The 106,048-nt window shown below is 70.7% G+C and carries 96 protein-coding genes and 3 pseudogenes (1 of these 99 running past the window's edge); 51 read left to right on the plus strand and 48 right to left on the minus strand.

What is annotated here, in order from left to right:
* The 6 genes in view from AB0D18_RS30435 to AB0D18_RS30460 are tightly spaced (at most 40 nt apart) and all read right to left on the minus strand, a layout consistent with a single transcriptional unit that may run on beyond the window.
* Positions 1 to 93 carry the start of a cytochrome P450 gene (locus AB0D18_RS30435; protein WP_362425593.1) on the minus strand. The gene continues 1,209 nt to the left of window position 1, outside the view, so only the first 93 of its 1,302 coding nucleotides appear in the window; the start codon lies at positions 91 to 93; its stop codon lies beyond the left edge, outside the window.
* Positions 90 to 1,430, minus strand: a complete 1,341-nt coding sequence (locus tag AB0D18_RS30440; RefSeq protein ID WP_362425596.1) for a cytochrome P450 — start codon at positions 1,428 to 1,430, stop codon at positions 90 to 92. The genes AB0D18_RS30435 and AB0D18_RS30440 overlap by 4 nt, the downstream gene beginning before the upstream one ends.
* Positions 1,427 to 2,074 carry an ATP/GTP-binding protein gene (locus AB0D18_RS30445; protein ID WP_362425869.1) on the minus strand — a complete coding sequence of 216 codons (648 nt, stop codon included), beginning with the start codon at positions 2,072 to 2,074 and terminating at the stop codon, positions 1,427 to 1,429. The genes AB0D18_RS30440 and AB0D18_RS30445 overlap by 4 nt, the downstream gene beginning before the upstream one ends.
* A 40-nt stretch (positions 2,075 to 2,114) precedes the next feature.
* Positions 2,115 to 2,489: a DUF742 domain-containing protein gene (locus AB0D18_RS30450; protein ID WP_362425598.1), complete on the minus strand. Its 375-nt coding sequence runs from the start codon at positions 2,487 to 2,489 to the stop codon at positions 2,115 to 2,117.
* Positions 2,486 to 2,917: a roadblock/LC7 domain-containing protein gene (locus tag AB0D18_RS30455; RefSeq protein WP_362425601.1), complete on the minus strand. Its 432-nt coding sequence runs from the start codon at positions 2,915 to 2,917 to the stop codon at positions 2,486 to 2,488. The genes AB0D18_RS30450 and AB0D18_RS30455 overlap by 4 nt, the downstream gene beginning before the upstream one ends.
* Positions 2,914 to 4,512, minus strand: a complete 1,599-nt coding sequence (locus tag AB0D18_RS30460) for an ATP-binding protein (RefSeq protein WP_362425604.1) — start codon at positions 4,510 to 4,512, stop codon at positions 2,914 to 2,916. The genes AB0D18_RS30455 and AB0D18_RS30460 overlap by 4 nt, the downstream gene beginning before the upstream one ends.
* 151 nt (positions 4,513 to 4,663) lie before the next feature.
* Here AB0D18_RS30460 and AB0D18_RS30465 point away from each other — a divergent pair, with 151 nt between their 5' ends.
* The 10 genes from AB0D18_RS30465 (at position 4,664) to AB0D18_RS30510 (ending at position 19,188) form a co-directional block, all read left to right on the plus strand.
* Positions 4,664 to 7,486: an FAD-binding and (Fe-S)-binding domain-containing protein gene (locus AB0D18_RS30465; RefSeq protein WP_362425607.1), complete on the plus strand. Its 2,823-nt coding sequence runs from the start codon at positions 4,664 to 4,666 to the stop codon at positions 7,484 to 7,486.
* Positions 7,487 to 7,675: 189 nt separating this feature from the next.
* Positions 7,676 to 8,647, plus strand: coding sequence for an EamA family transporter (locus tag AB0D18_RS30470; protein WP_362425610.1), 972 nt, complete (start codon positions 7,676 to 7,678; stop codon positions 8,645 to 8,647).
* A gap of 121 nt (positions 8,648 to 8,768) precedes the next feature.
* Complete coding sequence (locus AB0D18_RS30475) at positions 8,769 to 9,563, plus strand: TIGR03084 family metal-binding protein (protein WP_362425613.1); 795 nt, start codon at positions 8,769 to 8,771, stop codon at positions 9,561 to 9,563.
* A 5-nt stretch (positions 9,564 to 9,568) separates the two neighbouring features.
* Positions 9,569 to 11,308 (plus strand): acyclic terpene utilization AtuA family protein, encoded by a 1,740-nt coding sequence (locus AB0D18_RS30480; RefSeq protein WP_362425872.1) that lies wholly within the window; start codon positions 9,569 to 9,571, stop codon positions 11,306 to 11,308.
* Between the two features lie 22 nt (positions 11,309 to 11,330).
* The gene (locus AB0D18_RS30485; protein ID WP_362425616.1) at positions 11,331 to 12,929 is read left to right on the plus strand and encodes a carboxyl transferase domain-containing protein; all 1,599 of its coding nucleotides are present in this window, start codon (positions 11,331 to 11,333) and stop codon (positions 12,927 to 12,929) included.
* A gap of 25 nt (positions 12,930 to 12,954) precedes the next feature.
* On the plus strand, positions 12,955 to 14,892 hold the full coding sequence (locus AB0D18_RS30490; protein ID WP_362425619.1) for a biotin carboxylase N-terminal domain-containing protein: 1,938 nt from the start codon (positions 12,955 to 12,957) through the stop codon (positions 14,890 to 14,892).
* Complete coding sequence (locus AB0D18_RS30495) at positions 14,889 to 16,052, plus strand: acyl-CoA dehydrogenase family protein (RefSeq protein ID WP_362425621.1); 1,164 nt, start codon at positions 14,889 to 14,891, stop codon at positions 16,050 to 16,052. Before AB0D18_RS30490 ends, AB0D18_RS30495 begins: the two co-directional genes overlap by 4 nt.
* 231 nt (positions 16,053 to 16,283) lie before the next feature.
* Positions 16,284 to 17,858: a 4-coumarate--CoA ligase family protein gene (locus AB0D18_RS30500; RefSeq protein WP_362425624.1), complete on the plus strand. Its 1,575-nt coding sequence runs from the start codon at positions 16,284 to 16,286 to the stop codon at positions 17,856 to 17,858.
* On the plus strand, positions 17,855 to 18,598 hold the full coding sequence (locus AB0D18_RS30505) for an enoyl-CoA hydratase family protein (RefSeq protein WP_362425627.1): 744 nt from the start codon (positions 17,855 to 17,857) through the stop codon (positions 18,596 to 18,598). The genes AB0D18_RS30500 and AB0D18_RS30505 overlap by 4 nt, the downstream gene beginning before the upstream one ends.
* A complete protein-coding gene (locus AB0D18_RS30510) occupies positions 18,586 to 19,188 on the plus strand; it encodes a TetR/AcrR family transcriptional regulator (RefSeq protein WP_362425630.1) in 603 nt (200 codons plus the stop codon). The genes AB0D18_RS30505 and AB0D18_RS30510 overlap by 13 nt, the downstream gene beginning before the upstream one ends.
* Positions 19,189 to 19,296: 108 nt before the next feature.
* Here the strand turns inward: AB0D18_RS30510 and AB0D18_RS30515 are convergent, their stop codons facing one another.
* Positions 19,297 to 20,397 (minus strand): citrate synthase 2, encoded by a 1,101-nt coding sequence (locus AB0D18_RS30515; protein WP_362425633.1) that lies wholly within the window; start codon positions 20,395 to 20,397, stop codon positions 19,297 to 19,299.
* A 316-nt stretch (positions 20,398 to 20,713) separates the two neighbouring features.
* On the opposite strand from AB0D18_RS30515, the gene pdxH reads away from it, so the two are divergent.
* Together pdxH and AB0D18_RS30525 are read left to right on the plus strand one after the other, a co-directional pair.
* Positions 20,714 to 21,340 (plus strand): pyridoxamine 5'-phosphate oxidase, encoded by a 627-nt coding sequence (gene pdxH, locus AB0D18_RS30520; protein ID WP_362425875.1) that lies wholly within the window; start codon positions 20,714 to 20,716, stop codon positions 21,338 to 21,340.
* Positions 21,341 to 21,673: 333 nt separating this feature from the next.
* Positions 21,674 to 23,035 (plus strand): PAS domain-containing protein, encoded by a 1,362-nt coding sequence (locus AB0D18_RS30525; RefSeq protein ID WP_362425636.1) that lies wholly within the window; start codon positions 21,674 to 21,676, stop codon positions 23,033 to 23,035.
* Positions 23,036 to 23,112: 77 nt separating this feature from the next.
* Here AB0D18_RS30525 and AB0D18_RS30530 read toward each other — a convergent pair whose 3' ends face one another.
* The 4 genes from AB0D18_RS30530 to AB0D18_RS30545 are packed head-to-tail and all read right to left on the minus strand — an operon-like array spanning position 23,113 to position 26,757.
* The gene (locus AB0D18_RS30530) at positions 23,113 to 24,399 is read right to left on the minus strand and encodes an ABC transporter permease (protein ID WP_362425639.1); all 1,287 of its coding nucleotides are present in this window, start codon (positions 24,397 to 24,399) and stop codon (positions 23,113 to 23,115) included.
* Positions 24,396 to 25,157, minus strand: coding sequence for an ABC transporter ATP-binding protein (locus tag AB0D18_RS30535; protein ID WP_362425642.1), 762 nt, complete (start codon positions 25,155 to 25,157; stop codon positions 24,396 to 24,398). Before AB0D18_RS30535 ends, AB0D18_RS30530 begins: the two co-directional genes overlap by 4 nt.
* Positions 25,154 to 26,242 carry a peptidoglycan-binding protein gene (locus AB0D18_RS30540; protein WP_362425645.1) on the minus strand — a complete coding sequence of 363 codons (1,089 nt, stop codon included), beginning with the start codon at positions 26,240 to 26,242 and terminating at the stop codon, positions 25,154 to 25,156. The genes AB0D18_RS30535 and AB0D18_RS30540 overlap by 4 nt, the downstream gene beginning before the upstream one ends.
* The gene (locus tag AB0D18_RS30545; protein ID WP_362425648.1) at positions 26,221 to 26,757 is read right to left on the minus strand and encodes a hypothetical protein; all 537 of its coding nucleotides are present in this window, start codon (positions 26,755 to 26,757) and stop codon (positions 26,221 to 26,223) included. Before AB0D18_RS30545 ends, AB0D18_RS30540 begins: the two co-directional genes overlap by 22 nt.
* An 88-nt stretch (positions 26,758 to 26,845) precedes the next feature.
* Between AB0D18_RS30545 and AB0D18_RS30550 the strand changes: the two genes are divergently transcribed.
* The gene (locus tag AB0D18_RS30550; protein WP_362425651.1) at positions 26,846 to 27,595 is read left to right on the plus strand and encodes a response regulator transcription factor; all 750 of its coding nucleotides are present in this window, start codon (positions 26,846 to 26,848) and stop codon (positions 27,593 to 27,595) included.
* Positions 27,592 to 28,773, plus strand: a complete 1,182-nt coding sequence (locus AB0D18_RS30555; RefSeq protein ID WP_362425654.1) for an ATP-binding protein — start codon at positions 27,592 to 27,594, stop codon at positions 28,771 to 28,773. Before AB0D18_RS30550 ends, AB0D18_RS30555 begins: the two co-directional genes overlap by 4 nt.
* 83 nt (positions 28,774 to 28,856) lie before the next feature.
* Here the strand turns inward: AB0D18_RS30555 and AB0D18_RS30560 are convergent, their stop codons facing one another.
* Positions 28,857 to 29,612: an SIS domain-containing protein gene (locus tag AB0D18_RS30560; protein WP_362425657.1), complete on the minus strand. Its 756-nt coding sequence runs from the start codon at positions 29,610 to 29,612 to the stop codon at positions 28,857 to 28,859.
* Positions 29,613 to 29,875: 263 nt separating this feature from the next.
* Here AB0D18_RS30560 and AB0D18_RS30565 point away from each other — a divergent pair, with 263 nt between their 5' ends.
* Both AB0D18_RS30565 and AB0D18_RS30570 read left to right on the plus strand, forming a co-directional pair.
* Positions 29,876 to 30,568 carry a metal-dependent transcriptional regulator gene (locus AB0D18_RS30565; RefSeq protein ID WP_362425659.1) on the plus strand — a complete coding sequence of 231 codons (693 nt, stop codon included), beginning with the start codon at positions 29,876 to 29,878 and terminating at the stop codon, positions 30,566 to 30,568.
* A gap of 532 nt (positions 30,569 to 31,100) precedes the next feature.
* Positions 31,101 to 31,970 (plus strand): alpha/beta hydrolase, encoded by an 870-nt coding sequence (locus AB0D18_RS30570; protein WP_362425662.1) that lies wholly within the window; start codon positions 31,101 to 31,103, stop codon positions 31,968 to 31,970.
* Between the two features lie 154 nt (positions 31,971 to 32,124).
* Here the strand turns inward: AB0D18_RS30570 and AB0D18_RS30575 are convergent, their stop codons facing one another.
* Genes AB0D18_RS30575 through AB0D18_RS30585 form a run of 3 tightly spaced genes read right to left on the minus strand, consistent with a single transcriptional unit; the run spans position 32,125 to position 35,384 of the window.
* The gene (locus AB0D18_RS30575) at positions 32,125 to 33,762 is read right to left on the minus strand and encodes a transporter (RefSeq protein ID WP_362425665.1); all 1,638 of its coding nucleotides are present in this window, start codon (positions 33,760 to 33,762) and stop codon (positions 32,125 to 32,127) included.
* Positions 33,759 to 34,622, minus strand: a complete 864-nt coding sequence (locus tag AB0D18_RS30580) for an ABC transporter ATP-binding protein (protein ID WP_362425668.1) — start codon at positions 34,620 to 34,622, stop codon at positions 33,759 to 33,761. Before AB0D18_RS30580 ends, AB0D18_RS30575 begins: the two co-directional genes overlap by 4 nt.
* A gap of 51 nt (positions 34,623 to 34,673) precedes the next feature.
* Complete coding sequence (locus tag AB0D18_RS30585; RefSeq protein ID WP_362425671.1) at positions 34,674 to 35,384, minus strand: bifunctional DNA primase/polymerase; 711 nt, start codon at positions 35,382 to 35,384, stop codon at positions 34,674 to 34,676.
* Positions 35,385 to 35,711: 327 nt separating this feature from the next.
* Between AB0D18_RS30585 and AB0D18_RS30590 the strand changes: the two genes are divergently transcribed.
* From AB0D18_RS30590 to purU, 4 genes are all read left to right on the plus strand, one after another.
* Positions 35,712 to 37,100: a transcriptional regulator gene (locus AB0D18_RS30590; protein WP_362425674.1), complete on the plus strand. Its 1,389-nt coding sequence runs from the start codon at positions 35,712 to 35,714 to the stop codon at positions 37,098 to 37,100.
* A gap of 248 nt (positions 37,101 to 37,348) precedes the next feature.
* Positions 37,349 to 39,010 carry a hypothetical protein gene (locus AB0D18_RS30595; RefSeq protein WP_362425677.1) on the plus strand — a complete coding sequence of 554 codons (1,662 nt, stop codon included), beginning with the start codon at positions 37,349 to 37,351 and terminating at the stop codon, positions 39,008 to 39,010.
* Between the two features lie 135 nt (positions 39,011 to 39,145).
* Positions 39,146 to 39,592 (plus strand): hypothetical protein, encoded by a 447-nt coding sequence (locus AB0D18_RS30600; protein ID WP_362425878.1) that lies wholly within the window; start codon positions 39,146 to 39,148, stop codon positions 39,590 to 39,592.
* Between the two features lie 30 nt (positions 39,593 to 39,622).
* Complete coding sequence (gene purU, locus AB0D18_RS30605; RefSeq protein WP_362425680.1) at positions 39,623 to 40,510, plus strand: formyltetrahydrofolate deformylase; 888 nt, start codon at positions 39,623 to 39,625, stop codon at positions 40,508 to 40,510.
* Between the two features lie 94 nt (positions 40,511 to 40,604).
* Here purU and AB0D18_RS30610 read toward each other — a convergent pair whose 3' ends face one another.
* Both AB0D18_RS30610 and AB0D18_RS30615 read right to left on the minus strand, forming a co-directional pair.
* Positions 40,605 to 41,762, minus strand: a complete 1,158-nt coding sequence (locus AB0D18_RS30610) for a zf-HC2 domain-containing protein (RefSeq protein ID WP_362425683.1) — start codon at positions 41,760 to 41,762, stop codon at positions 40,605 to 40,607.
* Positions 41,759 to 42,331 (minus strand): sigma-70 family RNA polymerase sigma factor, encoded by a 573-nt coding sequence (locus tag AB0D18_RS30615; protein WP_362425686.1) that lies wholly within the window; start codon positions 42,329 to 42,331, stop codon positions 41,759 to 41,761. Before AB0D18_RS30615 ends, AB0D18_RS30610 begins: the two co-directional genes overlap by 4 nt.
* Before the next feature lie 280 nt (positions 42,332 to 42,611).
* On the opposite strand from AB0D18_RS30615, the gene AB0D18_RS30620 reads away from it, so the two are divergent.
* Both AB0D18_RS30620 and AB0D18_RS30625 read left to right on the plus strand, forming a co-directional pair.
* Complete coding sequence (locus tag AB0D18_RS30620) at positions 42,612 to 42,986, plus strand: STAS domain-containing protein (RefSeq protein ID WP_362425689.1); 375 nt, start codon at positions 42,612 to 42,614, stop codon at positions 42,984 to 42,986.
* Positions 42,987 to 43,064: 78 nt separating this feature from the next.
* Positions 43,065 to 43,595: an EF-hand domain-containing protein gene (locus AB0D18_RS30625; RefSeq protein WP_362425691.1), complete on the plus strand. Its 531-nt coding sequence runs from the start codon at positions 43,065 to 43,067 to the stop codon at positions 43,593 to 43,595.
* Positions 43,596 to 43,668: 73 nt separating this feature from the next.
* Here AB0D18_RS30625 and AB0D18_RS30630 read toward each other — a convergent pair whose 3' ends face one another.
* The gene (locus AB0D18_RS30630; RefSeq protein WP_362425694.1) at positions 43,669 to 45,252 is read right to left on the minus strand and encodes an AMP-binding protein; all 1,584 of its coding nucleotides are present in this window, start codon (positions 45,250 to 45,252) and stop codon (positions 43,669 to 43,671) included.
* Positions 45,253 to 45,457: 205 nt separating this feature from the next.
* Here AB0D18_RS30630 and AB0D18_RS30635 point away from each other — a divergent pair, with 205 nt between their 5' ends.
* From AB0D18_RS30635 to AB0D18_RS30645, 3 genes are all read left to right on the plus strand, one after another.
* Positions 45,458 to 46,603 carry an acyl-CoA dehydrogenase family protein gene (locus AB0D18_RS30635; protein ID WP_362425697.1) on the plus strand — a complete coding sequence of 382 codons (1,146 nt, stop codon included), beginning with the start codon at positions 45,458 to 45,460 and terminating at the stop codon, positions 46,601 to 46,603.
* A gap of 9 nt (positions 46,604 to 46,612) precedes the next feature.
* On the plus strand, positions 46,613 to 47,542 hold the full coding sequence (locus AB0D18_RS30640) for an acyl-CoA dehydrogenase family protein (protein WP_362425699.1): 930 nt from the start codon (positions 46,613 to 46,615) through the stop codon (positions 47,540 to 47,542).
* A 471-nt stretch (positions 47,543 to 48,013) separates the two neighbouring features.
* Positions 48,014 to 48,553 (plus strand): ATP-binding protein, encoded by a 540-nt coding sequence (locus AB0D18_RS30645; RefSeq protein WP_362425702.1) that lies wholly within the window; start codon positions 48,014 to 48,016, stop codon positions 48,551 to 48,553.
* A 215-nt stretch (positions 48,554 to 48,768) separates the two neighbouring features.
* Here AB0D18_RS30645 and AB0D18_RS30650 read toward each other — a convergent pair whose 3' ends face one another.
* Positions 48,769 to 49,695 carry a cyclase family protein gene (locus tag AB0D18_RS30650; RefSeq protein WP_362425705.1) on the minus strand — a complete coding sequence of 309 codons (927 nt, stop codon included), beginning with the start codon at positions 49,693 to 49,695 and terminating at the stop codon, positions 48,769 to 48,771.
* An 85-nt stretch (positions 49,696 to 49,780) separates the two neighbouring features.
* Between AB0D18_RS30650 and AB0D18_RS30655 the strand changes: the two genes are divergently transcribed.
* Both AB0D18_RS30655 and AB0D18_RS30660 read left to right on the plus strand, forming a co-directional pair.
* Positions 49,781 to 50,710: an SDR family oxidoreductase gene (locus AB0D18_RS30655; RefSeq protein WP_362425708.1), complete on the plus strand. Its 930-nt coding sequence runs from the start codon at positions 49,781 to 49,783 to the stop codon at positions 50,708 to 50,710.
* Between the two features lie 296 nt (positions 50,711 to 51,006).
* The gene (locus tag AB0D18_RS30660; RefSeq protein ID WP_362425711.1) at positions 51,007 to 52,056 is read left to right on the plus strand and encodes a Zn-dependent alcohol dehydrogenase; all 1,050 of its coding nucleotides are present in this window, start codon (positions 51,007 to 51,009) and stop codon (positions 52,054 to 52,056) included.
* 45 nt (positions 52,057 to 52,101) lie between these two features.
* Here the strand turns inward: AB0D18_RS30660 and AB0D18_RS30665 are convergent, their stop codons facing one another.
* Positions 52,102 to 52,968, minus strand: a complete 867-nt coding sequence (locus AB0D18_RS30665) for a GNAT family N-acetyltransferase (RefSeq protein WP_362425714.1) — start codon at positions 52,966 to 52,968, stop codon at positions 52,102 to 52,104.
* Positions 52,969 to 53,141: 173 nt separating this feature from the next.
* Between AB0D18_RS30665 and AB0D18_RS30670 the strand changes: the two genes are divergently transcribed.
* Complete coding sequence (locus AB0D18_RS30670) at positions 53,142 to 54,404, plus strand: MFS transporter (RefSeq protein WP_362425717.1); 1,263 nt, start codon at positions 53,142 to 53,144, stop codon at positions 54,402 to 54,404.
* On the opposite strand, the gene AB0D18_RS30675 is transcribed toward AB0D18_RS30670, so the two are convergent.
* Positions 54,297 to 55,406: a helix-turn-helix domain-containing protein gene (locus tag AB0D18_RS30675; protein ID WP_362425720.1), complete on the minus strand. Its 1,110-nt coding sequence runs from the start codon at positions 55,404 to 55,406 to the stop codon at positions 54,297 to 54,299. The two genes, AB0D18_RS30670 and AB0D18_RS30675, sit on opposite strands and share 108 nt — an antisense overlap.
* A gap of 59 nt (positions 55,407 to 55,465) precedes the next feature.
* Here AB0D18_RS30675 and AB0D18_RS30680 point away from each other — a divergent pair, with 59 nt between their 5' ends.
* Both AB0D18_RS30680 and AB0D18_RS30685 read left to right on the plus strand, forming a co-directional pair.
* Positions 55,466 to 56,857 (plus strand): MFS transporter, encoded by a 1,392-nt coding sequence (locus tag AB0D18_RS30680; protein ID WP_362425881.1) that lies wholly within the window; start codon positions 55,466 to 55,468, stop codon positions 56,855 to 56,857.
* A gap of 34 nt (positions 56,858 to 56,891) precedes the next feature.
* Positions 56,892 to 57,746 (plus strand): hypothetical protein, encoded by an 855-nt coding sequence (locus tag AB0D18_RS30685; protein WP_362425723.1) that lies wholly within the window; start codon positions 56,892 to 56,894, stop codon positions 57,744 to 57,746.
* A gap of 70 nt (positions 57,747 to 57,816) precedes the next feature.
* On the opposite strand, the gene AB0D18_RS30690 is transcribed toward AB0D18_RS30685, so the two are convergent.
* The 4 genes from AB0D18_RS30690 to AB0D18_RS30705 form a co-directional block, all read right to left on the minus strand.
* Complete coding sequence (locus AB0D18_RS30690) at positions 57,817 to 58,467, minus strand: flavin reductase family protein (protein ID WP_362425884.1); 651 nt, start codon at positions 58,465 to 58,467, stop codon at positions 57,817 to 57,819.
* A 96-nt stretch (positions 58,468 to 58,563) separates the two neighbouring features.
* A complete protein-coding gene (locus AB0D18_RS30695; protein WP_362425726.1) occupies positions 58,564 to 59,433 on the minus strand; it encodes an enoyl-CoA hydratase-related protein in 870 nt (289 codons plus the stop codon).
* Positions 59,434 to 59,515: 82 nt separating this feature from the next.
* Positions 59,516 to 61,825: an acetate--CoA ligase family protein gene (locus AB0D18_RS30700; protein WP_362425728.1), complete on the minus strand. Its 2,310-nt coding sequence runs from the start codon at positions 61,823 to 61,825 to the stop codon at positions 59,516 to 59,518.
* A 232-nt stretch (positions 61,826 to 62,057) separates the two neighbouring features.
* Positions 62,058 to 62,429, minus strand: a complete 372-nt coding sequence (locus AB0D18_RS30705) for a helix-turn-helix domain-containing protein (RefSeq protein WP_362425731.1) — start codon at positions 62,427 to 62,429, stop codon at positions 62,058 to 62,060.
* Positions 62,430 to 62,534: 105 nt separating this feature from the next.
* On the opposite strand from AB0D18_RS30705, the gene AB0D18_RS30710 reads away from it, so the two are divergent.
* A complete protein-coding gene (locus AB0D18_RS30710; RefSeq protein WP_362425734.1) occupies positions 62,535 to 63,374 on the plus strand; it encodes an NAD(P)H-binding protein in 840 nt (279 codons plus the stop codon).
* A 56-nt stretch (positions 63,375 to 63,430) separates the two neighbouring features.
* Here AB0D18_RS30710 and AB0D18_RS30715 read toward each other — a convergent pair whose 3' ends face one another.
* The 3 genes from AB0D18_RS30715 to AB0D18_RS30725 are packed head-to-tail and all read right to left on the minus strand — an operon-like array spanning position 63,431 to position 64,721.
* Entirely contained in the window at positions 63,431 to 63,616 is a 186-nt protein-coding gene (locus AB0D18_RS30715; RefSeq protein ID WP_362425737.1) for a DUF397 domain-containing protein, read from the minus strand.
* Positions 63,582 to 63,827, minus strand: a complete 246-nt coding sequence (locus AB0D18_RS30720) for a DUF397 domain-containing protein (protein WP_362425740.1) — start codon at positions 63,825 to 63,827, stop codon at positions 63,582 to 63,584. The genes AB0D18_RS30715 and AB0D18_RS30720 overlap by 35 nt, the downstream gene beginning before the upstream one ends.
* A 12-nt stretch (positions 63,828 to 63,839) precedes the next feature.
* Positions 63,840 to 64,721 carry a helix-turn-helix transcriptional regulator gene (locus AB0D18_RS30725; RefSeq protein WP_362425743.1) on the minus strand — a complete coding sequence of 294 codons (882 nt, stop codon included), beginning with the start codon at positions 64,719 to 64,721 and terminating at the stop codon, positions 63,840 to 63,842.
* A 214-nt stretch (positions 64,722 to 64,935) separates the two neighbouring features.
* On the opposite strand from AB0D18_RS30725, the gene AB0D18_RS30730 reads away from it, so the two are divergent.
* Positions 64,936 to 65,415, plus strand: a complete 480-nt coding sequence (locus AB0D18_RS30730; protein WP_362425746.1) for an ATP-binding protein — start codon at positions 64,936 to 64,938, stop codon at positions 65,413 to 65,415.
* A 32-nt stretch (positions 65,416 to 65,447) separates the two neighbouring features.
* On the opposite strand, the gene AB0D18_RS30735 is transcribed toward AB0D18_RS30730, so the two are convergent.
* Positions 65,448 to 66,638, minus strand: coding sequence for an NAD(P)/FAD-dependent oxidoreductase (locus AB0D18_RS30735; protein ID WP_362425749.1), 1,191 nt, complete (start codon positions 66,636 to 66,638; stop codon positions 65,448 to 65,450).
* A 240-nt stretch (positions 66,639 to 66,878) separates the two neighbouring features.
* Between AB0D18_RS30735 and AB0D18_RS30740 the strand changes: the two genes are divergently transcribed.
* Positions 66,879 to 67,301 carry a Zn-ribbon domain-containing OB-fold protein gene (locus AB0D18_RS30740; RefSeq protein ID WP_362425752.1) on the plus strand — a complete coding sequence of 141 codons (423 nt, stop codon included), beginning with the start codon at positions 66,879 to 66,881 and terminating at the stop codon, positions 67,299 to 67,301.
* A 44-nt stretch (positions 67,302 to 67,345) separates the two neighbouring features.
* Here the strand turns inward: AB0D18_RS30740 and AB0D18_RS30745 are convergent, their stop codons facing one another.
* Positions 67,346 to 68,035: a nitroreductase family protein gene (locus tag AB0D18_RS30745; RefSeq protein WP_362425755.1), complete on the minus strand. Its 690-nt coding sequence runs from the start codon at positions 68,033 to 68,035 to the stop codon at positions 67,346 to 67,348.
* Between the two features lie 105 nt (positions 68,036 to 68,140).
* On the opposite strand from AB0D18_RS30745, the gene AB0D18_RS30750 reads away from it, so the two are divergent.
* Positions 68,141 to 68,734 carry a TetR family transcriptional regulator gene (locus tag AB0D18_RS30750; protein ID WP_362425758.1) on the plus strand — a complete coding sequence of 198 codons (594 nt, stop codon included), beginning with the start codon at positions 68,141 to 68,143 and terminating at the stop codon, positions 68,732 to 68,734.
* Between the two features lie 65 nt (positions 68,735 to 68,799).
* Here AB0D18_RS30750 and AB0D18_RS30755 read toward each other — a convergent pair whose 3' ends face one another.
* The 3 genes from AB0D18_RS30755 to AB0D18_RS30765 form a co-directional block, all read right to left on the minus strand.
* Positions 68,800 to 69,534, minus strand: a complete 735-nt coding sequence (locus AB0D18_RS30755) for a pyridoxal 5'-phosphate synthase (RefSeq protein ID WP_362425761.1) — start codon at positions 69,532 to 69,534, stop codon at positions 68,800 to 68,802.
* Between the two features lie 16 nt (positions 69,535 to 69,550).
* Positions 69,551 to 70,843: an FAD-dependent monooxygenase gene (locus AB0D18_RS30760; RefSeq protein ID WP_362425763.1), complete on the minus strand. Its 1,293-nt coding sequence runs from the start codon at positions 70,841 to 70,843 to the stop codon at positions 69,551 to 69,553.
* 134 nt (positions 70,844 to 70,977) lie between these two features.
* Positions 70,978 to 72,150 (minus strand): acetyl-CoA acetyltransferase, encoded by a 1,173-nt coding sequence (locus AB0D18_RS30765; protein ID WP_362425766.1) that lies wholly within the window; start codon positions 72,148 to 72,150, stop codon positions 70,978 to 70,980.
* A 105-nt stretch (positions 72,151 to 72,255) separates the two neighbouring features.
* Here AB0D18_RS30765 and AB0D18_RS30770 point away from each other — a divergent pair, with 105 nt between their 5' ends.
* Positions 72,256 to 73,482, plus strand: coding sequence for an acyl-CoA dehydrogenase family protein (locus AB0D18_RS30770; protein WP_362425769.1), 1,227 nt, complete (start codon positions 72,256 to 72,258; stop codon positions 73,480 to 73,482).
* A complete protein-coding gene (locus AB0D18_RS30775; protein WP_362425772.1) occupies positions 73,482 to 73,985 on the plus strand; it encodes a nitroreductase family deazaflavin-dependent oxidoreductase in 504 nt (167 codons plus the stop codon). Before AB0D18_RS30770 ends, AB0D18_RS30775 begins: the two co-directional genes overlap by 1 nt.
* Before the next feature lie 177 nt (positions 73,986 to 74,162).
* Here AB0D18_RS30775 and AB0D18_RS30780 read toward each other — a convergent pair whose 3' ends face one another.
* A complete protein-coding gene (locus tag AB0D18_RS30780) occupies positions 74,163 to 74,810 on the minus strand; it encodes a TetR family transcriptional regulator (RefSeq protein WP_362425775.1) in 648 nt (215 codons plus the stop codon).
* Positions 74,811 to 75,061: 251 nt separating this feature from the next.
* Here AB0D18_RS30780 and AB0D18_RS30785 point away from each other — a divergent pair, with 251 nt between their 5' ends.
* Both AB0D18_RS30785 and AB0D18_RS30790 read left to right on the plus strand, forming a co-directional pair.
* Positions 75,062 to 75,865 (plus strand): VOC family protein, encoded by an 804-nt coding sequence (locus AB0D18_RS30785; RefSeq protein WP_362425778.1) that lies wholly within the window; start codon positions 75,062 to 75,064, stop codon positions 75,863 to 75,865.
* 198 nt (positions 75,866 to 76,063) lie between these two features.
* Positions 76,064 to 78,475, plus strand: coding sequence for a PQQ-binding-like beta-propeller repeat protein (locus tag AB0D18_RS30790; RefSeq protein ID WP_362425781.1), 2,412 nt, complete (start codon positions 76,064 to 76,066; stop codon positions 78,473 to 78,475).
* 191 nt (positions 78,476 to 78,666) lie between these two features.
* On the opposite strand, the pseudogene AB0D18_RS30795 reads toward AB0D18_RS30790, so the two are convergent.
* Positions 78,667 to 79,074 (minus strand): annotated as a pseudogene (locus tag AB0D18_RS30795) (hypothetical protein); the annotation flags it as partial.
* 175 nt (positions 79,075 to 79,249) lie between these two features.
* Here AB0D18_RS30795 and AB0D18_RS30800 point away from each other — a divergent pair.
* Entirely contained in the window at positions 79,250 to 79,849 is a 600-nt protein-coding gene (locus AB0D18_RS30800; RefSeq protein ID WP_362425784.1) for a hypothetical protein, read from the plus strand.
* A 146-nt stretch (positions 79,850 to 79,995) separates the two neighbouring features.
* Here the strand turns inward: AB0D18_RS30800 and AB0D18_RS30805 are convergent, their stop codons facing one another.
* From AB0D18_RS30805 to AB0D18_RS30815, 3 genes are read right to left on the minus strand one after another with little or no spacing between them, the layout of a single operon-like run.
* Entirely contained in the window at positions 79,996 to 80,868 is an 873-nt protein-coding gene (locus AB0D18_RS30805) for an enoyl-CoA hydratase/isomerase family protein (protein ID WP_362425787.1), read from the minus strand.
* A complete protein-coding gene (locus AB0D18_RS30810; protein WP_362425790.1) occupies positions 80,865 to 81,311 on the minus strand; it encodes an OB-fold domain-containing protein in 447 nt (148 codons plus the stop codon). Before AB0D18_RS30810 ends, AB0D18_RS30805 begins: the two co-directional genes overlap by 4 nt.
* Positions 81,312 to 81,319: 8 nt before the next feature.
* Complete coding sequence (locus tag AB0D18_RS30815; RefSeq protein WP_362425792.1) at positions 81,320 to 82,471, minus strand: lipid-transfer protein; 1,152 nt, start codon at positions 82,469 to 82,471, stop codon at positions 81,320 to 81,322.
* 98 nt (positions 82,472 to 82,569) lie between these two features.
* On the opposite strand from AB0D18_RS30815, the gene AB0D18_RS30820 reads away from it, so the two are divergent.
* On the plus strand, positions 82,570 to 84,237 hold the full coding sequence (locus AB0D18_RS30820) for a FadD3 family acyl-CoA ligase (RefSeq protein WP_362425796.1): 1,668 nt from the start codon (positions 82,570 to 82,572) through the stop codon (positions 84,235 to 84,237).
* A 75-nt stretch (positions 84,238 to 84,312) separates the two neighbouring features.
* Here AB0D18_RS30820 and AB0D18_RS30825 read toward each other — a convergent pair whose 3' ends face one another.
* From AB0D18_RS30825 to AB0D18_RS30835, 3 genes are all read right to left on the minus strand, one after another.
* Positions 84,313 to 84,717: a hypothetical protein gene (locus AB0D18_RS30825; protein ID WP_362425799.1), complete on the minus strand. Its 405-nt coding sequence runs from the start codon at positions 84,715 to 84,717 to the stop codon at positions 84,313 to 84,315.
* Positions 84,718 to 84,962: 245 nt separating this feature from the next.
* Positions 84,963 to 85,127, minus strand: a complete 165-nt coding sequence (locus tag AB0D18_RS30830; protein WP_362425802.1) for a hypothetical protein — start codon at positions 85,125 to 85,127, stop codon at positions 84,963 to 84,965.
* 186 nt (positions 85,128 to 85,313) lie between these two features.
* The gene (locus AB0D18_RS30835) at positions 85,314 to 88,250 is read right to left on the minus strand and encodes a BTAD domain-containing putative transcriptional regulator (protein ID WP_362425805.1); all 2,937 of its coding nucleotides are present in this window, start codon (positions 88,248 to 88,250) and stop codon (positions 85,314 to 85,316) included.
* 171 nt (positions 88,251 to 88,421) lie between these two features.
* On the opposite strand from AB0D18_RS30835, the gene AB0D18_RS30840 reads away from it, so the two are divergent.
* Both AB0D18_RS30840 and AB0D18_RS30845 read left to right on the plus strand, forming a co-directional pair.
* The gene (locus AB0D18_RS30840) at positions 88,422 to 89,642 is read left to right on the plus strand and encodes an amidohydrolase family protein (protein ID WP_362425809.1); all 1,221 of its coding nucleotides are present in this window, start codon (positions 88,422 to 88,424) and stop codon (positions 89,640 to 89,642) included.
* Positions 89,643 to 90,119: 477 nt separating this feature from the next.
* The gene (locus tag AB0D18_RS30845) at positions 90,120 to 90,707 is read left to right on the plus strand and encodes a hypothetical protein (protein ID WP_362425812.1); all 588 of its coding nucleotides are present in this window, start codon (positions 90,120 to 90,122) and stop codon (positions 90,705 to 90,707) included.
* 209 nt (positions 90,708 to 90,916) lie between these two features.
* On the opposite strand, the pseudogene AB0D18_RS30850 reads toward AB0D18_RS30845, so the two are convergent.
* The 4 genes and pseudogenes from AB0D18_RS30850 to AB0D18_RS30865 all read right to left on the minus strand — a co-directional run bounded on the left by AB0D18_RS30850 (position 90,917) and on the right by AB0D18_RS30865 (position 93,499).
* Positions 90,917 to 91,182, minus strand: a pseudogene (locus tag AB0D18_RS30850) (Txe/YoeB family addiction module toxin).
* Positions 91,179 to 91,445, minus strand: coding sequence for a type II toxin-antitoxin system prevent-host-death family antitoxin (locus AB0D18_RS30855; RefSeq protein WP_362425815.1), 267 nt, complete (start codon positions 91,443 to 91,445; stop codon positions 91,179 to 91,181). Before AB0D18_RS30855 ends, AB0D18_RS30850 begins: the two are co-directional and overlap by 4 nt.
* A 112-nt stretch (positions 91,446 to 91,557) precedes the next feature.
* A complete protein-coding gene (locus AB0D18_RS30860; protein WP_362425818.1) occupies positions 91,558 to 92,709 on the minus strand; it encodes a hypothetical protein in 1,152 nt (383 codons plus the stop codon).
* Between the two features lie 214 nt (positions 92,710 to 92,923).
* Complete coding sequence (locus AB0D18_RS30865) at positions 92,924 to 93,499, minus strand: GNAT family N-acetyltransferase (protein WP_362425821.1); 576 nt, start codon at positions 93,497 to 93,499, stop codon at positions 92,924 to 92,926.
* A gap of 163 nt (positions 93,500 to 93,662) precedes the next feature.
* Here AB0D18_RS30865 and AB0D18_RS30870 point away from each other — a divergent pair, with 163 nt between their 5' ends.
* Entirely contained in the window at positions 93,663 to 94,043 is a 381-nt protein-coding gene (locus AB0D18_RS30870) for a type II toxin-antitoxin system RelE/ParE family toxin (protein WP_362425824.1), read from the plus strand.
* Positions 94,040 to 94,387, plus strand: coding sequence for a helix-turn-helix transcriptional regulator (locus AB0D18_RS30875; protein WP_362425827.1), 348 nt, complete (start codon positions 94,040 to 94,042; stop codon positions 94,385 to 94,387). The genes AB0D18_RS30870 and AB0D18_RS30875 overlap by 4 nt, the downstream gene beginning before the upstream one ends.
* A gap of 895 nt (positions 94,388 to 95,282) precedes the next feature.
* On the opposite strand, the gene AB0D18_RS30880 is transcribed toward AB0D18_RS30875, so the two are convergent.
* Positions 95,283 to 95,801, minus strand: a complete 519-nt coding sequence (locus AB0D18_RS30880) for a hypothetical protein (RefSeq protein ID WP_362425830.1) — start codon at positions 95,799 to 95,801, stop codon at positions 95,283 to 95,285.
* 975 nt (positions 95,802 to 96,776) lie between these two features.
* Between AB0D18_RS30880 and AB0D18_RS30885 the strand changes: the two genes are divergently transcribed.
* Positions 96,777 to 97,298, plus strand: coding sequence for a ricin-type beta-trefoil lectin domain protein (locus AB0D18_RS30885; RefSeq protein ID WP_362425833.1), 522 nt, complete (start codon positions 96,777 to 96,779; stop codon positions 97,296 to 97,298).
* A gap of 1,410 nt (positions 97,299 to 98,708) precedes the next feature.
* Here AB0D18_RS30885 and AB0D18_RS30890 read toward each other — a convergent pair.
* Positions 98,709 to 99,506, minus strand: a pseudogene (locus tag AB0D18_RS30890) (serine/threonine-protein kinase); the annotation flags it as partial.
* A 243-nt stretch (positions 99,507 to 99,749) separates the two neighbouring features.
* On the opposite strand from AB0D18_RS30890, the gene AB0D18_RS30895 reads away from it, so the two are divergent.
* The 3 genes from AB0D18_RS30895 (at position 99,750) to AB0D18_RS30905 (ending at position 101,835) form a co-directional block, all read left to right on the plus strand.
* Positions 99,750 to 100,307, plus strand: coding sequence for a GNAT family N-acetyltransferase (locus tag AB0D18_RS30895; RefSeq protein WP_362425836.1), 558 nt, complete (start codon positions 99,750 to 99,752; stop codon positions 100,305 to 100,307).
* 142 nt (positions 100,308 to 100,449) lie between these two features.
* Positions 100,450 to 101,286 carry a hypothetical protein gene (locus tag AB0D18_RS30900; protein WP_362425839.1) on the plus strand — a complete coding sequence of 279 codons (837 nt, stop codon included), beginning with the start codon at positions 100,450 to 100,452 and terminating at the stop codon, positions 101,284 to 101,286.
* Positions 101,287 to 101,508: 222 nt separating this feature from the next.
* Complete coding sequence (locus tag AB0D18_RS30905; RefSeq protein ID WP_362425842.1) at positions 101,509 to 101,835, plus strand: YkvA family protein; 327 nt, start codon at positions 101,509 to 101,511, stop codon at positions 101,833 to 101,835.
* A 125-nt stretch (positions 101,836 to 101,960) separates the two neighbouring features.
* Here AB0D18_RS30905 and AB0D18_RS30910 read toward each other — a convergent pair whose 3' ends face one another.
* A complete protein-coding gene (locus AB0D18_RS30910) occupies positions 101,961 to 102,512 on the minus strand; it encodes a hypothetical protein (protein WP_362425844.1) in 552 nt (183 codons plus the stop codon).
* 264 nt (positions 102,513 to 102,776) lie between these two features.
* On the opposite strand from AB0D18_RS30910, the gene AB0D18_RS30915 reads away from it, so the two are divergent.
* The 3 genes from AB0D18_RS30915 to AB0D18_RS30925 all read left to right on the plus strand — a co-directional run bounded on the left by AB0D18_RS30915 (position 102,777) and on the right by AB0D18_RS30925 (position 105,806).
* Positions 102,777 to 103,724: an LLM class F420-dependent oxidoreductase gene (locus tag AB0D18_RS30915; RefSeq protein WP_362425846.1), complete on the plus strand. Its 948-nt coding sequence runs from the start codon at positions 102,777 to 102,779 to the stop codon at positions 103,722 to 103,724.
* Positions 103,725 to 103,758: 34 nt separating this feature from the next.
* A complete protein-coding gene (locus tag AB0D18_RS30920; RefSeq protein WP_362425849.1) occupies positions 103,759 to 104,544 on the plus strand; it encodes an SDR family NAD(P)-dependent oxidoreductase in 786 nt (261 codons plus the stop codon).
* 137 nt (positions 104,545 to 104,681) lie between these two features.
* Complete coding sequence (locus AB0D18_RS30925) at positions 104,682 to 105,806, plus strand: LLM class flavin-dependent oxidoreductase (protein WP_362425851.1); 1,125 nt, start codon at positions 104,682 to 104,684, stop codon at positions 105,804 to 105,806.
* Positions 105,807 to 106,048: the final 242 nt, after the last annotated feature.

Here is a 106,048-nt window from a genome sequence, read left to right on the forward strand (position 1 = left end):
GGGGGCGGGCGGGGCGCTGGTGGCTCCGGTAGGTCCGGTGGCTCCGGTGTAGGGGCAGGTGGGAGCGGTGCCTGCGTCGGGTGCGGTGGTCATCTGTGGCCTCCGGGGGCGGGAGCCGGCCTGAGGGCCGGGGTGGGAGTGAACGTCACGGGCAGTGCGGTCATCCCGCGCAGCCAGGCGGACGGACGGCGGGTGAGCTCCTCGGCGGGTACGGCGAGGTCGATGTCCGGCAGCCTGTCGAGGAGTACTTCGACCGCGGTACGGGCGATGACCTCGGCGATCTCCTGCGCGGGGAAGGGGCAGCGGTGCTCGCCGTGGCCGAAGGAGAAGAACGCGTTGTTGCCGCCGGTCAGGACGGACGCGTCCGTACGTACCTGCGGATCGGCGTTGGCGGCGGCCAGGCCGAGGATCAGCAGATCGCCCGCGGCGATCGCGCGGCCGCCGAGACGGGTGTCGCGGGCGGCCCAGCGGCCCGCGACGTTCTGGGTGGGAGTGTCCTCCCAGAGCACCTCGTTCATGGCTTCGGCGACGCTGTGCCGGCCGCCGGAGAGGGAGGCGGTGAAACGGTCGTCGGTGAGCATCAGACGCAGCGTGTTGCCGATCCAGTCGGCGGTGGGCTGGTGGCCGGCCGCCGCCATCACCATCAGGTCCTGCGCGGCGTCGACGGCGCTGAAGCCCTGGGTGTTGGCGAGCATGCGGGACGCCACGTCCGGGCCGGGGAACTGCGACTTCTCCGCGATCAGCGCCATGATCGTCTGCTGTACGTGCTGCTGGCCCGCGAGTGCGCGCTCCCGGCCGTCGATCATGTCGATCAGGGCGGCGACCAGGTCCGGGCCCTGGTCGTCGGGGACCCCGTACATCTTCGCGATCACGCGGACCGGGAGCAGCATCGCGTACCGGCTGATGATGTCGGTCTCGCCCGTCGTGCAGAACAGGTCGATCAGGCTGTCAGCGAACTCCTCGGCGTAGCGCCGCAGTTCGTGCGGGTCGACGCCTTCGAGGGCGTCGCTGATCATCCCGGCGCGGGCCTGGTGGCGCTCGCCGACGGTGTAGAGGATCGACGGCTGCTCGCGGCTGATCATCGGGGCGAGGGGCCAGTTCGGGGGGAGGCTGTCCCACTGGTTCCAGAGGGTGGAGTCCCGGGTGAACAGGCTTGCGTCGGTGGTGACTTGGTGCATCTCGCGATAGCCGATCACGAGCCAGGCGGGGATGCCGCCGGCCAGGGTCACGGGGACCACGGGGCCGTGCTCGCGGCGCAACTCGCGGTATAGGGCGGAGGGTTCGGACTGGAAGCGGGGGCCGGAGAGGGGGACGGACTCTTCGGCTTCGGGGCCGGGTGCGGGGCCGGGTGCGGGTGCGGGTGCGGATGTGGTTCCGGGGCCGGCTTCGGCTTCGGTGTGTGCGGGGCAGCCCGGGGGCGGTGTAGTCACTGGGGGGTGCTCCCTCGGGCTGTGGTGGCTGTGACGGTTGTGCCGGGTGCTGCTGCGGCTGCTGTGGGCTCTGCTGCTGCGGCGCCCCGGCCCGCCGTCGACAGGTGGTGCAGGTGCTCGACCAGCGTGATCAGTACGTTCTTGCTGGAGGCCCGGCTGCGGGCGTCGCAGGTGACCATCGGGATGTGGTCGGGCAGGTCCAGCGCTTCCCGTACCTGTTCGTCCGTGTGGAACGGGCCGCCGAAGTCGTTGCGCGCCACGACGAACGGCGTGCCGTGGTGTTCCAGGCGGTCGATGGCGTACCAGGAGTCGGCGAGGCGGCGGGTGTCGACGAGGACGACCGCGCCGAGGGTGCCGGAGAAGAGGCGGTCCCAGAGGAACCAGAAGCGTTCCTGGCCGGGGGCGCCGAAGAGGTAGAGGACGGTACGGCCGTCGATCGATATGCGGCCGAAGTCGAAGGCGACGGTGGTCGAGTACTTCGTCCGTACGCCGTCGAGGTCGTCGACCTCCTCGCCCGCACGGGTCATCGTCTCCTCGGTGTTGAGGGGACGGATCTCGCTGACCGAACGGACCATGGTGGTCTTGCCGACACCGAAGCCGCCGACGACGACGATCTTCAGACCGTTGTCGGCGGTGCGCGACAGAGGGGGCCTGACCGCAGGTGCCTCGGGGACGAGGCTCGCGTCAGAGATTGCGGAGGCCAACGAGCACCTGCTCCAGGAGTTCGGGTTCGGGAAGTTCGGCGGATTCGGGTGCGCGGCGCGGGTGGCGGGCGCTGATCCGGCCGGTGTCCAGCAGATCGGCCAGCAGGATGCGGGTGATGCCGACGGGCAGAGCGAGCTCGGCGGCGATCTCCACGACGGCGATCGGGTAGTCGCACATCCGCAGGATCGCCGCGTGCTCGGACTGCATGCCGGGCGTCGGGTCGCACTCCGCGACGACCAGGGTGACCAGGTCGAACGCGTCGGAGTGGGTGCGGCTGCGGCCCCCGGTGACGGTGTAGAGCCGGTCGGGGGAGTCGTCGCGCCCCGGGCGGCGCGGGCGGGCAGGTGTGCTCATGTGGAGGAGGCGGCGGCGGGGGTGGTGCCGTTCAGGCGGGGTTCCGCGGCGAGGTGCTCGCCGAGCTGCTCGATGAGTTCGCTCATGTTGTGGCCGATGAGGCCGACGTCGGAGTCCTCGCCCGCGACGACCGCGAGGTGGGCGCCCGCACCCGCCTCGACGATGAACAGGATGCCGCCGTAGAACTCGGCCATCGCTTGCCGGACACCGCCGCTGCCGTCGCCGAACTCGATCGACGCCCCGTGCGTCAGGCTCTGGATGCCTGCGGCGATGGCGGCCAGCTGGTCGGCCTGGTCGACGGAGAGCTCGGGCGTACGGCAGAGCTTGAGGCCGTCCCGGGACAGGACGAGGGCGTGACGGGCGCCGGGAGTGCGCTCCAGCAGGTTCTCCAGCAGCCAGTTGAGCTTCTCGTCGGTGGTGGCGGTCATCGGTTCTCGTTGCCTTCCGGGTGGTGGGGGTGGGGTGCCGTGTCCTGCTCGGGGCTCTGGCTCTGGCCCTGGACTGCCCGGCGGAACGTGCTGAAACGATCCGGCGCGGCCGTCCGGGCGGCGGGCTTGGCCTGCGCGGGCTTGGGCGGTGCGTCCGGCCCGGCCGGGTGCGCGGCGGCGAGGGTCCGGCCCCGGCGGCGCTTGGGCAGCCCGCTCTCGCCGAACTGGGGGTTGTTTCCGGTGGTCTCGGAGGAGGGAGATCCGCCGGGGGCCGGGGGGACGGGATCTGCCGTACGTACGACAGTGGCATCGGCCTCCGCCACCGCCGCAGCCGCAGCCGCAGCGGGCGCCGTCACCTCAAGAGGTGCAGGCGGTGCGGATGGCACCGCCACCTCAAGAGGTGCAGGCGGTGCGGATGGCGTCGTCACCTCAAGAGGTGCAGGCGGTGCGGATGGCACCGCCACCTCAAGAGGCGCCGGCAGCCGCGTCGACCCGGTGTCGTGGCGCCGGGCCGCAGCGGTCGGCTGCGGCTGGGTCAGCAGTTCCTGCGGCAGCAGCATCAGCGCACCCGTACCGCCGCGCGCAGACGGCCGGAAGGACACCTTCAGCTGGTGCTTGCGGGCGAGGCAGCCGACGACCGCGAGGCCGAGCCGGGTGCCGGAGAGGCTCGTCAGGTCCAGCGGCGTGTCCGCGCACACCGCGCGCTCCGCCCGGCGCAGCTGCACGTCGCTCATGACGAGCCCGCTGTCCTCGACGGTGATGATGAGGCCCGCCGGAACCTCCTCCACGTACACGTGCACCTCTGCCGTCGGCGGCGAGAAGTTCGCCGCGTTGTCGAGGAGTTCGGCGAGGGCGTGCATGACGCCCTCCGCCGCGTGACCGGCGACGGCGATCTCGCTGGTGGAGTGCAGCCGGACGCGCTGGTAGCCGTTGATGCGGCCCATCGCGCCGCGCAGTACGGACTCCATCACGATCGGTTTTGCCCATCTGCGACCGGAACGCGCGCCCGTGAGGATGGCGATGCTGTCCGCGAGGCGGCCGGCCTGGGCGGTGCGGTGGTCCAGGTGCAGCAGGTCGCCCAGGACGTCCTCGTCGGTGTGCTGGTGTTCCATCTCGCGGAGGTCGGCCAGCATGCTGGTGGCGAGTGCCTGCATGCGGCCCGCCGCGTTCGCGCATGCGGACATCGCTGCCGCGCGGGAGGCCTCGCCGCGGCCGACCTCGGTGGCGAGCGTGGTGAGCAGGGACCGCGCGTGCTCGTTGTCCAGCGTTCCCAGCGAATGCTTGGTGGCGGCAAGAGCGGTGGAGGCCGAGTCGCCGGAGCGCAACCTGCCGACCAGGCTCGGAACGGTTTCCTGGGCGAACCGTTCGGCGTCGAGGCGGCGGGTGTCCAGGGTCTCGCGCAGTCCGCGCGCCTTCGCCGTGGCGTGCGCGGCGACGGTGACCGCGGCGGTCAGCAGCACTGCGGCGGCGCCGCCGCACCAGGCCAGCGGGGTCTGCACCTGCGCGGGGGCGGCGAGCACCGCCCAGAGGAGCAGCAGGCCGGAGACGGCCGCCGAGATCGACAGTGCCAGTGCGGACGCTCGGCGCAAGGACATGGAAGTGAAGCCTCCTGAAAGAGTGCTCACTATAAAAGAACTGATGATCAGTTGGGAAAGGTCCTGTTCGCTTTTCTTGTGCATACGCGAGACATGTGTGAGCGAAGTCGACTTGATGTGCCCGATTCGTGACACCGTGCATTCTTGATTCATGGCTGAACAACGGCGCGAGACGACCGAGTTGGCAGCAGACCTGAGGGCGGCCGTGCGCGGTGAGGTGTCCTTCGACGCCGCCGCACGGGCCCTCATGACGATGGACGCGTCGAACTACCGACGGGTCCCGCTGGGCGTCGTCGCCCCGCGCGACACCGACGACATCGCCGCCGCCCTGGCCGTCTGCCGGGCGCACGGGGTGCCGGTGGTGCCGCGCGGCGGCGGCACGTCCATCGCGGGTCAGGCGACCGGCACCGGCGTCGTCCTGGACACCACGCGGCACCTGCGTGCGATCGCCGACCTGGACCCGGCCGCCCGTACGGCGGTGGTCGGGCCCGGGACCGTACTCGACGATCTGCGGGCGGCGGCCGCACCGTACGGACTGACCTTCGGGCCCGACCCGTCCACGCACAGCCGCTGCACCCTCGGCGGAATGATCGGCAACAACTCCTGCGGTGCGCATTCGGTCGCCTGGGGCACCACGGCGGACCAGGTGCGCGAACTCGACGTCCTGACGTACGGAGGCGAGCGGCTGCGCCTTTCGCGCGGCGGCCGGGACACCGTCCCCGAACCCCTCCGCAAGGGACTGCACACCCTGCTGACGAACAACCTCGCCCTCTTGAGGACGGGATTCCCCGAACTCCCGCGCCGCATCTCGGGATACGCCCTCGACGCGCTCCTCCCGGAGAACGGCGTCGATCTCGCCCGCGCCTTCTGCGGCAGCGAGGGCACGCTCGGGGTGGTGACCGAGGCCGTCGTCGCTCTGGTGGAGGCACCTCGCGCGCGTGCCCTCGCCGTCCTCGGCTACCCGGACGAGAGCGCGGCGGCGGAGGCGGCCCCTGGCATCCTGCCGTACGGGCCCCTGACCGTGGAGGGCATGGCCGCCGACCTCGTACCGGAGCGGGAGCGGGCGCTGCTGCCGCGCGGGGCGGCCTGGCTGTTCGTCGAGACGGGCGGCGGGAGCGAGGCACAGGCCCGTGCGCGGGCGGAGGAGATCGTCCGGGGCGCGCAGGCGCTCGAAGGCGACGTCGTGGCGGACGCGGCCGGACAGCGCGCCCTGTGGCGCATCCGCGAGGACGCGAGCGGGACCGCGACCCGGATGCCCGACGGCAGCGAGGCGTGGCCGGGCTGGGAGGACTGCGCGGTGCCGCCCGCCAGGCTCGGCGCGTATCTGCGCGACTTCCGCGCCCTGATGCGGGACCACGGGTTCCGTGGGACGCCGTACGGGCACTTCGGGGATGGCTGCATCCACGTCCGTATCGACTTCGACCTCTTGAGGAGCGAGGGAGTGGCCCGCTTCCGCCGTTTCTCCGAGGAACTCGCGGACCTCGTCGTCGCCCACGGCGGCTCGCTCTCCGGCGAACACGGCGACGGCCAGGCCCGCGCCGAACTCCTCCCCCGGATGTACGGGAGCGAACTGGTTGGCCTCTTCCACGAGTTCAAGGACATCTGGGACCCGGCGGGCGGCATGAACCCCGGGGTGCTCGCCCGCCCCGCCCGGCTCGACGAGAACCTCCGCTTCGCCGTCCTCCCGGCCGAACCGGTCCGCGACGTCGCCTTCGCCTACCCCCACGACGGCGGCGACTTCTCGGCCGCCGTACGCCGCTGCGTGGGCGTGGCCAAGTGCCGTACGTCAGCGGCGCCGGACGGCGGCACGGACGTCATGTGCCCCTCCTTCCGGGCAACCGGCGACGAACAGCACTCCACCCGCGGGCGCGCACGGCTGCTGCACGAGATGCTCGCCGGCGAGGTCGTCGAGGACGGCTGGCGGTCGACGGAGGTCAAGGACGCCCTCGACCTGTGCCTGTCCTGCAAGGGGTGCCGCAGCGACTGCCCGGTGGGCGTCGACATGGCCACGTACAAGGCGGAGTTCCTGCACCACCACTATGCGGGCCGCCTGCGCCCCGCCTCGCACTACGCACTGGGCCGCCTGCCGGAGTGGCTGCGCCTGGCGTCGCCGATGGCCCCCCTCGTCAACGCCGCCTCCGCTCTCACCCCCCTGGCCTCCCTCGCCAAGCGTGCAGCCGGCATCACCCCGGAGCGCCCGATCCCCCGCCTCGCCCCCCGGACCTTCCGCCACTGGGCCCGCGGGCGTGCGGCTACGCCCGCCCCGCCCTCCTCCCCCCTCGTCACCCTCTGGCCGGACACCTTCACGAACCACCTTTCGCCGTCGGTGGGCATCGCGGCGGTACGAGTCCTGGAAGCGGCCGGCCTACGGGTACGCCTCCCGCGCGCGGGCCTGTGCTGCGGCCTCACGTACGTGTCGACAGGCCAGCTTGACCGGGCCCGCAAGGTCATGCGCCGCACGCTGGCGGCGGTGCCGACGGACACCCCTCTGGTCGTCCTGGAACCCAGCTGCGCCGCAGCCCTCAGGAGCGACCTCCCGGAACTGCTCGCCGACGACCCCCGCGCCCCCCAACTGGCCTCCCGCATTCGGACATTCGCCCAGACTCTGGAGGAGTACGCCCCCGACTGGACCCCGCCCCGCCTGAACCGCCAGGTCACCGGCCAGACCCACTGCCACCAGCACGCGGTCCTGGGGGACGAGGCGGAACGCCGCCTGCGCGCGAAGGCGGGCCTCACGGGCTCCCTCGCGGGCGGCTGCTGCGGCCTGGCAGGCAACTTCGGCTTCGAGGCGGGCCACTACGAGGTGTCGAAGGCCTGCGCGGAGGAGCAGCTGCTGCCGGGGCTGAGGAGCCTGGCCGCGGGTGGCGAGGTACTGGCGGACGGCTACTCGTGCCGGACACAGGTGGAACACCTGGGGGAGGGGGCTCGGGCGAGGCACTTGGCGGAGGTGCTGGCGGAGGGGTTGGGGGACTGAGGGGACGTGCTCCGCGCGGGGGCCGGGCGAGGGGCTAAGGGGCGGCAGTTAGGGGCGCGGGGAACTGCGCGACCAGCCACGACGCACCCGCACGCACAAACCCACCCGCACGCGCACGCCGACCCCCACCCCCCCATCCCCCATGCCATCATGGGCAAGTACATCCCATTGAACACGAGGTGCACCACAGTGAACGAGGTCGAGCCCCAGGCCAAGCCCGCCCCCGCCCCCCTCGTCGACGTCGAGGCGACCGTCGCCGCCGGCGCGGCCGCCGCGACTGCCAAGCCCCAAGGCTCCCGCGCCTCCACCCTCGCCCCCGTGGCCCTGGTCGTCGCCGGCGGCCTTTCCGTCCAGTTCGGCTCCGCCCTCGCCGTGCTGATCATGCCGAGGACCGGCGCCCTCGGCGTCGTCACTCTCCGGCTCGCCGTCGCCGCCGTCGTGATGCTCCTCGTGTGCCGCCCCAGCGTCCGCGGCTACGCCCGCCGCGACTGGGGCACGATCCTCGTTTTCGGCATCGCCATGGGCGGCATGAACACGCTCTTCTACCAGGCCAGCGACCGCATCCCGCTCGGCGCCGCCGTCACCCTCGAAGTGCTCGGCCCGCTCGCGCTCTCGGTCTTCGCCTCCCGGCAGTGGGCCAGCGTGCTGTGGGCGGGCCTCGCCCTCGCCGGGGTGGGGCTGCTGGGTGCCGCCGGGTTCGGCGGCCTGGACCTCGTCGGCGCCGCCTTCGCGCTCTCCGCGGGCGCGTGCTGGGCCGCGTACATCGTCTTCAGCGCGAAGACCGGCCGCCGCTTCCCGCAGGCCGACGGCCTCGCCCTCGCGATGGCCGTCGCGGCTCTGCTGAGCCTGCCGCTCGGGGTGCTCGAAGCGGGCACGAAGCTGATCGACCCGGTGACCCTCGGCCTGGGCGCCGCCGTCGCGCTGATGTCCTCCGTCCTGCCGTACACCCTCGAACTCGTCGCCCTGCGCAAGATGCCCGCACCGACCTTCGCCGTACTGATGAGCCTGGAGCCGGCGATCGCGGCCGGTGCCGGATTCCTCATCCTTCACCAGGCGTTGTCGCTGGTCGACGCGCTGGCGATTGCGCTGGTCATCGGCGCGAGCGTGGGCGCGGTACGCAGCCAGGCCCGGCAGAAGACTCCGCGCGTCCCGGCCAAGTAGCCACTTGGGACACCCACCGGACAACCGGAACACAGCCCCCGAGTAATTCAAGCACGCTTGCTTGTTTCCTCGGGGGCTGCCATGCTCCGGGCACGCAGCCACGCCCCGATGGGAGCGCAACGTGTCCGAACTCGACGCCGTACTGCAGGACTTGCGCGACGAGAGCGCCGAACTCGACAGCCTCGTGGCGGACTTGACGGGCGCCCAGTGGCGTCTGCCCACCCCCGCCGCCCGCTGGACCCTCGCCCACCAGATCGCCCACCTCACCTGGACCGACGCCGCGGCCCTGCTGGCGGCCACCGACCCGGACGCGTTCGGTGCCGAGGTGGCGAAGGCGGAGGCCAACCCCGACGGCTTCGTCGACGACGGCGCCGACGCGGGCGCCGTGCTCCCGCCCGCCGAACTGCTGGCCCGCTGGCGGACCGGCCGCGACCGGTTGTGGCAGGTCCTCAAGTCCGCCCCGGCCGGCACCCGCTTCCCCTGGTACGGGCCGCCGATGAGCGTCGCCTCGATGGCCACCGCCCGCCTCATGGAGACCTGGGCGCACGGCCAGGACGTCGCCGACACCCTGGGGGTGCGGCGCGAACCGACCGCCCGGCTGCGGCAGGTGGCCCGGATCGGGGCGCGGGCCCGCGACTACGCCTTCTTCGTACGGGGGCTGCCCGCGCCCGCCGAGGAGTTCCGGGTGGAGCTGACCGGGCCCGGCGGGGAGCTCTGGGCGTACGGGCCCCAGGACGCCGCCCAGCGCGTGACCGGGCCCGCGCTGGACTTCTGCCTCCTGACCACCCAGCGCGCCCACCGCTCCGACCTCGCCCTGCGTGCGGAGGGCGCCGACGCGGACCGCTGGCTGGACATCGCCCAGGCCTTCGCGGGCCCCGCGGGCGAAGGCCGCAAGCCCACGGGCGGACCGGCGTGACCGGCGTGACCGGCGGCCGCGGTCCGGCTGCCCGAACCGAAGCCCCCGTCCGCCCCGAGGTCCTCCGTATCGGCAACGCCTCCGGCTTCTACGGCGACCGCTTCGACGCCGTGCGCAAGATGCTCACCGGCGGCGAACTCGACGTCCTCACCGGGGACTACCTCGCCGAACTGACCATGCTGATCCTCGGCCGCGACCGACTGAAAGACCCCTCCCGGGGCTACGCCAAAACCTTCCTGCGGCAGCTGGAGGACGGCCTGGGGCTCGCCCACGATCGGGGCGTGAAGATCGTCGCCAACGCGGGCGGCCTCCACCCCGCCGGACTCGCCACCGCAGTGCGGGAACTGGCGCGACGGTTAGGGATACCGGTCAAGGTCGGTCACGTACAGGGGGACGACCTGATCGGAAACGGTCACTGGGGTGAGGGCGTGCTGACCGCCAACGCCTACCTCGGCGGCGCCGGCATCACCGCCTGTCTCGACGCCGGCGCGGACATCGTCGTCACCGGTCGGGTCACGGACGCCGCCCTGGTCACCGGACCCGCCGCGCACTGGTTCGGCTGGGGCCCCGAGGCGTACGACGAGCTGGCGGGCGCGGTCGTCGCCGGGCACGTCCTGGAGTGCGGCACCCAGGCCACCGGCGGCAACTACTCCTTCTTCGGCGCCCACGACGTGCGCCGCCCCGGCTTCCCCCTCGCGGAGATCCGCGCCGACGGCTCGTCCGTCATCACCAAGCACCCCGGCACGGGCGGCGTCGTCGACACCGGCACCGTCACCGCCCAGCTCCTCTATGAGACGGGCGGCGCGCGCTACGCGGGCCCCGACGTCACCGCCCGCCTCGACACCGTACGGCTGGAGCAGGAGGCCCCCGACCGGGTGCGCATCACCGGTGTACGGGGCGAGGAACCGCCGCCCACCCTCAAGGCGGGGCTCACCCGGCTGGGCGGCTGGCGCAACGAGGTCGTCTTCGTGCTCACCGGGCTCGACGTCGACGAGAAGGCCGAGCTGGTGCGGGAGCAGGTCGAGGACGCGCTCGACGGCGCCAAGAGGCGCCCCTCGGAGGTGCGGTGGACCCTGGCCCGCACCGACCGCGAGGACGCCGGCACCGAGGAGTGCGCGAGCGCCCTGCTGCGGCTCGTCGTCCGCGACCCGGACGCCGAGACCGTCGGCCGCGCGGTCAGCGGCGCGGCCGTGGAGCTGGCCCTCGGCAGCTACCCCGGCTTCCACGTCACGGCCCCGCCGGGGAAGGGCGCACCGTACGGCGTCTTCGAAGCCCGCCATGTGGATGCGGCGGGCGTGCCCCACACGGCGGTGCTCCCGGACGGCGCCACACAGCGGATCCCCGCGCCCGTACGGACCCGGCCCCTCGCCCCCGTACCGGATCCGGCCCTTCCGAAACCGCTGCCCGCGCAGAGTGCCCGCCGCGCCCCTCTCGGCCTGGTCGCGGGCGCCCGCAGCGGCGACAAGGGCGGCGACGCCAACGTGGGCGTGTGGGTGCGCACCGACGACGCGTGGCGGTGGCTCGCCCATGCGCTCACCGTCGACCGCTTCAAGCAACTCCTGCCGGAGTCCGCCGACCTGACCGTCACCCGCACCGTCCTTCCCCACCTGCGCGCCCTCAACTTCACCGTCGAAGGACTTCTCGGCGAGGGCGTCGCCGCCCAGGCCCGCTTCGACCCGCAGGCCAAGGCGGTCGGCGAGTGGCTGCGCTCGCGCCACCTCGACATACCGGAGGCACTCCTGTGACCGCGATACCGGAGGTACCCCAGTGACCGTGCTCGCCTCGTCGCTCGACACCACGAGCCCCGAGTACGCCGCCCACCGCACCGCCATGCTCGACAAGCTCGACGACCTCAAAGAGGCGCATGCTAAGGCCCTCGCGGGGGGCGGCGAGAAGTACGTCGCCCGCCACCGGGGGCGCGGCAAGCTGCTCGCCCGGGAGCGCATCGAGCTGCTGCTCGACCCCGACACCCCGTTTCTGGAGCTGTCGCCGCTCGCCGCCTGGGGCAGCGACTACCCGGTGGGCGCGTCCATGGTCACCGGCATCGGCGTCGTCGAGGGCGTCGAGTGCCTGATCACCGCCAACGACCCCACCGTGCGCGGCGGCGCCTCCAATCCGTGGACCCTCAAGAAGGCACTGCGGGCCAACCAGATCGCGTACGAGAACCGGCTGCCGTGCATCAGCCTCGTCGAGTCCGGCGGCGCCGACCTGCCCTCCCAGAAGGAGATCTTCATCCCGGGCGGGGCCCTCTTCCGCGACATCACCCGGCTGTCCGCCGCCGGAATCCCCACCGTCGCCGTCGTCTTCGGCAACTCCACGGCCGGCGGGGCGTACGTGCCCGGTATGTCCGACCACACCGTGATGATCAAGGAGCGGTCGAAGGTCTTCCTCGGCGGCCCGCCCCTGGTGAAGATGGCCACCGGCGAGGAGAGCGACGACGAGTCCCTGGGCGGTGCAGAGATGCACGCCCGCGTCTCGGGTCTCGCCGACTACTACGCCGTCGACGAGCCGGACGCCCTGAGGCAGGCCCGCCGCATCGTCGCCCGCCTCAACTGGCACAAGGCGCAGGCGGATCCTCTTGAGGCGGCGCCGCCCAAGTACGACGCGGAGGAGCTCGCGGGAATCGTCCCCGGCGACCTCAAGACGCCCTTCGACCCGCGCGAAGTGATCGCCCGCCTCGTCGACGGCTCCGACTTCGACGAGTTCAAACCGCTGTACGGGCCGAGCCTGACCACCGGTTGGGCCACCCTGCACGGCTACCCCGTCGGCATCCTCGCCAACGCCCAAGGGGTGCTGTTCAGCGCGGAGTCGCAGAAGGCCGCCCAGTTCATCCAGCTCGCCAACCAGCGCGACATCCCGCTGGTCTTCCTGCACAACACCACCGGCTACATGGTCGGCAAGGAGTACGAACAGGGCGGCATCATCAAGCACGGCGCGATGATGATCAACGCTGTCTCGAACTCCAAGGTGCCGCACCTGTCCGTCCTGATGGGCGCCTCGTACGGGGCCGGGCACTACGGCATGTGCGGGCGCGCCTACGACCCGCGCTTCCTGTTCGCCTGGCCCAGCGCCAAGTCCGCCGTGATGGGCCCCCAGCAGCTCGCGGGCGTCCTGTCGATCGTCGCCCGCGCCTCCGCCGCAGCAAAGGGGCAGTCGTACGACGACGAGGCCGACGCGGGGCTGCGCGCCATGGTGGAGCAGCAGATCGAGTCGGAGTCCCTGCCGATGTTCCTTTCCGGGCGGCTGTACGACGACGGGGTCATCGACCCGCGCGACACCCGCACCGTCCTCGGCCTGTGCCTGTCCGCGATCCACACGGCCCCCGTCGAGGGCGTGCGCGGCGGCTTCGGCGTCTTCCGGATGTGAGACACCAGTGATGCCGGAGAACCCAGTGATCAGTTCAGTTCTCGTCGCCAACCGCGGCGAAATCGCCTGCCGAGTCTTCCGTACGTGCGCGGAGCTCGGCATCTCCACCGTCGCCGTGCACTCCGACCCGGACGCCGACGCCCTCCACACGCGTACGGCCGACGCCTCGGTGCGGCTCCCGGGCGCGGCGCCCGCCGACACCTATCTGCGCGGCGACCTCGTCGTGAAGGCCGCCCTCGCGGCCGGCGCGGACGCCGTGCACCCCGGGTACGGCTTCCTCTCCGAGAACGCCGACTTCGCCCGTGCGGTCCAGGACGCGGGACTCACCTGGATCGGGCCGCCGCCCGAGGCCATCGACGCCATGGCTTCCAAGACCCGCGCCAAGGACCTGATGGCGAAGGCCGGGGTGCCGCTCCTCGCCCCCGTCGACCCGGCGACCGCCACCGCGGCCGATCTGCCCCTGCTCCTCAAAGCGGCGGCGGGCGGCGGCGGGCGCGGCATGCGGGTCGTACGCGAACTGGCGCATATTGAGGACGAGTTGACGGCAGCGGCGGCCGAAGCCAGGTCCGCCTTCGGTGACGGCGAGGTCTTCGCCGAGCCGTACGTCGAGCGCGGCCGCCACATAGAGGTGCAGGTCCTCGCCGACACACACGGCACCGTATGGGCGCTCGGCACCCGCGACTGCTCGCTCCAGCGCCGCCACCAGAAGGTGATCGAGGAGGCCCCGGCGCCGCGCCTGCCCGACGGCCTCCGTACGTCCCTCCACGACGCCGCCACGGCCGCCGCACGGGCCGTCGGGTACGTCGGCGCGGGCACGGTCGAGTTCCTCGTCGACGCGGAGGGTCGTGCGTACTTCCTGGAGATGAACACCCGTCTCCAGGTCGAACACCCCGTCACCGAAGCCGTGTTCGGGATCGACCTCGTCGCCCTCCAGCTCCGCGTCGCCGAGGGCGAAGCCCTCCCCGCCGAGCCGCCGCAGCCGCAGGGGCACGCCGTCGAGGCCCGCCTGTACGCCGAGGACCCCGCGCACGGCTGGCAGCCCCAGACCGGCCCGCTGCACACCCTGGAAGTCCCCGAGGGGCCAGGCCTGCGCCTCGACACGGGCTACATCGGCGGCGACCGAGTCTCCATCCACTACGACCCCATGCTCGCCAAGGTCGTCGCCTGGGCGCCCACCCGCGCCGAAGCCGTCCGCAGGCTCGCCCAGGCGCTCGTACGCGCCAAGGTGCACGGCCCCGTCACCAACCGGGACCTGCTCGTCGCGTCGCTGCGCCACCCCGAGTTCCTGTCGGGGCATCAGGACACCGGGTTCTACGACCGCCACCTCGCCGCCCTCACCGAGGAGCGGCCGGGGGAGGAGCTGGCCGCCGTCGCCGCCGCTCTGGCGGACGCCGCCCGCCGGGGCAGCCGCTTCGGGGGCGGCTGGCGCAACGTGCCTTCGCAGCCGCAGACCAAGACGTACGGCAGCCACAAGGTGCGCTACCGGCGCGACCGCGACGGCTGGACCGTCGAGGACGCCGAGGACGCCGAGGGCGCCGAGGGCATCGACCGTGTGGTCTCCGTCGCCGCCGACCGGGTCACCCTCGAAGTGGCGGGCGTACAGAAGCGCTTCCTCATAGAGGTGCACGGGGACCAGGTGTACGTCGACACCCCCACCGGCGCCCACACCCTCACCGCCGCCCCCCGCTTCCCCGACCCCACCGCCCGTACCGCCCCCGGCTCGCTGCTCGCCCCCATGCCGGGCACGGTCGTCCGCGTCGCCGAAGGGCTTACGGAAGGGGCCCAAGTGGTCGCGGGACAGCCTCTGTTGTGGCTGGAGGCCATGAAGATGGAGCACCGCATCGTCGCTCCCGCCTCCGGCACGCTCACCGCACTCCACGTCGCCCCCGGCCGCCAGGTCGAGGTCGGCGCCCTGCTCGCCGTCGTACAGGACACCAGTGCCCAGGAGGAACCGGACGCATGAACACCACTGTGGTCGAAACCGAGGAGCACCAGGCGCTCCGCGCCGCCGTCGCCGCTCTCGGCAAGCGCTACGGGCGCGACTACCTCACCGGGGTCGTCGCCGACGAGAGCCACCCCGAAGAACTGTGGGCGGAGGCCGCCAAGCTCGGCTACCTCGGCGTCAACCTCCCCGAGGAGTACGGCGGCGGGGGCGGCGGCATCACCGAGCTCTCCATCGTCCTGGAGGAGTTGGGAGCGGCCGGCTGCCCGCTCCTCATGATGATCGTCTCGCCCGCCATCTGCGGCACCGTCATCGCCCGCTTCGGCACCGGGGCGCAGAAGACCAAGTGGCTGCCGGGCCTCGCCGACGGCCGTCTCACCATGGCCTTCGGCATCACCGAACCCGATGCCGGGTCCAACTCCCACCGCATCACCACCACCGCCCGCCGGGACGGTGACGGCTGGGTGCTCAACGGCCGCAAGGTGTTCGTCTCCGGCGTCGACATCGCCGACGCCACCCTCATCGTCGGCCGCACCGAGGACGCGAGGACGGGCAGTCTCAAGCCCTGTCTGTTCATCGTCCCGCGCGAGGCCCCCGGCTTCCGGCGCTCCAAGATCGACATGGAACTCCAGGCCCCGGAGAAGCAGTTCGAGCTCGTACTCGACGACGTGCACCTCCCCGCCGAAGCCCTCGTCGGCGACGAGGACGCGGGCCTCCTGCAGCTCTTCGCGGGCCTCAACCCCGAGCGCATCATGACCGCCGCGTTCGCCATCGGAATGGGCCGCTACGCCCTCGCCAGGGCCGTCCAGTACGCCAAGGAACGCACGGTCTGGAAGACGCCCATCGGCGCCCACCAGGCCCTCGCCCACCCGCTCGCACAGGCGCACATCGAGATCGAGCTCGCCCGCCTCATGATGGGCAGGGCCGCCGCCCTGTACGACGCGGGCGACGACATGGGCGCGGGAGAGGCGGCGAACATGGCGAAGTACGCGGCTGCCGAAGCCTGTGTGAAGACCGTCGACCAGGCCGTGCACACCCTCGGCGGCAACGGCCTCACCCGCGAGTACGGCCTCGCCTCTTTGATAGTGGCCTCACGGGTCGCCCGGATCGCCCCGGTCAGCCGCGAGATGATCCTGAACTTTGTCTCCCACCAGTCCCTGGGTCTCCCCAAGTCGTACTGAGCGCTCCGCCGGAAGTGCCGCGATGTGCCGTCGTGCGGCTGCGGCGCCGTCGTGGCTGGTCGCGCCCACGCGGCGGAGCCGCATGTCCATACAGCCCCGCGCCCCTTCGGACGCCTCCCGAACCGCAGCGGACTTCGCCGGTCAGGACCCGGGGTCTCCCCAAGCCGTACCGGCAGCACGCATTCTGTCCGTCCACACCGTCGCACCACCGCGCCGAAGGGGACCGTCACCATGGTGTTCCACAGCGAGTACGCCGATGTACCCGACGTAGAACTGCCCATCCACGAGGCGGTCCTCGGACACGCCGCCCAGTACGGCAGCGCTCCCGCGCTCGTCGACGGGACGAACGGCACCACCCTCACGTACGCCCAACTCGACACCTACCACCGCAGAATGGCCGCCGCACTGGCCGCGTCCGGGCTGCGCAAGGGCGACGTGCTCGCCCTGCACAGCCCCAACTCGATCGCCTACCCGGCGGTGTTCTTCGCCGCCACGCGCGCGGGGGCGTCGGTCACCACCGTCCACCCGCTGGCCACCGCCGAGGAGTTCGCCAAACAGCTCGGCGATTCGTCGGCCCGCTGGATCGTCACCGTCTCGCCGCTCCTGGAGACCGCCCGCCGGGCCGCCGAAATCGCCGGCGGCGTGCAGGAGATCCTCGTCTGCGACAGCGCGCCGGGACACCGCTCCGTACTCGACCTGCTCGCCTGTACGGACCCCGAGCCGCAGATCGACATCGACCCTCTTGAGGACGTCGCGGCGCTCCCGTACTCCTCCGGCACCACCGGCGTCCCCAAGGGCGTCATGCTGACCCACCACTCGATCGCCACCAACATCGCCCAGCTGAACCCGTTCATCCCCATGAAGCCGGGCGACCGCATCCTGGCGGTGCTGCCCTTCTTCCACATCTACGGGCTCATGGCACTGATCAACGAGCCCCTCTCGCACGGCGCGACCGTCGTCACCCTGCCCCGCTTCGAACTGGAGCAGTTCCTGCGGACCATCCAGGACCAGCGGATCACCGCCCTGTACGTCGCCCCGCCGATCGTCCTCGCACTGGCCAAGCACCCGGCCGTCGCGCAGTACGACCTGTCGTCGCTGGAGTACGTCGTCTGCGCGGCAGCCCCCCTCGACGCCGAACTCGCGCAGGCCTGTGCGGCCCGCCTGGGGCTCCCGACAGTCCTCCAGGCGTACGGGATGACCGAACTCTCCCCGGGGACGCACCTGGTGCCGCTGAGCGCCGAGAACCCGCCCCCGGGAACCGTCGGCAAACTCATCCCGCGCACCGAGATGCGGATCCTGTCCCTGGAGACCCCCGGCAAGGACCTGGGCATCGGCGAGGAGGGCGAGATCGCCATCCGCGGCCCGCAGCGCATGAAGGGCTACCTCGGGCGCCCCGAGGACACCGCCGCGATGATCGACACGGACGGCTGGGTGCACACCGGCGACATCGGCCGCGTCGACGCCGACGGCTGGCTCTATGTGGTCGACCGCGTCAAGGAGTTGATCAAGTACAAGGGCTTCCAGGTCGCACCCGCCGAGCTCGAAGCGCTCCTGCTGACTCATGAGGGCATTGCGGACGCCGCCGTGATCGGGGTGTACGACGAGGACCACAATGAGGTGCCCAAGGCGTTCGTCGTGCGGCAGGCGCATGCCCAGCACCTCAAAGAGGCAGACGTCATGGCGTACGTCGCCGAGCGCGTCGCACCGTACAAGAAGGTGCGGCGCGTCGAATTCGTCACCGGAGTGCCCCGGGCGGCCTCCGGCAAGATCCTGCGGCGGGAGCTGCGAGAAAGGGAACGTGCATGACACGGCAGGCCCTGGTCCCCACCACCCACGAGCGCGGTATCACCACCCTCACCCTCGACTCACCGGCGAACCGCAACGCCCTTTCGGTGAGCCTCGTCCGCGAGCTGGGGATGGCTCTCGACCGGTACGGGAAGGACCCGTCGGTGCGCGCGATCGTGCTCGCGCACACCGGCAGCACCTTCTGCGCGGGCGCCGACCTCAAGGTGCCCGCGAGCCCCTACGCGTTCGTCGAGGTGCTGCGGCAGATCGCCGAACTGCCCAAGCCCGTCCTCGCGCGCGTCGACGGGCACGCGCGCGCGGGCGGGCTCGGGCTGCTCGGCGTGTGCGACATGGCGTTCGCGAGCGAGACGTCCGACTTCGCCTTCTCGGAGGTACGGATCGGGGTCGCGCCCGCCGTCATCTCGATCCCCCTGCTGCCCCGCCTGGACCCCCGCGCCGCGTCCCGGTACTTCCTCACCGCGGAGGTCTTCGGCGGTCCGTGCGCCCGGGACATCGGACTGCTCACCGCGACCGCGCCCGACGTGGACACCGCGCTCGCGCCCGTACTGGAAGCGCTGCGCCGGGCGTCCCCGCAGGGCCTCGCGGAATCCAAGCGGCTGCTGACGGCCGAGGTCAGGGCCGCCTTCGATCGCGATGCGGAGGACCTGGTACAACGCTCGGCAGCGCTGTTCGCGTCCGCCGAGGCGCGCGAGGGCGTCACCGCACACCTCGAACGACGGGACCCCGCATGGCTGTTGTGACTGCCTCTCGGACAGGCCCCAAACAGGATCGCAGCCGGGCCACCCGGCAGCGCCTGCTGGAGGCCGCCGTGGCCTGCCTCGCCGAACGTGGCTGGGCGGGTTCCACGGTGTCCGTCGTCGCCGAGAAGGCCGGGGTGTCGCGGGGCGCCGCCCAGCACCACTTCCCGACCCGCGAGGACCTCTTCACCGCAGCCGTCGAGTACGTCGCCGAGGAACGCTCCACCGCACTGCGCGCGCTTCCCGGCCACCACACAGCCGCGGTGGTCGGCGCGATCGTCGACCTGTACACGGGGCCGCTGTTCCGGGCGGCCCTGCACCTGTGGGTGGCCGCCTCCCACGAGGAACAACTGCACGCGCGCGTCACCGAGTTGGAGGCCCGGGTCGGCCGCGAGACCCACCGCATCGCCGTCGAGCTGCTGCACGCCGACGAATCGCGCCCCGGAGTGCGCGAGATCGTCCAGGGCTTCCTCGACATGGCCCGCGGACTGGGACTCGCCAACCTCCTCACCGACGACGCCGCACGGCGGGACCGGGTGGTGGCGCAGTGGGCGCAGCTGCTGGAAGGGGCACTGGGCAGCGAGCATGGGTAAGGGGCGCCCTCCGGGAGGACGCCCCTTACCCATGTACGTACTGCTCGGCCGTACTGCTCGCCCGTACTGCTCGGCCGTACTGCTCGGCCGGCTGTACGTACCGCCCGGTCAGCCCGCGATGTCCTCGAACCCGGACACCTCGCGCGGGTTCCGGCTGCCCGGACCCACGTACCGCGCGGACGGGCGGACCAGGCGGCCCGTGCGCTTCTGCTCCAGGATGTGCGCCGACCAGCCCGCCGTACGGGCGCAGGTGAACATCGACGTGAACATGTGCGCCGGGACCTCCGCGAAGTCCAGCACGATCGCCGCCCAGAACTCCACGTTCGTCGCCAGCACCCGGTCGGGCCGGCGCGCGTGCAGCTCCTCCAGGGCCGCCTTCTCCAGGGCCTCGGCGACCTCGAAGCGCGGCGCCGCCAGCTCCTTGGCCGTACGGCGCAGGACGCGGGCCCGCGGGTCCTCTGCGCGGTACACGCGGTGGCCGAAGCCCATCAGCCGCTCGCCCTTGTCGAGGGCCTGGCGGACGAAGGCGCGCGCGTCCCCGGTGCGCTCGATCTCCTCGATCATGCCCAGCACGCGGGAGGGGGCGCCGCCGTGCAGCGGGCCCGACATGGCGCCCACCGCACCGGAGAGGGCGGCGGCGACGTCGGCGCCGGTGGAGGCGATGACGCGGGCGGTGAAGGTGGAGGCGTTCATGCCGTGCTCGGCCGCCGACGTCCAGTAGGCGTCGACCGCCTTGACGTGCTTGGGGTCAGGCTCGCCGCGCCAGCGGATCATGAACCGCTCGACCACCGAGTCGGCCTTGTCGATCTCGCTCTGCGGCACCATCGGCAGGCCCTGCCCCCGCGCCGACTGGGCGACGTAGGAGAGCGCCATCACGGCGGCCCGCGCGAGGTCGTCCCTGGCGGTCCGCTCGTCGATGTCGAGCAGCGGTTTCAGGCCCCACACGGGGGCGAGCATCGCCAGCGCCGACTGCACGTCGACCCGGATGTCACCGGAGTGCACCGGGATCGGGAACGGCTCGGCGGCCGGCAGGCCCGGGTTGAACGCGCCGTCGACCAGCAGACCCCACACGTTCCCGAAGGAGACGTGCCCGACGAGGTCCTCGATGTCGACGCCCCGGTAGCGAAGGGCGCCGCCCTCCTTGTCCGGTTCGGCGATCTCCGTCTCGAACGCGACGACTCCCTCAAGTCCGGGTACGAAGTCGGACATCAGGCGGCTCCTCTATGCGTGTGCGGCAAGCGGCGGGAGGCAGGAACGATACCCCTGCTGTAGGGAAGCGACAGGCTCCCCACCGGGGATTTTGGCGGGTTCAGCCGATGCGGGGAAGCGTGAGAACAGGCACACTGCCCGACCCACTTCCAAGAGGATTAACGGGAGTTGAGGAAGGGAACACTGCGGCTGCGCTCCCCCTACCCTCCGTGCCGGTACACCGGGGGGCCTGCGGCAGGATGGCCCCGTGCCGAACACAGACTCCGCCGCATCCGACCCCGCCGCCTCGGGCGGGCCCGACGTCGACCCCGCCGCCATGCGCGCGCAGTACCGCACCGAGAAGCTCGCCGAGGGCGCGCTGGCGCCCGCCCCCATGGAACAGTTCGCCCGTTGGTTTCGGCAGGCCTTCGACGGCGGACTGCACGAGCCGAACGCCATGGTCGTCGCCACGGCCACCCCCGAAGGACGCCCCAGCACGCGGACGGTGCTGCTGAAGGCGTACGACGAGCGCGGCTTCGTCTTCTTCACCAACTACCAGTCCCGCAAGGGCGGTGAACTGGCCGCGAACCCGCACGTCTCGCTGCTCTTCCCCTGGCACCAGATCGCCCGCCAGGTCATCGTCACCGGCACCGCCGCCCGCGTCTCCCGCGCCGAGACAGCCGCGTACTTCCGCACCCGCCCGCACGGCTCGCAGCTCGGTGCCTGGGCGAGCGACCAGTCCCGGGTGATCGCCTCGCGCGACGAGCTGACCGCCGCGTACGCCGACTTGGAGGCGCGCTACCCCGAGGGCGAGAAGGTCCCGGTGCCGCCGCACTGGGGCGGCTACCTGGTCGTGCCGGAAACGGTGGAGTTCTGGCAGGGCCACGAGAACCGCCTGCACGACCGGCTGCGCTACGTCAGGACCGACGGAGAGGGCTGGTCGGTGGAGCGACTGAACCCTTGAGCGAGTGCTCAACGCAGAAACCCCGCGGGCTCTGGTCCCCTCCGGAGAGGGGGCCGGCCGGACGTACCGGCGAGCCCGCGGGGCGGTGACTGCTTGGATTGGAACCGGCTGCGCCGGCACCGCACTGGGTGCGACAACGGGCAACTAGCCCGCAGTCACCTCACGAGTCCGGAAAGAAATCACTTCCCGATCACCTCCTTTCAGCGTGGGCCTCACATTAGGAGCCCTCTCCGGGCACCTCAACCGATTTATCGGAACCAGGTGTGGGCTGGGTCACGTTGGAGTTGAATGATCCGAACGTGCAGCACAGCGAACACCTGCGGGGGGTGCCGGGTGAGTGCTTCTCTGAGCAGTGGGACCGCCGAGCCGGAGCCGGTGGCGGGAGCGGGGCCGGGGTCGGAGCTCCTGGCCGCCCTCCTGGACGGCATGGACGCGGCCCTCTGTGCCTTCGACGCCGACGGTGTCGTCACCCACTGGAACCGCGAGGCGACACGCATCCTCGGCTGGAGCGCCGCCGACGCGGTGGGCAGACGCGGCTTCGCCGGCTGGGCTGTGCGCACCGCCGACGCCGAGGAGGTGCAGGGGCGGCTGATGGCGGCCATGGACGGCGGCGGCCGGCAGGTCCACGAGTTCGCGCTGCTGCGCAAGGACGGCGGCCGGGTTCTGGTACGGACGCAGTCGGCGGCGGTCACCGGCGCGGACGGCAGACCGGCCGGGGTCTACAGCGCCTTCGGCGAGGTGCACACGCAGATCGACCTGGAGCGGGCCATCGCGCTCAGCGAGGTCCTCTTTGAGGACGCGTCGTGGGGCGTGGTCCTCGTCGACGTCGACCTGCGCCCCACCGTCGTCAACGTGCACGCCGCCCGCGCCCTCGGCGGCGGCCGCACCACGCTCCTGGGCCGCCCGCTCGGCGAGAGGGTCGTCCAGGGCGTCGACGAGCTGGAGGGCGCCCTCCAGTACGTACTGGCGGAAGGCACTCCGCCCGCTCCGGTCGACCTGTGGGTGACGCTGCGCACCGCGGAGGGGGAGCGGCGGCGCTGCTGGCGCAGCGGTTTTCTGCGGCTGGCGTCGCCCCTTGCGGAGGAGCCGGTGCCGCTGGGCGTGGGCTGGCTCTTCCAGGACGTCACCGACGCCAAGACCGCAGAGCAGGACGCCGCCAGGCTGCGGTTCAGGGGCAATCAGCTGCACCGGGCGGCCAGGGCGGCCGCCGAGTGCGAGGACCCCATGGAGGCCGCCGCGGCCCATCTGGACTTCGGCCTCGCCGGGTTCGCCGACCATGCGCTCGTCGACGTACTCGCCGGTGACCGTCTCGTACGGGTCGCGGCCACACCCGCCGGAGAGCCGGGGCCGTGCCTCCAGGAGAACGCGGGGGCGGGCATTCCGGTGCAGTACGGGGAGGGCCACCCCGCTCTCCAGGCCCTGGACCGGGCCGGCGCGGTGCGCGCGAGCGCGGGCGCCCGCGCCGACGCCGAGAGCTGGGCGGCGGACCGCCGGTGGCCCGCGGACGCCGTCCACGCGCTCTGTACGGTGCTGCGCAGCCGGGGCCGCACGCTGGGCACGGTGACCTTCCTGCGCGGCACGAGCCGCCCCGCCTTCGAGCGCCCGGACGCGACGTACGCGGAGAGCATCGCGGTCCGGGTGGCGGCCTCGGTGGACCTGGCGCAGGCGTTACGCGGCGGCGACGGCGGCGGGTAGGGGGCCGGGAGTGGGAGTGGGAGAGGGGCGGGCGAGGAGGGGGGATTTCGTCGCCCGCCCCTGTACGGGGGCGGCTGTTACGCCGCGTGCAGCGCCAGCGTCGGGGACAGCCTCGCCGCCCGCACCGCCGGGTAGAGGCCCGCGACGGTGCCGATGACGAGGGTGGCGCCGAAGCCGCCGCCGACCGCCCACAGCGGCACCGTCCAGGGCATCTGGCCGATCGCCGCGTAGACACCCGTCGCGGCGGACCCCAGCGCGATGCCGGCCAGCCCGCCGAGTGCGGACAGCATCAGGGACTCCGTGACGAACTGGATGCGGATCTGGCCCCTGGTCGCCCCCATGGAGCGGCGCAGTCCGATCTCGTAACGCCGCTCCAACACCGAGATGATCATGGTGTTGGCGACCCCGACACCGCCCACCAGGAGGGCGATCCCGCCGAGTCCGAGCAGCAGTCCGTTGAACGCGCCCTCGGTGGCCGCCTTGGTGCGCAGGGCCGTCGACGGGTCCGTGATCAGGACGTTCTCCGGGCTCTTCGGGTCGATCGTCGGCGCCATCAGCGAGCGCACCTGCGCCACGGAGGCGTCCGTGGAGCGCTCGTACAGCGAGGTCGGGTGGCCGTCGAAGCGCAGGTGCTTCTTCGCGCCCTCCCAGCCGATCAGGGCCGAACGCTCGATCTCGGGGGCCAGGGGCAGCGGGGCGAGGATGCCGGTGACGGTGAAGTACCGGCCGCCGATCCAGACCTGGGAGCCGGGCGTCGCGATGCCGAGGCGTGCGGCGGCGACGTGGCCGAGTACGACGGCCGGGTAGCGGCCGCTGGCCGCGTTGAGCCAGCGGCCGGAGGCGACGGAGCCGCGCAGCGTCTTCAGCAGGCCCTCGGTGGCGGCCTGGACACTGATGCCGCCGGTCTCGTCCTCGGGGATCTTCTCGCTGCGCCGCACGCTCTCTTTGATGAGGCCCGTGGCGCCGACGTCCTCGACCCCTTCGATCCGGCCGACCATGCCGGTCGCGGACTCCGGAAGGGTGACCTTCTCGCCGCTGAACATGGACTCGCCGGGCGTCGCGACCAGCATGTTCGTGCCCAACTGGTCGAGCTGTCGCATCAGTTGTGCCTTGCTGGACGCGGAGATACCGACCACGGCGATCATCGTGGCGATCCCGATGGCGATGCCCAGCGCCGACAGCACCACCCGCACGGGGCGGCTGCGCAGCCCGGCGGAACCGACGTGCAGGACGTCACGGGGGCCGAGCCGGGAGGGGGAGAGCCGGGCGGAGGAGCGGCGGGCGGGGGAGCGGTCGGCCGGGGAGCGGTCGGACGGGGAGCGGCCGGCCGGGGAGCGGTCGGCCGGGGAGCGGCGGGCGGTCATCGGGGACCACCCCCGGTGTCGGCCGTGATGCGGCCGTCCCGGAGGCGGACCTGCCGGGGCAGGCTCTCCGCGATCTCCGTGTCGTGCGTGATGACGGCGATCGTGGCGCCTTCCGCGTTGAGTTCGTGCAGCAGCGCCATGACCGCCTCCCCCGACTCGGAGTCCAGCGCTCCGGTCGGTTCGTCGGCGAGCAGCAGGGCGGGCCGGCCGACCACGGCGCGGGCGATCGCCACGCGCTGCTTCTGCCCGCCGGACAGTTCGTGCGGGCGGTGGCCCATCCGGTCGGCCAGGCCGACCCGGGCCAGCGCCTCCGCCGCCCGCCGGCGCCGTACGGCACGGGGCAGGCCGGAGTAGAGCAGCCCCTCCGCGACGTTGTCCCGGGCGCTGACGCCCGGCACCAGGTGGAACGACTGGAAGACGAAGCCCACGTGGCGCGCCCTCAAAGAGGAGAGTTTCCGGTCGGACAGGGAGGCGATGTCGTGCCCGGCGATGGCGACCGTGCCGGCCGACGGGCGGTCCAGGGTGCCGACGATGTGCAGCAGCGTCGACTTGCCGGAACCGGACGGGCCGACGATGCCCAGGAGTTCGCCCTCCAGGACCCGCAGGTCGATCCCGCGCAGGGCGGCGACACCGCCCGGGTACTCCTTGGTGACACCGGCCAGCTCGACAACGGCCGCCGGAGCACCGGCCAGCTCGACAACGGCCGCCGGAGCACCAGGCGGGCCGGCGGCGGCTTCGGGGGCAGGGGATGCGCTCATATCTTGGGCACGCCCACCTTCATGCCCGCACGCAGCCCGCCCCCGCTGACCTCGACCCGGCCGCCCTGCCCGAACATGCCGAGCTCCACCCGTACGTCGCGTACGGCGCCGCCTGACACCACCTGCACGCCGAACCCGCCCTTCGGGTGCGCGAGCAGCGCGTTCACGGGGACGGTCAGGACGCCCGTACGGGTCTCGCCGGTGAGGTTCACGGTCACCGGCGCCTGGTCGACGGCGCGCACCTTGTCGGGGGCGTCGAAGGCGACCGTGAGCGACACCTTGGGCGTCTTGTCGTTGGGGTCGTCGCCGGTCGCGGCCGTCTTGCCCACGGAGGAGATCCGGCCGGGCGCGGTGCTGCCGTCCGGCAGGTCCACCGTCACCTTGGTGCCCTCCTTGGCGAGGGTGCTCTCGGAGACCTCCAGATTGAACGACACGATGCGTTCGGAACCGGTCGTGGTGAGCACCTGCCGCCCAGGACCGACCTGGTCGCCGGCCGCCGCGGGCTTGTCCTTGACCCGTACCGCGCCCGGTGCGAAGGCGACCTGGTCGGGGCCGACCGTGCCCGTCTCCTTGAGGTCGTGGGACTCCTGCCACCTGCGTACGGCGTCGGCGGTGCCCGGCGTGTACTTCTCGTCGACGGCGAGACCGGTCGCGAACCCCAGCGCCTGGAGGTTCCGCTCCAGCTGCTCCACGTCGGGCCCCTTGTCGCCGGGCTTCAGCGAGCGGTACATGGGCCCCGACCCGTACATCAGTCGCACCGGCTTCCCGTTCACCTCATAGAGGCGGCCGTCGCGATTCACGGTGGAGCCGACCGACGGCGACCAGGTGAGGGTGCCGGTGGCGCCCGCGTTGACCTTGTGGGTGCCCGCGTGCCCGAGGACGCCCTCGACCTGGGTGGAGTCGCTGAGGTCGCCGCGCTCCACGGCGGCGGTGGCGGGCGGCAGCCCGGTGTGGCCGGTGGGGGCCTCGCTCCTGCCGGAGGCCCTCACGGTGCTGAGGGCGACCCCGCCGCCCACCACGGCGAGCACCGCGACGGCCGCGACGGTGACCTTCGTACCGCGCCTCAACGGTAGATCCCCGCGCACGCCTTGGACGCCTTCTCGAACTTCTTCAGCTCCGCACCCTTGGGGATCTTCATCGCGCGCATCGCGCCGCCCTCGTAGTCCGGGTCGGGCATGTTGAAGCCGTTCTTGCGCATGCACTGGGCGTGCTTGATGCCCTTGTCCTTGTCGGCCTGGGTCATCCTGCCGCCGGACGCGCCGCCGGGCGACGTACTGGCGCAGGCCTTCATGGCCTTGTCGAGGGCGTCCTTGGACATGCCGCCTCCGAGGGTGATGCCGACGCCGCTCTCGCCGGGCTTGGGGTCGGGCACCTTCAGCCCTTGCTTGCGCAGGCACTGGCGGTGCTTCACCGCTTTGTCGTCGTTGGTCTTGGACGTGCTCCGGTCGCCGGACCCGGCGGCGGAGTCCGACTTCGCGCTGTCGGGTTTGCCTACGGCGTCGGACCCGCCCTTGTCGGCGGAACCCGCGCAGGCGGTGGCGAGGACGGCGAGGGAAGTGAGTCCCATGGCCAGGAAGGAAGTGCTCCTACGGATGGTCATGGCCGGAGCGTGCCGCGGCCCCGCATTTCGTTTCCCTCACCACCTGTCCTTACAGCGAGGAAATGTGCAGGTCGGATAGGAAGGGCGGATGCGTGTGCTGGTGGTGGAGGACGAGGAATTCCTCGCGGAGATGGTGGCGGAAGGGCTGCGGAGGGCAGCTCTCGCGGTCGATGTCGCCTGCGACGGGCTGCAGGCCCTGCGCAAGCTCCAGTTCGGCGAGTACGACGTGATGGTCCTCGACCGGGACCTGCCCGGCCTGCACGGCGACGACGTGTGCCGCAGGGTCGTCGAGCAGCGGCTGCTCACCCGGGTCCTGATGCTGACCGCGTCGGGGACCGTGCGCGACCGCGTCGACGGCCTCGGGCTCGGCGCGGACGACTACCTCACCAAGCCCTTCGCGTACGACGAGCTCCTCGCGCGCGTGCTGGCGCTGGGCCGCCGTGCGCGCCCCGCCCTCCCGCCGGTGATCGAGTGCGCCGGGATCGTCCTGGACACGGCCCGCAGACAGGCCGCGCGGGACGGCCGCCACCTTCTCCTGTCCCGCAAGGAGTTCGCCGTACTGGAGACGCTGCTGCGGGCGCAGGGGGCGGTGGTCAGCGGCGACGACCTCATAGAGCAGGTGTGGGAGGAGGACACCAGCTACCGCACCAACGCGGTACGGGTGACCCTCAGCAAACTGCGCGCCAAGCTGGGCGCGCCGGCGGTGGTGGAGACCGTCCCGGGCGTCGGCTACCGCGTCACGGGCACGGGCACAGGCACAGGCATAGACACAGGCACCACCGGCACAGGCACCACCGGCACAAGCACCGGCACCACGGGCCCGGGGTACGGCGCATGAGCGAGCGTGCCCGGCTCACCGCGCTGTACGGAGGCCTGCTGGTGCTGGCCGGTGCCCTGCTCACCGGGCTGGTGTACTTCCTCGTACGGGAGGGCCTCGGCACGACCATCACCAGCGCGGTGACCACGGCGTTCCCGGTGCGGCGCATCCCCGCGGACGGCACCTGGCCCACCGTCGATGCCGTTCGGGCCGTTCCGGCGTTCCCGACGGCTTCCCCGACGGCCAAGGTGTCCGCCATGCGCCTGGTGACCCAGCAGGCCAGCAAGGCGGCCGAGGACGCCGCCCTGGGGCGGATGCTGACCGTCTCCGGGCTCGCACTGGCCGTCTTCAGCGTGCTGTCGGTCGCGCTGGCCTGGTGGCTGGCGGGCCGGGTGCTGCGGCCGGTCGGCGTGATCACGGCGACCGCACGGAAGCTCTCCGGGGACAACCTGCGCGAACGGATCGCCCTGAAGGCCCCCGCGGGCGGCGAACTGAAGCAGCTCGCCGACACCTTCGACGGGATGCTCGACCGCATCGAGCAGCTCGTCTGGGCACAGCAGCGGTTCGCGGCCAACGCCGCACACGAGCTGCGCACCCCCCTGGCGGTGCAGCGCGCCGCCGCCGAGATCGGCCTCGCGGGGGAGCCGGACGCGGAGCGCGTGGCCCGCATCCGTACCAAGCTGATCGAAGTCGCCGACGACAGTGAGCAGTTGATCGAAGGGCTGTTGCTGCTGTCCGTCTCGGAGCAGGGGCTGCGCCACCGGGAGCCCTGTGCGCTGCGGGACGTCGTCACCGGAGTCCTGGAACGCACCCCCGTACGGGACGACATCACTGTCGGCGCCGACCTGCACCTCATAGAGGTCGAGGGCGACGAGGTGCTGCTCGGTCACCTGGTCCAGAACCTGGTGGGAAACGCGGCGCGCTACAACCACCCGGGCGGCACGGTCCGCGTCCGCCTCCATGAGGAGGCGGACGGCATCCGCACCCTGGAGGTGTCCAACACCGGCCCGCACGTCGACCCCGACGCGCTGCCCCGTCTCTTCGAACCCTTCCGCAGGGCGCAGGCGCGCCGCCACGCACCGGGTGAGGGAGCCGGTCTGGGCCTGTCCATCGTGGCGTCGATCGCCCGCGCGCACGGTGCGAGGGTGGAGGCGCGGGCGAATCCCGGAGGCGGCCTGACCGTCCGGGTCCTGTTCTGACGGTGCCGGAAGGCGCGGGCTCGGTGCCGGAAGGCGTGGGCTCGGTGCCGGAAGACGCGGGCTCGGTGAGGGGAGGCGCGGGCTCAGTGCCGGAAGAAGATCCGGTCGCCGTACTCGCTCATCACCCGGCCGTTCCACTCGTGCCCGCCGTCGACGTTGCCCGAACGCAGCAGCGGCGGTTCGATGCCGCGGCCAGCGAGCTCGCCCGCCGCTGCCGCCATGACCGCCTGCATCAGGGCCGTGGTGACCACCGTCGACGCGGGGGCGAAGGGGGCGTCGATGCCGTCCGCGGTGAGCTCGGCGTCGCCGACCGCGATCTTGCTGTCCAGCACGATGTCGCAGTGGTCCTTGAGGAAGGTGCCCGACTTGTGACGGGACCTGGTGCCCTGCGCGTACGCCACGGACGTCACGCCGATGACCTTCAGGCCCAGGGCGCGCGCGTTCATCGCCATCTCCACGGGGAGCGCGTTGCGCCCCGACAGAGAGATCACGACGAGTACGTCACCGGCCTTGACGGGGCTGCTGTCGAGGACCGCGCCGGCGAGGCCGTCGACGCGCTCCAGGGCGGAGCCGAGGGTGGCGGGCATGACGTCGACGCCGACGACGCCGGGGACTGCGAGGAGGTTCATCAGGGCGAGCCCGCCCGCCCGGTAGACGACGTCCTGGGCGGCGAGCGAGGAGTGGCCCGCGCCGAACGCGAAGAGCCGGCCCCCGGCGGCGACGGTGTCGGCGATGGCGGTGCCCGCCGCCGCGACGGAGTCCGCCTCCTCGTCCCGTACGCGATGGAGCAGCTCGATCGCGGCGTCGAAGAACTGACCGGCCAGTTTGTTCTCGCTCATCGCAGAGGGGCCTTTCCGGGGGTTCCGGGGATTCCGGGAGGTTACCGAGGGTAATGGGCGGGGGCGCCGTCCATGCCGCGGATCACGTTGCGGTCTGGACCAGGGGCCTGTCAATACGGCCTCGCCCCGGTCCGGCACGGTTGTCAGTGCGATGCGTCAGAATTGGTACCGGGCCGGGGCGTCCGCGGAAATCCGCCGGGCGTCTCTCAGCGACGACGAGCCAAGCGCACGACGATTTTCTGTCACAGCATCGAGGGGCACACATGTCCGGACTGATCGACACCACGGAGATGTATCTCCGCACCATCCTTGAGCTCGAGGAGGAGGGCGTCGTCCCCATGCGCGCCCGTATCGCCGAGCGGCTGGACCAGAGCGGGCCGACGGTCAGCCAGACGGTGGCGCGCATGGAGCGCGACGGCCTGGTGATGGTGGCGGGCGACCGGCACCTGGAGTTCACCGAGGAGGGCCGCCGTCTCGCCACGCGCGTGATGCGCAAGCACCGCCTCGCCGAGTGCCTGCTCGTCGACGTGATCGGCCTGGAGTGGGAGCAGGTGCACGCCGAGGCCTGCCGCTGGGAGCACGTGATGAGCGAGGCGGTCGAGCGCCGCGTCCTGGAGCTGCTCCGCCACCCGACGGAGTCGCCGTACGGAAACCCGATCCCGGGTCTGGAGGAGCTGGGCGAGAAGGCCGAGGCCGACCCGTTCCTCGACGACAGCATGGTCAGCCTCAGCGACCTGGAGCCGGGCCCCGAGGGCAAGACCGTTGTCGTACGGCGGATCGGCGAGCCCATCCAGACCGACGCCCAGCTGATGTACACGCTGCGCAGGGCGGGCGTGCAGCCCGGCTCGGTGGTCAGCGTGACCGAGTCGCCCGGCGGGGTGCTGGTCGGCAGCAGCGGCGAGGCGGCCGAGCTGGACGCGGAGACGGCGTCGCACGTCTTCGTAGCCAAGCGCTGATGTCTTCGTCGTCAAGCGCTGACGCCTCGGAGGTGCGGGGCCGGAGGTACGGGATCGCAGGGATCAACTGGGCCTGGAGTGACGGGAGTTGGGCCCCGCTTTCGTAGCGGAATCCCAGCGGCCGGGCGGATCGCGTGCCACGCTGTGTCTGCGGCGCCCGAACCGGGGCACACAAGGTGAATGAGAGCTGCCGACCGGGTCCGTCGCACGGCCGGGGAGGAGGCGGGGAATGCGCCCGTCGTACGTACCGCACAAGGAGGGCCCCGGCGCCCTGAGGCGCCGGGGCCTGTCCTCCCCTGTGCTGACCTGGAGCCCCGAGCTCTCAAGGTCAACCCCCGCGGACCGTCTTCCCCGAGCGGCCCGCCTCCCGCAGAAGATCTCCCCTCGGCAGCGCGAGCCAATCCTTGAGCGCTGTCACTCGAAAGAGGGGTGTTGGGTGTCGTACTCACACTTTCGAATGCAAGTTCGATAACTTGGAACAAGGTAGGGACGACCACCCGGAAACCGGCAGCAGAAGGGGGTGCCAGGCCATATGGTGCGGCGCATCGACGTGACCGGAGCCGACGGCGTACGCCTCGCCGCCTGGGAGTTCGCCGACCCGCCGAAGGACGGCGGCGAGCCCGAGCAGGTACCTGGCGTCTTATTGCTGCACGGACTGATGGGCCGCTCCTCGCATTGGGCGGACACGGCCCGCTGGCTCTCCGAGCGGCAGCGGGCCGTCGCCCTCGACCAGCGGGGCCACGGACGCAGCGAGAAACCCCCGGACGGCCCCTTCAGCCGCGATGCGTACGTCGCCGACGCCGAGGCGGCGGTCGAGCAGCTCGGCCTCGCCCCCGTGACCCTGATCGGGCACTCGATGGGCGCCCTGACGGCCTGGCAGCTCGCCGCCAAGCGGCCCGACCTGGTACGCGCCCTGGTCGTCTGCGACATGCGGGCCTCGGCCCTCGGAGCGGCCTCCCAGCGGGAGTGGGACGACTGGTTCAAGTCGTGGCCGGTGCCGTTCGCGACGCTCGCGGACGTACGGAAGTGGTTCGGCGAGGACGACCCCTGGGTGGAGCGGCCGAGCCCCGCACGCGGCGAGTTCTTCGCCGAGGTGATGGAGGAGGGGGAGGCCGGCTGGCGTCCGGCCTTCTCCCGCCGCCAGATGCTCCAGTCGCGCGAGACGTGGGTCTACGAAGCGCACTGGGACGAGCTGTCCCAGGTCCGCTGCCCGACGCTGGTCGTCCGCGGGCTGGACGGGGAGCTGGGGCGCGCGGAGGCGCAGGAGATGGTGCGGGTGCTGCCGAAGGGGAGGTACGCGGAGGTGGTGGACGCGGGCCACCTGGTGCACTACGACCAGCCGGAGGGGTGGAGGGCGGCCATCGAACCGTTCCTGGAGGAGATGGTGACTCCGACGAGGTGAGGGAGGGGGCGGCCCCGCTGCCCAAGGAGGCTGGCGGGCTTAAAGGGGCTCGGGGCTAAGGGGCAGGCAGTTAGGGGCGCGGGGAACTGCGCGACCAGCCACGACGCACCCGCACGATCCCCCGCACCTCGCCCCCCCCACCTCGCCCCCCGCCCTACCCCTTACTCACCGCCGCCAAAATCTCCGGCAAGCGCGACGCCGTCCCCGGCGCCGCCGACTTGAGGCCGAGCCAGGCCACCAGCAGCCCGTACGCCGCCCCCACCGGCAGCAGCAGCCACGTCGCGTGGCCCGCGACGTGCAGCCACACCGTCAGCCCGATCAGCGGCGCGCACGCCACCGTCGACACCAGGAGCCCGGCCGCCAGCGACATCCAGGCGAGGGACCCCTGCCCGGGGGCCACGTTCTTCGCTCCCCCCTGCGGCACCGAGTACGGGAAGCGCGCCGAAGCCACCATCCCCGCCGCCAGCAGCGCCCCGAGCAGTGCGAAGGCCAGCCCGAGCACCTCCGGGAACACCGCCCAGTCGTCGACGATCGCCGCCGTCACGGCCGTCACCAGCACCGTGTACGGAACGGTGATCGCCAGCAGCGCCAGCAGCCGCGCCCGTAGTTCCTCGTACGCGTCCCGCGTCGTCGAGATGGTCGTGGCGACCATCCAGAAGGCGGAGGTGTCCGTTCCGAACTGGTTGAACGTCTGCATGCCGAGCATGCCCGTGGCCATGCACGCCAGGTACACCGACCCGGTGCCCTGCAATGCGTTGAAGACCGGCACGATCAGCCCGATCGCGAGCGAGGTGATCCACGCGCCCTTCGTCTTCGGGTCGCGCCAGATGTACCGCAGCACCCGCTGCGCGGTCGCCGCCGTCCGGCCGTCCGGCAGCAGCCGCGAGAGCCAGCCCGCCGACGACTCCTTGCGGGCCGGGCCCGACGCCGCCTGGATCGTCGACCCGTCCGGCGCCGTCATCAGCTTGACCAGACCGCGCTCCCACGCCCACAGCAGCGTCGCCAACGCGACGGCCGCGATGAGGAGTTGGGCCGCCCCGCGCCCGTACGCACCCTCGCTCACCGAGTGCACCGCGCCGACCGCCGAGGCCGGCGGAATCCACTGCACGACGTCGGCCACCGGGTCGAGCACGGACAGGCCGCCCGAACTGGCGAGCCGCTGCCAGCCGAAGTTCACGAACTGGATGCCGACGGCCACGATCAGACCGCTCAGCACCGCCAGGTCGCGCCCACGCCGGCTGGTCAGCAGCCGTACGTTCGCCGTCGCGACGGTACGGGCCAGCGCCACGCAGGTGAGTACGGTCAGCGCGGCGGCCAGCACGGCCACCACCACCCCCGCGAACCCGTGCGCCACGGCGATCACCGAGCCCACCACCAGGCACACCGTGAACAGCGGCCCGATCCCCACCAGCGACGCCACGAGCAGCGCCCGGATCAGGGGCCTCGGGCGCAACGGCAGCATCACCAGCCGCGACGGGTCCAGCGTCTCGTCGCCGCTGGGGAAGAACAGCGGCATGAACGTCCAGCCGAGCGCGACGACCAGTGCCATCAGCAGCGTCAGCGTCGGCGCGAACGACTGCCCGCGCATCGCGATCAGCACCACCAGCTGGAGCGCCGAGAAGAGCAGCACCAGCACCGCGGTGATGACGAACGCGGCCTTCCGCCCGGACGACTGCCGCAGCCCGTTCTTCAGCAGCGCCACCTTCAGCCGTACGAAGATCGGCGTCAGACCGGCCGAAACCACACCCGGGGCAGGCCGCGTTCCCCCAGAAACCACACCACCGGTACTCATCGTGCCGCCCCGCCGCCCAGCCAGTCCAGGCTCTCCCCGGTGTCCCGCCCGTTCGCCCCGACCAGTTCCAGGAACGCGTGCTGCAGGGTCGGCGCGTCGCCCCGTACCTCTGCCAGGGTCCCCTGGGAGCGGATGCGTCCGGCGGCCATCACGGCGACCCAGTCGCACAGCGACTCCACCAGTTCCATGACGTGGCTGGAGAAGACGACCGTCGCGCCCGAGGCCGTGTACCGCTCCAGGACGCCGCGGATGGTCTGCGCCGACACCGGGTCGACGCCCTCGAACGGCTCGTCCAGGAAGAGGATTTCGGGGTTGTGGAGAAGAGCGGCGGCGAGGCCGATCTTCTTGCGCATGCCGGTCGAGTAGTCGACGACGAGCTTGTGCTGCGAGCCCGCCAGATCGAGTACGTCCAGGAGCTGGGTCGCCCGCTTGTCGACCTCTTCGCCGGGCAGCCCACGCAACCGGCCGGTGTACGCGAGCAGTTCGCGCCCCGAGAGCCTCTCGAAAAGGCGAAGTCCCTCCGGCAGCACGCCGATCCGGGACTTGACCTGCACCGGGTCGCGCCACACGTCGTGGCCGCCGATCTCCACGGTGCCCTGGTCGGGGCGGAGCAGCCCCGTCACCATGGAGAGGGTGGTGGTCTTGCCCGCGCCGTTCGGCCCGACGAGGCCGATGAACTTTCCGGCCGGGAGTTCGAGATCGATCCCGGCCACGGCGATCTGCTCGCCGAACCGTTTCCACAGGCCCTGGACACGTACCGCGGCGGGCGGCGCCGTATGCGCTCCGCCCGCCTGTTCGAATGCCCCGTGCCCGAACTCGTCGTGTGTGGACGCCTCGTGGTCGAATGCCTGGTCAGGCATGTCGCACTGCCTTTCGTGGTCCCCGTGATACGGGGCCCACTTTATGACCCGCTATGTTCGAACGCGCCCCCGCGCGGTAGCCGCTTCCCGTCCGCACGCGTAGGCGAGGGGGCTGATCAGCTCCTCCGCATCCGGCAGCCACCGGTTCGCGGGGGTGGGGCGGCGGGCCCACTGCACGGCGCCCATTGCGCCCATGCGGGTCGGCGGGCCCGCCACGTAGTCGCCCTCGCCGCGGGTCACCAGGTCGAGCGTGGTCGGCACCCAGCCCAACTTCCGTACCAGATCAGGGATTTTCGCACCCGCGCCCGGCAGTACGAAGAAGAGGAGACGGCGGTCGGGGGTGCTGGTGACGGGGCCGAGGGTGAGCTCCATGCGCTCCATGCGGGCCAGCGCCAGGAAGCCGGCCGTCTCGGGTACGTCGATGGCGTCGAAGGTGCGTCCGGTGGGCAGCAGGATCGAGGCCTTCGGGTTCTTCTGCCACATCCTGCGCGCCGCGACCGCGCTGCCCGTGGCCTGCGTCGCCCAGTCGTCCTTGGCCGGGTGCGCGCCGGGGGCGGCGCACGCCACGTTGCCGCACGAGCAGCGCTCCACCCCCTCGTCGGCCTCCAGCCAGGTCCCGGGGACCACGTCCCAGTGCCGTTCTTCCGCGTACCGCACGGCGCTGTCGAGCAGTTGATCACCGCGCTGCTGGGGGATCTGGGCGGCGGCCGTGACGTCCGTGACTCCGATGGTCTCTTCCACGGAGAGCTCAACTACAAGCATCACCTCCGGTTACGGGCGCGGCGGGCCGGGAGGTGGCGCATCGATCCTGCATGCGGGGCGCATGGGTGCACGGGCGGGGGCGCGCATGTGGCTGCGGCACGGAGAGCGGGAAACCACACGGGGGAAGCCGTACGGGGAAGCGCGGAGGTACCGGAAATACCGAAGCGCGGAGGAAGCACGGAGGTACCGGAAATACCTCTGTCTTCCGGCATGTACGCGCAAGACGCGCATGACTCGCATTCTTTGCATATCCGCCGGGCAGTGATCTCCGCACGAATTCATGGGAATTCACCAGGACTTCATCAGCGCCCGCACCAGGGGGTACACATGGCAGCCAGGCCTCTCGTCGCCCGCCAGCCCAACGAACGACTCCAGGCGCTCATCCAGGAGGCGGGCTGTTCCAACGCCGGTCTTGCCCGCCGGGTCAACATGTGCGGCGCCGAGCACGGACTCGATCTCCGTTACGACAAGACATCCGTCGCGCGGTGGCTGCGCGGCCAGCAGCCCAGGGGCCGGGCGCCTGGGATCATCGCGGAGGCCATCGGCCGCAAGCTGGGCCGCACCGTCACGATCGACGAGATCGGGATGGCGAACGGCAAGAACCTGGCGTCCGGGATCGGGCTCCAGTTCTCGCCGACCGTCCTGGGCGCGATCGAGCAGGTCTGTGAGCTGTGGCGCAGCGACGTGGGGCGCAGGGACTTCCTGTCGGGTTCTTCGGTGGCCGCGTCCGCGCTGGTCGAGCCGAGCCGGGACTGGCTGATCACGGGCGCGGACCACCAGGTGGCGCGGACGGCCGGGTCGCGGGTGGGGATCAGTGATGTGGAGGCGGTACGGGCGACCACCGAGGCGCTGACGGCGCTGGACCACCGCTTCGGCAGCGGGCACGTACGCCCGATCGTCGTGCACTACCTCAACAGCGTGGTGTCCGGGCTGCTTTCGGGCTCCTACCGGGAGTCGGTGGGGCGCGAACTGTTCGCCGCGGTGGCCAGGCTGACCGAACTGGCCGGATACATGGCCGTCGACACCGGGCAGCCGGGGCTGGCCCAGCGGTACTACATCCAGGCGCTGCGGCTCGCGCAGGCCGCGGGGGACCGCGGGTACGGGGGGTACGTCCTGGCCGCCTCCATGAGCCACCTGGCGGCGCAGCTCGGCAACCCGCGCGAGATCTCGCAGCTGGCCCGCGCCGCGCAGGAGGGGGCACGGGGGCGAGTGACGCCACGGGCGGAGGCCATGTTCTACGCGGCGGAGGCGCGCGGGCACGCGTTGATGGGCGACGAGCGGACCTGCGGGGCCGTGGCGGGGAAGGCGCTGTCGGCGATGGAGCGGGTGCACGAGGCGGGCGACTGTGGGGACGACCCGGCGTGGATCGCCCACTTCGACCAGGCGTATCTGGCCGACGAGTTGGCGCACTGCCACCGGGACCTGGGGCAGGCGGACGCGGCGGCGCGCAGGGCGCAGGAGAGCCTGGCGGGGCATCCGGACAGCAGGGTGCGGCGGCGGGCCATCGGCCTCGTACTGCTTGCGACGGCGCAGGTGCAGCAGCGGGAGGTGGAACAGGCCTGCCACACGGGCACGCGCGCGGTGGAACTGCTGAGCACGCTGCGGTCGAACCGGGGGGCCGAGTACCTGGAGGACTTCCAGCAGCGGCTCGACCCCTACCGGGACGAGCCGTCGGTGCGGGAGTTCGGGGCGCGGATGGAGATTCAGGCGGCGTAGCGGGGCAGTTCGGGCGCGTCAACGCGGCGGCGTATACAGCGTCAACTCCGGTCTATCCGTTACAGCGGTCGGTGACGGGTGGGTGCCGGGCCCGTAGGGATCGCGGGTGCGTGACAGTGGGACGGATTCACCCGGTAGCGTGAGCCGGTGTTTCCGTCCCTCGCTCTTGTGGCGAGGCCCCAGATCCCGATGGCAGGAGCCCTCCGTTGACGCAGAGCGAACAGGGTGATGAGCCGCAGCATCCCGCTGTGCGCCCCGCACACGAGGGCGTAGTGCTGCCCCCGGCGCAGCCCGCGCAGCAGCAGTGGCCCGCAGCACCGATGCCCGGCCAGGCGGTGCCGCCGCCGCAGGGCCAGAGCTGGGACCAGCCGTGGGGGCCGGAGGTGCAACAGCCGCCCGTACAGCAGCAGATGGATCCGTCGCAGCAGCAACAGCAGATGCCGCAACAGCAGATGCAGCAGCAGATGGGGCAGCCGCAGCAGATGCCGCCGCAGCAGCAGGCGGCCATGTCGCAGACCGGCAGCTTCCATCTCGCGCCGCCGCCGCAGATGCCGCAACAGATGCCGCAGTCGCCGCAGCAGATGTCGCCGCCGCCGCAACAGGAGATGTCGCCGCCGCAACAGCAGATGTCGCCGCCGCATCAGCAGCAGGTGCCGCAACAGATGCCGCAGCAGCAGATACCGCAGCCGCAGCCGCCGCAACAGATGCCGCCGCAACAGCAGCAGATGCCGCAGCCCGCCTGGGGTGCCCCCCAGGCGCCCGCCGGTGCCGCCGACGCCACCCAGCTCATACCGCCCGTCCCGCAGAGCCCCGGCGCGCTCCCGCCCGAGAATCCCGCTGCGCACCACCTCGCCGCGCAGCAGCCCGGTGCCCCCTCCCCGGTGGACGGCACGCAGTTCCTCGGTCAGCAGGCGCTCCAGCCGCCCGCAGGGTCGGACGCCGACGCCACCCAGTACCTGCCGCCGGTGCCCGCCGGAGCCGCGTACGCGCCCCGTCCCGAAGCCCCCCTGCCGTCGGGGGAGCCCGGTGAGCGGCAGCCGCCCGCCGAGTTCGACAGCCTCTTCCGTGCGCAGCCGCCGCAGGCCGCGGAGGACCCCGCCGCGCCGTCCTCCACGCAGCAGATGCCGCGCTTCCTGCCGCCCCGGCAGCAGGAGGCCGAGCAGGAGGAGGCCCGCTACCAGCAGTTCCAGCAGCCGGGACAGTTCCCGCAGCAGGGGCAGTTCCCGCAGCCTGGGCAGGGCCCCGACAGCCCGGCCGGCTCCGGGCGGCGCAAGATCTCCCCGGTGCCGCTCATCGCGGCCGTGGTGGTCGGCTGCTCCGTGATCGGCCTGGGCATCGGCGCGCTGATGAACTTCGGCGGCGACGACGACAAGAGCAAGGCGGCCAAGGACGCGACGACCACCGCCGCCGACGTCCCCGCCGACAAGCCCGCAGACAAGGCCGCCGACCCGGCGAAGGCGCAGGCGGAGGCGCTCGACAAGCTCCTCGCAGACAGCAACAACAGCCGCTCGGCCGTCGTCAACGCAGTGGCGTCCATCGGCAGCTGCGGCAATCTCGGCAAGGCCGCCACCGACCTGCGTGCCGCCGCCACCCAGCGGCGCGGGATGGTGACCCGTCTGGAGGCCCTCAAGGTCGACAAGCTGCCCGACCACGCCGAGCTCACCAAGAACCTCAACGCCGCCTGGCAGGCCTCCGCCGCCGCTGACGACCACTATGCGGACTGGGCGGACAAGGTCGCGGGCGACAAGGGCAAGTTCTGCGCGAAGGGGAAGGCGAAGGCGACCGGCGAGCGGCGCCTGGGCGACCGCGAGAGCGGCAAGGCGTCGCAGGCCAAGAAGCGGGCCGCGGGCTCCTGGAACGCGATCGCCGGGAAGTACTCGCTCACCACGCACCAGGCGACCGACCTGTAAGTGGTCGAGCGGGCACACCGCGTGGCGGGTGGGCGGAACGTGGGGGCTTGTCCGTACTCGAATCGGATGCCCGTACGATCGGCAACCGTGCAAGCTTCAGCGAACCCTTCCCGTCGCGGCCGTCGCTCCACCACCATGGGCGGCATGCCGCTGAATGACATGCCGTGGTGGCGCTGGCGCACTCAGGTGCGATCCGCGCTGCACATGCTCTCCGACCCCGCCTTCCACCAGGAGTGCTGGCTGGCCGGCCTCGACGGGTACGGGGACATCACCGATGCCGTGTACCGCCTGGTCGAGGACACCTGGCTCGACAACTGGTCCGCCGAGAAGTACGTCGGGACCATATTCCGGGACTCGGGCGAGGCGGCCCTCGTGGACGTCGCCGTGCTCCGGGTCCTGCGGATCATGCACGAGGTCGGCGCGGACGCCCCCGTGTCGGCGTACATGGCGCACCACGGCTGGCCCGAGGCCGTACGCGCGGCCCGCGAGGCGCACGTACGGATGTCGGACAGCGACGGGGACGATCCGGACGTACCGCCGCGCTCTCTTGAGGTCATCCGCATCCTGACCAGGTCCGCATGACCCCGATGCGATGTGCCATCCTCTGAGGTCATGAGCGTCCCCCAGCCTGCTGCGCAGCCCGAATCCTCGACCGACAGTTACATCCTGACCCTGTCCTGCCCGGACAAGCAGGGCATCGTGCACGCCGTGTCCAGCTATCTCTTCATGACCGGTTGCAACATCGAGGACAGCAGGCAGTTCGGGGACCACGACACGGGCCTGTTCTTCATGCGGGTCGCCTTCTCCGCCGAGGCTCCGGTGTCGGTGGACAAGCTGCGGGCCAGCTTCGCGGCCATCGGGGACGCGTTCCGGATGGACTGGCAGATCCACCGGGCCGAGGACCGGATGCGGATCGTGCTGATGGTCAGCAAGTTCGGGCACTGCCTGAACGACCTGCTGTTCCGCTCGCGGATCGGCGCCCTGCCGGTGGAGATCGCCGCCGTCGTCTCCAACCACCCGGACTTCCGCGAGCTGGTCGGCTCGTACGACATCCCCTTCCACCACATCCCCGTGACGAAGGACACCAAGGTGCAGGCCGAGCAGCAGGTGCTCGACCTCGTCGAGGCCGAGGGTGTCGAGCTGGTCGTTCTCGCCCGCTACATGCAGGTGCTCTCCGACCACCTGTGCAAGCAGCTCAGCGGCCGGATCATCAACATCCACCACTCCTTCCTGCCGAGCTTCAAGGGCGCCAAGCCCTACCACCAGGCGCACGCGCGCGGTGTGAAGCTGATCGGCGCGACCGCCCACTACGTGACGGCGGACCTCGACGAGGGCCCGATCATCGAGCAGGAGGTCGAGCGGGTCGGCCACGAGGTCACCCCCGAACAGCTCGTCGCCATCGGCCGCGACGTGGAGTGCCAGGCGCTCGCCCGCGCGGTGAAGTGGCACAGCGAGCACCGGGTGCTGCTGAACGGGCACCGCACGGTCGTCTTCGCCTGAGCCCCGCCGCCTCAAATCTCAGCCCCGCCGCCTCAAATCTGAGCCCCGCTGCCTCAAAGAGGCGGCGGTACGGCACCACGCAACGGCTGCGGCGTCACAGCCGCGACAGCGACGCCGCCGCGAACAGCACGTCCCGTACCGCCGCCTTGTCGCCGAGCTGGCCCGCCGCCGCCTCTTGAGGCGATACGTGCCCGGCGGCCAGCTGGCAGAACTCCACGCCGTCCATCGCGATGTGCGCCACCTTGCGGTCGGGCGACGCGACGGCGGGGGAATCCAGGGCGATCCACCAGTCGCCGCCGCCGGGGCCCTCCACCTCAAGATGGAGCGTGCGCCCGGGGGAGCCCGCCGCGACGAGTCCCCGCATGGGCGGGGCGAGCCCGGCGCGCCGGCGGGCGGCCAGGGTGCCGGGCAGCAGCCGGGTGGCCAGGCCGATCAGCTGGTGCAGATGGGCGCCGGACGGCGGTTCGTACGGGTAGTCCACCGCCTGCGCGATGTCGTCGGCGTGCACCCAGCACTCGAAGGCCCGCTCCAGGAGCGCATCTTTGAGGGGGAGGTCGAACGCCCCGTAGGGAACGTCGAGTTCGGCCGCACCGCCGCCCGCGAAGGACACCGTACGGATGAGGGTGTGGCTCTGCTCGCGCCACGGGGTGCGCACGGCCCGGGTGGGCGGCTGGTGGGAGCCCAGCCAGTACGCCTCGGTGCGGCCGGTGGGGTCGCCGCCGCCGAGCGCGACCGGGTCGTCAAGACCGAGGGCGGCGGCGACCAGGCCGTCGACGGTCATGAGGTGCCCGATGACCGCCGCGACGGTCGCCTTGCGCCGCACGGGCTCGTCCTCCTCGAACCAGCGCAGCTGCACGGGCGCGTGCCACTCGCCCGGCCCGATGTCGGCCAGCAGGGCGTCCAGCCTGGCCGTCTCCGTGTCGTACGGCTGGGCCCAGGCCGGAACGGGGATACGGGCCGGGCGGCGGCCCAGGCAGGTGTCCAGGACCCGGGAGCGGAGCATCGGGTCGAGGTCGAGCCCGCGCTCCGCCTGGAGCAGCCCCACGGCGTCGCGCAGCCGCAGCGCCTCGTCGGCACAGGGCGCGCACTCGGTGAGGTGGTCCTCGACGGCGGTGGTCTCCTCGGCGGAGCAGGCCGCCAGGGCCCAGGCGCCGAGCAGGGACTTGAGGGTGCGGTGGGAGGGTCCTTCGCGACGGACGGGGTCCTCGCCGTTCTCGGCGGAAACGTTCGCGTCGTCGGCGCCGGGGCTCACCGCGCGCCCCCGTACTCCTGGGAGTCCACGCTCCGGACGGTGTTGGCCGTCGACAGCAGCTGCAGGCCGAGCCGCAGCCTGCGGCGGGCCTCGTCCTCCGTGACGCCGAGCCTGCTGGCGGTCTGGCGGTAGTCGTGCCGCTCGAAGTACGCCAGCTCCAGGGCCTCGCGCAGCGGGGCGGGCATCGCCGTGACGATGTAGTCGGCGCGGGCCACCGCCGCCGCCCGGTGCACCTTCAGCTCCAGCTCCTCCGCCGTGCCCTCGCCGTCCGCGAGGGCCGCCGCCTCGGCCTGGCGCAGCCGGTGCACGGCACGCCGGTTGGTGAGCCGGGCGATCCAGGCCCGCATGGAGCCTTCCTTCGGGTCGTACGTGTGCGGGTTCTCCCAGACGTGCCCGAAGACGTCGCGGGTTATCTGGTCGGCGGCGTCCTCGTCGTCGAGCACCCGGTGCGCCAGGCTGTGCACCAGGGACGCGAACCGGTCGTACAGCTCGCCGAGCGCCGCCGCCTCGCCCCGTGCGAGCCGCTGCTGCATCCTGCGGTCCCAGCGCGGTGGTGCGTCCTTCGGCATGCCTGTCGCCCCCAACCCGAATATCCCGACCCGAGCCCCAGCCGGAAACCCCGCCCGTTTCCCCGCCCGTTTCCCTGCTCTTTCGAATGTAGTGCGAGGAGCGGACAGCGCACGCCCCTTCCGGACAAGTGCGCCCCCGGCGCGGTCCGGGATGGTAGTGATCCGGTCATTACGTACCTCCTGCGTGCGCCTCGCACAGGCAGGCGGTGTTTCATGGAGTGGCGGCCAGGGAAGCCGCGAGGAGGAAGGGCTACTTCCGGTTAGCTGAAAGGTCCGACTCGTGACGCTGAAGGTGACAGAGGCAGAGCACGGCGCCTGGGCCGTGCTGCACATCTCCGGCGAACTGGACCTGGTGACCTCACCGGCTGTGCGCCACCACGTGCACAACGCCGTCGCCGACGGCCGCCACCGGGTCGTGCTCGACCTCTCCGACGTGCTCTTCTGTGATTCCAGCGGAGTCGGAGTGCTGATCGCGGCCCGCCGCCTGATGCGCTCCTGCCAGGGCAGTCTGCGGCTCATCCTGCCCGCGCAGGGTGCGGTCGACGGCTCGCACGTGAACCGGGTGCTGGCCGCCCTCGGCGTCCGCCGCCTCTTTGAGGTGTTCCCGGACGTGGACACAGCGGTGGACGACACGGCGCAGTCGCTGTCGGCCTGATGTTCAACTGCCCCTCCGGCGGATGATTCCGCTGCATAACCAGCATCGTCTCCACATCCAGGACGTACGCTCCCCTGCATGGACAGCGCAGAGTACGAGCGCAAGACAGCGGCACGTTTTGCCTCCTTCGACCAGGACGGCAACGGCTACATCGACCGCGAGGACTTCAGTGCCGCGGCGGCCGCCATCCTTGCCGAGTTCAACACCACCGCACGCTGCGACAAGGGGCAGGCCCTCTACAGCGGCGCCGAGGCGTTCTGGCAGGGCATGGCGGGCATCGCGGACGTGGACGGCGACCAACGGGTCAGCCGGGACGAGTTCGTGACGGGAGCGGTGAAGCGGCTGCGGGACAACCCGAAGCGGTTCGCCGAGATCGCCCGCCCCTTCCTGCACGCGGCGATCGAGATCGCGGCCGCCTCGGACGGGGTGGGAGGCGGCGTCACCGTCCGGGCCGCCACCAGGCTGCTCCGCGTCCTGGGCGCGGAGCCCGAGGTCGCCGAGCAGGTGGCGACGGCGCTGGACGCGGACGGCGACGGCATCATCACCGAGTCCGAGACCCTGTCGGCGTTCGCCATGTACTACACGGTGGACGGCCCGGACCCGCAGTAGCCCGCACCGCATATCGGCACTCGCACACCCACCCCGAGGAGCGGTTCGCCCGCGCATCGGCCGGCTGAGCCGCTCACGCGCCGAACCGCTCCCTCAACCTGTACTTGAGCACCTTGCGCAGCGCCTCGTTGCGCGGCAGCGCGTCCACCACCTCGACCTGTTCCGGCAGCTTGTGCGTGGCGAGACCCTCCCCGCGCAGGTACGAGACGACCCCGTCCCGGGTCAACGGGCCCGCGCCCACGCGCAGTTCGAGCACCGCGCACACCCGCTCGCCGCGCACCTCGTCGGGCAGCCCGATCACCGCCGCGTCGGCGACCGCCGGGTGCTGGTGCAGCAGGTCCTCGATCTCCTTGGCCGAAATGTTCTCGCCCTTGCGGATGATCACGTCCTTGAGCCGCCCGGTCAGCACCAGGTGCCCGGACGCGGTGAGGTGCCCCAGGTCGCCGGTGACGAGATATCCGTCCTGGTCAAAGGGGGTTCCCCCAGCCGGAGCGGTTCCTGGGGCGACGTCCGGAGCAGCCCCCAGGTACCCCTGGCAGACCGCCTCCCCGCGCAGCCGTATCTCCCCGTCCACCCCGGCCGGCACCGGCTTGCCCTCCGGGTCGGTGATCCGTACCGACATGCCTTTTGGCGGGCGTCCCTCGGTCGTCGCGAGGTTCTCCGGGGTGTCGCCCGGCGCCCCCATCGTGATCATGGGCACCTCCGTCATCCCGTACCCGTGCGTGAGCTGACAGCCCAGCTCGCGCACCACCGAGTGGTAGATCTCCGGCGGTTTCGGCGCGCCGCCGCCCGCGAGCAGCCGCAGTGTCGGCAGTACCGGTACGTCCGGTTCCTTGCGCTGCTCGGCCAGGAACATCGCGTAGAACGCCGTCGAGCCGCCCGCCACCGTCACTCCGTACCGTCGATATTCGGCCAAAGCCGCGGGCAGCGCGAAGTGCTCGAAGAGGACCGCGGGGAAGCCGTACAGCAGCAGCATCACCAGATAGTCGAGCCCGCCGATGTGTGCGTACGGGAAGGCCACCGAGCCGATGTCGTCAGCGGAAAGCTCCAGCGCGTGCGCCAGGCACGAGCCGCCCGCGATCAGTGAGCGGTCGGTGTGCAGCACCCCGCGCGGGTCGGAGGTCGTGCCCGACGTCCAGTAGATCCACCGCACGGACGTGCCGTCGGTGGGGGCCGGCGGCAGCAGCGCCGGGTCGCCGTCCGGCAGATCCTCGCACGCGTGGAGTACGAGGACGGGACGCGGCAGCTCCAGTGCGAGGCGGTGGGCCATCGCGGTGTGGTCAAAGCCGCGCCACTCGCCCGGCACCGCGAAGTAGTCCGCCTTCGACTCCCGCAGCGCGAAGCCGACTTCGCGGTCTCGGTAGAAGGGGATCACTGGTGTCTGCACGGCGCCGAGCCGGGCCAGCGCCAGCGAGAGGAGCACCGTCTCGATACGGGTGGGCAGCTGCCAGGCGACCACGCACCCGGCCCGTACGCCCAGCTCGTACAGCCCGGCCGCCACGCGCTCGGAGCGCGTCCGCAGCTCGCCGAAGGTGAGGGTGCGGCCCTCCTGGAGCAGGACCGGAAGGCCCGGGGTGAGGTCGGCGCGGCGGTCCACCAGCTCCCAGAGGGTGCGGGATTCGCCCAGCGAGCGAGCGATCTGCTTGGCGTGAGTCACTTGGATTCCCCCGTAACTGACGGACAGTCAGAACTAGCCGTGAGCGTAGAGCGCTACGCCTTGTCGGTCCAGAGGTGCGCGGGCTAGCCTCAATTCTGACGGGTCATCAGATTCAGCGGGAGGAACACCGGATGGGCCAGATCGAACTTCCTCGCACCATCGGCGTCGACGATCACGCGGTCGCCCTCGACCGGCCCGCCCTCTGATGGACCTCACATACACGCCCCAGGAGGAGGAGTTCCGGGCCGAGCTGAGGGGGTGGCTGGCCCGCGTCCTCCCCGGGCTGCCGGAGAGGCCCGACCCCCTCGACTGGCCCGGCAGGCGCACGTACGACACCGCCTGGCAGCGGATGCTGTACGACGCCGGGTACGCGGACCTCCCGCGCGAGGCCACCCCCACCCAGCACCTCATCTTCCTGGAGGAGACCGAGCGCGCGGGCGCCCCGTACGTCGGCGCGAACTTCGTGGGTCTGCTGCACGCGGGCCCCACCATCGCCGCCGAGGGGACTGTCGAACAACAGGCCCGCTGGCTGCCCCCGATCCTGCGCGGCGACGAGGTCTGGTGCCAGGGCTTCAGCGAGCCCGACGCCGGCTCCGACCTGGCCTCGCTGCGTACGAGAGCGGTGCGCGAGGGGGACGAGTACGTCGTCAGCGGCTCCAAGATCTGGACCTCGCACGCCGAGGTCGCCGACTGGTGCGAACTCCTCGTCCGCACCACTCCCGTCACACCCGAGACCCCCAAGCACAAGGGCATCAGCTGGCTCGCCATGCCGATGGACGCGCCGGGCGTGACCGTACGGCCGCTGCGCACGCTCGCCGGGTCCACCGAATTCGCCGAGATGTTCCTCGACGAGGTGCGGATCCCGGTCGCCAACCGGGTCGGCGCGGAGAACGACGGCTGGCGCGTCACCATGGTCACGCTCTCCTTCGAACGCGGCACCGCCTTCGTCGGCGAGGTCGTCGCCTGCCGCCGTACGATTGCCCGGATTGCCCGCAAGGCGCGCGCCAACGGAGGGTGGGACGACCCGGCCCTGCGGCGTCAACTCGGCCGTCTGTACGCCGAGTTCGCGGTCCTGTGGCGGCTCACCCAGTGGAACGTCTCCGAGGCCCAGCGCACCGGCGGGGTCCCCGGCACCGGCAGCTCCGTCTTCAAGCTCCGCTACTCGCAGGCCCGCCAGGAGCTGTACGACACGGCAGCCGAGGTGCTGGGGGCGGCGGGCGCGCTCGACCTGGACCACGAATGGACCCTCGACCGCCTCTCCTCCCTCTCCTACACGATCGCCGCCGGCACCTCCCAGATCCAGCAGAACATCGTCGCCGAGCGCATCCTCGGCCTCCCGAAAGGCCGGTGAGGGAAGCCCGTGGACTTCCAACTGACCGACGATCAGCGGGCGTTGCAAGCAGGTGTACGAGAGCTGCTCGCGCGGCGCTTCGACCGGGAGGCCCTGCGGGCGGCGGTCGAACGGGGCGGCGGGCTCGACCGCACACTGTGGCGCGACCTCGGGGAGGCGGGCTTCTTCGCGCTGCGCCTGCCCGAGTCGGAGGGCGGCGTCGGCCTCGGCCTGCCGGAGGCCGTCCTGCTCTTCGAGGAAGCGGGCCGGGTCCTGCTGCCCGGCCCACTGGTGGACACACACCTCGCGGCCGGAGAGGTGAAGGGCGCCGCCGGGGGCGAGACGGTCGTCACCGCCCAATACGGCGCGCTGATAGCCCACTTGGCGGAATCCGATGTCGTACGGGGCCAGGCGCCCGCGGCGCGGGACGCGGCTCTGGGCACGGCTCTGGGTACGGCCCTGGGCACGGCCGAGCCGGTCCGTTCGGTGGATCCGCTCACCCCGCTGCACCGGATGCGAGGCCCGGCCCCGCGCACGTACCCCCCGGAAGCAGTCCTGCTCACGGCCGCCGAGCAGGCGGGAAGTGCGGCCCGAACGGTCGACATGGCCGTCCAACACGCGTGCGAGCGCGAGCAGTTCGGGCAGCCCGTCGGTGGTTTCCAGGCGATCAAGCACCTGTGCGCGCAGATGCTGGTGCGCGCCGAGATGGCGCGTACCGCCGTGTACGCGGCAGCGGTCACCGGTGCGCGGGCCGAGATCGCCGGGGCGAAACTGCTTGCCGACGAGGCGGCCGTGCGCAACGCGCGCGACTGTCTTCAGGTCTGCGGAGGCATGGGCTTCACCTGGGAGGCCGACGTACATCTGCACCTGAAGCGAGCATGGGTGCGGTCCTGGCGGGGGCCGACGAAGGCCCAGACGGAGGAAGAGTTGGCGGCCGACCTGCTGGCCGACGCCCGCTGATCAGGGGTGATAGGGGTGGATGCCGGAAATGGGCACGAGGCCGACCGGGAATTCGGCGGGATGAGCGACTCTTCAGGCAGAAGACGTCACCCTGTGTCGATATCGGGTTGTGTCCTTTGCAGGACTCGTCACGGGCCGGAGTCGGGCCTTCGCTCCGGTACTCTCCGACAGATGCGAGTGGTGGTGGAGCGCGGTATTCCTGGTGCGGTCTGTATGGCGGCTCCGGGCCGGATGACGCGTCCGTCGGTAACCCCCGCTCGCGTCGGGCGGAGGCGCCACAAGCGCTCACGTTCGACTCTCCGCAGCGTGCGTCGCACAGTATGCAGGATGCGTACTCCTTCGCGCTGGAATATGCCTGAAGCGCTTGTTGCGGTGACGATGCGTCAACCATGCTGTCCCACAAGGGAATCACGTTCCGTGACCCTGTGGAGACGCGAGGCGTTGTGTCCGCCGGTTCGGATGGTGTGAGCGGTGCAGGTGCTTCAGGTGCAGTTGGAGGTCGGGGCCGACCCCGCAGAGGTGGGGCGGGCCCGTAGATGGGCGCGGTCCAGGCTGGTCGGATGCGGCATAGAGGCCGACGAGCCGGTTGCCGAGACACTGGTCCTGCTCATTTCGGAGCTGGTGACCAATGCGGTCGTGCACACGGGCTGTCCGGCCGTGCTGCGGATGCTCTTCCCCGGGGACGGGACCGCGGACGCGGGGCCCGATTCCGGTTCCGCTTCGGGACCGGCCGTGGGCGCCGTGTGCATGGGCGGCACGGTCCGGGTCGAGGTCGCGGACGTCAGCGCGTGCCCGCCCAGGCCCCGGCACGCGGAGGGCGACGACACCAACGGGCGCGGCCTGGAGCTGGTGGACGGGCTCGCCGACCGGTGGGGCTGGCAGGCCGAGGGCGCGGGCAAGCGGATCTGGTGCGAGGTGGACCGCGCGGCCAGGGCCCCGCAGGGGGCGCTCGCGGAACGCCCTCAATCGGGGCTGTACGAGCCGTCGTGCGCCGTCACTAATCTCGCATAGCAGTCATCGTGCCGGGGTGGTGTTGACGGCCGCCGGAGGCCTTCTCACCCTTGGAACGAGCGATTCGTCGCGAGGGGACGCCGAGGGGTGCAGGCCCACCTCGGCGAGTACGGGTCGGAACGGGGCGGCGGCCGGCGCACATGGCGTCGGCCGCCTGCCGTACGGCGGTCCGTGTGGTGTGTTCCGTACGTACGCCTAGAGGATCGCGACCGGGGCTAGAGGATCGCGACCGGGGCGACGGGCGTTCCCGTGCCGCCGACGAACGGCTCGGGCATCGCGGACAGCAGGAACGCGTACCGCCGATCCTGTGCACAGGCTGTGGACAACTCTTCCAGATTCCAGTTCTGCCCCTGCAGCATGCCCATCTCGACGAGGTCGAGGGCGTGCACCGGCAGCCACAGGTTCTCGATCTCGGGCGGGAAGATCTCGAAGGTGAGGGTGTCGTTCGCGACGGCGGCGACGTCCCGGGCGTGGAACCACTCGGGGGTGCGGATCGAGAGCCCCGGCGACGGATAGCCGTACCCGTGCTTGTCGCCGCCCAGGTACACCTGGATCTGCCCGGTCCTGACGAGTACGACGTCCCCGGCGGCGACCTTCGTACCCGCCAACTCCTCGGCGGCTTCCAGGTCTTCGGGCGTTACGGCGTGATCGCCCGGCAGCCGGTCGACGCCGTGGGCGCGGGCCACGTCCAGCAGCACTCCGCGCGAGACGACGTGCCGGGCCTTGTCGATGCCGGCGAAGGCGGCACGGGTGTGCGGGGTGATGGTGCCGGCGGGCCGGCCGTTGTAGATCTTCCCCGAGTGCGAGGCATGGGTCAGGGCGTCCCAGTGGGTGCCGGCCTGGAGGCCCATCGTCACGGCGTCGTCGCTGGTGGCGACGGTGCCGGGGCCGAAGAGCTCCTGGTTGATCTGCACCATCGAGTGCAGCGGATTGACCCTCCCCGGGATCATGCCGCTCTGCACGCCGTCCTGCTGGAGCGGCAGTGCGAGGGGGATGCGGTGCCCGGTGCGGACACTCTGCGCGGCGGCCCGTACGACGTCGTCGGTGATGAGGTTGAGCGTGCCGATCTCGTCGTCGGCTCCCCAACGCCCCCAGTTGTTCACGCGCTTGGCGATGTCGTGGAACTCGGCGGGCAGCGACATTGCGGAGCCTCCTGGGTCTTGTGCCGGAGCGTCGTACGGGTTCTAGAATCTAACGGACCGTCAGAAACCTTGGGAAGGCGTGGTGATGGGCAACTTCTTGACCGGCAAGGTCATAGCGGTGACCGGAGCGGGGCGCGGCATCGGCAGGGCGGTCGCGCTGGCGTGCGCGGCGCAGGGTGCGCGGGTGGTCGTCAACGACTACGGCGTCTCGATGGAGGGCGCGGAACCGACCAGCGAGGTCGCGGCAGCCGTGGTCAAGGAGATCGAGGCGGCGGGCGGTGAGGCGCTCGCGGTGGCCGACGACATCTCGACGATGGAGGGCGGCCAGCGGGTCGTCGACGTGGCCCTGGCGAACTTCGGCCGCATCGACGGGGTCGTCTGCGTCGCCGGAATCCTCCGCGAACGGATGCTCTTCAACATGTCCGAGGCGGAGTGGGACCCGGTGATCGCCACCCACCTGAAGGGCACGTTCACGCTCTTCCGGGCGGCGTCGGCGGTGATGCGCAAGCAGGGCTCCGGCACGCTGATCGGCTTCACCAGCGGCAACCACCAGGGCAGTGTCGCCCAGGCGAACTACAGCGCGGCCAAGGGCGGCATCATCTCGCTCGTCCGGAGCGCGGCGCTCGGCCTGCACAAGTACGGGGTGACGGCGAACGCGGTCGCGCCGGTGGCCCGTACCCGGATGTCCGCCAACGTCCCCATGGAGCTGAAGGAGATCGGCGAGCCGCAGGACGTGGCGGCCCTCGTCGTCTACCTCCTCTCGGAGCGCGCACGTTCGGAAGGCATTACCGGCCAGGTGTACACGGTCGCCGGCCCGAAGATCGCGGTCTGGGCCCAGCCGAGGGAACTCCGCGCGGCCTACGCGGAGTCGGGCTCCTGGACCCCGGAGTCCCTCGCGGACTTCCTCCCCGGAACGGTGGGAACGGACCCGATGCCGATGCTGGCGCAATTGGAAGCGATGCGGGAGGCGGCGACGAGGGGAACCAGGCCGAACGCGGGGAGGGGCGAGCCCTGAGCACCCTTGGCCGGGCCCGTGCTTTGGGCCGCGTGCTTTGGGCCCCGTGCTTTGGGGGCGAGTGCCTTGGGGCGAGTGGTCTTCGTGCGGGTGCGTCGTGGCTGATCGCGCAGTTCCCCGCGCCCCTAACTGCCTGCCCCTCAGCCCGCTAGCCTCCTAACCTCCCTAGCCTTCTTGGGCAGCGGGGCCGCCCCCCGGGGGCGGGACGGGTGGGCAAGGGGGCGGCCCCCACGCGGAGCACGCCCCCTCACGACCGCACACGCCCGCGACCACCACCCCGAGACAAGGAGCTCACCATGCGAGGTGTCGTTTTCGACGGCAAACAGGTCGAGATAGTCCACGACCTGGAAATACGCGACCCAGCCCCCGGCGAAGTCCTCGTAGCCATCACCGCCGCCGGCCTCTGCCACAGCGACCTGTCGGTCATGGACGGAACCATCCCGTTCCCCGTCCCGGTGGTACTCGGCCACGAAGGCGCGGGCATCGTGGAGGCCATCGGCCCCGGCGTCGCCCACGTAGCCCCCGGCGACCACGTAGCCCTGTCCACGCTCGCAGGCTGCGGCACGTGCGCCGAGTGCGACCGGGGCCGCCCCACCATGTGCCGCAAGGCCATCGGAATGCCGGGCCGGCCCTTCTCCCGTAACGGATCCCCCCTCTACCAATTCGCCTCCAACTCCGCTTTCGCTGAACGCACGTTGGTGAAAGCGGTCCAGGCGATCAAGATCCCCAAAGACATCCCCCTCACCTCCGCCGCCCTGATGGGCTGTGGCGTGGTCACGGGCGTCGGCGCCGTCCTCAACCGGGCCCGCGTCGCCCTCGGCGAGAAGGTCGTCGTCATCGGCACAGGCGGCATCGGCCTCAACGTCATCCAGGGCGCCCGGATCGCGGGCGCATCCGTCATCGTCGCGGTCGACACGAACCCGGCCAAGGAGGAGGCGGCCCGCCGTTTCGGCGCCACCCACTTCCTCGCCTCGGCCGACGAGGTGCGCGACGTACTGCCCACCGGCGCGGACCACGTATTCGAATGCGTAGGCCGAACTGCACTCATCCGAAAGGCAATTGACCTCCTCGACCGGCACGGCCAGGCGATCCTCCTCGGCATGACGGCACCGACCGACGAGGCGACCTTCCTGCCCGCCGCGATGTTCCTGGACAAGTCGATCCTCGGCTGCCGATACGGCTCCTCGCGCCCACAGCTCGACATCCCGCTGTACGCGGAGCTGTACCGGCAGGGCCGGCTGCTCCTCGACGAGCTGGTCACGGAGACGTACCCGATCGAAGACTTCGCGAAGGCGGCGGACGACGCGCACCACGGGAGGGTGGCGAGGGGGGTCCTGACGTTCTGAGCGGGCGGTGGAACAGTCGCGCCGGAACCCGCCACCTGATCATTTTCAGGCGGCTCGGCTGACGTCCAGCCGTTCGGGCGACGGCTCGTATCCAGCCGCCCTGTAGGTGGCGACGGCGGCAGCGTTCGAGGTCGGGGTGCTGACGAGTGCGCTTGATGCACCCAGTTCACGCAGCGCCGCCGCAGCGGCGACGCTGATCGCCGTCCCGTAGCCGCGACCGCGATGGTCGGCGTGCACGCCCACCGGCTCCAGCAGGCCGGGCTTGCCGGGCCCGGCAGACCAGACCGTCGCCGCGGCCACCGCGTTGTCCTGGCCGTCGTAGCCGATCAGGCAGCGGGCGTCGGCGTAGACCGGCCCGGCCGCCAGGACGTGCCAGATCTCCTCGGTGAACGCCGGGCTGCCGAACGCCGAGCGGTGCACCGCGGTCCGCACCCCCGCCGTCTCCGGCCCGGCTACTTCGATCCGCAGGCCGGAGTCCTTCACCGGCTCGGCGAGGTCGCGGCGCAGCGGTGTCCACGGCTCGTCGGCGTTCCAGCCCGCCTCCAAGAGGACCTCACGGAGCAGGGCGCCGTTGGGGATTTCGAGGCCGACCTTCCCGGGCGGCAGGACCCCGCGCTCCGGATCATTGAGGTCCGCCAGCAGCCGGCGCGCCAGCTCACCGTCCTGTCGCAGGTCCGGCGCGGTCGTCAGGCGCAGCACATCAGGGTCATCCAGGTATCCGACGGCGACGATCCGACCGTCCACGCTCCAGGTGCGGACGGCCGCGGCCAGCCTCTCCGCGCCCAACGCCCAGGCCCAGCCGAGGTCTCCCGGATGGAGTTGCAGCGGCGTGCGGTCGTCCTGCCATACGCGGAGGGCAGCCACGGCCCCGGTCAACCCGTCGATGCCGGGCTCGTTCAGAACGATCGTCATGCCCCGCATCCCACACCATCGGAGCGGCCGGCCGCACCTGTATTTGTGGGCCGGTCAAGTCCGCCCAACCCGGTAACCGGTAACCGGTAACCGGTAACCGGCATGACGGCCCCGGCTCCGGCCCCGGCAGAAAAGGCCTGGGGGGATCCGACCCCGCGTCCTAGCCTCGGCCCATGAGCTATCGCACCCTGGCCACCCGGCCCCTCCTCACCCTCGCCGCCGTCACCGTCGCCGCCCGGCTTCCGGTGGCCATGGCGCCGCTTGCCGTGGTGCTGTTGGTGCGGGAGCGGCCCGGTGGGTACAGCGTGGGTGCCGCGCTCGCTGCGGTGTACGTGATCGGTGAGGTGGTCGGGGCCTCCGTGCTCGGGCCCCGGCTGAAGGCTCGGCGGGCGCGGCCCGCGCTTGCCGTGGGGCTGGGGGTGGGGGCGCTCGCCTTCGCCGGGCTCGGGGTGTGCGCGCAGGCGCATCCGGTGGTGCTCGGCGTGTTGGCCGCAGTGGCCGGCGCCGCGCCCGGGGCGGTGCCCGGTGGGCTGCGGGCGCTGCTGACCTCGCTGGTGGAAGAGGCCGCGGTGGCACAGGCGTTCAGCGCGGACGCGATTTTGAGCTATGGCGTGTGGGCGGCCTCGCCCGCGCTCGCCACCTGGCTGGCGCTCGGCATCGACCCGGTCGTACCGATGTTCCTCGCCGCTGTACTGATGGCTGTGACAGTCGCCGGGCTGTGGGGGCTGCCCGCCGGGTGGCCGGCCGACGAGTCGGATCGTCACGGGGTGTCGATGGCGCGGACGCTGGCCTCCGCGTGGCCGCTGTACGTGACAGGGGCCGCGGGCCTCTCGCTGCTGGCGCTCGCGGAACTGGTGCTGCCCGCCCTGTTGGAACAGCGGGGCGTGGCGATCGGGTGGGCGGGTCCGCTGCTGGCCGCCTATTCGCTGGCCGCGGCGATCGGGGCGTACACGTACGGGCTGAGGACCTGGCCGGGGAGCCCCGAGCGGCAGTCCCTGGTGCTGCTGGCCGTGGTCGCGCTGATGGTGGGGGCGAGCGCGGTGGTGCCGGTGCTCGGGTGGATCGGGGCGGGGCTGGTGCTCGCCGGGCTGCTTCAGTCGTGCGTTCAGATCGCGCGCAGCCTGTCCCTGCGGAACGCCCTGCCCCCGAGCGCCTTCGCTGCCGGGTACTCGATGATGTACGCGGCTGTGGGTGCGGGGTATGCGTCAAGTGCCGTGCTGGCGGGGGCGGTTCAGAGTGTTGCGGCCCCGTCCACTGCGATCCTCGCGGGCGCGGGGCTGTGTCTCGTACTTACGGCGGTCGCGGCGGTGGGGGAGCGGCGGCGGAAGTCAGGTGGCGCGGGAGTCAGGGTGGGGGCCGAAGGATCCGGTGTCGGAGAGGTTCGTACGGAAGGTGCGGCGGTAGACCGTGGGCGGGACGCCGAGTGCGGCCTGTAGGTGCTGGCGCATCGACTGCGCCGTGCCGAAACCCGCCTCGTGGGCGACCTGGTCGATGGACAGGTCGCTGGATTCGAGGAGGTGGCGGGCGCGTTCTACCCGCTGCTGGGTCAGCCACTGACCCGGACTGATCCCGACCTCCTCGCGGAACCGGCGCGTGAAGCTCCGTACCGACATCGACTCCTGCTCGGCCATGTCACGGAGCTGGATCGGCTCGTGGAGGTGGCCCAGTGCCCATGCGCGGGCGGCAGTCGTGGTCGCCAACTGGGGCTCGGGGACCGGCCGTTGGATGTACTGCGACTGGCCGCCGTCCCGGTGCGGCGGTACGACGCTGCGCCTCGCCACGTCATTGGCGACCGCTGCACCGAAGTCTCGGCGCACCATGTGTACGCACAGGTCGATGCCCGCCGCGACTCCCGCCGAGGTGAGCACGTCGCCGTCGTCGACGTACAGCACTTCGGGGTCGACACGGACGGACGGGAAGAGCTGCTGGAAGCGCTCCGCCCAGAACCAGTGAGTGGTGGCGCGGCGTCCGTCGAGGTGGCCGGCCGCCGCGAGCACGAAACCGCCGGTGCAGATGGAGGCCATGCGGGTGCCGGGGCGGATGTGGCGGAAGATCTCGGCGATCTCGTCCGGCAGGCGGCCGTCCTCGTAGAGGGACGCGGGTTCGTACGCGGCCGGGATGATCAGCGTGTCGGTGGTGGCGAGGACCTCCGGACCGTGCTCGACGACCAGCTTGAAGTCCGCCTGGGTGTCAATGAGTTGGCCGGGCTCGGTGCCGAAGGTGGTGACCTCGTAGAGGGGCGCACCGTCGGCGGAGTACGCGCGGCCGAAGATGCGGTGCGGGATGCCGAGTTCGAAGGGGATGACCTTGGGGAGGGCGAGGACGGCTATGCGGTGGGGGGTTGTGGCTTGTACGGGCGGGGGCGTGGGTGGGAGTGCGGGTGCGGGTGGGAGCGCGGTCGGAGTCGCAGGCGGCGGCGTTGCTCGTGAGCTGCTCATGGCCCGATCGTATCGAATGCTGTCCTTCGGGCCACTCGTTCGGAATGATCGGCGCCCGGATGCTGGGGGACGTGACGCAGACAACCCCGCCCGTGCAGGTCACGGACACGCAGCCCGTGCAGGTCACGGACACGCCGCCGGTTCCGGCCTCGCCGCTTCCGGCCTCACCGCTTCCGGTTCCGCCCGTGAAGTCCTCCCGTATCCGCATCCACCGTGCGTGGTTCGTCGCGGCCGTCACCTTCGTGACGATCATCGGAGCCGCCGCCTTCTCGTCGCTCCCCGGACTGCTCATCGATCCGCTGAACGACGAGTTCGGCTGGTCGCGCGGCACCATCGGCTTCGCGGTGTCGATCAACCTCGCGCTGTACGGACTGACGGCGCCCTTCGCCGCCGCACTGATGGACCGGTTCGGCATCCGGAAGGTCGTCGCGGTCGCGCTGACGGTGATAGCCGTCGGCTCCGGGCTCACCGTCGTGATGACGTCGGCCTGGCAACTGGTCCTGTTCTGGGGTGTGTTGGTGGGGCTGGGTAGCGGCTCGATGGCGCTGGCCTTCGCAGCGACAGTGACGAACCGGTGGTTCGTGGCCCGCCGAGGACTGGTCACCGGCCTCCTCACCGCCGCGGGCGCGTCCGGCCAGCTGATCTTCCTCCCGCTCCTGGCCTGGCTGGTGGACAAGCACGGCTGGGAGCCCGCATCGATCACTGTCGCGCTCGCCGCGCTCGCGGTCGTCCCCTTCGTCTGGCTGCTGCTGCGCGACCACCCGGCGGACGTGGGCCTGGCCCCGTACGGCGCAGAGGAGTTCGTACCGAAGCCCGCACCGGTGATGGGCGCGGCCAGGCGCGCGATCACGGTTCTCTTCAAGGCGGCCCGCACCGGCCCCTTCTGGCTGCTCGCCGGTACGTTCGCGATCTGCGGCGCCTCGACGAACGGCCTGGTCAAGACCCACTTCATCCCCGCCTCGCACGACCACGGAATGCCGGTCCCGGCAGCGGCGGGACTGCTCGCGGTCATCGGCATCTTCGACATCATCGGCACGGTCGCCTCGGGCTGGTTCACCGACCGCTTCGAAGCGCGCCGGCTCCTCGCGGTCTACTACGCCCTGCGCGGCATCTCGCTCCTCTTCCTCCCCATGCTCCTCGCCCCCACCGTCCACCCGCCGATGATCTTCTTCATCGTCTTCTACGGCCTGGACTGGGTGGCCACCGTCCCGCCGACCATTGCCCTGTGCCGCGAGTACTTCGGCGAGGACAGCGCGATCGTCTTCGGCTGGGTCCTGGCCTCGCACCAGGTGGGCGCGGGTCTGGTCGCCTTCCTCGGCGGAGTGGCGCGCGACCTCTTCGGGTCGTACGACGTGGTCTGGTACGCGTCGGGGGCGCTGTGCGCGGTGGCGGCGCTGATGGCCCTGATTATCCGCAGGCAGCCCGCCCTGAAGGACAAGATGGCAGGATAGTCCCTCTGACCAGGGGAAACAGGGGGGAATCAGGATGAATGCTCATATACGGACAGCGAGGCGCGCGGCGGGGGCCGCGGCGGTCCTCGCGCTGTGCGGCACCGCACTGACGGCCTGCGGCACGGAAAAGGCGAACAGCGCGGGCACGGCCTCGTCGCCGGGCATCGTCTGCCCGGACGGCAGCACGCCGAACCCGGCGACCAGCGGGGGAGGCGCGGGGGAGGACCTGACCTCGGACGACGTCGGGGGTACGGGTGAGGACCTGACCTCGGACGACGTCGGGGGTACGGGTGAGGACCTGACCTCGGACGACGTCGGGGGTACGGGTGAGGACCTGACCTCGGAGGACGTGGGCGGCACCGGCGAGGACCTGACCTCGGACGATGTCGGCGGTACGGGTGAGGACCTGACCTCCGAGGACGTCGGGGGTACGGGTGAGGACCTGACCTCGGACGATGTCGGCGGTACGGGTGAGGACCTCACCTCCGACCCGGGCGCCGCCGACGACGGGCTTCCGGAAGGCCCGAGCGAGTGCTGGGGGCCGGAGTACTGGAAGAGCCAGCAGACCTCGCCGCCCAGGATCGACGGCGTGCCGACCGTCGGGGCCAACCGCTGGTACGGCATGAAGGGCGCGTTCACCGCGTACCTGAAGTCGACGCCGTCCCCGACGGACGAAGCCGTCCTCGAAGGCATCAGCATGATCAAGATCCGCAAGCCGGAGCACAGCGACGTCATGGAGGCCCGCATCGCCTCCAGCTGCGGCCCGTGGAAGGAGAAGTGCGACGCCCAGGCCAAGGCGTTCGCCGACTGGCGCCGCAAGAAGTACGGCGACCGGGGCCACGTCGTCGTGTTCGGCGGGGCGAAGACGTCAGCCGAGGCGCAGTGGTAGCGGCCCTGCTCCGCCGACTCTGCTAGCCGCCGCCCGCCGCCCGCCGCCCGCCGCCCGCCGCCCGACCCCGTTAGCCGCTGAAGCCGCCGAACGTTCCGCGGTGGAAGAGCAGGGGGCGGCTCTCCGGGGTGTCCTGGGCGGTGGCGTTCAGGGCTTCCACGCGGCCGACGACGATCAGGTGGTCGCCGCCGGTGTGCACGGTCTGGATCGTGCAGTCGATCCAGGCCGGTACGCCGGCCAGGCGCGGCGAACCCGTCACCGGCGCCGCGTCGTACTCCACGCCCGCGAACTTGTCCGTGCCGCTGCGGGCGAAGCCGCGGCACAGCTCACCCTGGTGGGCGCCCAGGATGTTGACGCAGAAGACTCCGGCCCTGGCGATACGGGGCCAGGTCGTCGACGTACGCGCCACCATGAAGACGACGAGCGGCGGGTCGAGCGACAGGGACGCGAAGGACTGGCAGGCGAACCCGGCGGGTGGTTCGGCTTCCGGTCCAGGCCCCGGCCCTGTGGCGCGCGGTGAAGTACTGCCCGGTGAAGTAATAACGGTGACGCCGCTCGCGAAGTTCCCGAGCACGCGCCGGAATTCGGCCGGATCGAGCGGAAGCCGTTCGTCCGCGCCGACGGCCCGGAGATCCGGGCGGGGCAGTGCTTCCACTGCCTGCGGCTCGGCGACCGTGGCGGCGCCGACGGACCTGAGGTATCGGACTGCGGTGGCCGCCATCCCTGCGTGTCCCATCACATTCCTCATTGAAGCTGACGGATCGTCAGATAGGAAGGGGCGGGGAGGGAAGGGCGCGCAGGTGCGTGGGCGGGCGGCCTACAGGCCCCGGTAGCGAGGCGTGCGGCGTTCGACGAAGCTCGCGACGCCCTCGTTGGCGTCGGCCGTCGTCATGTTGATCTCCTGCGCGGCGGCCTCCGCCGACAGGGCTGTGCTGCGGTCGGAGTCCAGTGAGGCGTTGACGAGCTGCTTGGTGAGGGCGAGGGCGCGGGTGGGGCCGGTGGCGAGGCGCTCGGCCCAGGCACGGGTCGTCTTCTCCAGCTCGGAGAGGGGGACCACGCGGTTGACCAGACCCAGTCGCTCCGCCTCCGCAGCCGGCAGTGCGTCGCCGAAGAACATCAGCTCCTTCGCTCGCTGCGGGCCGATCAGCCGGGGCAGGAGGTAGGCGCCGCCCCCGTCCGGCACGAGCCCCCGCCGTACGAACACCTCGATGAATGAAGCCTGTTCGGCGGCGATGACCAGGTCGCAGGCGAGGGCGAGATGGGCGCCGAGCCCGGCCGCCGTGCCGTTCACGGCGGCGATCACCGGCTTCTCGCAGTCGAGGACCGCGGTGATCAGGCGTTGCGCGCCGAGCCGGATCGTACGGGCGACGTCACCGGGGACGCGGTCGCGGGCGGGGGCAGGGGTAGGGCCGGTTCCGGTGCTTGGGACTTTCGGGGCGCCGCTGCGGAGGTCGGCTCCCGCGCAGAAGCCCTTGCCCGTGGCGGTGATCACGACGGCCCGGACGCCGGGGTCCGCGGACGCGTCCGCCAGCAGGGAAATGATGCGTTCCCGCTGGTCCCAGGTGACGGCGTTCATGGCTTCGGGGCGGTTGAGGGTGATCCACGAGACGCCGTTGTCAGTGGCGTGGAGTATCAATGAATCCACGGAGGGTGACGGGTTCGTCGAGGCTTCGGGGGAGGAAGTCATGGGTGTACGGCTCCGGTTGATGTGGGGGCGCAGGGAACGCGGGGAGCGCTGGGAACGCGGAGGGTGGAAAGGGCGCAGGGAGTCAGCGGCAGACGGCCAGCGCGTCCAGCGCCACCGCGCCCTGGCCGCGCGGGAGGACCATCAGGGGGTTGATGTCCAGCTCGGAGAGGACGTCGCCCAGTTCGAGCGCCATGCGCTGGACCCGGAGGATGACCTCCACGAGGGCGTCGACGTCTGCCGGGGGCGCCCCCCGGACGCCCTCCAGGAGGGGGTGGCCGCGCAGTTCCGCGAGCATCGCGCGGGCGTCGCTCTCGCCGAACGGCGGGACGCGTACGGCGGCGTCGCCGAGGATCTCGACCAGTACGCCACCGAGGCCGACCGTGACCGTCGGGCCGAAGAGCGCGTCATGGCCGGCGCCCACGACCATCTCCACGCCCCGCGCGACCATCTGGCAGACCAGGACGCCGTCCAGCGGAATGTCCTCGTACGCGGCGATGTCGGTCAGCTCCCGATAGGCGTCCCTGACCTGACTGGCGGACGTCAATCCGACCTTCACCAGGCCGAGTTCGGTCTTGTGGGCGAGCTGCGGGCCGGACGCCTTCATGACGACGGGGTAGCCGACCTGGGCGGCGGACCGCACGGACGCCGCCGCACTGGTCACCAGCTGCTCGCGCGGTACGCGAATGCCGTACGCCCGCAGCAGCTGCTTCGCCGAGTGCTCGCTGAGCTGCTCGCCCGGACGCATCAGTGCCTGCGCCTTGCGGAACGAGGGAGAAGGCGTGCGCGGCGCCTCGTCGAACGGCGAGCGGTAGGCGGCCGCGAACCGGTGGTGCTCCAGGTAGGCGCGTACGGCGGTGATGCAGTTGCCGAAGGTACGGAAGGTGGCCAGCCGCGACGACCCGAGCAGAGTCTCGCGGTACGCGGCCTCGGTCCCCACCGGCGACCCCCACACCACGCACACCAGCTTGTCCGTCGCCTCCGCGGCATCCGCCAGGTCCTGGGCGAGCTTGTCGCTCATGGGTGGGAACGGCCCCGTGATCGGGCAGATCAGCACCCCGACCGCCGGGTCGGCGAGGATCGCGTCGATGATCTTCCGGCCGCGCCAGTCGCCGACGGGATGGCCGCCGTTGTCGATCGGGTTGGCGACGTTCAGGTACTCCGGTATCCAGTCGTGCAGCTCCGCCTGCTTGGCGGCGTTCAGTGTCGGAAGGTGCAGCCCCGCCGCCGTCGCCAGGTCCGCGAAGTGCGCGCCCGTGCCGCCCGAGATCGAATACACGGCGACGCCGTCCGCCTTCGGCTTGCGCGCGCGGGCCAACAGGGCGGCGGTGTCCTGGAGTTCGTCGAGTCCGTCGACCCGGATCACGCCGAACTGCCGCATCGCCGCGTCCGCCACGTCGTCCGCGCCGGTCAGCTTCCCGGTGTGGGACGCGGCGGTACGGGCCCCGGTCTCGGTCCGCCCGACCTTGACGGCGACGACGGGCACGCCGTTGCGGGCGGCGCGGTCGGCGGCGAGGAGGAAGGAGCGGCCGTCCTTCAGGCCCTCGATGTACGCGGCGATCGCCCCGACCTCGGGCTGCTGCGAGAAGTACGAGATGAAGTCGGCGGTTTCGAGGTCCGCCTCGTTGCCCGTCGGCGCCCAGTGCGAGAGCCGCACACCGATCTGCTGGAGGGAGAAGACGGGCCGGCCTTGATGACCGGACTGAGTGATGAGGGCAATCGCCGGACCGTCGAGGTCGTCGCGGAACTCCTCGAAGGCATTGAGGTTGGTGTTCGGGCCGAGGAGCCGCAGCCCTGAATCGGTGCTCGCGACGGCCGCCGCGAGACGGGCCTGGGCGGCGGCACCCTCCTCCCCGGTCTCGGCGAACCCGGAGGCGAAGGCCACCGCGAACCTGACCTTGCAGTCGGCCAGTTGATCAATCAGTGGAAGGGGGTCCTTGACGAGGAGCACGGCGAGGTCGACCTGTTCGGGCAGGTCGGCGAGGGTGGGCGCACAGGGCAGCCCGAAGACGGACTCGCGGCTCGGGTGCACGGGGTGCAGGCGGGCGCCCACACGCTCGGCCCACGCGATGAGCTGTCGCGTGATCCCGGTGTTGGGCCGGCCCTCGGTGTCGGACGCGCCGACGACGGCGACGGACTCCGGCCGGAAGAACCGGTCCAGGTCGGGGACGGGGGAGCTCAGCGGGCGCCCGCTGACGTCGAGGTCGGCGGATCCGTCGGCCGGTGCTCCGGCTCCGGCGGCCGCCGCGTCTGCCGTTGCCGCGCCCGGGGCTCCCGGGGCCCTGGTCGCTGCGGCGGTGGTGCCGTGGACGGCGGCGGACCGGGCTTCGTCCCCGCAGGCGACGACGCGGGCGCGGAGGCCGGAGGTGAGGGTGCCGTGTGTTGATCCAAGCATCGCTGAGCCCGCTCCTGCTCGTTGTTCGGAGACCGGATTGGCAATTCACTGACGCAGTGTCAGATTACTGAATTGACGGTCCGTCAGGAACAGTGCGGTACGGACCTGTTCGCGGAGCTTTGGTTGTGGCGGGGTGCGCGGTTCGTAAGGTAACGGGAAACGGGAGGTCATTGGCGCGCCGCATGGTTCTGGGAGCCGAACGGGCAGCCGGGTGAAGCCGGTTCAGGAGGGCCTATTCCGTGATGCGCGGCGACAGTCGCTGGGTGATCCGGTCGAACAGCTCGGTCAGCGGCTCGCCGACGTCCCGGCCGAACTCGGTCAGCCCGTAGGTGACCTGGGGTGGCGTCGTCGGCTCGACCTCCCGCCAGACCAGGCCGTCCTGGACCAGTGCGCGCAGGGTCTGGGCGAGCATTTTCTCGCTGATGCCGTGGATGCTCTCGCGCAGCTCGTAGAACCGAAGGCTGTTGCTCCGCAACGAGATCAGCACCCAGACGCCCCACCTGCTGGTCACGTGGTCGACCACGTCGCGCGCGGGGCAGTCGGTGTGAAACACGTCATACCGCTGCCCTGTCCCGGCCTGTCTGTGCTGCACGCTTCCCGTCATGTCATGAGCTTACCTCCGGGTACGTCCTTACTAAAAGTAAGCCCGCGCCCCTAGCGTGCGGGCCACAGAGGACATCCGAAGCGGACGTCCGACAAGGAGCTGATCATGATCGTTGTCACTGGAGCCACCGGAAACATCGGCCGACCGCTGACGCAGGCACTGGCAGAGGCGGGCCAGCAGGTGACGGCGGTGTCCCGGCACGCGGCGGCGGTGCCGGACGGCGTCCGCCACGTGGTGGCCGACCTGGCCGAGCCGGCCGGCCTCAAGCCCGTGCTGGCCGGGGCGAAGGCATTGTTCCTGCTGCTCTCCGGCGACCTGCACGCCGCTGGGGCCAACCCTGCCGACATCATCGGCGAAGCCGCGGCCGCCGGGGTCCGCCGGGTCGTCCTGCTCTCCACACTGGGCGTGGTGACCAGGCCTTCCGGCCAAACACGGATCGCGATGCGCGCACTGGAGGGCACGCTGAGGGAGTCCGGCCTGGAGTGGGCCATCCTGCGGCCGGGCGGCTTCGCCTCCAACGCCCTGTGGTGGGCCGATTCCGTCCGTACGCAACAGGTCGTCGCGGCGCCCTTTGGCGACATCGGGGTGCCGATCATCGACCCGGCGGACATCGCTGCGGTCGCGGCGGCCTGCCTGCTGGAGGACCGGCACACCGGCGGCGTCTACGAGCTGACCGGCCCGGAAGTGATCACTCCGCGACAGCAGGCGGAGGCCATCGCCGCCGCGTTGGGCTCACCGGTGAAGTTCCATGAGCTCACCCGCGAGGAGGCCAAGGCCGCCATGAGCCAGAGCATGCCGGGGGAGCTCGCCGACGACACCCTGGACATCCTCGGCTCCCCGAACCCGGCCGAGCTGCGCGTCAGCCCGGACGTTGAGCAGGTCCTAGGCCGCGCCCCGCACACCTTCGCGGATTGGGCCGCACGTAACGTCGCCGCGTTCCGCTGAGACTGGCCGGAGCCGCATGTGCTCCTCGGCACAGTCGTCCTGAAACGCGCCCGCAGTCAGCGGGTGTGCTTGAGGGTGGTGAGGAGGGCGCGAAGGGCGGCGGGGGAGGGGGTGGCGACCCGGGCGCGGTCGTCGCTCTCGCGGAGGTGGATGCGGCCGGTTGGGCCGGTGGCCAGCTCGACGCATTCGCCCTGGCCGCTGCTGCCGCTAAAGCTGGACTTCTGCCAAGTGAGTTCGTTCATGAGAGGCGTCTCCGGTCGCAGGGTTACTGAACATTCCGGCCTTGACCGTAGCCAGTAGTGCTACGAGTCCGGTAGGGGAGGTCTGGGTGACCCTGGTGGGGTCGTCGCTCTCGCGGAGGTGGATGCGGCCAGTTGGGTCGCTGGAGAGTTCGACACACTCGTTCTGGCCGCCGGTACTGAACGAGGACTTCTGCCAGACGAGCTGGAACATCGGGCTCCCTAACTACAGTTCGTACATGATGTGCTGAATCAGGCTGAGTGAGTCTTCGCTGCTGTGGGACTCCGGTTCGGTGTCCGGGTCGACCGGTGTCAGTGCCAAGTCACACAACCTCTCAAACATCTTGCCGTACTCGTCGTTGACGGCTCCATCCCCCACGAACCCTGGATGCAGCGGGTGTTCAAGGTAGGCCGTGTCCAGTTCGGATGTAGCTCCGCCGAGGAGCATGAACGGGCGGCTGAACGCGGCGTATGCGCCTTGTTGGAACGGGAAGATCTGGAGCGTCACATGGGGAAGCCGTGAGATTCCGATGAGCCTCGTCAGTTGCGTGCGCATGGTTTCGGTACCGCCGACGTGCACGCGCAGTGCTGCCTCGTGAACGACCGCGTGATACGGGATCGGGAGGTCCCCGGTGAGGATGCGTTGCCTGGCCATGCGGAATGCCACGTATCGCTCTACGAGTTCTGGATCTTCGTCCATGGCAGTGATCACTGCGCGCGCGTAATCCTCCGTCTGGAGGGCCCCTGGGATGAAGAGCGGCTCGTGCATGCGAATGCCGGTGCAGCGGCTCTCTAGTTCTGCCAGGTCCAAGGGGCGGCGCCCCATGACATCGCGGAATTCGTCCCACCACCCCTTACCGGTGGCCTGCGCCATTTCCATCAGGCCGTCGAAGTACGTGCCCGGTGGGCAGCCGTACTCGCGCAGCAGCTTGTAGAGCCGGTTGCGGGACACGTCGATGCGGCCTGCCTCGATGTTGCTGATGCGGGTGCGGTCCGCGTCGAGCAGGGCGCCGGCGCGGTCGCCGGACAGGCCCGCGCTGTTCCGTAGCTTGCGCAGCTCAAGGCCGAGGCGTCGCTGGCGCTCGCTGGGGTTGCTCCTGGGTGGCATGTCTGACCTCCTGCGGAGCAGTCTGCCGGGGCTCAAGTGGGTCGGGCCACAAGGTTGTTCGTATGTCACTCACATCGGTGACTTTCGCGGGAAACGGTTGCAACTCTCGGAACGGGTTCCCTACCTTCAAAGGGCGGAAGTACCCCCGCCCTCAAGCGACTTGAGTGACGGACCTGGTCACCGCGATTCATCGGCCCGTACCGAGGAGCCCGTCATGGGAGACCGATCCCGTCCCGCCCACCGCGACGTATCGCTCGTGTTCCCGCCCGACCCCGCATGGGTCCGTACCGCACGGGAGGCCGTGCGGACCCTCGTCGACGCCGCAGGTCGGGACGAACTCACCGATGCTGCCGTCCTGTTGACCTCCGAAGCCGTCACCAACGCCATCGCCGCCTGCACGGTCAGCGAGACCACCGGGCCCGTCACCCTCTTCGCCGGGTGGAGCGACCCCGGCAAGCTGCTCCGCGTGCTCGTGCACGACGAGGCTCCCGGGCGGCCCGTGTGTCAGACCCCGGCCGACGACTCCGAGCACGGGCGCGGCATGCAGCTCATCTCGTGCGGCGCCGACGCGTGGGGCGTGTGCACGCACGGGCCGGGGACCGGCAAGGCCACCTGGTTCGAGCTGGGGCGGGGATGGGGGATCGGCACGGGCCGGTTCGAGCGGGGGTACCGGTTCGAGGGGTGGTGGCCCTGACCGGAGTGTCGGGAAGTCAGCACCCCCTCGAATCAGGACTTCGAACCGCGCGCCACCGCCCGTGCGATCCGTTCCGCGTCCATGGCCATCTCGCGGAACATGCCGGAGATCGGGTTCGTGAAGCCGGTGAAGTGGAGGCCGGGAGCCTTGGGGGACGTACGGCCGGCGTGGACCGTGGGGCGGCCACGGGAGTCGAGTACGTCGAGGTGGCCGACCAGCCCCTCCAGGGAGCGGCGGTAGCCCGTGGCCGCGATGATCACGTCCGGGCTCATCCGCGAACCGTCCGCGAGGACCGCCTCGCCGGACTCAGGGGCGAAGGAGTCGAGGGCGGCGACCGGTTCGACCTTGCCCGCGCGGATCGCGGCGACCAGGCCGACGTCCTGGACCGGGATCGCACCCTCGTTCACACGGGAGTACAGGCCGGTGGTGGGGCGGGGGAGGCCTTGCGCGGACAGGTCGGGGACGGAGATGCGGCAGACGACGTCGCCCGCCCGGTCGACCAGGCCCACCGGCAGGCGGCGGACCAGGATGCCGGTGCGCTGGGCGGGCCAGCCCGCCGTGGAGCGGCGGAGGATGTACGGCGCGGTGCGGACGGCGAGGCGGACGCGGGACGCGCCGCCTTCGGCGAGGTCGGCGGCGATCTCCGCGCCCGTATTGCCGACGCCGACGACCAGTACGTCCTTGCCCGCGTACGCGGAAGGGTTGCGGTAGGCGGAGGCGTGCAGGAGTTCACCCTTGTACGCGTCCGAGGCCGGCCAGTCCGGGAGGTTCGGGGTGTGGTTGTAGCCGGTGGCGACCACGACCGCCGAGCCGGTCAGCTCGCGGCCGCCGCTCGCGTGCAGGACCCAGCCCGTGCCGTCGGGTGCCGGGTCGATACGGGAGACCTCGACACCCGTGACGATCTCCAGCTCGTGGAACGCGACGTACTTCTCCAGGTAGCGGACCACGTTGTCGCGGGAGACCCAGCGGCCGAAGGAGCGGGGCATCTTCAGGCCGGGAAGGCCGGACAGACGGCGGGTGGTGTGCAGGTGGAGGCGGTCGTAGTGGGCGCGCCAGGAAGCGCCGACCAGGTCCGACTTCTCCAGGACCACGGCCCGTACGCCTCGCGCACGCAGTGCCGCCGCTGCGGCCAGACCACCTGGGCCCGCCCCGATGACGTACACCGGGCGGTCATTGGTCGTGGCGATGCCGGGGCTGCTGGGGTCACTGCGGGTAGAGGCCATGAGTCGTGAGCGTAACCGCGCCCTCGTTTGATGGGTCTCGGACAAGGGTGGAATCGGTTGCGAATCGATCACGCGGGGTGGCCGCCGGGCCCTGCGCCCCGCTTGTACGGGCATTGCGCCCCGCTTGTACGGGCCCTGCGCCCCTCTTGCGTACTGCCGCACCTTCGGCTGAACTGACGTACCGTCAGAAACGAGTGCCCTAGGACTCGGCTCCTTCGACCATGCGATCGGACTGTTCTGATGACACCGCTCAGCGCCGCGACGCCCGACATCGACGCCTTCACCCGCCCCTACTGGACCGCCGCCGCCGAGGGCCGGCTGCTGCTCCGACGCTGCGCATCCTGCGCCCGCGCGCACCACTACCCGCGCGAATTCTGCCCGTACTGCTGGAGCGAGGAGGTGAGTTGGGAGCGGGCGAGCGGGCGGGCCACGCTCTACACCTGGTCGGTGGTGCACAGGAACGACCTCCCCCCGTTCGGCGAGCGCGTGCCGTACGTCGCAGCCGTGGTGGACCTGGAGGAAGGGCCCCGGATGATGACGGAGATCGTGGACTGCGCGGAGGGGGAGCTGAGGGTGGGGGCGGAGCTGGAGGTGGGGTTCCGGGCGGGGGAGAGCGATTCCGCCGGGTACGCCGTGCCGGTTTTCCGCATGGCCCGCAGCTGAAGTCGAGGGGGTGCGCGACCGCGGCAAGATCCGCCGGACAGGCCCTAGCTGTGGAAGGACGTCGTTGATTCGAGCGGGGCCCGGCCGGTGACGACCCGGTTCGCCGGTGCGGTTTCGTCGGCGTAGCCGAAGGAGACGCCGACGAGCAGTTTCCCTTCGGTGACGCCGAGTTCGGTGCGAACGGCGTCGGCGTAGAAGCTCAGCAGTCCCTGCGGGCAACTGTCCACGCCGTACGCCGTCATCGCCAGGAGCAGCGTCTGCAGGTACGCGCCGACGTCCGCGGCCAGCCGTGCCCCGCCGTCTCCGCCGACGAACAGGAACGCGGCGTGCGGTGCGCCGTAGAAGCGCAGGCTCTCCTCGTTGTAGGCCGCGCGCGCCGTGTGGTCGTCGGCGCCGATGCCCAGCGCTCCGTACAGCCCGGCGCCGAACGCGGCCCGGCGTGCCTGGTGCACCTGCGCGTACATGTCTTCGGAGTACGGAAAGTCCACCGACGTGCGCTGCTCGGCGTGGGCCGCCCGCAAGGCTTCCGCCAGTCGCTCGCGCGCCGCGCCGCTTACCACCTCGACCTGCCAGGGCTGCGCGTTGGAATTGGACGGCGCGGCGCCGGCCAGCGAGAAGATCGCCCGCATCGTCTCGCCGGGCACCGCCTCCGGACGGAACGCGCGGGTCGCGTGCCGGTCGCGCATCAGCTTCTGGGCACAACCGCTCAGCTCGGTGGGGAACGCCCTGCTCATGATGACCACTCCTCGACGGCAGCTTAGGTAAACGATTCCGTTTACATCGAGGATGACCCTAGCAAGGCACCTCGCTCGAAGTAAACGAGAACGTATACTTGCGCCATGAGTGCGACGGCTACGGAATCCCCGCGGAGGGGACGCGGCGGGCGCGAGCGGATCCTGGCCGCCGCCGCCCAACTGTTCGCGGCCCAGGGGATCAACGCGACCGGCATGGAACAGGTCGCGGAGCGGGCCCCGGTGTCCAAGCGGACGCTCTACGCGCACTTCCGGACCAAGAACGACCTGGTCATCGCCCACTTGCAGGACCTGGTGTCGTCGGGTGCCACGCTCGAAGGTGCGCTGACCCGCGAGGACATCCCGCCGCGGGAGCGGATCCTCATGCTGTTCGACCCGCCGGCGGCGGACACGAGCCCGGTGCGCGGGTGCCCGTTCATCGACGCGGCCGCGGAGTTCCCCGACCCGGCGAGCGGGGTTCACTCCTACGCCCGCGAACAGAAGCTGCGGATGGTGCGGCTGATTGCCGACCTGGTGACGGAGCTGGGCTGCCGAGACCCGGGCGCACTCGCCGAACAACTGGCCACCCTCGCGGACGGAGCGGCCAGCCGCTCCATGGTGCTGGGCGAACCGGACTACGGCCGGCACGCACGGGTGGCGGCGGAGGTCCTCCTGGAACGGGCGCTGCCGGGCGCGGGCTGAGGCGGGACGGTCGGGCTGAAGCCGGGGCGGTCGGGCTGAGGGGCGGTCGGGCTGAGCCGGGACGATCAGGGCCAGAGCAGCTCGCGTACCCAGGCGGCCTCGGCGGCCTCGGCGGTCTCCGCGCCCTCCGCGGCCCGGCGGTAGCGCAGTCGTACGTGCTGGCGGCGGGCGTCTCCCTGGAAGAACTCGACCTGCGTCGGTACCAGTGCGTACAGCGTCCACGTGGGGGCGGTCAGGGTCGGGTCTGCCTGGGCGCGGGACCAGGACTCCTCCGATGCGGAGGTCAACTCGGCCCGGGAATCCAGTACTTCACTCATCCGGCCGGTGAGTGCCGCAGCCAGCGCTCCCGTCGAGCGGGCGTGCAGGTCGGCCGTTGCCGCCTCCGGGGTGCCGGAGTGGACCCGGCCTTCGATGCGGACCTGGCGGCCCTGGGCCGGCCAGTAGAAGACGAGGGCCGCTTCCGGGCGGGCTGCCAGTTCGCGGCCCTTGCGGCTGGTGCTGTGGGTGCCGAAGTGCCAGCCGTCCTCGTCCGCTCCGTGCAGCGTCAGGATGCGGGCGGAGGGGCGGCCGGCCGCGTCGGCGGTGGCCAGGGTCATCGTGTGCGGCTCCACCTGACCGGCCTCCGCCGCTTCCCGCAGCCAGGTGCGGAAGAGCGGCAGGGGCGAGCCGGGGGCCGACTCCGCGTCGAGGGGCGGGAGCGGTACGCCGTCCCAGACCCGGAGGGAGTGGAGCAGGCTGCGGAAGTCCTCCGCAGAGGTGGCGGGGGTGGTGTCGCGGGCTGCGGCATCGTCGGTCGTCATGGTGGCGATTGTGCCGTCAGGCCGCACACCGCGCGGGACCGGCCGCGTCCTCCACGTACTCCCTGTACTCCCTGTACTCCTTGATCGGGACGATGTGCGCCATCTTCTGCACGTCCTCCGTGATCTTCTTCGCGATGAAGTTCCGCCACGGCATCTTCGGCAGCGAGCGCAGCATCAGCAGCCGCAGCTTGATCTTCCACTTGCTGTCCATCGTCATCTCGCCGACGAACTTCTGCGCGAAGGCCTGGGTGTGCTCGACACCCGGACGCATGTGGTGCTCGTAGGCCGCGAAGGCCTTCTCGAAGTCCCCTTCTGCCGCTGCCAGTTCACCCGCCAGGGTGTACGCGCCGATGAGGGCGAGGCCCGTGCCCTGTCCGGAGGCCGGTGAGGTGCAGTGTGCCGCGTCGCCGAGGAGCACGATGCGGCCCTTCGACCAGCGGTCCATCTCGATCAGGCTGATCGAGTCGAAGTAGAAGTCGTCGGCGGACTCGGCATTGGTCAGCAGACGCGGGATCTCCCAACTCCGGTCCTGTGAAAAGGCGTTGGTGAGGATGCTCTTCTGGGCGGCGACGTCCCGGTGGTCGTACGGGATCTCGGCGGGGGAGGCGAAGACGAACATGTTCTTCGCCTTCTGCTCGCCCCGCGAGCTGTACGCGCACACCAGCTTGTTCGGGAGCGCGTGGTAGGCCTCGTGCCGGTCGAGGTTCAGGTCGTTCGGCGCGGTGAAGATCGAGATGTACGCGCCCAGGTGACGGCGGAAGCGCTGCGCGTCGCCGAAGACCAGCCGGCGGGTGTGCGAGTGCATTCCGTCGGCGCCGACGACCAGGTCGAAGCGGCGGGGAGCGGAGTTCTCGAAGGTGACCAGGACGCCGTCCTCGTCCTCCGCGAGAGAGCTGATCGAGTCGCCGAAGAGGTACTCGACGTCGTCGCGGGTGCGCTCGTAGAGGATCCGGGCCAGGTCGCCGCGCATGATCTCGTCGTCGTCCCCGGTCCGCCCGCCGAAGATCTCGGCCGGCATCTCGCCCACGGTGCGGTTGTTCTCGTCGACGTACGAACCCGTCTGCATGTCGGTGGAGTGGGCGCGGACCTCGTCCATGATGCCCATCCGCCTGCACACGTCGACGGCGGTGCCGCGCAGGTCGACCTTGTAGCCGCCGGCCCGCAGCTCGTCGGCCCGCTCGACGACGGTCGGCTCGAAGCCGTACCGGTGCAGCCAGAGGGCGAGGGCGGGGCCCGCGATGCTCGCGCCGGAGATGAGGACGGTGCGGGCGGGGCGGTGGGCGCTGGTGGGATGCACGGTGTGCGTCATGACGGGCTCCTCGTAAGCGAGTTGGGCCGGCAGCCGCGTAGGTGCGCCGGCCGGTGACTCGACTGTACGAGTGTTTAAGACGCTTGTCTATGACGCGTGTATAGATTCTTCGGAGTGGCCCTTGGGCAGCTCGGTCAGCGGCCCAGCAGTACCGTCCCCGACGAGCAGAACCAGCCGCCCGTCCCCGACGCGATCGCCACCTCGGGCAAGCGCCCGCCCGCCTTGCGGACCTGGCCTTCTCCGGCCTCGCCCCGCAGCTGACGCGCGGCCTCGACCAGCAGGAACAGACCGCGCATTCCCGGATGGCAGGCGGAGAGACCGCCCCCGTCGGTATTGGTCGGCAGCTCGCCCTCCCGCAGCAGCTGCCCCTTCTCCACGAACGCCCCGCCCTCACCCTTCGCGCAGAAGCCCAGGTCTTCGAGGGTCACGAGGGTCATGTAGGTGAAGGCGTCGTAGATCTCGGCGATGTCCACGTCGGAGGGGCCCAACCCGGCCTGTTCGTAAGCGAGTCGGCCGCTCTCCGCCGCCGGGGAGACCGTGAAGTCCTCCCACTCCGACATGGTCGTGTGGGACACCGACGCACCCGCGCCCAGCACCCACACCGGCGTCTTCGCCGTGTCCGGTACGTACTCCTCGGCGACCAGCAGCACCGCACAGCCGCCGTCGCTGCGCAGACAGCAGTGCAGCTTGGTGAACGGGTCCGCGATCATCGGGCCCGCCAGGACCTCGTCGACGGTGAGCGGGGTGCGAAACATCGCGTCCGGGTTGGTCGCCGCGTTGGCCCGCGCCTGTACCGCCACCTGGGCGAGCTGCTCCAGCGTCGTCCCGTACTCGTGCATGTGCCGGCGAGCGGCCATCGCGTACTTGGCGACCAGCGTGTGACCGTACGGAACCTCGAACTGCAGCGGGCCGCGCGCGCCGAACGAGAGGTTGGAGGTGCGCCGCCCCGCCTTGATGTCGGCGCGGGCCGTCGACCCGTACACCAGGAGGACGGCGTTGGCGTGACCTGCGGTGATGGCGTCCGCGGCGTGGGCGGCCATCACCTCCCAGGTCGAGCCGCCGACCGAGGTGGAGTCCACCCAGCGGGGGCGCAGGCCCAGGTACTCGGCCACCTCGACCGGGGCGAGCGTGCCGAGCCCCGCCGACGCGAAACCGTCGATCACCGAGCGGTCCAGGCCCGAGTCGGCGAGTGCGCGGCGGGCGGCCTGGGCGTGCAGTGCGTACGAGGTGGCTTGGTCCACCCGGCCGCAGTCGGAAAGTGCGACACCGGCGACGGCGACCCTGCGGGGTCGGGAGGGTGATGTCATGAATCTGACGGTACATCAGATCGGGAAGTGTGCACGTGGCTATGGGAATTGAGGGGGTCCGCCTCTAGCATGACGCCCCGTCAGATCAGGGGAGGAGCACACGAGATGGACGCCGCCTTCGAGTCCGGTTCCGGACCCGCTTTCGCAGCCGCCTTCACCGCGGAACAGGACGAGATCCGCCGCACCCTGCACGACCTGCTCGCCAAGCGCTGCGGCCCGGACGAGGTCAAGTCCGCCACCGCGACCGCCGAGGGGTACGACCGCGAGCTCTGGCGGCAGCTCGCCGAGGAGCTCGGCCTGCCGGGACTCGCACTCTCCGCCGACTACGGGGGAGTGGGCCGGGCACCCGCCGACCTCGTCCTGGCCTGCGAGGAGACCGGCCGCGCGCTGCTTCCCTCGCCGCTGCTCGCCACCGCCGTGCTCTGCGCACCGCTCATCGCCGCGCTCGGCACCCAGGCCCAGCGCGAGGCCATCCTGCCTGGCATCGCCGCAGGTCACACGTCTGCCGCCATTGCCGTGCCCGGCGCGGCGCTGTCCCTCGCGCTCGGGCTGACCGGTGACAACACCGCCGCGGACTGGGCGGGCGGCGGGCGCTCCGGCGGCGTACAGGCACGGCGCACGGACCACGGATGGGTGCTGTACGGGCAGGCCGAGCAGGTGCTCGACGGGCACAGCGCGGACCTGCTGCTCGTCGCCGCGCACACCGGCGGCTTCGCGCGCAGCCGGACGCTCTTCTTTCTCGTACGGGCTGCGAGCGCCGCCGGAGTGGTACGGGCGCGGCAGGTGGCGCTGGACGGGACCCGACCGCAGGCGACCGTTCAATTCCGTGACGTGGAAGGGGAGTTGCTCGGTGTCGAGGACGCCGATGTGGCGGGTGCGCTGACCGCCACCGGCTGCGGGGCCGCCGCCGCTCTCGCCGTCGAGGCCGTCGGCGCCGCCGACCGGGCCCTGGAGCGGACCGTCGAGTACGTGAAGGAACGTGAGCAGTTCGGGCGGGCAGGCGGCTCGTTCCAGGCGGTCAAGCACCGGCTCGCCGACGTGTACGTACAGATCGCGGGCGCGCGCACGGCCGCGTACTGCGCCGCCCACGACCCGGCGGGCGGTGGGCGCCTCGCCCTCGCGCAGGGGCTTGAGGCGCTGCGTACCGCGTCGTCGGAGGCGGTGCAGCTGCACGGCGGCACCGGCTTCGCCTGGGAGCACGACGCGCACCTGTACTTCCAGCGGGGAGCCTCCGACGAGCTGCTGTTCGGCCCCGTGCACCGGCTGCGCGGGCACGCGGCGGACCTGGCGGGGATGTTCCGCGAGGGTGACGGAAGGGCGGAGGCCCTCTGATGGCTGCGAAGGGAAGCACGGGCAGTCGCGCGCAGGCCGGTGTGAAGCTGATGCAGAAGGTGTCATCGACGCGCACGTTCGCGAGGATCGCCCCGCACGTCATCCCCGTACTGGACCGCACCGTGCACCGGCTGAGCAAGGGGAGGACCATGCTCAGCACCCGGATGCTGCCCGGCGTGATCCTCACCGCGCGCGGCGCGAAGAGCGGACTGCCGAGGGTGACGCCGCTGGCCTGCATGCCGGAGCCGGAGAAGGGGACCTGGATCCTGATCGGGTCCAACTTCGGCCGCCCGGGGCACCCCGCCTGGACCGGCAACCTGCTCGCCCACCCTGAGGTCTCCGTCAGCTGGGAGGGGCAGGACATCCCGGTACGGGCCTGGCTGCTCGCGGGCGAGGAGCGGGCGGACGCGTGGCAGGCGGTGCTGGGCTTCTGGCCGCCGTACGCCACGTACCAGCGGCGCATCGAGCGGGAGATCCGGCTGTTCCGGATCGAACGGCGCTGAGGCGTTGAGACGGTGAGACGGTGAAGCGCTGAGACGGTGAGGCGCTGAGACGGTCACCGCTCCCACGGATCCTGGGTGCGCCGATGACGGATCCCGGGTACGCCGATGGCGGACCACATGCGTGATCCGCCATCGGGTGACAGGACTTGGTGGGGTTCGTCCGGTACGTGTGCAGTACTACTTGGCAGGCTTTTTGCCCGTAATGCCCAAGTGGACCAACTGTGCCAGATTCGGGCGTAGTTCGGCCTGCTTGACGCCCCAGGTGGTGAAGCCCTTCTGGTGCGAGGCCACGGCCGCGAGCATCGCGACCAGGGAGCCGGCCATCGCCGCCGGGCTGATGTCCTTGTCGACCTTGCCCTTCGTCTGCAGCTCCTTCACGGAATCCGTAAGGGAGTTGGTGACGGAGTTCAGGATCTTCATACGGATCTTGTAGAACCGCTTGTCGCCCTCCGCTGCGCCGAGGTCGACGACCCGCAGGATCGCGTCGTGCTTACGCCAGAAGTCGAGGAATCCGTCCACGAGCTCCTCGGCGGTCTGTGCGCCGGCCTTGCCGACCCACGAGCGCCCGGCGACCAGACTGGTCAACCCCGCGCCCTCCTTTGCCATTTCCTCCGCGATTTCGAGGACGGCGCCCTCTACGTCGGGGAAGTACTGGTAGAAGGTCGCGGGCGAAGTGCCGGCCTTGCGGGCCACATCGATGACTTTGACGTCCCGGTAGGGGGACGAGCTGAGCATTTCACTGAGGCAGTCGAGCAGCTTCTGCCGCGTCGCCTGACCGCGCCGGCCGGCCACGCGGCCGTCGACGGTGCGTACTTGTCCTGTCATGCCGTCAGCTTACCGAGGGGTGATCGGAGCGCGATTCGGCGAGTGCAAATGGGTTTCCGGCCAGAGTTGGGGCATCTTGGGCCGGTTGTGGTGGACGGGGCGCGACGGAGGGCCTGCGAGGGGCCGGTCTTCGAATGGCGGTACGTGACAGGGTGCCGGATGTCCTCCCCCAATAGTGTTATCAACAGCCTGTGGACAACTTCGGTGGATATCTCCGCGCGGGGATTTCCGAGAGCGGGAAGGATCGGTCCATGACCGCATTCGCAGAAGGCGTGCCCTGCTGGATCGATGTGACGCTCCCCGATGTCGCGGCGGGCAAGCGCTTCTACGGCGGGCTGTTCGGCTGGACCTTCGACGACCCCGCGGGCAAGGAGTACGGCTACTACACGCAGGCCTTCAGCGGCGAGGGCGAGCAGCGGAAGAACGTCGCGGCGCTCGCCCCCAAGCCCGACGGCCGGATGCCCACCGCCTGGGGCGTCTACTTCGCCACCTCCGACACCGCCGCCCTGCTCGCGCGGGCCAGGAAGGCGGGCGGACAGATCATCATGGACGCCATGCCGGTCGGCCCGTACGGCACGATGGGCCTGGTCGCCGACCCCGGCGGCGCCGTCTTCGGCGTCTGGCAGGGCGGTACGCACCAGGGCTTCGAGAAGACCGCCGAGCCCGGCTCCTTCTGCTGGACCGAGGTGTACGTGCGCGAGGCGGACAAGGAGCGCGTCGACGACTTCTACGAGACGGTCTTCGGCTTCGGGGGCCAGGACCTGCCCGACCCCGGTGGCGCCGACTTCCGCGTCTGGTCGCCCGCCGGGACCGAGCCCGGTGAGGCCACGGCGGTCGCCGGACGGAGCGTCATCACGGACGCGCTCCCGGCCGAGATGCCGGCCCACTTCCTCTCGTACTTCCTGGTCGAGGACTGCGACGAGACGGTCGCGGAGGCCAAGCGGCTCGGCGGGCGGGTTACCCGGCCGCCGCTCGACATTCCCTACGGGCGAATGGCGATCCTCGTCGACAATCAGGGTGCGGTTTTCGCGGTGCTGGCCGAACCGAAGGGTTAGCGCGGGATCCGGGAACGGGAGCTGCAAGGCGTGAATCGGCGCCGAAAGCCGTAAGCCCGCGTTCCGGTTTTGCGCGAAAGGTGTACGAAATGGGGGGAAACATTCCATTCCGGCCCTGGGTTAGCCAGCGCAGCGTTCGGCAGGAAGAATGCCCCCGGGGCTGTGTTTCGCGGCCTGGTACGGGGAGGTGGCAGGCAAGTGGAGCAGCTGACGCAGCACGATCCGCGGCGGATCGGCCCGTTCGAGGTGCTGGGACGGCTCGGCGCCGGCGGGATGGGGCTCGTCTATCTGGCGCGCTCCGCCTCGGGGCGCCGGGTGGCGATCAAGACCGTACGCACCGAACTCGCCGAGGACCAGCTGTTCCGGGTCCGCTTCACGCGGGAGGTCGAGGCGGCGCGCGCGGTCTCCGGCTTCTACACGGCGGCCGTGGTCGACGCCGACCCGCGGGCGGCCGTGCCGTGGCTGGCGACCGCCTACGTGCCCGCCCCCTCGCTCGAAGAAATAGTGAATGAGTGCGGGCCGATGCCCGCGAACGCGGTGCGCTGGCTGGCCGCCGGCATCGCCGAGGCCCTCCAGTCCATCCATGGGGCGGGCCTGGTCCACCGCGACCTCAAGCCGTCCAATGTCCTGGTCGTGGAGGACGGGCCGCGTGTCATCGACTTCGGCATCGCGTCCGGGGTCTCCAACACCCGGCTGACCATGACGAACGTCGCCGTGGGCACGCCCGCCTACATGTCCCCCGAGCAGGCCAGGGACTCCCGCAGCGTGACCGGCGCGAGCGACGTCTTCTCGCTCGGCTCCACCCTCGTCTTCGCCGCGACCGGGCACGCCCCCTTCCACGGTGCGAACCCCGTCGAGACCGTCTTCATGCTGCTGCGCGAAGGCGCCGACCTGGACGGGCTCCCGGACGAACTCCGTCCGCTGATCGATTCCTGTATGGGCATGGAGGCGGCGCTGCGGCCCAGCCCCGCCGACCTCCAGGCACAGCTCGCCCCGCACCTCTTCTCCTCCGGCGGCGACGACAGCGGCACCGCGTCGGCATGGCTGCCGACCAGGGCGACCGCGATGATCGAGCAGCGCAGGGGCGGCGGCCGGACCGTCCCTCCCGCTGTGGTGCAGCCGAGGCGCGACCCTTCGCCGCCGCCGCGCCCGCAGAGCCCGCCGCCGTACCCGCCGCCGCGCGGCGACAGGGGTGCCGACCCGCGCACCGGCCAGGCCTCGCCGCCGCCGCCCTCGTACGCGGACGGGCCGGTGCGGCTCGCCGGGGCGAAGGTGCCGATCGGGCCAGGACCCCGGGTCGCCGACGGGCACGGGGCTGCCGCCGCCGCAGCCGTCGCGGAGGCTGCGGGACCGGCGACCGGCTGGGTGCGCCCGCCGGGCGGAGCGGCGCTCAACGGCGTCCCCTCGCCGCCCGGGGCCGTGGCACCGCAGCCCCCCGCGGCCGTACCGCTGCAGCCATCCGACGGGCCCTCGCCCACCGGGTGGCGGCCGTGGCGGTTCCGGATGTCGAACGACGTGTGGGGCACCCCGGCCGTCGCCGGAGACCTCGTCTACGTGACGTCCTTCGAGGTGCACGCCCTGGACGTGGCGTCCGGGCGCCGCCAGTTCAAGACGCGCGACGTGGCGTGGGCGATGGCCGTCTCCGGCGGCCGGATCCACGCCTCCGACGGGCCGACGCTGTACGCACTGGACGCCGCCGACGGCACCGAACGGTGGCGGCTCCAGACCGACGCCTGGGTGTACTCGCTGAAGGCGGCCCGCGGCACCGTCGTCACGGGCACGCGCGGTGGCGGCGTCCAGGCGTGGGAAGCGTCCAACGGGCAGAAGCTGTGGGAAGTCACCGGCGCCCAGACCGACTTCGAGACCCCGGAGGCCGGACCCGACGTCCACGGGGACACCGTGTACGTGTGGCAGGACGCGCGGCTGCGGGCGCTGGACTCCCGGTCCGGCATCGAGCGCTGGTCCTATCCGGTGGGTGACGCGGCGTCGTGCGGCGGGGCCCCGGTGCGGGTGACGTCGGCGGAGGACGGCTATGTGTACGTCTCAGCAGGGACGCGGGTGCTGGCCATCGACCAGGGTTCGGGCCACGTCCGCTGGCACTTCGAGGCGCCCGCGGTCTTCCTGTCCGCCCCTGCCTTCGCGCCCGGCCCCGCGGTCACGGGCGGCGGGGTGTACCTCGCCGACTACCTCGGGACGGTGTACGCGCTGGACGCCTCCACCGGCAAGGACCGCTGGCGCATCGCGACGGAGTCCCGGCAGTCGATCGAGCCGGTGCTGGTGGTGGGCGGCCATGTGCACGTGGGCAGCGGCAGCGCGCTCTACACGCTGGACGCGGTGACGGGCACACCGAAGTGGCGGTTCGCGGCGGGCGGTGAGCTGGTCGGGGCGCCGGTGGTGGCGGACGGGCGGGTTCACTTCGGGTCCGCGGACCACTGTCTGTACACCGTGGACGCGGTGGGGGGTCAGCTGCGCTGGAAGCTCAAGACGGGCGGCGAGATCACCGGGTCGCCGGTCGCGGAGGCGGGGATTGTGTATGCGTGCAGCAAGGACCGGTGCGTTTACGCGCTGGATGCGGTGAAGGGGACGGCTACGGGGAGGTCGGCCCGGTAGCTGGGATGTCACCTGCGGGTGCACTGTGACTGGTCGCGCCCACGCGGCGGAGCCGCATATCGATACAGACCCGCGCCCTAAGGGGCGCCTCGCTCAGGGGCGGGGTCGTAGGTGGCGCCTTGAGTGTCGTCGTGAGTGTTGTCGTGAATGTCGTCGTGAGTGTCGGCTCGTGAACGCCTGCGTCTGTGCCCGCGGCCGGTCATGAGCAGGGCGCCCAGAAGCATCAGGACTCCGCCGGCGAGTGCGCCCGCGACGCCCATTCCCAGGCCGGTGCCGTCCGTGTGGATGGCCAGGCCGGACGCCGCCTGACCCTGGCGCACCATCCAGAAGACCGTGAAGCCAAGCGTGATCAGTCCGGCCAGCCCCATCAGCAGCCGGGACCTCAGCAGCACTGCGGCCAGCGTGACCAGTGCGGCGAAAAGGAACGGCAGCAGCAGGGAACCGGCCAGCTCCGCCCTGGCGTCTGTGATCCCGTTGAAGAGATCCATGAAGCGGTAGTCGCGCCCGTGCCGACCGTCGTACCAGGACCGGAAAGGGCTCCATACGGCCGCCGCCGCTCCGGCGAGAGCGATGACCGAGCCCAGGATATTCCTGACCATCTCGCGCTCCTCTTGTCGAGGTTCTGTCGAGGTCTCAGGGGTTCGACGCTACGCCCGGGGTTTGGGACGTGCCATGTGACAGGCGCTGCTAGGGTGTCATGCACTTGTCCTTATGGGATCTTTACTCCTGCCAGAGTTATCCCAAACTGCATTAAAACAACGGGGGTTGGAAGCTATGAAGCTTCGCCATGTCCGCGCAGTGGCCGTTTTCGGCATCGCAGTCGTCGCACTCACCGGTGCCCGGGGCTCCCACGGGGGCAGCTGCGGCGGCGGTCACAGCTCCAGCTCCAGCTCGTCCAGCGGTGGCAGCGACAGCTCCTCCAGCTCCTCCGGCTCCTCCAGTGGCGACTACCAGGCGTCCACGGGCGGCTACGACGGCTCCAGCTCGTCGAGCGGCGGCTCCAGCTCGTCCTCCAGCTCCAGCTCCAGCTCGGACTCCAGCTCCAGCAGCACCACCGGCTCCGTCCCGGGCTCCGGCGGCAGCAGCAGCGCCTCCCGCGACCTGCGCATCTCGGAGTGCAAGTACGACCCGTCGCGCGGTCTGGTCGCCGGCATCACCGCGACGAACAGCAGCTCCTCGCAGACCTACACCTACAGCTTCACGGTGAAGTTCACCAACAGCGGCTCCACCGTCGGCACCCGCTCGACGAGCATCGTCGCCGTCGCCCCGGGCCAGTCCCGGACCAGCGACGTCGCCACCCCGTACGTGAAGAAGTCGACCGAGTCGCTGGTCGGCCGCTGCGAGGTCAAGTACGTGACGCGCACCAGCTCCTGACACAGGGCGTGAGGTACGGGTGGCCCGGTCGTGCACGACGCGGCCGGGCCCTCCGTCGTACGGGCGCGGCTCTCTCGACGATCGATCAGGGTGGACGACGATTCCCGTGCGAACAACTTCACGGCCGTCGCCGCAGGGTGAATCGCTCAGCGAATCCGGAACTCAGACCCCCGCTTCCCCTGCTTCCCCCGCTCCCCTTGCTCCCCTCGCTTCCGGAACAGCTCCGCCTGCCGCCCCACCGGCAGGTTCCCCAGCGCGATCAGTTGCGGAGCCTGCGCGTACGCCTGCGCCCGCGCCGCCTCCTTCGTCGCCCACACCGCCCGTACGGTGCCCTGGACCGCCTCCGTCGGGGACCCGGCGATCACCTCGGCCGAGCGCAGCGCCCCCGCCAGCTCCTCTCCGTCCGGCGTCACCTCCGACACGAGTCCGACCTCGTACGCCCGCCGCGCCGACATCCGCTCGGCTGTCCCCAGCAGCGCCATCCGGGCCACCTCCCCGTACGGCATCCGCTGCGCGAGCAGCGCTGTTTCATAGGCGCTGACCATTCCGTACGTCGTGTGCGGGTCGAAGAAGGTCGCGCTCTCGCCCGCCACCACGAACTCGGCCTCGCCCAGCAGGTAGAACGCCCCGCCGCACGCCATGCCGCGCACCGCCGCGATGACCGGCTTCCACAGGTCGTTCGCCTTCGGGCCGACGGTGAGGAGCGGATCGTCGGTCGAGTACGGGGAGGACGGCTGCGGTACGTCGACGGAGCGGTCGATTCCGGTGCAGAACGCCTTGGCGCCCGCGCCGGTCAGGACGATCACGCGCACGGTGTCGTCGTATCGGAAGTCCCGCCAGGCGTCCGCCAGTTGAGCGGCGGTCGTCAGGTCGATGGCGTTGAGCTTCGCGGGCCGGTCGAGCGTGACGACGGCGACGCCGGTGCCCTTGTCCCGCTCGACACGGACGCTCGTACCCGCCCCCGTACTCGCCCCCGCACTCGACCCTGTACTCGCTCCCGTACTGGCCCCCGTACTCACGGTCGCTCCAGCAGCCAGCGCGGCACGGTCGTCCCGTCCGGCAGCTCCGTGAAGGTGACCTGCACCTTCGCCCCGATCCGCAGCCGCCCCGGGTCGACGGAGTCCAGTGCGGCGCCGGCCGCGGCGACCACATTCCCGACGAGCCGGATGTGCGGTGCGTCGGCCAGTTCCACGATCACCGCGTTGTACGGGGCCTGGGCGGCGTAGGCGGGCAGGAGGGGCGGGTGGGGCACGACGTACGACCACACCACGCCCTTCCCGCTCATCAGCCGCCACTCGGACGCGAAGGAGTGGCAGTGCGGGCAGCACGGCCGGGGCGGGAAGCGCAGCTCGCCGCAGTCGGCGCAGGCCTGTACGCGGAGCTCGCCGCGCGCGGCGTACTCCCAGAAAGGGGCGCCGTCGTTGTCCACGACGGGGGTGAGGAGGTCGTCGGTAGTGGTCATCGCAGGGCTCAACTCCTCAGCAGCAGAGCGGAAGTGGGGACGCCCTCGCCTGCCGTGACCAGGCAGGTGGCGGCGTTCGGGACCTGGGCGGTGCTGGTGCCGCGCAGTTGCTTGACGCCCTCGTTGATGAGGTTGAAGCCGTGGACGTACGCCTCGGAGAGTCCGCCGCCGCCTGTGTTGATCGGCAGCCTGCCGCCGCTCTCCAGCGCCCCGCCCTCGGTGAACGCGGCCCCTTCGCCGCGCCCGCAGAATCCGTACCCCTCCAGGGAGAGCGGGATGAGCGGGGTGAAGGCGTCGTAGATCTGCGCCACGTCGACGTCGTCGGGACCGAAGTCCGCCTGTTTCCAGAGGTGTCGGGCGGCGGTCCAGGCCGGGCCGGTCAACGGGTCGTCGTTCCAGTAATTGACCATGCCGTGGTGCTGGGCGGGCAGACCCTGTGCGGCCGAGTGCACGTACACGGGCTTTCGCCGGCAGTCCCGCGCCCGCTCGGCGGAGACGATCACGCACGCCAACGCCCCGTCCGTCTCAAGGCAGTTGTCGAAGAGACAGAGCGGTTCGCTGATCCAGCGCGAGGTCATATACATGTCGCGGGTCAGGGGGCGTTCGTACATCATCGCGGCGGGATTCTGGTTGGCCCGGTTGCGGCAGGCGAGGGCGACGTTGAAGAGGTGCTCGCGGGTCGCGCCGTACTCGTGCATGTAGCGGCGGGCGAGCATGCCGATCTCGTCGGCGGGGCGGAGCAGGCCGAAGGGGCGGGTCCACTGGGCGGGGGTAGGCAGCTGAACTGCCGTGTTCCGCCAGGGCCTTGGCCCGCTCCCCCTCTTTCGGGACCGCCAGGCGACCCCGACGCTCGCCTGCCCGGTCGTGATCGCCGACGCGAGGTGCGCGACGGTCGCGCACGAACCGCCGCCCCCGAAGCCGACCTTGGAGAAGAAGGTGAGGTCCCCGAAGCCGGCGGCCTTCGCGACCTCGACCTCGTCGGTCTCCTCCATCGTGTACGAGGCGAGACCGTCGACCTCGGAGGGATCGATCCCTGCGTCGTCGAGCGCGGCGAGGATGGCCCGGCAGGCCAACTCCTTCTCGCTTTCCGGGAGTTGTTTGGCGAAGGCGGTCTGTGCGATCCCGGCTATCGCAGTCGCATCCTTGAGTGCTGCTGGCATGTTTCCCGGCCACCTCCGCAACGGTCCTGGCTGCTGACAGCGCGTCAGGCTACAGGTAATCTGACGGTTAGTCAGCTAGTGGTGTGGGAGGGCTTGCGATGCAGTTCGACGCACAAGGCGACGCACAGTTGGACGCGGAGCGGAACGCTCGGTGGAACACCGTCCCGGACCTGGTGCGGCACGCCGCGAGCCGGTACGGGGAGCGGGAAGCGGTGGTCGAGGGCCGCACCCGCATCTCGTACGCGGAACTGGGCGAGCGCGTCGAACGCGCGGCGGCGGCGTGCATCGCCCGAGGGGTCCTTCGGGGCGACCGGGTGGCGGTCTGGGCCCCCAACACCCTCGACTGGATCGTCTCCGCCCTGGGCGCGGTGACGGCGGGCGCGGTCCTGGTCCCGCTCAACACCCGCTTCAAGGGCGCGGAAGCGGCGTACGTCCTGCGCCAGTCCCGCACGAAACTGCTCTTCATCACGGGCACGTTCCTGGGCACGTCGTACGTGGCGTCGCTGCGGCGGGCGGCGTCCGAGGATCCAGGGGGAGACCCGGCGGACGCTCTGGGGGAAGCCCCCCTCCCCGGCCTGCCCCACCTCACCGACGTGGTCGTCCTCGCCGACGACGCCGTCCCGTCCGACTTCCTGACCTGGAAGGACTTCCTGGCGGCGGGGGAGTCGGTGAGCGGTGCGGCCGTCCGCGAGCGCGCGGCGCAGGTGGCCCCCTCCGACCCCTCCGACATCGTCTACACCTCGGGCACCACCGGCCGCCCCAAGGGTGCCGTGATCACCCACGCCCAGACCCTCCGGGCCTACGACATCTGGGCCGACCTGGCCGGCCTCCGCGAAGGCGACCGCTACCTCATCGTCAACCCCTTCTTCCACACCTTCGGGTACAAGGCCGGCATCATCGCCTGCCTCACCCGAGGCGCGACGATGGTCCCCCAATCCGTCTTCAACGTGGACACTGTCCTCGCCAACATCGCCGCCGAACGCATCTCGGTACTCCCCGGCCCCCCGACCCTCCACCAGTCCCTCCTCGACCACCCCGCCCGCGCGTCCCACGACTTGACCGCGCTGCGCCTGGTCGTCACGGGCGCCGCCGTCGTCCCCCTCCAGCTCGTCGAACGACTCCGCAGCGAACTCCACATCGCCACCGTCCTCACCGCCTACGGCCTCTCCGAAGCCTCCGGAATCGTCACGATGTGCCGCCGCGGCGACGCCCCGGACGTCATCGCCGCCACCTCCGGCCGGGCGATTCCCGGTACGGAGGTACGGGTCGAGGCCGCACCAGGCACCCCGGGAGAAGTCCTGGTCAGGGGCTTCAACGTGATGCAGGGCTACTTCGAGGACCCGACCGGCACGGACGCTGCGATCACGGAGGACGGCTGGCTCCGCACGGGAGACGTAGGGGTCCTCGACGAGAGCGGAAACCTCCGCATCACCGACCGCATCAAGGACATGTTCATCGTCGGCGGCTTCAACGCGTACCCCGCCGAGATCGAGCAACTCCTCGGCCTGCACCCGGACATAGCGGACGTCGCGGTCATCGGCGTCCCTGACCCGCGCCTGGGCGAGGTGGGCAAGGCGTACGTGGTCCGCCGCCCCCGCCCGTCCCCCACGCTCACCGCCGACGACGTGATCGCCTGGTCCCGCCGCGAAATGGCGAACTACAAGGTCCCGAGATCCGTCGAATTCGTCTCCGCCCTGCCGCGCAACGCGAGCGGGAAGGTGGTGAAGGGGGAGTTGCGGGGGCGGGGCCGGGAACGGGGCGTCTGACGTTCACCTTGGAAAGGTGTCGCGCATTGCCACGGGGAGACAGTTTGCGGCTGAGCGGCTCGCATCACTTCGCGCTCAGCGATCCGCGAGGGCGTTCCACGCCGCCGCGCGCAGGTCGCGGATCTCGTTCATGGCGGTGCGCCAGGACGGGGCGTCGCCGGGGGCCGTGCGGACCGTGTACTCCGCTTCGCGCAGGCGGGCCGCCGTCTCCGGGAAGCGGATGATCTCCACCGTCACCGCCCAGCTGTCCAGGAACTGGGTGAGCGGGGCGAGGGCACCGGTGCGGGCCGCGCGGTTGAGGGCCTCCTCCATCTGCCGCTCCATGTCCGGGAGCTGGTGCGGAGCGAGGCGGACGAGGGCGGAACGCAGTCCCGCGGTGGAGCGGTCGGGCCGGGGGGCGAGCGGGGTGCGGCCGTCGGCGGGCACGCTGCCGGGGGCAGCGGGCGCGGGCACGGCGGCGGCGTTGCGCTGGACGGTCATTCCGGTCCTTCCGGGGCCTTGCGGGATGCGCGGTCCGGCTGACCCGGGGCTGTGGCCTGGGGTTTTACGGGCGCGGGTCCTGCGGATCTCGTACGGGAGGAGGGCGGAACGGGGGTGCGGGTTGCGTCGGCACCGTACGTGTACGTGACACGTGTACGGTGCCGGCGCGGCCCGCCCCCGGAAATGCGTCGGCCGCGACGGCTCCCCCTCCGCGCCGCCGCGGCCGATCCCCCGTGCAGGAAGGTCTACTTGGCGGGTTCCGAGGACGCGTGCATGTCGTCGGTCTTGGCAGGCTCCGACGAAGCGTGCATGTCCTTGGTCTGAATCTGCTCGTCGTCAGCGCTGCTGGCGTGCATGTCGAGCGGCTTGACGTCAGGCGTGGGCTTCTTGGCGTCGCTCATGATCATCATCTCCGGTGAGTCTGTGCTGGGCAGATGGGTGGAGCCCGCTCGGTCGTTCCCCCGTGGCCGACCGGGCGGGCTCCGCAGGGCCGTTCACCCTAGTGCGTGGCCCTGGGCTCGGTCCCGCCTGCCCCCCGACGCGACGGATCCGACAGCCATGACGATGCCGGAGGGCGATAAACGAACGATGAACGCCTAGGCTGCGGCGGCCAAGGTGAGCAATTTGTGTACTTCGGCGGCTTCTGGTGAGCTCGACTCTTCGTAAATGGCCAACGCCTCGCGCCAGCACACATGCGCTCGACCGCTTTGGCCGACCGCGTGCAGCGCCCGGCCGAGCACGGTGAGGACGTTGCCGCGCCGCCACTCGCCGCCGATCCCACGGAGAACGGTCAGCGCTTGCTCTGCCTTGGCGGCCGCCAGGGCCGGTTGCTCCGCAGCCATGTCGACCTCGGACAGCCGGAAGAGCGTCATGCCTTCCCAGAAGCGCTGGCGGCTGTCGCGGAAGACCGCCAATGCTTCGTAGAGCCGTTCCGTGGCCTCCTCGCGCTGTTCGTTCTGGGTGAGCGCCAGTCCAAGCGCATACCGCGCGTTCGCCCCGCGCAAGGTGTTCCCCATGCCGTCGTAGATGTCCAGGCCCTGCTGGGCCAGGGACACGGCGCTGGCCGTGCGGCCCATCGCGAGATGGATGCGCGAGAGGTTGCACAGGGCGCTGGCTTCGCCGGGACGGTCGCCGATGCTGCGGAAGTTGGCGATGGCCAGGGTGAGGTGGGTTTCGCCGTCCGCGTGCCGGTTCTGGTACAGCGCCATGATGCCGCGCGCATTCGGCGCCCAGCAGGTGGGCAGCGGATCCTCCGCCGCCGTGGCCAGCCGCATGACCTGTTCGGCCTCCTGCTCGGCCTGCTCGAAGCGGCCCGAGGTGTGGTGCACGTCGGCGAGGGTCAACAGGGCGCGCCCTTCGGCCCGTTCGTCCCCGTTGGCCCGCGCCGCCTCCCGTACCGCTCGTGCCGTCGACTCGTACTCCCGCGCGTTGGCCCCCGATTCGCCCAGATCCAGCGCCGCCCACAGCAGATCCACCGCCCGACGCACGGTTCCCGCCCCGGCCGACTGACGTACGGAGGCCAGTAGGGGGCCGGCCTCCCGGTACAGCCAGTCCTGAGCGTCGTGGCGGTCGGTGAACGTCAGTCCGCTCCAGTCGACCGGCTCCAGGTGATCCACCAGCCGATCCCCCGGCCGCTCGATCGCATACACCCCCGCCGCCGTAGCCAGATAAAAGTCCAGCAACCTCGACAACGCCGACTCCCGCCCCACCGCCGGCTCCTCGTCCCGTTCCGCGCACGCACGCGCGTAGAGGCGTACGAGGTCGTGGAAGCGGTAGCGGCCCGGGGAGGCCGATTCCAGGAGGGACGTGTCGACGAGGGATTCCAGGATGTCCTCCGCCTCATAGAGGGGGAGGCCGAGGACCGCCGCCGCGGCGGCCAGCGAGATGTCCGGGCCGTCCGCCAGGCCCAGCAGGCGGAAGGCGCGGGCCTGGGCGGGCTCCAGTTGGCCGTAGCCCAGCTCGAAGGTGGCCTTGACGGCGAGGTCGCCCGCCTGGAGTTCGTCGAGGCGCCGCCGTTCATCGGCCAGTTTCGCCGCCAGTACGGACACGGTCCAGGTGCGGCGGGCGGCCAGCCTGGCCGCCGCGATCCGGATCGCGAGGGGGAGGAAGCCGCAGGAGGCGACCACGTCGAGCGACGCCTCGCGTTCGGCCGCGACCCGCTCCTCGCCCACGATGCGAGTGAAGAGCTGGAGGGCTTCCTCCGGGGACATGACGTCGAGGTCGATGAGGTGGGCGCCGGCCAGGTCCACCATCCGGGTGCGGGCTGTGAGGAGGGCCGCGCAGCCAGGCGTGCCGGGGAGGAGTGGCCTGACCTGCGACGCGTCACGTGCGTTGTCGAGGAGTACGAGGACCCGGCGGCCGTCGAGGGTGGAGCGGTAGAGGGCGGCGCGCTCGTCCAGGGTGTCCGGGATCGCCGTGTCCGGGGTGCCCAGGGCGCGGAGGAAGGCGCCGAGAACCGTCTCCGGTTCGGCCGCGCGAGAGCCCGCGCCCTGGAGGTCGACGTACAGCTGCCCGTCGGGGAAGTGCGGGCGGGCCGCGTGTGCGACGTGGACGGCGAGGGTGGTCTTGCCGACGCCGCCGATGCCGGCCAGGGCGGAGACGGCCATGACGCTCGTCTCGGCCTTGGCGAGGCGGTCGCCCAGTTCGCGTACGAAGGAGGCGCGGCCGGTGAAGTCCGGTACGGAGGCCGGGAGCTGGGCGGGGCGGATCACAGCGGGGGCGGCCGTGGCCGGGGTTTCGACCGGCCGGGCCAGCTCCTCGTCCGCCTCCAGGATGCGCTGCTGGAGCCGGGAGAGTTCCGGGCGCGGGTCCACGCCCAGCTCGTCGGCGAGCATCCGGCGTGTGTCCGCGTACACGGCGAGCGCCTCCGCCTGCCGCCCGCAGCGGTAGAGGGCGAGCATCAGGAGCTCGCGCAGGCGTTCGCGGAGGGGGTGGGCGGCGGTGAGCGCGGTCAGCTCCGAGACCGCTTCCGCGTGGCAGCCGACCTCCAGGTCCAGATCCAGCCGGGTCTCCGTGAGCTGTAGGCGCCACTCCTCCAGCCGGGCCCGCTGCGACTCCGCGTAGGGCCCGGGTACGGAGGCCAGTACCTCGCCGTCCCACAGCCCGAGGGCCTTGGTGAGCAGGGTCCGCGCCTCACAACGCTCCCCGGCGGCACGGGCCTTCTCGGCGTCCGCCGCCAACTCCTGTGCCACCGCCAGGTCCAGTGCCCCGCCGGCCGGCCGTATCGCGTACCCGCCCGCCAGGCTGACCAGGACGTCCGCGCCGAGCGCCTTGCGCAGCCGGGAGGCGTACGTACGCAGGGCGGCCAGCGCCTGCGACGGCGGCTCCTCGCCCCAGATGCCGTCGATGAGTTCGGCGGCGGTGGCGGTGCGGCCGTCGCGCAGCAGGAGCAGGGCGAGCAGGGCCCGTTGCTGCGGGGACCCTGCGGGCACGGGCTCGCCGCCGCGCCAGGCTCGGACCGGTCCGAGCAGGCTGAAGCGCAACTCGGACGCGTCGGGGACGCGGTCCGGCGCCTCGCCCGGTATGCCGTCCATTGCAAGCCCCCTGCCGTTACTTCCCGTAGCACCCCGTATGGCAAGTGTCAGTTTGCCCTGTCCATGGCGAGTGCGTCAGTACGGAAACCTCAGAGGAACCTCAAGGATGCGAGCAGAAACTGCACTCACACCCACCTGACGGATCGTCAGATCGGCGGTACGGTGACGGTCATGGACAGCTTCCCGAAGATCATCTCGGTGGACGACCACACGGTGGAGCCCCCCGGCGTCTGGCAGGACCGGCTCCCGAAGAAGTACCGCGACATCGGCCCGCGCATCGTGCGCGCACCCCTGAAGGAAATGACCTTCCTGGGCGGAAAGTTCGCCCCGGTCATGGGGGAGAAGGGCGACGACGGGCCGATAGGCGACTGGTGGGTGTACGAGGACCTGCACCGCCCCCTCACCCGCCTGGACACGTCCGTCGGCTACGACCGCGACGAGATCAAGCTCGAAGTGATCACCTACGAGCAGATGCGTCCGGGTTCCTTCTCCGTCCCGGACCGGCTCGCCGACATGGACGTCAACCACGTCCAGTCGGCCCTCTGCTTCCCGACCTTCCCGCGCTTCTGCGGCCAGACCTTCACCGAAGCACCCAACCGCGAACTGGGTTTGCTCGGCGTCCGCGCGTACAACGACTGGATGGTGGACGAGTGGTGCGGCCCGGCCGCCCACGGCCGCCTCATCCCCCTCACCCTCGTCCCGCTCTGGGACGCGGACCTGGCCGCCGCGGAGGTACGCCGCAACGCCGCCCGCGGAGTCCGCGCCGTCGCCTTCTCCGAGATCCCGCCGCACCTGGGCCTCCCGTCCATCCACACGGACTACTGGGACCCCTTCCTGCGCGCGTGCGACGAGACGGGGACGGTGATCGCGATGCACATCGGCTCGTCCTCGAAGATGCCCTCGACCTCGGCGGACGCCCCGCCGGCCGTCGGCTCGACCATCACCTTCGCCAACTGCTGCTTCTCGATGGTCGACTGGCTGATGAGCGGCAAGTTCGAACGCTTCCCGAACCTCAGGATCATGTACGCGGAGGGCCAGATCGGCTGGATCCCGTACATCCTGGAACGCGCCGACGTGGTCTGGGAGGAGAACCGCGGCTGGGGCGGAGTCGCCGACAAGGTCCACCGCCCCCCGTCCGAACTCTTCACGGAACACGTCTACGGCTGCTTCTTCGACGACGCGTTCGGCCTGAAGAACCTCGACTCGATCGGGGTGGGCAACGTCCTGTACGAGACCGACTACCCACACTCGGACTCCACGTGGCCGAAGTCCAAGGAGGTCGGCGAAGCCCAGATGGGGCATTTGGCGGCGGACGTGGTCGACCGCATCGTCCGGGGCAACGCGATCGAGCTGCTGGGGCTGACGGCGGAGGGGCTGTGGCCGGGGAAGTGAGGGCGGGGAGGTGCGGGCGCGGGGAGAACTGGGCCCGCACTTCCCCTCCGGGAGACGGGTAGGACGCTGTCGGCCCTGTCGACCCTGTCGACCCTGTCGGTCCTCTCGGCCCTCTCGGCCCTCTCGGCCCAGTCGGTCCTGTCGACCCTGTCTCGGTCAGGCTTCCTGCCGAGGAGGGCCGTTGGGCGGTGCAGGTAAAGGGACCGGCTGCCCACGCCGCAGTGATGCGGTCGCGGCAGACCACCAGCAGCAGGGCAGGCCTCAGTGCAGGTCACTTGATGCTCTGCGAGCGGCAGTTTCTCCTGGCCGGATGTCACGGTCCTGTCATACGACGATCACGGCCGGAACTTTCGGGAGCCTCCCCGTCATCTCCCCTTGCAGAACCACGGCAAGAGGCCGGGGCGTTGGCGGGTCGCCGATGTTCCCGAGGCCAGATGGCCTGTCCGCCAGGGGCAGGAACTCGTTGAGGAGAGAATCATGCTCGTTCGGAAGAAGAAGATCTCGGTGTTCGCCCTCGCCGCTCTGGCTGCCGGTATGGCACTCACGGCCTGTGACAGCAACGGCACCGACGCGGCCTCGTCTTCCCGGGCCGGTTCGTCTTCCTCCGCAGGTCCGCAGACCCCCAGCCCCGAATCGAAGTCCGACAACAAGGGCGCGACCTCGGGTTCCTCCAAGAAGGCCGGGACCAGCTGCACCAACCAGATCGACTACGCGGGCGACTCCCGCTCCAATGCCGAGATCAACAGCATCGGTGCGGACACCGGTCACTGCCCGGCGCCGGAGAAGAAGGGCAAGCCCGCTGGTACTCCGAAGAAGGACGGGACCAGCTGCACGAACCAGATCAACTATGCCGGTGACTCGCGTTCCAACGCTGAGATCAACAGCATCGGTGCGGACACCGGTCACTGCCCGGCGCCGGAGAAGAAGGGCAAGCCCGTCGGCACTCCCAAGAAGGACGGGAGCAGCTGCACCAACCAGATCAACTACGCGGGTGACTCGCGTTCCAATGCCGAGATCAACAGCATCGGCGAGGACACCGGCTACTGCCCGCCCGTCAAGCACTGACGGAGCGGAGAGCCGCGAGTTCTCCCAGGGAGCGGGAACCCCGGAAGGTCGCCGGCGGCGGACGTGGTCGACCGCATCGTGCGCGGCAACGCGATCGACCTGCTGGGCCTGACGCCGGACGGGCTGTGGCCGGGCGCGGGCAAGTAGCCGGTACGCGAAGGACGGGGCAGGCCCCGGGCGCGACCCATGGCACCCGAGGGGGGCTGCCCTCAGCCGTAGTGGTAGCGGGCCTGAAGGATGACGAGCTCGCTTTCCGCAGCCTGGGGCAGGTAGATCAGGCGGCGTTCATCGGTGATGCGGTGGCGCGACCATGCGCCCGCGAGCGCGTGCTTCAAGGCTTCCGGCTTTCCGATGCCTGCGTAGGGATCGCGCAGTGTGTCCTCGATCAGCATGTTGATGCGCTTGAGGATTTGCCGGTCGGCGTCTGCCAGTGGGTGCAGTCGTCCCAGCCCCGTCGGGTGAAGGTGAGCTTCAACGGCCGGCCTCGTCCTCGTCCCGGATGAGCTCGTGCTGCTCGGTCCGGCCTTCCATAGCTTCCTGGTAGGAGGCAAGGAGCCGACGGGCGTTTGCGGGGGAGCGCAGAAGGTAGGCCGTTTCCTGCAGTGCCTCGTACTCCTCCGCTGCCACGAGGTAGGCGCTGCCGTTCTTGGAGACGATCTCTATGGCGCTGCGGTCGCTGTTGACCTCTTCGATGAGGGGGAAGAGGCGGCGGCGGGCTTCGCTGGCTGTGATGGCCACGACGACTTCCTCCTGGGACTGGTACAAGAAACGGCACCAGTGTTCGCGTGGGGGTGCCGTGCGGGCGCAGGGCGCCAAGGGGGCACGGGTGGGTGGTGTGCGTCGGTGCTGCTCAAAAGGGTGGTTCCGGATATCCGGGGGTGGTGAGGGGTGCCCACCAGCCGCCGTGTTCCGCTTCGGAGAGGGCGGCGAGTCGGGGATGTTCGCGGCGGCACGGATTGCAGTAGACCTCGTCGCCGGTGGGGCGGAAGTGGTGCTCGCCGGGGCGGCCGGGGCCCCGACACTCCGTGATGGGTTTGGGGCGGGTCGGTGGGGCGGTTGCGGGTGCCGCTGTGGCCCTGGCTTCGAGGGCGGTGCGGTCGGGGAGCTTGTCGCGGAGGCGGTGGGTGACGAATCCGGCGGGATTGCGGATGGGTTCGCCCGGCAGGTCGTGGGTGAGGGCGGTGTGGATCTCCCAGGCGGGGGTGCCTTGTTGGAGGTGGTCGGTGAGGGCGTTGGCGAGGTAGCGGACGTTGCGCGGGGTCAGCTTCAAATCGCTCCGCGTGGCCGGTAGATCACGGAGAACACGTTCGGCGAGGGCGAAGTGGCGTGCGCGATTGGCGAGCTGTGTTGGGTCCGGGGTGGGCCCGGGGGCGGGCTGGGGGATGGTCGCCATTGCTGTCGGCGCCGGTCCCGCTGGCTCCGTACTGCCCGCTGCCTCCAGCGCTGCGGGGGCCTGTCCGGCTGTCTGCGGTGTCGCCGTTGGGGGGTGTGCTGCTGTTGCCTGCTGCGGCGGCGCTTCCGGTGCAGTTTCCGTCGCGTCCCGTGTGGGGTCTTGGGATGGGTGGGTGGGGGGTGTCTTGCCGTTGTTCTTGGTGGTTCCGGTAGTACCAAGAGAGCGGTCGGTTCGCGGACCACCCGGTCGACCGGCGGTCGGATTCGGAGTACTCGGTGAGGTGCCCTCGCGCAGGGCGGTGAACTGGTCCTCCGTGAGGGGGACGGTGGACACCCACTGATCCGTGAACCAGAGCCCGCCTTCGCCCTGTTCGCGGAAGTCGCGGAGGTAGCCGTACTCGGCGAGCTCCTTCTTGACCCTCTTGTACGTGTTGTGGGTCAGGCCCAGTGTTTCCGCGTGCTTGCTCAAGGGGGCTTGCTGCTCGTCCGGCCTGAGGTCGCTGACGTGCGCGATCAGCAGGCGGGCGGCGGGGTCGAGTTCGGTGCGCCGGATGAGAGCCCTGGGGACCTTCACCCACGCCCGCTCGGGCGGGATAGCATGCAGAAACATCGCAGGGGCTCCTTTGGAAAGCCTCGGTGGTGAGGCCCTCGCCCGGTGTTCCCGCACCGTCGGGGGCCGCCCTACGCGCCGTACCGCACGCGGAGAGTGATGACGCGGTCACCGTACCGCATCAACTGGCCACGCTGTGTAGGTCTTTGGGGATTCGCGCGCTTCGATCCCGGCCAGCGCGGGCTCGCCAATGATGGGCGGAGCTGAGGGCGTGCTATCGGACGCGAGCGTGGAGATGCATGTCGTGCCAGCCGTCCGCGTGCAGCAGTGCGTGGCGACGGACGCCTTCCTGTACGTACCCCGCCTTGATTGCCACGTGGCATGACGCCTGGTTGACCGCCGAGTGCCCGAGTTCAAGGCGGTGGAACCCGCCCTCGCCCAGCGCCCACCCACTCACCGCTGCGACGGCTCGCGAACAGACACCAGCTCTGCGGGCCCATGGCGCGGTCCAGTACGAGATCTCGGCCTGGCCACCCGCAAGAATCACTGATTGCAGAGAAACCCGGCCAAGGACAGCTTCGCTGTCGACGTCGACGACCGCCCAATGGGCGGCGACTTCGTCCTGCCAGCCCCGCTGCCACTGCGTGATCCACTCTCGGGCTTCCGCTTCGGAGTCGGCCCGTTTCAAATGCCATTGCTGGATATCCGGGTCCTGGAACGCCTTCACGACGGCAGCAGCGTCCTTCAACAGCCAAGGGCGCAGCAGCAAACGGCCCTCCGCCGGCAGAGACGGCTGGGGAGCCCCAGCCAGACAACCAGTGGACATCAGCGGTGCGACCAAGGCAGGCATGGGCACAGCATCTCAAGCCGGATCACAGCATGAACGAGTGCCCCGAGGATCAAAGTTCGGGCCCGCCTCTGCCCCACTTCGGCCTTCACTTGTGGACCGCCCCAGGGGATGGCGCATCCCCGCACCGGTGGAATATGTCGCGCACACCATATAATGTCGATGTGTGAGCGCACTGTATGAGATCGAGCTGGAGCCGGAGGTCGCCCAGTGGCTCGACGGCCTTTCCGACAAGCACTTCGGGAAGGTCGACGATGCCTCGGGACTCCTGGCCCAACTCGGCCCCGCCACTCCCATGCCCATCGCCCGCCCGCTCCGGGACGGCGTGTGGGAACTGCGGCTCGTGCTTGGCGATGTGGATGCCCGCATCACGTACTGGATCGTGCCGGACCGGCGGATCGTCTTCCTGACCTGGTTCCGGAAGACGCGGCAGCACGAGGACAAGCAGATCACCCGCGCGGTGTTGGCCCGGAAACGGTGCGAGGCCGAGCACGGTTTGGCGGACACTGTCTTCCACCGGAGCGAGACGACAGGAGGAAGTCGATGAGTGGCCACAGCAAGCTCAAGGCCCTGCGCGAAAAGCGCATCCGGGACGGCTACCCGGAGACGGAGGAGCGAGCCCAGGAGCGTCGGGAGAACCTCCTGTCCATGGCTCTTGCCGTCGTCGTCCACCAGCGGCGCAAGGAGCTCGGCCTGACACAGGCCGAGGCCGCGGAGCGTTGCGGACTGGATCAGGCGAAGATCTCCCGCATCGAGGGAAGCGACGCCGTCCCCACCCTTCCGCTGCTCTACAAGCTGTCCAAGGGGCTCGACGCAACCCTGCGCATCGACATCGACATCGACGACGACCAGCCGAAAATCATCCTGACTCCCCACCACGCCGCCGCATAGATGCGGTGCGGGCCGCACGCTCCCGATCCTGTACTCCGTGAAGCCCGGCGAGGTGGAGCGGCCCATCGGTACGCGACCGGGAACGTCACCTGTCGAGCCTCAATGGCCGACGGGGGCGGGCAGAGCGGTGTGTGTCGGTGCTGTTCAGAAGGGTGGTTCGGGGTATCCGGGGGTGGTGAGGGGTGCCCACCAGCCGCCGTGTGGTGCGGGAGTACCTCGGGTTGCCCGAGGCTGATCCGGAGACATTGGCCGTGCCGCTTATCGACCCCACCGGGCAGGATCGCAGCGAGGGCAAGGGTTCCGTCGACGACAAGGGCCGGGAGGTATAGCGGGGCCGCAGCGGCAGTCCGACGGCCGGAAGTTGAGACGGCAAGTTCAGGGATTCAATACTCGAGCGGTGCGCGACGAATATGCGACGTGAAACAACTCCCTGAGCTGCCCTCTCCAGGCGGGTTGATCTTACCCACTGGGCAAGTCCAGTTTTCCTCTTTCCTGGGGTCTTCCCAAATAGCCGTGCCGTTCACTACAGCCGGTCTGGCTGGGCGGTTCGTGCCCGGTACCACCGGTAGACCGATCGCGAATAGTTCCACGTAGGAATTTGGGATTTGTTCTGCTAGAGCGCAGAGCGTATCCTCTTCCGATTTCGAAATATCTACTCGAAATCCGGAACCCATGCCCGAGCGATCTTCGACTAGGACATCGACATATCGCGGAGGAGTTCCTGCACTCGTAAGTGTTACGCGGGGGATTTCCGCCTCAGGGATGTGCAGGTCGCTCAAGACAAATGCGATTAGTTGCTCAAGGTCTGGCACTCGAATCTCCATGTGGCTTATTGGTGCAATGGGGGCATGGCACTCGAACGGGTGTCATGCCCCCATTGCACTTGCTAGCTCCCTCAGATCAGCGTGACGATGAAGTCGAACTCGCTGTGAACCTTGCGGTAGCCCCCAGTTATGGGGAACGTCTCGTCGATCTTGAGAACGTACCGGCTGGTGGGTGTAATGAATGACGAATGCACCGTGTAGTTTACGGGGACGTTTGAGTGAGTGTCCCTGTAGCCGAAGGATTTCCCATTCTTGGTTGCTGTTGCAACTTCGGACATGAGTCCCTTGGCAGCAGCAACATGCCTAGCACTAAGTTTCTGGCTCCAGGCGAAAGTGAACTTGTCGGAGCCGTACTTTACCTGCCCGGTAAAGTTCGCATCGTTGCTATTGCCTGCGTAGCTGTTATTCTGTGGCGTGAAGTAGAAATTAGGAAACTCTGCGGGTGCGCTCTTTCGAGACACTCCATTCGTGACTGTTTCCGTCGACGTGGTGCCGGTCATCTCGACCACATACGACTTAAGTGGCGCGGTAGGGCGAGCGTTGTCCGCATGCGCTACTGGCGTCAAAGCCCCAAAAGCAATGACCGCCATGGTTGCAGCTAATGCGGTGCGAATTCTTCCCACTTGATCCCCCAAAAATCTTCTCGACTGGTCGAGATGGAAACTACCTTTCGAGTGAGGGTGATGCAGTGACGCATGTTACATATGGTTATTTATTTTAAGTCATATAAAGGTGGCTGATTTCGATGCCAATATGCGGGCCAGTGACAAATAGGCCGGTTGCGGTGAAGTGCGGCAAACGGAGGTCATCCGAACACCGCTGGCGAGAGCACCTTGGGGCAACCGGCCCGCTGCACGCTAAGCGATCTCGGTGAAGTCCAATGCTGATCCCGTGACGCTCCTGTCGGCCGCGACGCTGTCGATGGCCCCGGCACCGCGCCGACGCGTGTCAGGGCCATACCTGTAGCCGCCCCCTGCTGCCGGTGGAGTCCGCTGTGGGCTACGAAATCTTCACGCATACGCCGTCTTGCAGCACGTAGCCAGGCGGACATGTCATGACCGGCTCTTGCTGCACGCATTCGCCGTCGACGTATACGTACCCGGGCGGGCAGGCCGGGAACTTAGCGCCCTCGGTGCTCTACCGAGGTGCGGGCCGGTTCCGGGTGTGAGTAGTTGAGGTGCAGGAAGTCCCGGTGAGATTGCTCTTGCTGGGGCGCCCTATTCGCCGGGGCCCCGAGCTGGCGGGGCACGCTGCCTAACCCCGACGTGCGTCCCGCCCGCGCGATTGGGCCGTTCGGGTGTCGTCACCGTGAGCTGAAGTTTGGTACGGCATTCGCGTGGTTCCGCGCAGATGTTCCGTAGCCGACGGCCGGCCCCACTGGCCAGGTTGTCTGATGACCGTCGTCCTGCATCTGCCTCGAATGAGTGATCACTTTGCCCGGGCGGAGCATCACCGCTACTCACCGCTACCGGCGACCTACGGGCTCGATCAGGATGCGTGGGTACCGGCTGCCCGTCTTACGTCGGTGCTCCAGCGTTTCCACTTCGACGATTGAGGTTGTGACCATGTCATCACTCTTGTTCCTCCGTGGCCTTGGCGTCCTCGTCGGCACGGCACTGACGCTCACCCTTGCCGCGGGAGCGCCGTCCTCCGCGGCGGCTCCTACGGCCCGAGCCGCACAGGCCATGTGCCTGGACGTCGGTGCTACCCGCAACAACGGTGACCTGGCAAAGATCTGGCGGTGCGGCGACCACCCCAACCAGCGCTTCGTGATCGCCAATGGGCAGATCAAGGTCGAAGACACGATCGGCACCGGCACGGAGATGTGCCTGGACGCCGGCGCCACCCGCAACAACGGCGCCCGGACGAAGATCTGGAGGTGCGCCAAACACCCCAACCAGCAGTGGATCGTCCGCAACGCGCAGATCGTGCTGGCCGACACTGTGGGCGAAGCCCGGGAGATGTGTCTGGATCTCGGCGCCACCCGCAACAACGGCGCTCGGACGAAGATCTGGAGGTGCGCCAACCACCCCAACCAGCAGTGGGTTCTCCAGCGCGGATACATCAAGGTCGCAGACACGATCTGACCGTCGGTGGGCAGGGGCCGGACCGCCCGGCTCGGCGCGGCCCCGGCGGGATTCGCCCGGGGCCGCGCCGTATCTGGCCCTCATGCCTGGTTGGCCTCGTCCGGGTCTCGCAGGGGCCGCAGCTCACTGGACACGCTGACTGCTTCCTGTCGGGCTTTTGTTCGCAATGATCACGACACGTCACTAGTCGGGCGCGCTGTGCGAAGTCGGCGGCGATGATCACGGCGCCGTCCGGACCGGAGACCGGGGCATTCGGCCCGGTGTGCGGGCGGCAGCGGCAATGCGTGAGGGGCGAATGTGACGGACAACGGGACACAGGCCCACAGCGGCGAGATCCTGTGGCGGGCGGTGCTCACGAGCGGCGACGGCTGGAGCCCGGCCGAGCCGTTCGCGGACCACATCAGCAGGAGGTCCCCCGCCCTGGCCGAGGTGAACGGCGTCCTGTTCAGGGCGGGCCCCGCCCCCTGTGGGCCGAACTGGAGAGGGTCGCCGCGCGATGGCTCGCGGACCAGTGGCCCGGCCCCGCTTGCCGGTGCGGGTCTTCGCGCGAGGAGTCCGTCAGCCCAGTGTCTCCAGCAGGTCCTCGCGGACCTTGCGGGTCAGGATTGCCGTCTCTTCCAGTCCGAAGGTGCCGCGGAACTCGACGCGGCCCACGGTGTTGGCATCACCCCAGGCGCACATGGTGACGGTGCCCTTCTCCTGTGTGGACACCTGTTGGCAGTTGAACTCGATCTTCGAACCGGGGACGCGCACCTTCTTGTGCACGGTCACGGGCTCCGCGCTCGCCGCGTTCGCACTCGCGGGCCGCAGTTGGGAGTCCCGTTGCTCCTTCGGGTTCTTGAACAGGCCGTAGCTGCCGGTGAAGTCCATGTCCGTGAACGGCATGGACCTAGCGGTCCCGGAGTAGGAGCCGAAGAGGTGGTGCACGTCTTTGCTCTTCTCGGTCGCCGGGACGGCGTCCTTGCTCTCGACCGGATACCCCTTGAGCGTGAACATTCCGCCTACCACCAAGGGGGACATCGTGAGCTTGTACTTGGCCGGGGGGAAGGGGGTTTCGTCGGTGCCGCCCCGGCCTTGAAGCAGGTACGTGGCGAGGCCGATGCCACCGATCACGAGCAGCGCGCCGAGCGCACCGGCGGCGTACCGCGCGCGGCCCTTCTTCGGGGGTGGCGGGGTGGTCGTGGGGCCCTGGCCGCCATGCGAGGGGGGTGGGTTGGGGGAATCGGTCGTCGGGGGGCGCGGGTCGGCGGACACGGTGGCGGCGCTCGCGAGGCCGGCGCCGGGCGACGCGGCGAGGCCGGCTCCGGGCGATGCGGCGGGGGTGGCAGGGGCGGGCATGGTCGGTGGGTACGGAGCGGGTTCCGGGGGCGGGTCCGCAGTCGTACCCGCAGTCGTACCCGCAGCCGTGTCGGGGGCGAACAGGTCCAACAGGGCGTCCAGTGTGGGCCGTTGGGCTGGATCCTTGGCCAGGCAGTCTGCGACCGCCGGCCGTATGCCCGCAGGCAGGGCCGACAGGTCCGGTTGCTCGTGCACCGAGCGGTACATCAGCCCCATCGGCGTGCCCTCCCCGAACGCGCTGCCACCGGCCGCCGCCACCAGCACCACGCCCAGTGCGAACACATCTGCCGCACCGCTGACTTCGAGCCCTTGCGCCTGCTCGGGGGCCAGGTAGCCGGGGGTCCCGAAGGCCGCCCCGGTGGAGGTCAGCCGGGTCGACTCCACCGCTCGGGCGATGCCGAAGTCGAGGACGCGCGGGCCGTCGTCGGCCATGATGATGTTGCCCGGCTTGAGATCGCGGTGGATCAGGCCGCAGGCGTGGATGGCCTGCAACGCCTCCGCCAACGCGGCGCCCAGCAAGCGGAGTTGGGGCTCGCCCATCGGCCCCTGATCCGCGAGCAGCCCCGACAGTGTGGGCCCCGCGATGTAGGCGGTCGCCAGCCAGGGTGCCGTCGCGTCGGGGTCGGCGTCGACCACCGGCGCCGTATGGAACCCGCCGACCCTGCGGGCGGCCTCGACCTCGGCACGGAACCGCGCGCGGAAGTGCGGATCGGCGGCCAGCTCCGGCCGGGCCACCTTGACGGCAACGCCGCGTCCGCCACGGGACCGTGCCAGATACACCGTCCCCATCCCGCCCGCGCCCAGCTCCCGCTCGACGGTGTACTGACCGATGCGCTCCGGCAGCTCCACGCCGTCCGCTCGCCACCCCATGTGCTGCCCCACGCTTCCCCGTTGAGATGCCGGTCCCACCCTGTGCGGCGGCTCGCGACCCACCCGTAACCCCGGGGCCGCCCATCGCGCGCGATCAGTATGCCCGCGCGCTGTGGGCTCTGACCCGCCGATCGTGAAGGTCATCCGTACGCCTGGCGGAGGGCCTGCGGACCGGCGGAGGGCATGCGGAGGGCCTGCGGATCGTCGGCGGGCCGGCGCTGCGGCGGCCCCTAAGCTGCCGCCATGAACGACAGCGAACCCGGCACGCGTACGGGCATGCACCCCGGCATACGTATCCGCCCCGGCACCCCCACCGACGTCCCGGCCGTCCTGGACATGCTCGACGGCGCCGTGGCCTGGATGAACGCGCGCGGCAACACCCAGCAGTGGGGCACCACCCCCTACTCGCAGAAGCCCGGCGGGGTGGAGCGGGTCCAGCGGTACGTGACCGAGTGCGTTGCATACGTCGCCGAGCTCGACGGCACACCCGTGGGCGCCCTGGTGATGGACTCCGGCCCCAGTCCGCAGGTCCCGGCCATCCCCGTGGCGGAGGAGCCCGAGCGGTACGTCCGCCTGCTGATCACCGACCGAACCCACGCAGGCCTGGGCGTGGGCGCGGCGCTGCTGACCCACGCCGTGGCGGAGACCCAGCGGGCAGGCGTGCAGCTGCTGCGGGTGGACTGCTGGGCAGGCGGCGGGGGCGAACTGGTCGCCTACTACGAGCGCAACGGCTTCACCGCCACCGACCCCTTCCTGATGGGCGACTGGCCGGGAATGGTGCTGGCCCGGCGGGTCGGCTGACCGTCTTGCGATCCGGCGGATCCGACGTGCTCCGCCGCCCCGACGCACACCACTGTGTGTGCACGTCAGGCATGTTCGGTGAGTCTTGACCGCAGGTGGGGGGTGGGTGAAGGTCTTCCTACTCATCAAGGGGCGGGAAGAAATGACTCAGCAATACGGTGACGCGGCGCGCTGCGCGGAATTCTTCGAGGCCGGTGGTTTTGAACAGGTTCGCAGGGTGGCCGCGCAGGGGCTGGCGGAGCTGGGGCCCGATCCGGTGCTCTACCGGTGGCTGGGGCTCGCGCATGCGGCTGAGCGGGACGACGATCACGATGCCGAGGCGGAGAGGGCGTACACGGCAGGGTTGAAGCAGTGGCCCGACGACCTCGGGCTGCTGGTCTCCCACCTGGAGCTGTGCGTGGGCGCCGACGGTTGGGAGCACCCGGGGCGCGCCCGGGCGGTGGAGCCGCTGAAGTCGCGGATCGCGCAACTCGCTCCTCCCGGCTCGCCCGAGGCGGAACAGGTGGAAGCCGCAGTGGGGCGCTTCGGCCGCGGCTACTGGGCGGACGTCCGCACCAGGAACGACGAGGCCCGGGCCACGAGTGCCGACCGCGACGACTTCAGCGCCGCAGTGGCCGAAGCGACGACGCGGGCAATGACAGCGCAGACGATGGGTGAGCAACCTCCCGTCGACCCCGAGGATCTGCGGGCTGCCGAGATCGCCGCCACCCTGGAAGCCCTGGCCGGCCCGTCCCATGCGCCGCTGCGACTGCTGCTCCGCCACCGTCCGGCTGCGTACGTGGTCACCTGTGCACTGGCGTTCCTGACCAACAAGGCCCTCGTCCTGGGAGGGGTCGTCTCGTTCAGCCTGTGGGGCTGGCTCCTGTTCCTGCCGCTGCTCGTGATGGACGCGAAGGTCAGGAACGCGCGCGGGGTGGCCCAGCGACGCGTCATCGCCGCGATCGAGGCCCGCCACGCCAGCACTCCCGCGCAGACCTGAGCGGCCCCGGCACCGGTCTTCCAGGGTGACGGCTCCCGCATCTGCCGGAGCCTGGGGATGGCCCGGACGGTGGTGTACCGAGGGCGCCCTCGTCGCCGACGCCGAAGCCGGCGAAGGGGGCACTTTCGCCCGGGGTGCGTACGGCGTGTGAACCGGGAGAGGTGGCTCCGTTCGGGTACACGGGAGGGAGAGGGGTACTGCTCGCCTACGGAAGGAGCCCGCATGAGTGACGGGATGACGATTCTGCTGGTCGTGGCGGGGGTGCTGGCCCTCGCGACCGTGGTGGGTGCCGTGGTGGTCCTGGTCAAGATGGTGAAGGCGCGCAAGCTGCTCACCGATGCCGGGATTCCGGTGGGGAACAAGTTCGTGTTCTGGGGTGCGCTGATCTATCTGATCAGCCCGGTCGATCTGATTCCCGACCCCATCTATCTGGACGACATCGGCATCATGCTGCTCGCCCTCCAGTCGTTGCAGAACGCGGCCGAGAAGGCGGGGATCACGCGACGCGCGGAGCCGGTGGCGCTGGAGAAGCAGCGGACGGTCCACTGACCTCCCGCGCTGATCTCCCGCGCTGACTTTCTGGGCTGATCTCCCGTGCTGATCTCCTGCGCTGATCTCCCGCGCTGATCTCCCGCGCTGACTCTCTGGGCTGCGCTGCCGCGCTGACCTCCCGCTCAGGCCGCGATGCGTTCTCCCGACGGGTCGGCGACCACGATCTGGACGTGCGACGGGGCGTACTTGCGTGCCTTGGCGAGCATCTTCGTCAGGTCGAACTTCTCCCGCTCCACCGCCACATGGAGCGGCGCCGCAATGGCCGGGTTCTGCGGCGGAAGGGCGGCTCCGGCGGGCAGCGTCGCGCCGGGGCGGAGCCGTGCGCCGAGCAGTGTGTGCGGGCTGTTCGGCGGTGTCGCCACCACGAACTGGGTGACCTCCGCCCACGGCAGCAGCACCCCGCCGACCTGCGCACCGGCCGCGTTGAACTGGAACGCCGTCCGCCGGCCCTCGAACCAGGACACGATGAAGGGGATCGCGAACACGATCACCACTCCGCCCTTCATGTCCAGCGCCCAGCCGAGCAGCGCGGCCAGCGCCACGACGCCGACGATCGACCCCCACAGGCCGGCCTGGTCCTTGGCCGAGAAGGGGTGGGTGATCCGGTAGCGCTCCCACCTTGCGGTGCGGCGGGTGGGCGTGCCACCGGGGGTGGGGCTCGGGGGCTGTGTCATGGCGGGGGTCTCCTTGACGTGTGCTGGGGAATTGTGTCGAGCGGTACGGGCGTGCTCGGTGTGTTCATCGGCGCGCTCATCGGTGGGGACGTCTCGGTGAACTGTCCGGTTGCACAGGGGAGTTGGATTGTGGGAGTGGGACGAGTGAAACCTCTTGGGGTGTGGAAATAGGCCGTGTGGGACCCCTTGTCTGACTGGTCGTCAGCTACGACGATGACCGGGTCGATGAATACATGACGGTCCGTCAGGTCTGGGGGTCTTCTCATGGTGCGGGTCCTGCCCGAAGGGCGGCTGTCGTACGGGATGCAGCTGCCCGTGCAGTCGCAGAGCGTGATCTACGCGGAGGGGTGGGAGGCGGGCGCCGGGCCCGAGGAGCTGGCGGAGGTGGCCCGGGTGGCGGACCGGACCGGGTTCGCGTACATCGCGACGTGCGACCACGTGGCCATACCGCGCCGGCTGGCCGATGCCATGAGCACGGTCTGGTACGACCCGGTGGCCACGCTCGCCTATCTGGCCGCCGTGACCGAGCGCGTACAACTGCTCAGCCATGTCGCCGTGGTGGGGCTGCGGCACCCCCTGGCGAGCGCCAAGCAGTACGCGACGCTGGACCATCTGAGCGGCGGGCGGCTGATCCTCGGGGTCGGGGCCGGGCACGTCGAGGAGGAGTTCGTGGCGCTGGGGGCCGACTTCGCGGGGCGGGGGGCCGTGCTCGACGAGTCGATCGACGCGCTGCGGGCCGCGCTCGGGCGCGAGGAGTTCCCGGAGTTCGCGGGGGAACGGTTCTCGTTCAGCGGGCTCGGGCAGAAGCCGCGGCCCGCCCGGGAGCGGGTGCCCGTGTGGGTGGGCGGGTCGTCTCCCGCTGCCGTACGGAGAGCTGCCGTACGGGGCGACGGGTGGCTGCCGCAGGGTGACCCGCGCGACCGACTCCCCGCGCAGATAGCGAAGTTGCGGCGGCTGCGGGAAGAGGCGGGGAACTCCGGTCCGATCGAGATCGGGGCGATCGCCGAGCCGCTGTACGTGGGCGAGGCGGGGTGGGACGTCGGGCGGCGCACCCTGAGCGGCAAGCCGGACGCGATCGCCGAGTCCCTGCGCGCGTACCGGGCGATGGGCGTGCACCAGATCCAGGTGCGGTTCCGCAGCCGGGGGGTGGCCGAACTCACCGACCAGATGGCGGCGTTCGCTGCCGACGTGGCTCCCCTGCTGAATCAGTAGCGGCAGGGGATCGAACAGTAGGGATGTGGCTGGCATGGGCAAGCTCGACGGGCGCGTCGTCATCATCACCGGTGCGGCGCGCGGGCAGGGCGAGCAGGAGGCGCGGCTCTTCGCGGCGGAGGGCGCGAGGGTGGTGCTGGGGGACGTTCTCGATGACCAAGGAGAGGCGCTGGCAAAGGAGTTGGGCGAGGGGGTGGCCAAGTATGTCCATCTTGATGTGAGTCAGGAGGACGAGTGGGCGCGCGCGGTCGGCGTGGCGAAGGACGTCTTCGGGAAGATAGACGGGCTGGTCAACAATGCGGGGATCCTGCGGTTCAACGAGCTGGTGAACACGCCGCTGGAGGAGTTCCAGCAGGTGATCCAGGTCAACCAGGTGGGGGCGTTCCTCGGGATCCGTACCGTCGCTCCCGAGATCGAGGCCGCCGGCGGCGGGACGATCGTCAACACCGCCTCGTACACCGCGCTGACGGGGATGGCGTACGTGGGCGCGTACGCCGCCACCAAGCACGCGATCCTGGGGCTCACGCGGGTCGCCGCGATGGAGCTTGCGGGCAAGGGGATACGGGTGAATGCCGTGTGTCCAGGAGCAGTTGACACGCCGATGACCAATCCTGCGGTGCTCGACCCGACGGCCGATCCGGAGGAGTCCGCGGCGGCGGTGGCCGAGCTGTACAAGAAGCTCGTGCCGCTCGGTCGGATCGGGAGGCCGCAGGAGGTGGCGGCGCTGGCGCTGTTCCTGACCTCGGAGGACTCGTCGTACATCACCGGGCAGCCGTTCGTGGTGGACGGGGGGTGGCTGGCGGGGGTCTCCATTGTCTGAGGCCTGATCGCTGGTTCCTGTTGTCCGGAGAGCTTCTGATGGGTCGTCAGTATTGACGGTCCCGTAGTGCGGTGGAACAGTCGGTCACATCAGAATCTGACGGTCCGTCAGTAATCGTTTAAGGACGGTGGACTTCCGTGGAGTTCGGTCTCTTCGTGCAGGGTTACGTGCCTGCCGCGCGCCAGAAGGTCGACCCCGAGGCAGAGCACCACGCTCTGATCGAGGAGACCGAGTACGTCATCCAGGCGGACAAGTCCGGGTTCAAGTACGCCTGGGCGAGCGAGCACCACTTCCTGGACGAGTACTCGCACCTGTCGGCGAACGATGTGTTTCTCGGGTACCTGGCGCACGCGACGGAGCGGATCCACCTCGGGTCGGGGATCTTCAACCCGCTGGCGCCGGTGAACCACCCCGTCAAGGTCGCCGAAAAGGTGGCCATGCTGGACCATCTCAGCGGTGGGCGCTTCGAGTTCGGGTCGGGGCGGGGGGCCGGGTCGCACGAGATCCTCGGGTTCATGCCGGGGATCACGGACATGAACCACACCAAGGAGATCTGGGAAGAGACCATCGCCGAGTTCCCCAAGATGTGGCTCCAGGAGGAGTACCAGGGCTTCCAGGGGAAGCACTGGTCGCTGCCGCCGCGGAAGATCCTGCCGAAGCCGTACGGCAAGGCCCACCCGGCCATGTGGTACGCGGCGGGCTCGCCCTCCTCGTACGCGATGGCGGCGAAGAAGGGGCTGGGAGTGCTCGGCTTCAGCGTCCAGAAGGTGTCGGACATGGAGTGGGTCGTCGAGTCGTACAAGACGGCGATCAAGGACGCGGAGCCGGTCGGGGCGTTCGTGAACGACAACGTCATGGTGACCTCTACGGCGATCTGCGCGGAGACGCACGAGGCTGCGGTACAGGTGGCGGTGAACGGGGGGCTGAACTACCTGCAGTCGCTGCTCTTCCGGTACCACGACACCTTCCCGCGGCCGGAGGGGATTCCGGAGTGGCCGGAACTGCTGCCGGAGTACAGCGAAGAAATCATCGAGCTGCTTATCGCCGAGGAGCTGATGATCTGCGGGGACCCGGACGAGGTGCTGACGCAGTGCAAGAGGTGGGAGCAGGCGGGGGCGGACCAGCTGTCCTTCGGACTGCCGATCGGAGTGCCGAAGGAGGACACGCTCAACTCGATCAGGCTGATCGGGGAGCATGTGATTCCGAAGATCGATACGGATCCGGTGCATCGGACTTCGCGGATGCGGCAGCAGGCGGGATAGGTGGGTTGGGGGTGGGGTGGGGCCCCTGGGGCGGGCCCCCAACCCTCCGCTCCCCAGCCCCCTAGCCCTCTTGGGCAGCGGAGCCGCCCCTCCACCCTCCGACCCCTAGCCCCCTAGCCTCCTTGGGCAGCGGGGCCGCCCCTCCGACCCCTAGCCCCCTAGCCTCCTTGGGCAGCGGGGCCGCCCCCCGGGGGCGGGACGGGTGGGCAAGGGGGCGGCCCCCACGCAGAGCACGCCCCCTC

Source organism: Streptomyces sp. NPDC048442 (assembly GCF_040651475.1).
Lineage (GTDB): Bacteria > Actinomycetota > Actinomycetes > Streptomycetales > Streptomycetaceae > Streptomyces.

What these genes read in the sequence shown, in the direction of transcription:
- AB0D18_RS30710 (WP_362425734.1), top strand. Translation starts at nt 62,535, where the DNA reads ATGATCGTTGTCACTGGAGCCACCGGAAACATCGGCCGACCGCTGACG.
- AB0D18_RS30815 (WP_362425792.1), bottom strand. Translation starts at nt 82,471, where the DNA reads ATGCCAGCAGCACTCAAGGATGCGACTGCGATAGCCGGGATCGCACAG.
- AB0D18_RS30500 (WP_362425624.1), top strand. Translation starts at nt 16,284, where the DNA reads ATGGTGTTCCACAGCGAGTACGCCGATGTACCCGACGTAGAACTGCCC.
- AB0D18_RS30495 (WP_362425621.1), top strand. Translation starts at nt 14,889, where the DNA reads ATGAACACCACTGTGGTCGAAACCGAGGAGCACCAGGCGCTCCGCGCC.
- AB0D18_RS30535 (WP_362425642.1), bottom strand. Translation starts at nt 25,157, where the DNA reads ATGAGCGCATCCCCTGCCCCCGAAGCCGCCGCCGGCCCGCCTGGTGCT.
- AB0D18_RS30775 (WP_362425772.1), top strand. Translation starts at nt 73,482, where the DNA reads ATGGCTGCGAAGGGAAGCACGGGCAGTCGCGCGCAGGCCGGTGTGAAG.
- AB0D18_RS30690 (WP_362425884.1), bottom strand. Translation starts at nt 58,467, where the DNA reads ATGGCGGCCACCGCAGTCCGATACCTCAGGTCCGTCGGCGCCGCCACG.
- AB0D18_RS30570 (WP_362425662.1), top strand. Translation starts at nt 31,101, where the DNA reads ATGGTGCGGCGCATCGACGTGACCGGAGCCGACGGCGTACGCCTCGCC.
- AB0D18_RS30455 (WP_362425601.1), bottom strand. Translation starts at nt 2,917, where the DNA reads ATGACCGCCACCACCGACGAGAAGCTCAACTGGCTGCTGGAGAACCTG.
- AB0D18_RS30665 (WP_362425714.1), bottom strand. Translation starts at nt 52,968, where the DNA reads ATGACGATCGTTCTGAACGAGCCCGGCATCGACGGGTTGACCGGGGCC.
- AB0D18_RS30865 (WP_362425821.1), bottom strand. Translation starts at nt 93,499, where the DNA reads ATGCCTGCCTTGGTCGCACCGCTGATGTCCACTGGTTGTCTGGCTGGG.
- AB0D18_RS30825 (WP_362425799.1), bottom strand. Translation starts at nt 84,717, where the DNA reads ATGACCGTCCAGCGCAACGCCGCCGCCGTGCCCGCGCCCGCTGCCCCC.
- AB0D18_RS30910 (WP_362425844.1), bottom strand. Translation starts at nt 102,512, where the DNA reads ATGACACAGCCCCCGAGCCCCACCCCCGGTGGCACGCCCACCCGCCGC.
- AB0D18_RS30555 (WP_362425654.1), top strand. Translation starts at nt 27,592, where the DNA reads ATGAGCGAGCGTGCCCGGCTCACCGCGCTGTACGGAGGCCTGCTGGTG.
- purU (WP_362425680.1), top strand. Translation starts at nt 39,623, where the DNA reads ATGAGCGTCCCCCAGCCTGCTGCGCAGCCCGAATCCTCGACCGACAGT.
- AB0D18_RS30880 (WP_362425830.1), bottom strand. Translation starts at nt 95,801, where the DNA reads ATGGCGGTCATTGCTTTTGGGGCTTTGACGCCAGTAGCGCATGCGGAC.
- AB0D18_RS30550 (WP_362425651.1), top strand. Translation starts at nt 26,846, where the DNA reads ATGCGTGTGCTGGTGGTGGAGGACGAGGAATTCCTCGCGGAGATGGTG.
- AB0D18_RS30685 (WP_362425723.1), top strand. Translation starts at nt 56,892, where the DNA reads ATGAATGCTCATATACGGACAGCGAGGCGCGCGGCGGGGGCCGCGGCG.
- AB0D18_RS30740 (WP_362425752.1), top strand. Translation starts at nt 66,879, where the DNA reads ATGACACCGCTCAGCGCCGCGACGCCCGACATCGACGCCTTCACCCGC.
- AB0D18_RS30835 (WP_362425805.1), bottom strand. Translation starts at nt 88,250, where the DNA reads ATGGACGGCATACCGGGCGAGGCGCCGGACCGCGTCCCCGACGCGTCC.
- AB0D18_RS30920 (WP_362425849.1), top strand. Translation starts at nt 103,759, where the DNA reads ATGGGCAAGCTCGACGGGCGCGTCGTCATCATCACCGGTGCGGCGCGC.
- AB0D18_RS30915 (WP_362425846.1), top strand. Translation starts at nt 102,777, where the DNA reads ATGGTGCGGGTCCTGCCCGAAGGGCGGCTGTCGTACGGGATGCAGCTG.
- AB0D18_RS30450 (WP_362425598.1), bottom strand. Translation starts at nt 2,489, where the DNA reads ATGAGCACACCTGCCCGCCCGCGCCGCCCGGGGCGCGACGACTCCCCC.
- AB0D18_RS30770 (WP_362425769.1), top strand. Translation starts at nt 72,256, where the DNA reads ATGGACGCCGCCTTCGAGTCCGGTTCCGGACCCGCTTTCGCAGCCGCC.
- AB0D18_RS30840 (WP_362425809.1), top strand. Translation starts at nt 88,422, where the DNA reads ATGGACAGCTTCCCGAAGATCATCTCGGTGGACGACCACACGGTGGAG.
- AB0D18_RS30885 (WP_362425833.1), top strand. Translation starts at nt 96,777, where the DNA reads ATGTCATCACTCTTGTTCCTCCGTGGCCTTGGCGTCCTCGTCGGCACG.
- AB0D18_RS30515 (WP_362425633.1), bottom strand. Translation starts at nt 20,397, where the DNA reads ATGTCCGACTTCGTACCCGGACTTGAGGGAGTCGTCGCGTTCGAGACG.
- AB0D18_RS30590 (WP_362425674.1), top strand. Translation starts at nt 35,712, where the DNA reads ATGGCAGCCAGGCCTCTCGTCGCCCGCCAGCCCAACGAACGACTCCAG.
- AB0D18_RS30800 (WP_362425784.1), top strand. Translation starts at nt 79,250, where the DNA reads ATGAAGCTTCGCCATGTCCGCGCAGTGGCCGTTTTCGGCATCGCAGTC.
- AB0D18_RS30465 (WP_362425607.1), top strand. Translation starts at nt 4,664, where the DNA reads ATGGCTGAACAACGGCGCGAGACGACCGAGTTGGCAGCAGACCTGAGG.
- AB0D18_RS30750 (WP_362425758.1), top strand. Translation starts at nt 68,141, where the DNA reads ATGAGTGCGACGGCTACGGAATCCCCGCGGAGGGGACGCGGCGGGCGC.
- AB0D18_RS30580 (WP_362425668.1), bottom strand. Translation starts at nt 34,622, where the DNA reads ATGCCTGACCAGGCATTCGACCACGAGGCGTCCACACACGACGAGTTC.
- AB0D18_RS30720 (WP_362425740.1), bottom strand. Translation starts at nt 63,827, where the DNA reads ATGTTCCAGCTCGTCTGGCAGAAGTCCTCGTTCAGTACCGGCGGCCAG.
- AB0D18_RS30650 (WP_362425705.1), bottom strand. Translation starts at nt 49,695, where the DNA reads ATGTCGCTGCCCGCCGAGTTCCACGACATCGCCAAGCGCGTGAACAAC.
- AB0D18_RS30820 (WP_362425796.1), top strand. Translation starts at nt 82,570, where the DNA reads ATGCAGTTCGACGCACAAGGCGACGCACAGTTGGACGCGGAGCGGAAC.
- AB0D18_RS30700 (WP_362425728.1), bottom strand. Translation starts at nt 61,825, where the DNA reads ATGCTTGGATCAACACACGGCACCCTCACCTCCGGCCTCCGCGCCCGC.
- AB0D18_RS30845 (WP_362425812.1), top strand. Translation starts at nt 90,120, where the DNA reads ATGCTCGTTCGGAAGAAGAAGATCTCGGTGTTCGCCCTCGCCGCTCTG.
- AB0D18_RS30625 (WP_362425691.1), top strand. Translation starts at nt 43,065, where the DNA reads ATGGACAGCGCAGAGTACGAGCGCAAGACAGCGGCACGTTTTGCCTCC.
- AB0D18_RS30615 (WP_362425686.1), bottom strand. Translation starts at nt 42,331, where the DNA reads ATGCCGAAGGACGCACCACCGCGCTGGGACCGCAGGATGCAGCAGCGG.
- AB0D18_RS30705 (WP_362425731.1), bottom strand. Translation starts at nt 62,429, where the DNA reads ATGACGGGAAGCGTGCAGCACAGACAGGCCGGGACAGGGCAGCGGTAT.
- AB0D18_RS30730 (WP_362425746.1), top strand. Translation starts at nt 64,936, where the DNA reads ATGGGAGACCGATCCCGTCCCGCCCACCGCGACGTATCGCTCGTGTTC.
- pdxH (WP_362425875.1), top strand. Translation starts at nt 20,714, where the DNA reads ATGCGCGCGCAGTACCGCACCGAGAAGCTCGCCGAGGGCGCGCTGGCG.
- AB0D18_RS30765 (WP_362425766.1), bottom strand. Translation starts at nt 72,150, where the DNA reads ATGACATCACCCTCCCGACCCCGCAGGGTCGCCGTCGCCGGTGTCGCA.
- AB0D18_RS30725 (WP_362425743.1), bottom strand. Translation starts at nt 64,721, where the DNA reads ATGCCACCCAGGAGCAACCCCAGCGAGCGCCAGCGACGCCTCGGCCTT.
- AB0D18_RS30745 (WP_362425755.1), bottom strand. Translation starts at nt 68,035, where the DNA reads ATGAGCAGGGCGTTCCCCACCGAGCTGAGCGGTTGTGCCCAGAAGCTG.
- AB0D18_RS30780 (WP_362425775.1), bottom strand. Translation starts at nt 74,810, where the DNA reads ATGACAGGACAAGTACGCACCGTCGACGGCCGCGTGGCCGGCCGGCGC.
- AB0D18_RS30905 (WP_362425842.1), top strand. Translation starts at nt 101,509, where the DNA reads ATGAGTGACGGGATGACGATTCTGCTGGTCGTGGCGGGGGTGCTGGCC.
- AB0D18_RS30545 (WP_362425648.1), bottom strand. Translation starts at nt 26,757, where the DNA reads ATGACCATCCGTAGGAGCACTTCCTTCCTGGCCATGGGACTCACTTCC.
- AB0D18_RS30670 (WP_362425717.1), top strand. Translation starts at nt 53,142, where the DNA reads ATGAGCTATCGCACCCTGGCCACCCGGCCCCTCCTCACCCTCGCCGCC.
- AB0D18_RS30510 (WP_362425630.1), top strand. Translation starts at nt 18,586, where the DNA reads ATGGCTGTTGTGACTGCCTCTCGGACAGGCCCCAAACAGGATCGCAGC.
- AB0D18_RS30635 (WP_362425697.1), top strand. Translation starts at nt 45,458, where the DNA reads ATGGACCTCACATACACGCCCCAGGAGGAGGAGTTCCGGGCCGAGCTG.
- AB0D18_RS30810 (WP_362425790.1), bottom strand. Translation starts at nt 81,311, where the DNA reads ATGACCACTACCGACGACCTCCTCACCCCCGTCGTGGACAACGACGGC.
- AB0D18_RS30575 (WP_362425665.1), bottom strand. Translation starts at nt 33,762, where the DNA reads ATGAGTACCGGTGGTGTGGTTTCTGGGGGAACGCGGCCTGCCCCGGGT.
- AB0D18_RS30830 (WP_362425802.1), bottom strand. Translation starts at nt 85,127, where the DNA reads ATGATGATCATGAGCGACGCCAAGAAGCCCACGCCTGACGTCAAGCCG.
- AB0D18_RS30755 (WP_362425761.1), bottom strand. Translation starts at nt 69,534, where the DNA reads ATGACGACCGACGATGCCGCAGCCCGCGACACCACCCCCGCCACCTCT.
- AB0D18_RS30760 (WP_362425763.1), bottom strand. Translation starts at nt 70,843, where the DNA reads ATGACGCACACCGTGCATCCCACCAGCGCCCACCGCCCCGCCCGCACC.
- AB0D18_RS30460 (WP_362425604.1), bottom strand. Translation starts at nt 4,512, where the DNA reads ATGTCCTTGCGCCGAGCGTCCGCACTGGCACTGTCGATCTCGGCGGCC.
- AB0D18_RS30875 (WP_362425827.1), top strand. Translation starts at nt 94,040, where the DNA reads ATGAGTGGCCACAGCAAGCTCAAGGCCCTGCGCGAAAAGCGCATCCGG.
- AB0D18_RS30505 (WP_362425627.1), top strand. Translation starts at nt 17,855, where the DNA reads ATGACACGGCAGGCCCTGGTCCCCACCACCCACGAGCGCGGTATCACC.
- AB0D18_RS30860 (WP_362425818.1), bottom strand. Translation starts at nt 92,709, where the DNA reads ATGTTTCTGCATGCTATCCCGCCCGAGCGGGCGTGGGTGAAGGTCCCC.
- AB0D18_RS30660 (WP_362425711.1), top strand. Translation starts at nt 51,007, where the DNA reads ATGCGAGGTGTCGTTTTCGACGGCAAACAGGTCGAGATAGTCCACGAC.
- AB0D18_RS30895 (WP_362425836.1), top strand. Translation starts at nt 99,750, where the DNA reads ATGAACGACAGCGAACCCGGCACGCGTACGGGCATGCACCCCGGCATA.
- AB0D18_RS30585 (WP_362425671.1), bottom strand. Translation starts at nt 35,384, where the DNA reads ATGCTTGTAGTTGAGCTCTCCGTGGAAGAGACCATCGGAGTCACGGAC.
- AB0D18_RS30680 (WP_362425881.1), top strand. Translation starts at nt 55,466, where the DNA reads ATGCTGGGGGACGTGACGCAGACAACCCCGCCCGTGCAGGTCACGGAC.
- AB0D18_RS30695 (WP_362425726.1), bottom strand. Translation starts at nt 59,433, where the DNA reads ATGACTTCCTCCCCCGAAGCCTCGACGAACCCGTCACCCTCCGTGGAT.
- AB0D18_RS30675 (WP_362425720.1), bottom strand. Translation starts at nt 55,406, where the DNA reads ATGAGCAGCTCACGAGCAACGCCGCCGCCTGCGACTCCGACCGCGCTC.
- AB0D18_RS30900 (WP_362425839.1), top strand. Translation starts at nt 100,450, where the DNA reads ATGACTCAGCAATACGGTGACGCGGCGCGCTGCGCGGAATTCTTCGAG.
- AB0D18_RS30565 (WP_362425659.1), top strand. Translation starts at nt 29,876, where the DNA reads ATGTCCGGACTGATCGACACCACGGAGATGTATCTCCGCACCATCCTT.
- AB0D18_RS30785 (WP_362425778.1), top strand. Translation starts at nt 75,062, where the DNA reads ATGACCGCATTCGCAGAAGGCGTGCCCTGCTGGATCGATGTGACGCTC.
- AB0D18_RS30530 (WP_362425639.1), bottom strand. Translation starts at nt 24,399, where the DNA reads ATGACCGCCCGCCGCTCCCCGGCCGACCGCTCCCCGGCCGGCCGCTCC.
- AB0D18_RS30655 (WP_362425708.1), top strand. Translation starts at nt 49,781, where the DNA reads ATGGGCAACTTCTTGACCGGCAAGGTCATAGCGGTGACCGGAGCGGGG.
- AB0D18_RS30735 (WP_362425749.1), bottom strand. Translation starts at nt 66,638, where the DNA reads ATGGCCTCTACCCGCAGTGACCCCAGCAGCCCCGGCATCGCCACGACC.
- AB0D18_RS30560 (WP_362425657.1), bottom strand. Translation starts at nt 29,612, where the DNA reads ATGAGCGAGAACAAACTGGCCGGTCAGTTCTTCGACGCCGCGATCGAG.
- AB0D18_RS30715 (WP_362425737.1), bottom strand. Translation starts at nt 63,616, where the DNA reads ATGAACGAACTCACTTGGCAGAAGTCCAGCTTTAGCGGCAGCAGCGGC.
- AB0D18_RS30600 (WP_362425878.1), top strand. Translation starts at nt 39,146, where the DNA reads ATGGGCGGCATGCCGCTGAATGACATGCCGTGGTGGCGCTGGCGCACT.